The 114610-nt window shown below is 73.0% G+C and carries 98 protein-coding genes and 1 riboswitch (2 of these 99 only partly in view); of the genes, 34 read left to right on the forward strand and 64 right to left on the reverse strand.

What is annotated here, in order from left to right:
- The 4 genes from ABD343_RS14575 to ABD343_RS14590 form a co-directional block, all read right to left on the reverse strand.
- On the reverse strand, positions 1-471 hold the 5' portion of the coding sequence (locus ABD343_RS14575; RefSeq protein ID WP_344527930.1) for a malate dehydrogenase. It extends 519 nt beyond the left edge of the window; the window shows 471 of its 990 coding nt (coding positions 1-471); the start codon lies at positions 469-471; the stop codon falls past the left edge of the window.
- Between the two features lie 180 nt (positions 472-651).
- Positions 652-2217: a helix-turn-helix domain-containing protein gene (locus ABD343_RS14580; RefSeq protein WP_425578180.1), complete on the reverse strand. Its 1566-nt coding sequence runs from the start codon at positions 2215-2217 to the stop codon at positions 652-654.
- A 249-nt stretch (positions 2218-2466) separates the two neighbouring features.
- Positions 2467-3468 carry a helix-turn-helix domain-containing protein gene (locus tag ABD343_RS14585; RefSeq protein WP_344527934.1) on the reverse strand — a complete coding sequence of 334 codons (1002 nt, stop codon included), beginning with the start codon at positions 3466-3468 and terminating at the stop codon, positions 2467-2469.
- Entirely contained in the window at positions 3465-4310 is an 846-nt protein-coding gene (locus tag ABD343_RS14590; protein ID WP_344527936.1) for a peptidoglycan-binding protein, read from the reverse strand. Before ABD343_RS14590 ends, ABD343_RS14585 begins: the two co-directional genes overlap by 4 nt.
- A 249-nt stretch (positions 4311-4559) precedes the next feature.
- On the opposite strand from ABD343_RS14590, the gene ABD343_RS14595 reads away from it, so the two are divergent.
- Positions 4560-5477, forward strand: a complete 918-nt coding sequence (locus ABD343_RS14595; protein WP_344527938.1) for an endonuclease/exonuclease/phosphatase family protein — start codon at positions 4560-4562, stop codon at positions 5475-5477.
- 83 nt (positions 5478-5560) lie between these two features.
- Here the strand turns inward: ABD343_RS14595 and ABD343_RS14600 are convergent, their stop codons facing one another.
- The 3 genes from ABD343_RS14600 to ABD343_RS14610 form a co-directional block, all read right to left on the reverse strand.
- Positions 5561-7780 (reverse strand): NADP-dependent isocitrate dehydrogenase, encoded by a 2220-nt coding sequence (locus ABD343_RS14600; RefSeq protein ID WP_344527940.1) that lies wholly within the window; start codon positions 7778-7780, stop codon positions 5561-5563.
- A gap of 111 nt (positions 7781-7891) precedes the next feature.
- On the reverse strand, positions 7892-8389 hold the full coding sequence (locus ABD343_RS14605; RefSeq protein WP_425578181.1) for a DUF3017 domain-containing protein: 498 nt from the start codon (positions 8387-8389) through the stop codon (positions 7892-7894).
- On the reverse strand, positions 8284-9150 hold the full coding sequence (locus ABD343_RS14610; RefSeq protein WP_344527944.1) for a bifunctional methylenetetrahydrofolate dehydrogenase/methenyltetrahydrofolate cyclohydrolase: 867 nt from the start codon (positions 9148-9150) through the stop codon (positions 8284-8286). Before ABD343_RS14610 ends, ABD343_RS14605 begins: the two co-directional genes overlap by 106 nt.
- Positions 9151-9321: 171 nt before the next feature.
- Between ABD343_RS14610 and ABD343_RS14615 the strand changes: the two genes are divergently transcribed.
- From ABD343_RS14615 to ABD343_RS14635, 5 genes are all read left to right on the forward strand, one after another.
- Positions 9322-10074 carry a hypothetical protein gene (locus ABD343_RS14615; protein WP_344527946.1) on the forward strand — a complete coding sequence of 251 codons (753 nt, stop codon included), beginning with the start codon at positions 9322-9324 and terminating at the stop codon, positions 10072-10074.
- 63 nt (positions 10075-10137) lie between these two features.
- Positions 10138-10785: a hypothetical protein gene (locus ABD343_RS14620; protein ID WP_344527948.1), complete on the forward strand. Its 648-nt coding sequence runs from the start codon at positions 10138-10140 to the stop codon at positions 10783-10785.
- 99 nt (positions 10786-10884) lie between these two features.
- Entirely contained in the window at positions 10885-11643 is a 759-nt protein-coding gene (locus ABD343_RS14625) for an FHA domain-containing protein (protein WP_344527950.1), read from the forward strand.
- Positions 11640-13052, forward strand: coding sequence for a serine/threonine-protein kinase (locus tag ABD343_RS14630; RefSeq protein ID WP_344527952.1), 1413 nt, complete (start codon positions 11640-11642; stop codon positions 13050-13052). The genes ABD343_RS14625 and ABD343_RS14630 overlap by 4 nt, the downstream gene beginning before the upstream one ends.
- An 84-nt stretch (positions 13053-13136) precedes the next feature.
- On the forward strand, positions 13137-13754 hold the full coding sequence (locus tag ABD343_RS14635) for a M23 family metallopeptidase (protein WP_344527954.1): 618 nt from the start codon (positions 13137-13139) through the stop codon (positions 13752-13754).
- 81 nt (positions 13755-13835) lie between these two features.
- On the opposite strand, the gene purH is transcribed toward ABD343_RS14635, so the two are convergent.
- Both purH and purN read right to left on the reverse strand, forming a co-directional pair.
- Positions 13836-15428: a bifunctional phosphoribosylaminoimidazolecarboxamide formyltransferase/IMP cyclohydrolase gene (gene purH, locus ABD343_RS14640; RefSeq protein WP_344527956.1), complete on the reverse strand. Its 1593-nt coding sequence runs from the start codon at positions 15426-15428 to the stop codon at positions 13836-13838.
- Positions 15421-16077 (reverse strand): phosphoribosylglycinamide formyltransferase, encoded by a 657-nt coding sequence (gene purN, locus ABD343_RS14645; RefSeq protein ID WP_344527958.1) that lies wholly within the window; start codon positions 16075-16077, stop codon positions 15421-15423. Before purN ends, purH begins: the two co-directional genes overlap by 8 nt.
- A gap of 202 nt (positions 16078-16279) precedes the next feature.
- On the opposite strand from purN, the gene ABD343_RS14650 reads away from it, so the two are divergent.
- Positions 16280-17173: a hypothetical protein gene (locus ABD343_RS14650; RefSeq protein ID WP_344527961.1), complete on the forward strand. Its 894-nt coding sequence runs from the start codon at positions 16280-16282 to the stop codon at positions 17171-17173.
- Between the two features lie 70 nt (positions 17174-17243).
- Here the strand turns inward: ABD343_RS14650 and ABD343_RS14655 are convergent, their stop codons facing one another.
- On the reverse strand, positions 17244-19010 hold the full coding sequence (locus tag ABD343_RS14655; RefSeq protein WP_344528584.1) for a cell division protein PerM: 1767 nt from the start codon (positions 19008-19010) through the stop codon (positions 17244-17246).
- A gap of 135 nt (positions 19011-19145) precedes the next feature.
- Between ABD343_RS14655 and ABD343_RS14660 the strand changes: the two genes are divergently transcribed.
- On the forward strand, positions 19146-20489 hold the full coding sequence (locus ABD343_RS14660) for an RNA polymerase sigma factor (RefSeq protein ID WP_344527963.1): 1344 nt from the start codon (positions 19146-19148) through the stop codon (positions 20487-20489).
- Between the two features lie 60 nt (positions 20490-20549).
- On the opposite strand, the gene sucD is transcribed toward ABD343_RS14660, so the two are convergent.
- From sucD to ABD343_RS14685, 5 genes are all read right to left on the reverse strand, one after another.
- Positions 20550-21434 (reverse strand): succinate--CoA ligase subunit alpha, encoded by an 885-nt coding sequence (gene sucD, locus ABD343_RS14665; RefSeq protein WP_344527965.1) that lies wholly within the window; start codon positions 21432-21434, stop codon positions 20550-20552.
- Positions 21435-21455: 21 nt separating this feature from the next.
- Positions 21456-22628: an ADP-forming succinate--CoA ligase subunit beta gene (sucC, locus tag ABD343_RS14670; protein WP_344527967.1), complete on the reverse strand. Its 1173-nt coding sequence runs from the start codon at positions 22626-22628 to the stop codon at positions 21456-21458.
- Positions 22629-22893: 265 nt separating this feature from the next.
- Positions 22894-24132: a VWA domain-containing protein gene (locus ABD343_RS14675; protein ID WP_344527969.1), complete on the reverse strand. Its 1239-nt coding sequence runs from the start codon at positions 24130-24132 to the stop codon at positions 22894-22896.
- Positions 24129-26738 carry a DUF5682 family protein gene (locus tag ABD343_RS14680; RefSeq protein WP_344527970.1) on the reverse strand — a complete coding sequence of 870 codons (2610 nt, stop codon included), beginning with the start codon at positions 26736-26738 and terminating at the stop codon, positions 24129-24131. Before ABD343_RS14680 ends, ABD343_RS14675 begins: the two co-directional genes overlap by 4 nt.
- Positions 26735-27841 carry an ATP-binding protein gene (locus ABD343_RS14685; RefSeq protein WP_344527971.1) on the reverse strand — a complete coding sequence of 369 codons (1107 nt, stop codon included), beginning with the start codon at positions 27839-27841 and terminating at the stop codon, positions 26735-26737. The genes ABD343_RS14680 and ABD343_RS14685 overlap by 4 nt, the downstream gene beginning before the upstream one ends.
- Positions 27842-28061: 220 nt before the next feature.
- On the opposite strand from ABD343_RS14685, the gene ABD343_RS14690 reads away from it, so the two are divergent.
- Positions 28062-29480 carry an SWIM zinc finger family protein gene (locus tag ABD343_RS14690; protein ID WP_344527972.1) on the forward strand — a complete coding sequence of 473 codons (1419 nt, stop codon included), beginning with the start codon at positions 28062-28064 and terminating at the stop codon, positions 29478-29480.
- Positions 29481-29530: 50 nt separating this feature from the next.
- Positions 29531-31600, forward strand: coding sequence for a DUF5691 domain-containing protein (locus tag ABD343_RS14695; protein WP_344527974.1), 2070 nt, complete (start codon positions 29531-29533; stop codon positions 31598-31600).
- On the opposite strand, the gene ABD343_RS14700 is transcribed toward ABD343_RS14695, so the two are convergent.
- Complete coding sequence (locus ABD343_RS14700) at positions 31492-32652, reverse strand: methyltransferase (RefSeq protein WP_344527976.1); 1161 nt, start codon at positions 32650-32652, stop codon at positions 31492-31494. The genes ABD343_RS14695 and ABD343_RS14700 overlap by 109 nt on opposite strands.
- A gap of 283 nt (positions 32653-32935) precedes the next feature.
- Entirely contained in the window at positions 32936-33346 is a 411-nt protein-coding gene (gene icmB / locus ABD343_RS14705; protein WP_344527977.1) for a coenzyme B12-dependent isobutyryl CoA mutase small subunit, read from the reverse strand.
- A 238-nt stretch (positions 33347-33584) separates the two neighbouring features.
- On the opposite strand from icmB, the gene ABD343_RS14710 reads away from it, so the two are divergent.
- Together ABD343_RS14710 and ABD343_RS14715 are read left to right on the forward strand one after the other, a co-directional pair.
- Positions 33585-34433 (forward strand): lipase family alpha/beta hydrolase, encoded by an 849-nt coding sequence (locus ABD343_RS14710; RefSeq protein WP_344527978.1) that lies wholly within the window; start codon positions 33585-33587, stop codon positions 34431-34433.
- 186 nt (positions 34434-34619) lie between these two features.
- A complete protein-coding gene (locus tag ABD343_RS14715; RefSeq protein ID WP_344527980.1) occupies positions 34620-36311 on the forward strand; it encodes a M23 family metallopeptidase in 1692 nt (563 codons plus the stop codon).
- Between the two features lie 97 nt (positions 36312-36408).
- Here ABD343_RS14715 and pcrA read toward each other — a convergent pair whose 3' ends face one another.
- A complete protein-coding gene (pcrA, locus tag ABD343_RS14720; RefSeq protein WP_344527982.1) occupies positions 36409-38865 on the reverse strand; it encodes a DNA helicase PcrA in 2457 nt (818 codons plus the stop codon).
- A gap of 230 nt (positions 38866-39095) precedes the next feature.
- Positions 39096-39253, forward strand: a riboswitch (cyclic di-AMP (ydaO/yuaA leader).
- A gap of 8 nt (positions 39254-39261) precedes the next feature.
- On the opposite strand from pcrA, the gene ABD343_RS14725 reads away from it, so the two are divergent.
- Positions 39262-40491: a C40 family peptidase gene (locus ABD343_RS14725; RefSeq protein WP_344527984.1), complete on the forward strand. Its 1230-nt coding sequence runs from the start codon at positions 39262-39264 to the stop codon at positions 40489-40491.
- A gap of 16 nt (positions 40492-40507) precedes the next feature.
- Here the strand turns inward: ABD343_RS14725 and ABD343_RS14730 are convergent, their stop codons facing one another.
- Positions 40508-40861, reverse strand: coding sequence for a hypothetical protein (locus ABD343_RS14730; protein ID WP_344527986.1), 354 nt, complete (start codon positions 40859-40861; stop codon positions 40508-40510).
- Between the two features lie 116 nt (positions 40862-40977).
- Here ABD343_RS14730 and ABD343_RS14735 point away from each other — a divergent pair, with 116 nt between their 5' ends.
- From ABD343_RS14735 to ABD343_RS14750, 4 genes are all read left to right on the forward strand, one after another.
- A complete protein-coding gene (locus ABD343_RS14735; protein ID WP_344527988.1) occupies positions 40978-41943 on the forward strand; it encodes a C40 family peptidase in 966 nt (321 codons plus the stop codon).
- A 47-nt stretch (positions 41944-41990) separates the two neighbouring features.
- Entirely contained in the window at positions 41991-42776 is a 786-nt protein-coding gene (locus ABD343_RS14740) for a class II aldolase/adducin family protein (RefSeq protein WP_344527990.1), read from the forward strand.
- Positions 42777-42845: 69 nt separating this feature from the next.
- The gene (locus ABD343_RS14745; RefSeq protein ID WP_344527992.1) at positions 42846-44363 is read left to right on the forward strand and encodes a hypothetical protein; all 1518 of its coding nucleotides are present in this window, start codon (positions 42846-42848) and stop codon (positions 44361-44363) included.
- A gap of 120 nt (positions 44364-44483) precedes the next feature.
- Positions 44484-45047 (forward strand): DoxX family membrane protein, encoded by a 564-nt coding sequence (locus ABD343_RS14750; RefSeq protein WP_425578182.1) that lies wholly within the window; start codon positions 44484-44486, stop codon positions 45045-45047.
- Here the strand turns inward: ABD343_RS14750 and ABD343_RS14755 are convergent.
- Together ABD343_RS14755 and ABD343_RS14760 are read right to left on the reverse strand one after the other, a co-directional pair.
- Positions 45044-45433 (reverse strand): hypothetical protein, encoded by a 390-nt coding sequence (locus ABD343_RS14755; RefSeq protein ID WP_344527994.1) that lies wholly within the window; start codon positions 45431-45433, stop codon positions 45044-45046. The genes ABD343_RS14750 and ABD343_RS14755 overlap by 4 nt on opposite strands.
- Positions 45430-47085: a PspC domain-containing protein gene (locus ABD343_RS14760; RefSeq protein WP_344527996.1), complete on the reverse strand. Its 1656-nt coding sequence runs from the start codon at positions 47083-47085 to the stop codon at positions 45430-45432. Before ABD343_RS14760 ends, ABD343_RS14755 begins: the two co-directional genes overlap by 4 nt.
- A 151-nt stretch (positions 47086-47236) precedes the next feature.
- On the opposite strand from ABD343_RS14760, the gene ABD343_RS14765 reads away from it, so the two are divergent.
- Together ABD343_RS14765 and ABD343_RS14770 are read left to right on the forward strand one after the other, a co-directional pair.
- Complete coding sequence (locus tag ABD343_RS14765; RefSeq protein WP_344527998.1) at positions 47237-48595, forward strand: PspC domain-containing protein; 1359 nt, start codon at positions 47237-47239, stop codon at positions 48593-48595.
- Positions 48592-49293 (forward strand): LuxR C-terminal-related transcriptional regulator, encoded by a 702-nt coding sequence (locus tag ABD343_RS14770; RefSeq protein ID WP_344528000.1) that lies wholly within the window; start codon positions 48592-48594, stop codon positions 49291-49293. Before ABD343_RS14765 ends, ABD343_RS14770 begins: the two co-directional genes overlap by 4 nt.
- A 45-nt stretch (positions 49294-49338) precedes the next feature.
- Here the strand turns inward: ABD343_RS14770 and ABD343_RS14775 are convergent, their stop codons facing one another.
- Both ABD343_RS14775 and ABD343_RS14780 read right to left on the reverse strand, forming a co-directional pair.
- Positions 49339-50088 carry an LLM class flavin-dependent oxidoreductase gene (locus tag ABD343_RS14775; RefSeq protein WP_344528002.1) on the reverse strand — a complete coding sequence of 250 codons (750 nt, stop codon included), beginning with the start codon at positions 50086-50088 and terminating at the stop codon, positions 49339-49341.
- 62 nt (positions 50089-50150) lie between these two features.
- The gene (locus ABD343_RS14780) at positions 50151-50639 is read right to left on the reverse strand and encodes an Lrp/AsnC family transcriptional regulator (RefSeq protein ID WP_344528004.1); all 489 of its coding nucleotides are present in this window, start codon (positions 50637-50639) and stop codon (positions 50151-50153) included.
- A 93-nt stretch (positions 50640-50732) separates the two neighbouring features.
- On the opposite strand from ABD343_RS14780, the gene ABD343_RS14785 reads away from it, so the two are divergent.
- Positions 50733-51263: a rhodanese-like domain-containing protein gene (locus tag ABD343_RS14785; protein ID WP_344528006.1), complete on the forward strand. Its 531-nt coding sequence runs from the start codon at positions 50733-50735 to the stop codon at positions 51261-51263.
- A 106-nt stretch (positions 51264-51369) separates the two neighbouring features.
- Here ABD343_RS14785 and ABD343_RS14790 read toward each other — a convergent pair whose 3' ends face one another.
- Both ABD343_RS14790 and ABD343_RS14795 read right to left on the reverse strand, forming a co-directional pair.
- On the reverse strand, positions 51370-51927 hold the full coding sequence (locus tag ABD343_RS14790; protein ID WP_344528008.1) for a hypothetical protein: 558 nt from the start codon (positions 51925-51927) through the stop codon (positions 51370-51372).
- Positions 51924-52178 carry a helix-turn-helix transcriptional regulator gene (locus tag ABD343_RS14795; RefSeq protein WP_344528010.1) on the reverse strand — a complete coding sequence of 85 codons (255 nt, stop codon included), beginning with the start codon at positions 52176-52178 and terminating at the stop codon, positions 51924-51926. Before ABD343_RS14795 ends, ABD343_RS14790 begins: the two co-directional genes overlap by 4 nt.
- A gap of 65 nt (positions 52179-52243) precedes the next feature.
- Between ABD343_RS14795 and ABD343_RS14800 the strand changes: the two genes are divergently transcribed.
- Complete coding sequence (locus tag ABD343_RS14800) at positions 52244-53548, forward strand: hypothetical protein (protein ID WP_344528012.1); 1305 nt, start codon at positions 52244-52246, stop codon at positions 53546-53548.
- Positions 53549-53604: 56 nt separating this feature from the next.
- Here the strand turns inward: ABD343_RS14800 and ABD343_RS14805 are convergent, their stop codons facing one another.
- Positions 53605-54795: a hypothetical protein gene (locus tag ABD343_RS14805; protein ID WP_344528014.1), complete on the reverse strand. Its 1191-nt coding sequence runs from the start codon at positions 54793-54795 to the stop codon at positions 53605-53607.
- A 38-nt stretch (positions 54796-54833) separates the two neighbouring features.
- On the reverse strand, positions 54834-56417 hold the full coding sequence (guaA, locus tag ABD343_RS14810; RefSeq protein WP_344528015.1) for a glutamine-hydrolyzing GMP synthase: 1584 nt from the start codon (positions 56415-56417) through the stop codon (positions 54834-54836).
- Between the two features lie 292 nt (positions 56418-56709).
- On the opposite strand from guaA, the gene ABD343_RS14815 reads away from it, so the two are divergent.
- On the forward strand, positions 56710-56982 hold the full coding sequence (locus tag ABD343_RS14815; protein WP_344528017.1) for a chorismate mutase: 273 nt from the start codon (positions 56710-56712) through the stop codon (positions 56980-56982).
- Positions 56983-57578: 596 nt separating this feature from the next.
- Here the strand turns inward: ABD343_RS14815 and ABD343_RS14820 are convergent.
- From ABD343_RS14820 to ABD343_RS14850, 7 genes are all read right to left on the reverse strand, one after another.
- Positions 57579-59354 (reverse strand): GMC oxidoreductase, encoded by a 1776-nt coding sequence (locus tag ABD343_RS14820; RefSeq protein WP_344528019.1) that lies wholly within the window; start codon positions 59352-59354, stop codon positions 57579-57581.
- 43 nt (positions 59355-59397) lie between these two features.
- Positions 59398-61047, reverse strand: a complete 1650-nt coding sequence (locus ABD343_RS14825; RefSeq protein ID WP_344528021.1) for a succinic semialdehyde dehydrogenase — start codon at positions 61045-61047, stop codon at positions 59398-59400.
- Between the two features lie 123 nt (positions 61048-61170).
- The gene (locus ABD343_RS14830) at positions 61171-62868 is read right to left on the reverse strand and encodes a serine/threonine-protein kinase (RefSeq protein WP_344528023.1); all 1698 of its coding nucleotides are present in this window, start codon (positions 62866-62868) and stop codon (positions 61171-61173) included.
- Between the two features lie 58 nt (positions 62869-62926).
- Positions 62927-64537 (reverse strand): serine/threonine-protein kinase, encoded by a 1611-nt coding sequence (locus tag ABD343_RS14835; protein WP_344528025.1) that lies wholly within the window; start codon positions 64535-64537, stop codon positions 62927-62929.
- Positions 64538-64582: 45 nt separating this feature from the next.
- The gene (locus ABD343_RS14840) at positions 64583-67867 is read right to left on the reverse strand and encodes a hypothetical protein (RefSeq protein WP_344528027.1); all 3285 of its coding nucleotides are present in this window, start codon (positions 67865-67867) and stop codon (positions 64583-64585) included.
- Between the two features lie 206 nt (positions 67868-68073).
- The gene (locus ABD343_RS14845; protein ID WP_344528029.1) at positions 68074-70458 is read right to left on the reverse strand and encodes a serine/threonine-protein kinase; all 2385 of its coding nucleotides are present in this window, start codon (positions 70456-70458) and stop codon (positions 68074-68076) included.
- Positions 70459-70663: 205 nt separating this feature from the next.
- Positions 70664-72370 (reverse strand): glycerol-3-phosphate dehydrogenase/oxidase, encoded by a 1707-nt coding sequence (locus ABD343_RS14850; RefSeq protein WP_344528031.1) that lies wholly within the window; start codon positions 72368-72370, stop codon positions 70664-70666.
- Between the two features lie 221 nt (positions 72371-72591).
- Between ABD343_RS14850 and ABD343_RS14855 the strand changes: the two genes are divergently transcribed.
- Complete coding sequence (locus ABD343_RS14855) at positions 72592-73854, forward strand: nucleotide sugar dehydrogenase (protein ID WP_344528033.1); 1263 nt, start codon at positions 72592-72594, stop codon at positions 73852-73854.
- A 19-nt stretch (positions 73855-73873) separates the two neighbouring features.
- On the opposite strand, the gene ABD343_RS14860 is transcribed toward ABD343_RS14855, so the two are convergent.
- The 5 genes from ABD343_RS14860 to ABD343_RS14880 all read right to left on the reverse strand — a co-directional run bounded on the left by ABD343_RS14860 (position 73874) and on the right by ABD343_RS14880 (position 78380).
- Complete coding sequence (locus ABD343_RS14860; protein WP_344528035.1) at positions 73874-74983, reverse strand: GuaB3 family IMP dehydrogenase-related protein; 1110 nt, start codon at positions 74981-74983, stop codon at positions 73874-73876.
- A 36-nt stretch (positions 74984-75019) separates the two neighbouring features.
- Positions 75020-75232, reverse strand: coding sequence for a hypothetical protein (locus ABD343_RS14865; protein ID WP_344528037.1), 213 nt, complete (start codon positions 75230-75232; stop codon positions 75020-75022).
- A gap of 54 nt (positions 75233-75286) precedes the next feature.
- Positions 75287-76792, reverse strand: a complete 1506-nt coding sequence (gene guaB / locus ABD343_RS14870) for an IMP dehydrogenase (RefSeq protein WP_344528038.1) — start codon at positions 76790-76792, stop codon at positions 75287-75289.
- Between the two features lie 109 nt (positions 76793-76901).
- Entirely contained in the window at positions 76902-77516 is a 615-nt protein-coding gene (locus tag ABD343_RS14875) for a sigma-70 family RNA polymerase sigma factor (protein WP_344528039.1), read from the reverse strand.
- Between the two features lie 252 nt (positions 77517-77768).
- Positions 77769-78380 carry a response regulator transcription factor gene (locus tag ABD343_RS14880; RefSeq protein WP_003948568.1) on the reverse strand — a complete coding sequence of 204 codons (612 nt, stop codon included), beginning with the start codon at positions 78378-78380 and terminating at the stop codon, positions 77769-77771.
- Positions 78381-78779: 399 nt separating this feature from the next.
- Between ABD343_RS14880 and ABD343_RS14885 the strand changes: the two genes are divergently transcribed.
- On the forward strand, positions 78780-79094 hold the full coding sequence (locus ABD343_RS14885) for a WhiB family transcriptional regulator (RefSeq protein ID WP_344528041.1): 315 nt from the start codon (positions 78780-78782) through the stop codon (positions 79092-79094).
- Between the two features lie 114 nt (positions 79095-79208).
- Here ABD343_RS14885 and ABD343_RS14890 read toward each other — a convergent pair whose 3' ends face one another.
- Positions 79209-80096, reverse strand: coding sequence for a LysR family transcriptional regulator (locus ABD343_RS14890; protein WP_344528043.1), 888 nt, complete (start codon positions 80094-80096; stop codon positions 79209-79211).
- Positions 80097-80175: 79 nt separating this feature from the next.
- On the opposite strand from ABD343_RS14890, the gene ABD343_RS14895 reads away from it, so the two are divergent.
- On the forward strand, positions 80176-80853 hold the full coding sequence (locus tag ABD343_RS14895; RefSeq protein WP_344528045.1) for an MOSC domain-containing protein: 678 nt from the start codon (positions 80176-80178) through the stop codon (positions 80851-80853).
- A 131-nt stretch (positions 80854-80984) separates the two neighbouring features.
- Complete coding sequence (locus ABD343_RS14900; protein ID WP_344528047.1) at positions 80985-82493, forward strand: multicopper oxidase family protein; 1509 nt, start codon at positions 80985-80987, stop codon at positions 82491-82493.
- Between the two features lie 17 nt (positions 82494-82510).
- Here ABD343_RS14900 and ABD343_RS14905 read toward each other — a convergent pair whose 3' ends face one another.
- Positions 82511-83470 (reverse strand): DUF4073 domain-containing protein, encoded by a 960-nt coding sequence (locus ABD343_RS14905; RefSeq protein ID WP_344528049.1) that lies wholly within the window; start codon positions 83468-83470, stop codon positions 82511-82513.
- A gap of 76 nt (positions 83471-83546) precedes the next feature.
- Between ABD343_RS14905 and ABD343_RS14910 the strand changes: the two genes are divergently transcribed.
- A complete protein-coding gene (locus ABD343_RS14910) occupies positions 83547-84320 on the forward strand; it encodes an SDR family NAD(P)-dependent oxidoreductase (RefSeq protein WP_344528051.1) in 774 nt (257 codons plus the stop codon).
- Positions 84321-84399: 79 nt separating this feature from the next.
- On the opposite strand, the gene groL is transcribed toward ABD343_RS14910, so the two are convergent.
- Together groL and groES are read right to left on the reverse strand one after the other, a co-directional pair.
- Positions 84400-86028 carry a chaperonin GroEL gene (groL, locus tag ABD343_RS14915; RefSeq protein ID WP_344528053.1) on the reverse strand — a complete coding sequence of 543 codons (1629 nt, stop codon included), beginning with the start codon at positions 86026-86028 and terminating at the stop codon, positions 84400-84402.
- A 148-nt stretch (positions 86029-86176) separates the two neighbouring features.
- Positions 86177-86485, reverse strand: coding sequence for a co-chaperone GroES (gene groES / locus ABD343_RS14920; RefSeq protein ID WP_344528055.1), 309 nt, complete (start codon positions 86483-86485; stop codon positions 86177-86179).
- A gap of 326 nt (positions 86486-86811) precedes the next feature.
- Between groES and ABD343_RS14925 the strand changes: the two genes are divergently transcribed.
- Positions 86812-88002, forward strand: coding sequence for a THUMP-like domain-containing protein (locus ABD343_RS14925; RefSeq protein WP_344528057.1), 1191 nt, complete (start codon positions 86812-86814; stop codon positions 88000-88002).
- 16 nt (positions 88003-88018) lie between these two features.
- Here ABD343_RS14925 and ABD343_RS14930 read toward each other — a convergent pair whose 3' ends face one another.
- The 4 genes from ABD343_RS14930 to ABD343_RS14945 all read right to left on the reverse strand — a co-directional run bounded on the left by ABD343_RS14930 (position 88019) and on the right by ABD343_RS14945 (position 93948).
- On the reverse strand, positions 88019-89428 hold the full coding sequence (locus ABD343_RS14930; protein WP_344528059.1) for a hypothetical protein: 1410 nt from the start codon (positions 89426-89428) through the stop codon (positions 88019-88021).
- Positions 89418-91514, reverse strand: a complete 2097-nt coding sequence (locus ABD343_RS14935; protein WP_344528061.1) for a hypothetical protein — start codon at positions 91512-91514, stop codon at positions 89418-89420. Before ABD343_RS14935 ends, ABD343_RS14930 begins: the two co-directional genes overlap by 11 nt.
- Positions 91515-91623: 109 nt before the next feature.
- Positions 91624-92829 carry a serine hydrolase domain-containing protein gene (locus ABD343_RS14940; protein ID WP_344528062.1) on the reverse strand — a complete coding sequence of 402 codons (1206 nt, stop codon included), beginning with the start codon at positions 92827-92829 and terminating at the stop codon, positions 91624-91626.
- A 75-nt stretch (positions 92830-92904) separates the two neighbouring features.
- On the reverse strand, positions 92905-93948 hold the full coding sequence (locus tag ABD343_RS14945; protein WP_344528064.1) for an ArsR/SmtB family transcription factor: 1044 nt from the start codon (positions 93946-93948) through the stop codon (positions 92905-92907).
- 103 nt (positions 93949-94051) lie between these two features.
- On the opposite strand from ABD343_RS14945, the gene ABD343_RS14950 reads away from it, so the two are divergent.
- Complete coding sequence (locus ABD343_RS14950) at positions 94052-94789, forward strand: VOC family protein (protein WP_344528066.1); 738 nt, start codon at positions 94052-94054, stop codon at positions 94787-94789.
- Positions 94790-94804: 15 nt separating this feature from the next.
- On the opposite strand, the gene ABD343_RS14955 is transcribed toward ABD343_RS14950, so the two are convergent.
- From ABD343_RS14955 to ABD343_RS14975, 5 genes are all read right to left on the reverse strand, one after another.
- A complete protein-coding gene (locus ABD343_RS14955; protein ID WP_344528068.1) occupies positions 94805-95056 on the reverse strand; it encodes a hypothetical protein in 252 nt (83 codons plus the stop codon).
- The gene (gene tsaD, locus ABD343_RS14960; protein WP_344528070.1) at positions 95053-96168 is read right to left on the reverse strand and encodes a tRNA (adenosine(37)-N6)-threonylcarbamoyltransferase complex transferase subunit TsaD; all 1116 of its coding nucleotides are present in this window, start codon (positions 96166-96168) and stop codon (positions 95053-95055) included. Before tsaD ends, ABD343_RS14955 begins: the two co-directional genes overlap by 4 nt.
- 29 nt (positions 96169-96197) lie before the next feature.
- Positions 96198-96692, reverse strand: coding sequence for a ribosomal protein S18-alanine N-acetyltransferase (rimI, locus tag ABD343_RS14965; protein ID WP_344528588.1), 495 nt, complete (start codon positions 96690-96692; stop codon positions 96198-96200).
- 65 nt (positions 96693-96757) lie between these two features.
- Positions 96758-97429: a tRNA (adenosine(37)-N6)-threonylcarbamoyltransferase complex dimerization subunit type 1 TsaB gene (gene tsaB / locus ABD343_RS14970; RefSeq protein ID WP_344528072.1), complete on the reverse strand. Its 672-nt coding sequence runs from the start codon at positions 97427-97429 to the stop codon at positions 96758-96760.
- Between the two features lie 9 nt (positions 97430-97438).
- Positions 97439-98773 (reverse strand): LmeA family phospholipid-binding protein, encoded by a 1335-nt coding sequence (locus ABD343_RS14975; protein WP_344528074.1) that lies wholly within the window; start codon positions 98771-98773, stop codon positions 97439-97441.
- Between the two features lie 212 nt (positions 98774-98985).
- Between ABD343_RS14975 and ABD343_RS14980 the strand changes: the two genes are divergently transcribed.
- Positions 98986-99555, forward strand: a complete 570-nt coding sequence (locus tag ABD343_RS14980; protein ID WP_344528076.1) for a hypothetical protein — start codon at positions 98986-98988, stop codon at positions 99553-99555.
- 38 nt (positions 99556-99593) lie between these two features.
- Here ABD343_RS14980 and ABD343_RS14985 read toward each other — a convergent pair whose 3' ends face one another.
- From ABD343_RS14985 to glmS, 8 genes are all read right to left on the reverse strand, one after another.
- Complete coding sequence (locus ABD343_RS14985; protein ID WP_344528078.1) at positions 99594-99770, reverse strand: hypothetical protein; 177 nt, start codon at positions 99768-99770, stop codon at positions 99594-99596.
- Between the two features lie 131 nt (positions 99771-99901).
- Positions 99902-100417 carry a tRNA (adenosine(37)-N6)-threonylcarbamoyltransferase complex ATPase subunit type 1 TsaE gene (tsaE, locus tag ABD343_RS14990; RefSeq protein ID WP_344528080.1) on the reverse strand — a complete coding sequence of 172 codons (516 nt, stop codon included), beginning with the start codon at positions 100415-100417 and terminating at the stop codon, positions 99902-99904.
- Positions 100299-101486: an alpha/beta fold hydrolase gene (locus ABD343_RS14995; protein WP_344528082.1), complete on the reverse strand. Its 1188-nt coding sequence runs from the start codon at positions 101484-101486 to the stop codon at positions 100299-100301. Before ABD343_RS14995 ends, tsaE begins: the two co-directional genes overlap by 119 nt.
- Positions 101487-101545: 59 nt before the next feature.
- Positions 101546-102709: an alanine racemase gene (alr, locus tag ABD343_RS15000; protein ID WP_344528084.1), complete on the reverse strand. Its 1164-nt coding sequence runs from the start codon at positions 102707-102709 to the stop codon at positions 101546-101548.
- A gap of 108 nt (positions 102710-102817) precedes the next feature.
- On the reverse strand, positions 102818-103108 hold the full coding sequence (locus ABD343_RS15005; protein WP_344528590.1) for a mycothiol transferase: 291 nt from the start codon (positions 103106-103108) through the stop codon (positions 102818-102820).
- 87 nt (positions 103109-103195) lie between these two features.
- Positions 103196-104656, reverse strand: coding sequence for an NAD(P)H-hydrate dehydratase (locus tag ABD343_RS15010; RefSeq protein ID WP_344528086.1), 1461 nt, complete (start codon positions 104654-104656; stop codon positions 103196-103198).
- 84 nt (positions 104657-104740) lie between these two features.
- The gene (locus ABD343_RS15015; RefSeq protein ID WP_344528088.1) at positions 104741-105109 is read right to left on the reverse strand and encodes a holo-ACP synthase; all 369 of its coding nucleotides are present in this window, start codon (positions 105107-105109) and stop codon (positions 104741-104743) included.
- Positions 105110-105122: 13 nt separating this feature from the next.
- Positions 105123-106985 carry a glutamine--fructose-6-phosphate transaminase (isomerizing) gene (gene glmS, locus ABD343_RS15020; RefSeq protein ID WP_344528090.1) on the reverse strand — a complete coding sequence of 621 codons (1863 nt, stop codon included), beginning with the start codon at positions 106983-106985 and terminating at the stop codon, positions 105123-105125.
- A 95-nt stretch (positions 106986-107080) separates the two neighbouring features.
- Here glmS and coaA point away from each other — a divergent pair, with 95 nt between their 5' ends.
- The gene (coaA, locus tag ABD343_RS15025) at positions 107081-108034 is read left to right on the forward strand and encodes a type I pantothenate kinase (RefSeq protein WP_344528092.1); all 954 of its coding nucleotides are present in this window, start codon (positions 107081-107083) and stop codon (positions 108032-108034) included.
- Positions 108035-108336: 302 nt separating this feature from the next.
- On the opposite strand, the gene glmM is transcribed toward coaA, so the two are convergent.
- The 4 genes from glmM to ABD343_RS15045 all read right to left on the reverse strand — a co-directional run bounded on the left by glmM (position 108337) and on the right by ABD343_RS15045 (position 112709).
- Entirely contained in the window at positions 108337-109713 is a 1377-nt protein-coding gene (gene glmM / locus ABD343_RS15030) for a phosphoglucosamine mutase (RefSeq protein ID WP_344528094.1), read from the reverse strand.
- Positions 109714-109870: 157 nt separating this feature from the next.
- Positions 109871-110380, reverse strand: coding sequence for a 30S ribosomal protein S9 (gene rpsI, locus ABD343_RS15035; RefSeq protein ID WP_344528096.1), 510 nt, complete (start codon positions 110378-110380; stop codon positions 109871-109873).
- A gap of 41 nt (positions 110381-110421) precedes the next feature.
- Positions 110422-110865 (reverse strand): 50S ribosomal protein L13, encoded by a 444-nt coding sequence (gene rplM / locus ABD343_RS15040; RefSeq protein ID WP_344528098.1) that lies wholly within the window; start codon positions 110863-110865, stop codon positions 110422-110424.
- A gap of 221 nt (positions 110866-111086) precedes the next feature.
- A complete protein-coding gene (locus ABD343_RS15045) occupies positions 111087-112709 on the reverse strand; it encodes an ABC-F family ATP-binding cassette domain-containing protein (RefSeq protein ID WP_344528100.1) in 1623 nt (540 codons plus the stop codon).
- 65 nt (positions 112710-112774) lie between these two features.
- Between ABD343_RS15045 and ABD343_RS15050 the strand changes: the two genes are divergently transcribed.
- The 3 genes from ABD343_RS15050 to ABD343_RS15060 all read left to right on the forward strand — a co-directional run.
- Positions 112775-113620, forward strand: coding sequence for a hypothetical protein (locus ABD343_RS15050; protein WP_344528102.1), 846 nt, complete (start codon positions 112775-112777; stop codon positions 113618-113620).
- Positions 113621-113737: 117 nt separating this feature from the next.
- Positions 113738-113992 (forward strand): hypothetical protein, encoded by a 255-nt coding sequence (locus ABD343_RS15055; protein WP_344528104.1) that lies wholly within the window; start codon positions 113738-113740, stop codon positions 113990-113992.
- 35 nt (positions 113993-114027) lie between these two features.
- Positions 114028-114610, forward strand: the beginning of a protein-coding gene (locus ABD343_RS15060) for a flotillin family protein (protein WP_344528592.1). The gene runs 596 nt beyond the window's last position; the window shows 583 of its 1179 coding nt (coding positions 1-583); the start codon lies at positions 114028-114030; its stop codon lies beyond the right edge, outside the window.

Here is a 114610-nt window from a genome sequence, read left to right on the forward strand (position 1 = left end):
GGTCATCGCGGTGAAGCGCTCGGCCGGGACGTCCGGGGCCGAGGCCTGGGCGATCAGCGCGTTGGTGTTGGCCGGGTTGCCGACGACCAGGACCTTGATGTCGTCCGCGGCGTGGTCGTTGATGGCCTTGCCCTGCGGCTTGAAGATGCCGCCGTTGGCCTCCAGCAGGTCGCCGCGCTCCATGCCCTTGGTGCGGGGGCGCGCGCCGACGAGCAGCGCGACGTTGGCGCCGTCGAAGGCGACGTTCGGGTCGTCGCTGATCTCGATGCCCTGGAGGAGCGGGAACGCGCAGTCGTCCAGCTCCATCGCGGTGCCCTCGGCGGCCTTCAGCGCCGGGGTGATCTCCAGAAGCCGGAGCTTCACCGGCACATCCGCGCCGAGCAACTGGCCGGAGGCGATCCGGAACAGCAGCGCGTAGCCGATCTGACCGGCGGCGCCGGTGACGGTGACATTGACGGGAGTGCGGGTCATGGCGATCTCCGTAGTGCCTGGTAGAACCTGACGTGGCTGGCGGTTTGTGGCGCCTCAAGTCTCTCTACGTCAAGAGACCCACCCGTCAGGCTATCCGACCCTCCACGCGCCGGAGGGCCCGGCCCCTTCCCGGGCCGGACCCCCACTCCGTCACGCGCGCGTCCCGTACGGGCTCCGCGGCTACTCCTGGACCGTCTTGCCCGGGGTCGTGCAGCCCGAGCCGCCCGCGACGAGGGTCGCGCAGGCGCGCGCCCCGTCCCGGTTCTTGACGGAGACCATCTCGGTGTACGCGTCGTTGGTCGTCTTGACCTTGTCGCTCTCGGCCTGGCCGCCGCCCGCGGTGATCTTCAGGGCGTCGCCCTTGGTCGCGCTGGTGATGCGCGCCCACGAGGCCTTGCAGACCTTGCTGTAGCGGACCTCGACGTAGCTCGGGCCGACCCAGGCGGAGCTGACGCTCTTCGCGTACTGCCCGCCGCAGCCCATGGTCTCCGGGTCCTTGCCGGAGCAGTCCTTGCCGCTGCACTTCACGCCCGACGGCAGGTTCGCCGACTTCTTGCTGGGCGAGGGCGGCGGCGGTGCGGCCTTGTCGTCGTCACCCGTCAGGTCGAAGAGCAGCACCCCGGCGGCGATCACGACGAGGGCGCCGACGATCCCCGCCAGGAACATCGTGACCCGGCGGCGGCCGGCGTCCCGCCCCCTGCCGCCGGGAGCGCCCGGGCCACCGCCCGGGCCGCCGGGAGCGGCGGGCCCCGGTATGTCCTGCGGGCCCGCCGGGGATATAGGCGACGCGGCCGAGGCGGGACCCGCGAGCGGACCGGCAGACGGACCGGCGTACGGATCGGCGTGCGAGGCGGACGCCTCGGAATTCGTCGCACCGGAGGTCGAGACGGCGCCCTGTGCCTCGGGACGCGCCCCCCACGAGGAGAAGTCCACGCGCTGCGGGGACTGCCCGGCCTGCGGCATCTGGGTCGTCTTCGGCGCCTGGCCGGCGCGCGGCAACTGCGTCGTCTTCGGCGACTGGCCGCCGTGGCCGCCCGGACCGCCGCCCGGGCCCGCGCCGCCGCCGATGCCCGGCGCCTCGGACTCGCTCTCACGGGTGCCGGCTCCGGCCCCCGCGGCGCCGCCCGCCGCCGTGCCGTCCTTGCGCAGCCGCGCCGTCCCGGCCGCCGCGGAGCCCGCCTTGAGGGAGTCCCCGGTGACACGGCGCAGCGCGCGCGTACGGTCGTCGTCCGCGCCCGAGGCGGCAGCCGGGCCGCCCTGGCTTCCCGGCACGTCCGGGGCCACGGGCCCCGCCGGTGCCACGGGACCCGCGGGCGGCGCGACCGGGCCGCCGGGCTGTCCGCCCGCGGCGGCGGCAGCGCCGCCCCTGGCCTTGCGCCGCTTGCGCCCCTTCGCGGGCTCGTCGCCGAACTCCCCCAGGGCCGCGCGTGCCTGCGCGACCATGATGGCCTCCATCGTGACGTCGTGCCGCATCTCACTGCGGCTCCACGCACGCTCGGCCAGCTCCCACATGGTGCCGAGGTGTCGCACATCCGTGCCCGTCACCTCGGCCAGCGCCTGGGTGGCGCCACGCGGCGGCAGCAGCCGCCCGTTCAGATAGCGCTCCCAGGACGACTTGCTGTAACCCGTGCGGTCCGCGATGGTGGCGACGCTCATCCCGCTACGGTCGACGAGCCGCCGGAGCTGGCTCGCGAACTCGCGAATCTGCGGGTCCAGTTCCTCTGGTAGCGCCCTCCAACGAGGCATTGCCTCCCCCTTGTCCCCCCGAATCGTGCTTACTTTCCCCCACCTGCGCCGCTGCCCCCGGGCTGCGTACTGGCTACCCAGGGGGATGCAGAAAGCCAGGATGTCAGTTCCGGGATCGGGGGCGCACGGGAGCATGACGGGCAAATACCCTCACCCGCGCACACCCCGTTGGTCACGCGTACCCCCTAGTCTGCCAGCCCATCCGGACATCAGTTCAGCCCGGGAGCGGGGGGCACGCGCCGCGACCGCTCAGTCACCGGGCCCGAAACAGGTCCGGCCGCCCCCTTTCCGTACCAGGCAGGCCCTGACCTCGCCGGTCGCGGACGGGCTGACGGCGGCCATCGGCGTCGAGCGCCGCTGCCCCGTCTCGTACGCGTCGTCGATCACCTCACGCTGCGCCTTCACTCCGGGCGTGACGATTTCCACGCGGTCGCCCACCCGCTGCCCCCACATCCGCACCCACGCGGCCCCGCAACGGGGCTGAAAACGGATGTCCAGCGTCCGGCCCTCCGTCCGGACGGTGCGGAGCGTACGCGGTGTCTCGCCCGCGCCGCAGCGCATCTGCACGGGATTTCTGCCGGTGCACTCCGCGCCGCGGCAGCCGACGACCACTTTCTCCCGCTTTTCCGCCTTATCGGGCTGATCGGCCTGACTGGCCTTGTCCGCGTGCGTGGTCTCCCGCGCGGGGCGGGCCTCCCCCGACGTCGGCCAGAGGGCGAGGGTGAGCGCGAAGACTCCGGCGCACACGAGCGCGCCGAGCGCCGCGAGCCCCAGATGCCGCGCCCGCGCGCGCCGCCGCGCCGAACGCCCCGCACCGCTCGCGGTCGCACCGGCGGGCGTACGCGGACGTACGGGCGGGGCGGGCGCGAGCGTCGCGGCGCCGCCGACCGCCTCGGCCGCCTCTGCCGCCCCGTGCGCGTCCGGGATCTCCTGGACCTCCCCGGCGGACTCTCCTCCGGCGGGCTCGGCGGAGGGCGCGCCCGCGCGGCCGCTCCAGACCGCGTCCGCCAGCTCCCACAGCGCCGTCGGGCGCCCCGGGTGCTCCCCCGCCACCCGGCACAGCGCCTCGACGGCCTGGCGCGGCGGCAGGGCCTTCCCGTTGAGGTAGCGCTCCCAGGACGACTTGCTGTACGGGGTCCTGGACCCGAGCGCGGCCAGGCTGAGCCCGCTGCGGGAGCGCAGCTCGCGCAGCGTCTCCACCAGCCGTGCGCACTCGGGCGGCAGCGGGGAGGCGGGCGGCGCCGAGGTCACTTCCGCAGCACCTTCCAGGTGTCGGGGCCGACGGCGCCGTCGTCCGCGATGCCCGCCTTCTTCTGGGCGCGCTTGACGGCGTTGACGGTGTTCTCGCCGTAGATGCCGTCCACGGCGCCGGGCGGGAAGCCCGCCTCGCGCAGCAGGCACTGCGCCTCGACGACCTCCCAGCCGATGGAGTTGATCTCGATCACCTTCGTACGGGTCCCGCTGTGCCCGGCGTACGTGCGCCCGTCGTGCTCGCGGACCTCGCAGCGGTACGTCTCGCCCTTCGGGTGCTTGGGGAACGCGCCCTTGTGCGCGCTCTCCAGCGGGCTCCGGCTCTCGGACGACGACGGCGGCTGCGCCGGGTTCGTCGCGGCCTCGCTCTTCCACGGCTGCGCCACGACGAGACCGGTGCCGCCGAGGACCAGCCCCGCGGCGACCCCCACGAGCAGCCAGCGCAGCCCCGGCCCTCCGGTACGCGCCGAGGACGCGGCCGTCTCGGGCTCGTGCCCCGGTTCGGGCTCCGGCTCCGGCTCCGGCTCCGGCTCCGGGACAGCCCGTACGGCGGGTGCGGGTTCCGTCGCCGTTGCCACCGCGTCGGCGTCGCTCGCGACCTCGTACAGCGCGAGCAGCCGGGTCGGCTCCGTGCCGGTGACGCGGGCCAGTTCCTCCACCGCCCCGCAGGGCGGAAGGGTCTTTCCGTTGAGATAGCGCTCCCACGACGACTTGCTGTACGCCGTCTTGGCGCTCAGCGCGGCGAGGCTGAGGCCGCTGTGGTCCTTCAGCCTGCGCATCTGTACGACGAGCTGACGGGCACGCGGATCGAGCGCCTCGGGTAAGGCCTGCCAACGCAGCATGTTCCACCCCGTGTTCGGTGTCCCCCGAGCGGCGTCCGTCGTCGCCGCTCCCCTTGTCATGAACGATGCTTTCGGGGCGCGCGAGGTTCCCATGAACGCCCACTCCGTCCCACGGCGTCCCGTCCCACGCCGCTTCACCGCAGGTCAGAGCCATGGCGTCCCGGAAAAACCCGAAACCGTCGCCGAACGTGGCGCTCCGGGCACGGCACCGACAGAGTCGTTTCCCGTCATCGGAATCCGGGGGGACCCATGAGTATCCACAAGCACTGGACGGCGACAGCGGCCCTGGCCCTCACCGCGGCACTCGGCCTCACTGCCTGTGGCGGCACCGGCACCGGCACCGGCACCGGCAGCAAGGACACCGAAGCGGCGCGCGCGGAACTCGGCACCCGGGCGCAGAAAGCCCAGAAGGCCCAACAGGCCCAGAAGCCCCAGCAGATCCAGAAGGCCGCCGGGGTCGTGCCCAACCGCGTCGTCACCTTCAATCTGCACGGCCCCGGCAAGCACAGGGTCAAGGACCAGGCCGCCGAGATCGCGAAGCTCCGGCCGGCGGTGTTCGGCACTCAGGAGACGTGCGGGGACAAGGTCGACGACTTCCTGAAGGAGCTGAAGAACAGGTACGGCCTGGAGTACTACGCGTACTTCAAGGGCTTCTCCCACAAGGTGAGCCAGTGCGGCCTCTTCAACAACTCCTACGGCCAGGCCCTGTTCTCCGTGAAGCCGGTGCGTGACTACACGGGCGTGAAGTACGAGGACAGCGGCCACGAGGGCCGGGGCTATGTCGCGGTGACGACCGAGATCGGCGGCAAGGACGTCCGGGTCTTCAACACGCACCTCGCGTCCAAGGACGACGAGCGCGACGAGCGCGCGAGCCAGGTGCGGCAGTTGGAGGGCGAGGCCCGCAAGCACAACAGGGCCGTGGTGATGGGCGACTTCAACGCGCAGCAGCACTGGAGCGAGCTGCGGCCGATGTACCAGCACTTCACGGAGGCGGACCCGTACTGCGGCGCGACGTACGACGGGCGCTGCAAGCCGACGTTCGGCAAGGGCAAGTTCGACTATGTCTTCCTGCGCCGGGGCGCGTACGGCCCGCCCGGCGTCGGGGTGCACGACACCCCGCACTCCGACCACCGCATCGTCCACGCGGACATCAAGGCGCAGTTCTGAACGGACCACACGTACGACGGCGGCCCGTCCTTCCACGGGGGGATGGACGGGCCGCCGTCGTGTGCGTCCGTACGGAGCGGGCGTCAGCCGAGCTTGGCCAGCGCCTCGTTGAGGAGGCGGGACGGGCGCATGACGGCACCCGCCTTGGCGTCGTCCGGCTGGTAGTAGCCGCCGATGTCGGCCGGGTGGCCCTGGACGGCGATCAGCTCGTCGACGATGGCCTGCTCCTGCTCGCCGAGCGTGGCGGCCAGCGCCGAGAACGACTCGGCCAGCGCCGCGTCCTCGGTCTGCGCGGCCAGCTCCCGCGCCCAGTAGAGCGCGAGGTAGAAGTGGCTGCCGCGGTTGTCGAGGCCGCCGAGCTTGCGGCTGGGCGACTTGTTCTCGTTGAGGAACGTGCCCGTCGCGCGGTCGAGGGTGTCCGCGAGGATCTGGGCGCGCGCGTTGTCCGTCGTCTGCGCGAGGTGCTCGAAGGAGACGGCCAGCGCGAGGAACTCGCCGAGGCTGTCCCAGCGCAGGTAGTTCTCCTTGACGAGCTGCTGCACGTGCTTGGGCGCCGAGCCGCCCGCGCCGGTCTCGAAGAGGCCGCCGCCGTTGATCAGCGGGACCACCGACAGCATCTTGGCGCTGGTGCCCAGCTCCAGGATCGGGAAGAGGTCGGTGAGGTAGTCGCGCAGCACGTTGCCGGTGACGGAGATCGTGTTCTCGCCGCGGCGGATGCGCTCCAGCGAGTACGCGATGGCCTTTTCCGGGGCCATGATCTCGATGGTGAGGCCCTCGGTGTCGTGCTGCGGCAGGTACTTCTTGACCTTCGCGATGAGCTGCGCGTCGTGGGCGCGGGTCTCGTCCAGCCAGAAGACGGCCGGGTCGCCGGTCGCGCGGGCGCGGGTGACGGCGAGCTTGACCCAGTCCTGGATCGGCACGTCCTTGGTCTGGCACATCCGGAAGATGTCGCCCTCGCCGGCCTGCTGCTCCAGGACGGTGTTCCCGGCGGCGTCGACGACGCGGACCGTACCGGCCTTCGGGATCTCGAAGGTCTTGTCGTGGCTGCCGTACTCCTCGGCCTTCTGCGCCATGAGGCCGACGTTCGGCACGGAGCCCATGGTGGCCGGGTCGTAGGCGCCGTTGGCGCGGCAGTCCTCGATCACGACCTGGTAGATCCCGGCGTACGAGGAGTCGGGGATGACCGCGAGGGTGTCCTGCTCCTGGTCGTCCTTGTTCCACATGTGGCCGGAGGTGCGGATCATCGCGGGCATCGAGGCGTCGACGATGACGTCGGACGGCACGTGCAGGTTGGAGATGCCGCGGTGCGAGTCGACCATCGCCAGGTCCGGGCCCTCGGCCAGCTCGGCGTCGAAGGACGCCTTGATCTCGGCGCCGTTCGGCAGGGCCTCCAGGCCCTTGTAGATGCCGCCGAGGCCGTCGTTCGGGCTGAGACCGGCGGACGCGAGGGCCTCGCCGTACTTCTCGAAGGTCTTCGGGAAGAACGCGCGCACGACGTGGCCGAAGATGATCGGGTCGGAGACCTTCATCATCGTGGCCTTGAGGTGCACGGAGAAGAGCACGCCCTCGGACTTGGCGCGCGCGACCTGCTCGCCCAGGAAGGTGCGCAGCGCGGCGACGCGCAGCACGGCGGCGTCGACGACCTCGCCCGCGAGGACCGGCACGGACTCGCGCAGCACGGTGGTGGTGCCGTCGTCGCCCACCAGCTCGATGCGGAGGGTGCCGTCCTCCTCGACGACCGTGGACTTCTCGGTGGAGCGGAAGTCGTTCTCGCCCATCGTCGCGACGTTCGTCTTCGACTCGGGGGTCCAGGCGCCCATGCGGTGCGGGTGGGCCTTGGCGTAGTTCTTGACCGAGGCGGGCGCGCGGCGGTCGGAGTTGCCCTCGCGCAGCACGGGGTTGACGGCGCTGCCCTTGACCTTGTCGTAGCGGGCGCGGATCTCGCGCTCCTCGTCGGTCTTCGGCTCGTCCGGGTAGTCCGGCAGGGCGTAGCCCTTCTCCTGCAGCTCGGCGACGGCGGCCTTGAGCTGCGGGATCGAGGCCGAGATGTTCGGCAGCTTGATGATGTTGGCGCCCGGGGTCTTCGCCAGCGCGCCCAGCTCCGCGAGGGCGTCGTCGATGCGCTGGCCCTCCTCCAGCCACTCCGGGAAGCCGGCGATGATCCGCCCGGCCAGCGAGATGTCGCGGCTCTCCACGGAGACCCCGGCGGTCGAGGCGTACGCCCTGATCACAGGCAGGAACGAATACGTCGCCAGGGCCGGGGCCTCATCGGTCTGCGTATAGATGATGGTCGAGTCAGTCACCGGTACTCCGCTTCACGCGCTTCACGTAGGTCCATCGTCTCGATATCAAGATATCTGGTCGTGTCCGTCCGCGGATACCGGCCCCCGTCGACCCCTGCTGGCTACGCTCCGTCACCTGCCCACGACGAAGTGGACGATGTCCTCCAGGAACGGGAGCCTCAGCCAGGGTTCGGGCTGCGCCATCATCGCCAGCAGCACGATCGCCGCGCCCAGCACGGCGTACGTCACCAGGTCCGTGAAGCGCGAGCGTACGGCCAGCATCCCGACGGACGGCAGGCACCAGCGCAGCGCGGCGCCGCCCAGCATCGAGGCGCCGATGATCAGTGTCCCGGCGCGGAACTGGGCGATCGTGACGAGGACCCCGATCAGCACCCCCGCGCACACGACGAGCAGCGGCCACTGCCGGTACGGCGCCGCGTGCTCGCCGCCCATCGCCCGGCCGCCGCCCTCCGGCCGGGCCGTGGTCCGCGTCAGCGCCGGGAACCGGCGCGACCTCACCACCCTCACGACTCCGCCGACTCCGCCGCGCGCTCGGCCGCCTCCACCACGTTGACCAGGAGCTGCGCCCGGGTCATGGGGCCGACGCCGCCGGGGTTGGGGGCCACCCACGCGGCCACGTCGCGCACGCCCGGGTGGACGTCGCCGACGATCTTGCCGTTCTCGTCGCGGCTGACGCCGACGTCGAGGACGGCCGCGCCCTGCTTCACGTCCTCGGGCTTGACCAGGTGCGGGACGCCCGCCGCGGCGATCACGATGTCGGCCCGGCGCAGGTGCGCGGACAGGTCGCGGGTGCCGGTGTGGCACTGGGTCACGGTCGCGTTCTCGCTGCGGCGGGTGAGGAGCAGCGGCATCGGGCGGCCGATGGTGACGCCGCGGCCGACGACCACGACCTCCGCGCCCTTGATCTCCACGCCGTACTGGCGCAGCAGCCGGATGACGCCCGCCGGGGTGCACGGCAGCGGGGCCTCCTTGCCGAGCACGAGGCGGCCGAGGTTCGTCGGGTGCAGCCCGTCGGCGTCCTTGGACGGGTCCATCAGCTCCAGCACGCGGTTGGTGTCGATGCCCTTGGGGAGCGGGAGCTGCACGATGTAACCGGTGCAGGCCGGGTCCTCGTTCAGCTCGCGGACCACGGCCTCGATGGCCTCCTGCGAGGCGGACTCGGGCAGGTGGCGCTGGATCGAGTTGATGCCGATCTGCTGGCTGTCGCGGTGCTTGCCCGCGACGTACTTCTGGCTGCCGACGTCCTCGCCGACGAGCACGGTGCCCAGCCCCGGGGTGATGCCCCGGGCCTTGAGCGCCTCGACGCGCACGGTGAGATCGGACTTGATCGCGGCTGCTGTGGCCTTGCCATCGAGAATCTGGGCGGTCATGGCCCCATCCTCGCGGATCCGGGTCCATGGTCTCCAATCGGCCGTACGGTGCCGGGGATCGGCGCGGGGCCCCGCGGCACGGACATACGGCCGGATGCCGCACCTCCGTGCTCCCGTGCCACCCCTACGCTCCGTTGTGGTCCGCGACCGTGTGTCAGTAGGCTGCCGAGGATGTTCAGCGTCATCGTCGTCCCTGACGGCTGCCGCGGCCCGGAACAGCGCGAGCGGCAGCGCCGCCTGGAGCCGGGGCAGACCCTGCGCTTCGGTCGCGCGGAGCCCGCGGACGCCGGCCTGCCCATCCTCCACCCCGACGTCCCGCCCGCGGCGGGCGAGCTGACCGCGACGGGGGCCTTCTGGACCCTGAGCAACTTCAGCCGCGACCGTACGTACGCCGTGGCGGACCCGGAGGGGGACGGGGACCACATCAGCGTCGGCCCCGGACGGGCCGACGCGCCGGTGCCGTTCGAGTTCGCGCGGGTCACGCTCGCCGGGTCCGGGGAGTGCCCCGGCTTCGACGTCCTCGCGCCCCGCCACGACTATCTCGGCTATCCGGAGCCGCCGGGCGCCGCGCACACGGAGTCCGGCGAGCCGTTCCCCGTGCCGTTCCCCCTCGACCGCACGCGCCACTACTTCCTGGTGCTGGCCGCGCTGTGCGAGCCCCGGCTGCGCGGCGGCACCGGCGGAGAGGCGGCGCCGCCCACGGCCGGGGAGCTGGCCGAGCGGCTGCGCGCGGTCTGGCCCGGGGTCACCGAGGCGGACATCGCGTGGAACCTCGACTACCTCGGGGTGAAGCTCCGCCTCAGGCTGCCCTCCACGCGGCTGAACGGGAGACGGGAGACCCGGGAGTCGCTGGTCGCGCTGGCGATCCGGTTCGACCTGGTGCGCGAGGAGCATCTCGGCTGCCTGGAGGGCCAGTTGGTGTGAGCCCGGCACGGAAGCGGACATGACAGGCTGGACAGCCCGCCGCACCGCCGCCACCATGACCCCGTGAGCTACCCACCGCCGCCTTCGGGCCAGACGCCGAACCCGTACGCCGGTCCGCCGCAGGGCGGCCCCGCCCCGCAGGGCCCGTACGCACCACAGGGCCACCCGGCGCCCGGGCCGCAGGGCCCGCCCGCGTACCCGGCGTACCCCGGCGGACCCATGAACGGCATGGGCGGCATGGGCCCGATGGGCCCGATGCCCGGCATGGTGCCGCCGAAGGCGAGCATGCCCGGGGTCACCATCGCCGCGCGCGTCCTGCTCTTCGTCGCGGGCGCGATATGGGGAATCATGGCGGTCGGTTTCCTGATCGCCGCCATGGCCGCGAGCGACGTCGACGACACCGGCACCTTCGGTGAGGCCTCGATCGGGCTCGTCGTGGTCTTCTCCCTCGTCTTCGCGGCGATGTCGGCGCTGCACATCGTGCCCGCCTCGCTCTTCGGCAGGGGCCGCGCGGGCACCCGCGTCACCGCGATCGTCGCCGCCTCGCTCAACACGCTCTGCGCGGTCCTCGGCTTCCTCGGCTCCCTCACCCCGGCGCGCGCGGAGGCCAATCCGCTCGCCGCCGTGCTGTGGCTGGCGGTGTCGGTCTGCACGATCGTCTTCTGCTCGCTGGGCGCGTCCGGCCGGTGGTTCGGGCGTCCCCGCTACTGAAACCTCCCGGGCGCGACTTTCGGCGCCGCCCGAAACACTGGAGAACGAGCGTTTTCCGTCCCTACCCTGACGTCCAGTCAACGGGGGGACGAATCGCTCATGTTCAGCATCATCGTGGTACCACCCGGCAACAGCGCGCCGGAGGCCCAGCTCCGGCTCGCGCCCGGCGAGAGCCTCGGCTTCGGCCGTACGGCGGAGGCACCGGACAACCGGCTCACCATTCCGCACCCGGGAGTCTCCCGGAACGCTGGAACCATAACCGCGTCGGCGACCTTCTGGACCCTGAGTAATCTCAGTACCGGCCAGACCTACGTCGTGGAGAATCCCGAGGGCGCGGGCGAGCACATCAAGGTCGCGCCGGGGCGCGCCGAGGCGCCGGTGCCCTTCGAGTTCGCGCGGGTCGTGCTGCCCGCCGAGGGTGAGCTGCTCACCTTCGACGTCTGGGCGCCGCGCCACGACTACCTCAGCGGCGGCGGTGACCGGCCGGGCGCCGCCACGGCCCCCGCCTTCCCGCTCGACCGTTCGAAGCGCTACTTCCTCGTCCTCGCCGCGCTGTGCGAGCCCCGGCTGCGCGGCGAGCCGTACGCGGTGCTGCCCACCACCGAGCAGCTCATGGACCGGCTGCGCCCCGCGTGGCCCTCGGTCGGCCGCAGCGCCGTGCAGTGGAACATCGACTACCTCGCGGTGAAGCTCCGCCTCAAGCAGCCCCCGGAGTCCGCGGACTGCGGCCCCCGGCACAACGGCAAGAAGGAGTCGCTGGTCTCGCTCGCGCTCCGCTTCGACCTCGTACGGGAGTCCGACCTCGCCGTGCTCGCCGGACAGGGGCAGGGGCAGGCGCCGGGGGAGGCGGCGCGATGAACGACACCGCCGAGGGCCCCTTCGCCGTCACCGTGCCCCCGGGCTACCGGGTGGGCGGCTGGGAGGTGCGCGAGCCGCTCGCCTCCGGCGCCTTCGCGAGCGTCTACGCGGCACGCCGGGCGGAACCGCCCCGTACGGAACCGGGCGGGGACGGACTCCCGGACGAGGTTCCGCGCGAGGCCGCGCTGAAGTTCCTGCCCACCGGCACCCGTACGCCCCGCCAGCTCCGCCATCTCCAGGACCTCGCCCGGCGCGAGCTGGAGGTGCACCGCAAGCTGCGCCGCCCCCGCCTCATCCGGATGTTCGAGGCCCTCACCGTCGACGACCCGGAGCGGCCCGCCCTCGACGGCGCGACGGTCCTCGTCCTCGAACGCGCTCAGACCTCGCTCGACACGCTGCTGGCCAGGAACGGCCCCGCGCCGCTGCCGGGCGGGCCCGCGCTGCTCGCACAGATCTGCGAGGGCCTCGCGCAGCTCCACGGGGCCGGCTGGGTGCACGGCGACCTCAAGCCGGGCAACGTCCTGCTGATGCCCGACGGGACGGTCCGGCTGGGCGACTTCAACCTCGCGGCCGAACTGGAGGGCACGCACGCCTACGCGCCCGCGTTCGCCACCCCGGACTACACGCCGCCCGAACTGCTGTGGGCCGAGCTGGACGAGCGCGGCCAGCAGGTCAGGACCTCGGGGGACCTGTGGGCCTTCGGCGTCGTGGCGCACCTGGTCCTCACCGGGTCGCCCCCGCTGCCGGGCGCCACCCCGGCCGCACGCCGGGAGTCCCTGCTGTCCTACGCCCGCGGCTCCCTCGACCTGCGGCTCTCCGCGGCACTCCCCGAGGCCTGGCGCCCGCTCGTCGCCGACTGCCTCGCCCGTACGCACGAGGAGCGCGCCGCGCACGACGCGGTCTCGCTGCTGCGCCGCGCCGAGGACGCGGCGGGCACGGACCGCTCCCCCGGACTGCCGCGGCTGCGCCCGCGCCGCCTGCGGGGGCGGCTCGTCCTCGGCGCGGCGGCCGGGGCGGTGGCGGCGACTCTGGGCGTGGGCCTGGTCGCGTTCGACCGCGCACCGGGCGACGGGGCGCCCCGCACGTCCGGCGGCTACGAACGCTGCTCGCGCGGCAACGTCTGCTTCTTCTCCGAGCGGGACGGGGGCGGCGAGATGTGCAACTGGTGGGACAACGAGCGCGACTGGCTCAGCGGCCGCGTCGTCTGCGGCTGGGGCGAGAAGAAGGCGCCGCGCTCGGTCTTCAACAACGGCTACACCAAGGACGAGCCCTACCACGACGTGCGCTTCTACCGGAAGGCCGACTACCGGGGACGGCTCGGGTGCGTACCGGCCGGGGAGAAGCGCGATCTGCCGCGGGACACGGGCACGGTGCGCTCGGTGGAGTGGGAGACGAGCTGCGCACCCTGAGAGTTCCGGGGTACGCGCGGGGCGCCGCGGCGCGGAACATCTTCTGTGTCGACGGATGAACGACACACTCATGGGGGACAACGCATGACCAGCACACGGAAGTTGACGCGCCCGGCCCGGATCGTGGTCGCGGGCGGCGCGGTGCTCGCGCTCGGCGCCGGGATCGCTCCGGCCGGCGCGGCGTCGCTCGGCGCACCCGCGGCCGACCGGGCCCCGGCGGCCGAGGCGGCGGCGAAGAAGAAGCCGAAGTTCCAGATGCCGTTCACCTGCAAGAGCAAGATGCGGCTCGACACCTGGGGCCACAGCCCCGCCCTCGACATCGTCAAGAAGGGCAACCCCGGCTCGTCCGGCAAGGCCGTCGTGTCCTCGTACAAGGGCAAGGTCGTCGGGACCTACTACACCAAGGGCTCCGGCAACACGATCCAGATCAAGCACAAGAACGGCTGGTTCACGGCGTACTACCACCTGAAGGACAAGGCGAACAAGTACGTCCAGAAGGGCGACAAGATCAAGCGCGGCAAGAAGATCGGCCGCATCGGCGCCTCCGGCACCACCACCCACGCCCACCTGCACTACGAGCAGCGCTACAAGAAGTCCGGCAACTGGACGGACGAGAGCCACCGCAGGGCGGTCCACTTCAACGGCAAGAAGTACACCGGCCAGGGCAACACCTGGAAGAGCGTCACCAGCAAGAACTGCTGACGGCACCCGCCCGGGGGAGACGGCCCGTGCCCCGCACGCGTGACGCGCGCGGGGCACGGGCCCTCCGCCGTTCCGGGTCCGTCAGTGGAAGAAGTGACGCGTGCCCGTCAGATACATCGTGACGCCCGCCGCCTTCGCGGCCTCGACCGTCTGCTCATCGCGGACCGAACCGCCCGGCTGGACGACGGCCTTGACCCCGGCCTCGGCCAGCACCTCGAAGCCGTCGGGGAACGGGAAGAACGCGTCGGAGGCCGCGTACGCGCCCCGCGCGCGCTCCTCGCCAGCGCGCTGCACGGCGAGCCGGGCCGAGTCGACGCGGTTGACCTGGCCCATACCGACGCCGACCGTGGCGCGGTCCTTGGAGAGCAGGATCGCGTTGGACTTCACCGCGCGGCAGGCCCGCCAGGCGAAGGCCAGTTCGGCCAGCTCACCGGCGGAGAGGGCCTCGCCCGTGGCCAGCGTCCAGTGCGCCGGGTCGTCGCCCTCCGCCTGGAAGACGTCCCTGGCCTGCGCGAGCCCGCCGCCGTCGATCGGGCGGAACTCGACGGGCGCCGAGGGCGCCTCGGGACAGCGCAGCACGCGGATGTTCTTCTTCTTGGTGAGGGCCTCGACCGCGCCGTCCTCGTAGTCCGGGGCGACGATCACCTCGGTGAAGATCTCGGCGACCTGCTCGGCCATCTCCCTCGACACCGGCCGGTTGACGGCGATCACGCCGCCGAACGCGGAGAGCGGGTCGCAGGCGTGCGCGTTGCGGTGCGCCGCGGCGACATCGTCGGCGACGGCGATGCCGCAGGGGTTGGTGTGCTTGATGATCGCGACGCAGGGCTCTACGTGGTCGTATGCGGCGCGGCGCGCGGCCTCCGTGTCCACGTAGTTGTTGTACGACATCTCCTTGCCGTGCAGTTGCTCGGCCTCCGCGAGACCGCCGGTGCCCGCCGTGTAGAGCGCCGCCGACTGGTGCGGGTTCTCGCCGTAGCGCAGCACGTTCTTGCGGGTGTAGCCGACGCCGGTGAAGCCGGGGAACTCCGCCGCGCCCTCGCCGCCCGCGTACGGACCGGAGAACCAGCCCGCGACCGCCATGTCGTACTCGGCGGTGTGGCGGAACGCTTCGGCGGCGAGGCGCTTGCGCGCGTCCAGCGTGAAGCCGCCCGCGGCGGAGCCGCTGTCGGGCGCTGTGGCGACGGCCTGGAGGACGTCCCCGTACCGGTCCGGGTTCACGACGACCGCCACGGACGGGTGGTTCTTGGCGGCGGCGCGCACCATCGAGGGACCGCCGATGTCGATCTGCTCCACGCACTCGTCGGGCGAGGCGCCGGAGGCGACGGTCTCCTGGAACGGGTAGAGGTTGACGACGACCAGCTCGAAGGGCTCGACGCCCAGCTCGGCGAGCTGCTCGCGGTGGGCGTCGAGCCGCTGGTCGGCGAGGATGCCCGCGTGGACGCGGGGGTGCAGGGTCTTGACGCGCCCGTCGAGGCACTCGGGGAAGCCGGTCAGCTCCTCCACGGCCGTGACCGGGACCCCGGCCGCCGCGATCTTCTTCGCGGTGGAACCGGTCGAGACGAGCTGGACGCCCGCCCCGTGCAGGCCGCGCGCCAGCTCCTCCAGCCCCGTCTTGTCGTAGACGCTGATCAGCGCGCGGCGGACCGGCCGCTGCTGCTGGCCACTCTCACTCATGTCCCAGTCTTACCTTTCGTCCCTCGATGCTGTAGCCGTCGCGGGCCAGGCGCCCGACGACGTCGACCAGCAGCCCTCGTTCGACTTCCTTGATCCGCTCGTGCAGGGCGGCGCCCTCGTCGGTGTGGTCCTCTTCCAGGACCTCGACCGCGCGCTGCGCGATCACGGGCCCGGTGTCGACGCCGTCGTCGACGAAGTGGACGGTGCACCCGGTCACCTTGGCGCCGTACGCGAGCGCGTCGCGGACGCCGTGGGCACCGGGAAAACTGGGGAGCAGCGCGGGGTGGGTGTTGATGAACCGCCCGCCGAAACGCGCCAGGAACTCCTTGCCGACGACCTTCATGAAGCCCGCCGAGACGACGAGATCCGGCTCGTACGCCGCGGTCGCCTCGGCCAGCGCGCGGTCCCACTCCTCGCGGGTCGCGTGGTCCTTGACCCGGCAGACGAACGTGGGGATCCCGGCCCGCTCGGCCCGCTCCAGCCCGGCCGCGGACGTACGGTCGGCGCCCACGGCCACGACCCGGGCGCCGTAGGACTCGCCGCGCTCCGCGACGGCGTCGAGCAGCGCCTGGAGATTGGTGCCCGAACCGGAGACCAGGACCACGAGACGGGCGGGGCGGGCGGGGCGGTGGATCAGTGGCGCGGCCACGACGGGCTCTCCCTCGGAAGGGTCGGGGATTGTGTGGTCGTACAAGCACGTGGAGCAGGAGATTCCGGGGAACTCTACGAAGCGTCCGACCGTCGGCAACGATACCGGCACTCCACACAGCCCCCACGGGACGGGGGCGGATGCGAAAGGTAGCGTCGGTGACACGGATCCGTATCTGCCGCCTATGGAAGACACACACCTGATGACCGACCGACGCCGCCGCGCGGCCTCATCCGACAGCTCCTCCCGCGAGGAGCGCGAGGACAACCCCTTCGCGCCGCCGCCGGAGGGGCAGCCGGACCAGCCGTGGCAGCCGCGCCGCCGGGGATCGGGCGAGGACGACCAGGGAAACGGGAACGGGGACGGGAGCGGGAACGGGAGCGGGAGCGGGAACGAGCGCGACAGGCCCTCGTCCTGGGGCAGCCAGTGGAGCAGCAAGCAGCCGGGCCGCCAGAGCGGCGGCTTCGGCGGAATCGGCGGCGGCAACGGGAACGGCGGCCAGGGGAACGGGGGCGGCGAGGGCCCCGGCGGTCCCGGCGGCCCCGGCTCCGGCGGCCCGCGCGGCATGCGCTGGGACCCGACCGACCAGCTCCAGCGGCACGCGCGGTACGCACTGCACGCCGGGATCTGGGGCCTCTTCTTCGCCCTGCTCGGTGTGCCCTACGTCGCACTGCTGCTCGGCGCGCTGTCCCTGTACTGGGGCATCCACGCCCTGCGCGGCAAGAAGGGCGGCAGCGGCGGCAGCGGCACCTCGCGCAGGCGCGGCCAGGTCCGCGCGACGGCGGAGGACGTCGCGGGCACGTCGCGTACGGACGAGGACAAGGAATCGGACACGGCGGGCGACACCCCCGCCCAGGGGAAGATCAAGCTCTCCGTGACGCCCGAGCAGGCGGCGAAGGCACAGCGCACGGCGGCGATCAGCGGCCTGGTGACGGCGTCGCTCACGCTCGCGATGGTCGCGGCGACCTTCACGTTCCAGATGGTCTACAGCGACTACTACACCTGCAAGGAGGACGCCCTCACGCAGTCCTCCCGCGACGAGTGCAAGCAGCACCTGCCCGAGCAGATCCGGCCGATCCTGGAGAACCGCCCGTAGAGCCTGCCCGTAGAGCCCGCCCGGGGCGTACGTCAGCGGGGTCGCGCGGCGTCAGCGGGGTCGCGCGGCGTCAGCGGGGGTCGCGCGGCTCGGGCTCGAAGTCCGGCATCAGGCCGCCGGACGCCTCCTTCATCGCGGACCAGCGCAGCCGCCGCGCCGCCTCGTCGTGCCACGCGGCGGTGTCCACCGCGTCGGGGTCGGCGATACGGACGGGCTGCTGTGCCGCTTCTGTGGGCTGGGGAGTGGCCGCGGCCGTCGCCGTGGCGGGGGGCTTGGTCTCGCTCCTGGCCTTGGGCTTGGCCTTGGTTTTGATCCTGGTCTTCGCGTTGGCCTTGGCCTTGCGCTTGGTTTCGGCCTTGGACTCGGCCTTGGGCTTGGCCTCGGCCTTGGGCTTGGGCTCGGCCTTGGGCTTGGGCTCGGCCTTGGGCTTGGCCTCGCCCCTGATCCTGGTCTTCTTCGGCTTCGGCTCGGCCTTCTTCCTCGCCTGGCGGGCGGTGATCTTCGCGGCCTTCGCCGCGGCCCGGATCCGGCGGCGCTCCGCGCGGGTCGGGCGGCGCCGCTGCCGCCCGTACCACCAGCGGAAGAGCAGCGCGCCCGGCACGCCCGCCGCCGCGCACCACGCGAACGCCGCGACGCCCGCCTCCCACCAGACGGGGCCGAAGTCCGCGAGCGCCTCCAGTCCCAGCGGCCCCCCGGCCAGGACCGCGAGGAGCGCGACGGCCAGTCCGCAGAAGGCGGCGGCGAGCAGCGCGCGCAGGACCGTCTCGCCGAGCGCGGCGCACGTACGCCCCACGCCCCACGCGCACGCCGCCACGCCCAGGACCGGCACCGCGCCCGCCAGGCACCACACCACCGGCCCCGTGGCACCGTCGTCCGGCAGGGCGGCGAGCAGCGGGAACGGCGGCAGGTGCGGAGCGATGGCGCCCCCGGCGGCGAACGGGCCCAGCTCGCTGGCGCCGCCCAGGGTGAAGCCGGGCCCGAGCCCGTAGGAGAGGGCCCAGACGACGGCGTTCGGGGCCAGCGCCACGGCGAGGAGCAGCACGGCGAAGCGTCCCGACACCGTGCCCGTGAGCTGCGGAAAGCTCGCCTGGACCGCGCCCAGGTGCCAGACCACGGCGCCCGTGAGCAGCACCGCACCGCCACCGCAGAGCGCGACGAGGGCCGTGAGCCCGGCGTACGCCGAGACGCTCACGCGCTCTCCGCCGACCGGCCCGAGCGCCCCCGGCAGCGGGCGGCCGAGCGCGGTCCATACGGACAGCCCGCCAACGGCGACGGCGAAGAGCGGCAGATGCCAGACCGCGCTGAGCACGTCCACCTGGACGGGCCCGCTGCAGGCATAGCTGACGGCCGCGGCGCCGACCAGCAGATACCCGACGGCCACCCAGGCTCCGGCGGCGAGGGCTGTGGCGGCCGACGCCGGTTCCTCGCCGCCGTGGTCCTCCTCCCCGCCGTGCTCCCCCTCCCCCGCGTCCTCCTCGTACAGCACGCCCGCCTCGGCGAGCCCGTCCCGGGTGGCGCGGTGCAGGAGCCATGCGGGCAGGGCCGTCAGGAGCAGGGGCGTCACCCCGACCGGCGCGGGTACGCCGGACAGGGTCTCGACGCGGGTGAGTTCGGCGCCGTGGGCCAGCAGCCACAGGTCGGCGGCGAGGTGCAGCGCCCCGTCGGCGCCGCTGTCGGGGTACGGGGAGACGATCCACAGCAGCAGGACGAGGACGGCGAGCGCGCCGAGCCCCAGTCCGGCGGCGACGGCGCCGCCGAACAGCCAACCGCCTGCCACGGGCAGCGGCTGACGGGCATTCAGGCCGCGCGTGGAGGGCGACGGGCCGCGATGCGTCATGTGGCTCACGTCGTCATGCTGCCAAGAACACCCGTTTTGCCCCGGTAGCAGGCGAATCATCGCTGTGTCGCACAAGCTGAGCTTCATGCACCTTTTCATGCAAGCATTTGTGCGCGAGCGCGCGGAGGGGCGCGCATGACCCGCAAATCCGCCCCCTCCCCCGAGCCGACGCCCGACGCCCCGTCAGCTTCCGTCGCCGGAACGGACGATCCGGCCGAAGAGCGTCCCGACCGGGACCTCCTCACGGAGGACACCGCCACCGACGACGACACGACCGATGCCGACGGATCCGCCGACTCCGCCGCTTCCGCCGCCGATTCCGCCGACTCCGCCGCTGATGCCACCGGTTCCGCCGACTCCGCCGACGACGATTCCGCCGCACACGCCTTCGATCAGCTCTATCTCCGGCACGCCAGGCCGCTGACCCGGCAGGCGTATCTGCTCTGCGGGCAGCGCGACATGGCCGAACGCGCCGTCGCGCACGCCTTCCACCTCGCCTGGGAGAACTGGCCCGAGGTCGCCGCGGACAGCGACCCGGCGAGCTGGGTGCGCGCCGCGGCCTACGAGTACGCGCTCTCGCCCTGGCACCAGTTCCGCCCGCGCAAGGGCAAGCCCGGGGCCCACCCCGGGCCGCCCGCCGACCGGGAGCTGCTGGACGCGCTGCTGCGCCTGCCGCGCACGTACCGTTCGACGCTGCTCCTGCACGACGGGCTCGGGCTGAGCCTGCCCGACACCGCCGCCGAGACCGAGGCCAGCACCCTCGCGGCGGCCGGGCGGCTCACGCACGCCCGCGAGGCCCTCGGCGCACACTGCCCGGAGCTGAGCGCGGCACCGGCCGAGCAGCGCGTCCCGCTGCTCACCCGCCGACTGCGCGAACTGACCGCGGCCCAGCCCGTACGGACCACGCCGCCGTCCCTCGTACGGCGCGGCAGCGAGCGCACCACGCGGCGCTGGACCCGGGCGGCGGTCGGGCTGACCGCGGCGGTGACGGCGGCGACCACGTTCTCGCTGATCACGGCGGACGCGCCGAACCGGCCGCCCGAGAAGTGGACGGAGCCGAAGATCACGGTGTCGCCGAGCGGGGCGGCGTCCCCGTCGAACGCCGCGTCACCCGGCGCCTCGCCCCCGGGCGCCTCCTCCCCCGGCGCCTCGTCCCCGGGCGCCTCCTCCCCCGGCGCCTCGTCCCCCGGCACGCCGTCCTCGGCGGCGCCGTCGGGGCAGGCCGCGCAGCCGGGGCCCGCGGAGCCGGGCCTGCGGGCGGCGCGCTCGACACCCCGCGCACACGTCGAGCCGACCGGGCGGGCGTATCTGCCGCAGCTTCGTTCGATCAACAGGCGCATGCGGCTGCAGGACGTACTGGCCCAGGAGCGGGCGGAGCAGCGGGCGCGCGAGAAGGCGCTGGCGAAGCGGGCGGAGCGGGAGCGGACGAAGGAGGAGCAGGCGCAGGAGCTGGCGCGGCAGCGGCTGCGGACACGCTGACGGGCCCGCACCCCTCCGCGGAGGGGTGCGGGCCCGTGGGTCCCGTGGGTGGCGGGAACGTCAGCCGTTGAGGCGCTCGCGCGCCAGGCGCGCGGTCTCGGACGGGGTCTTGCCGACCTTCACGCCCGCGGCCTCCAGGGCCTCCTTCTTGGCCTGGGCCGTGCCGGAGGAGCCGGAGACGATGGCGCCCGCGTGGCCCATGGTCTTGCCCTCGGGCGCGGTGAAGCCCGCGACGTAACCGACGACCGGCTTGGTCACGTTCTCCTTGATGAAGTCCGCGGCCCGCTCCTCGGCGTCGCCGCCGATCTCGCCGATCATCACGATCAGGTCGGTCTCCGGGTCGGCCTCGAACGCCTTGAGGGCGTCGATGTGCGTGGTGCCGATGACCGGGTCACCGCCGATGCCGACGCAGGTCGAGAAGCCGATGTCGCGCAGCTCGTACATCATCTGGTACGTCAGCGTGCCCGACTTCGAGACCAGGCCGATGCGACCCGGCTTGGTGATGTCGGCCGGGATGATGCCCGCGTTCGACTGGCCGGGGGTGATGAGACCCGGGCAGTTCGGGCCGACGATCCGCGTCTTGTTGCCCTTCTGGGTGGCGTAGTCCCAGAAGTAGGCGGTGTCGTGGACGGCGATGCCCTCGGTGATCACGACGGCCAGGCCGATGCCCGCGTCCACGGCCTCGACGACCGCGTCCTTGGCGAACTTCGGCGGGACGAAGATGACGGTCACGTCGGCGCCCGTCTTCTCCATCGCGTCCTTGACGCCGCCGAAGACCGGGACCTCGGTGCCGTCGAAGTCGACGGTGGTGCCCGCCTTGCGCGGGTTCACGCCGCCGACGATGTTCGTGCCGGAGGCCAGCATGCGCTTGGTGTGCTTCTGGCCTTCCGAGCCGGTCATCCCCTGGACGATGACCTTGCTTTCCTTGGTGAGGAAGATAGCCATGGTTGTCGGTGTCCTCGTCCCTTACTTCGCGGCCAGCTCGGCGGCCTTGTCAGCCGCGCCGTCCATGGTGTCCACCTGCTGCACGAGCGGGTGGTTGGCGTCGGTCAGGATCTTGCGGCCCAGCTCGGCGTTGTTGCCGTCGAGGCGCACGACCAGGGGCTTGGTGACGTCCTCACCCTTGGACTTGAGCAGCTCCAGGGCCTGCACGATGCCGTTGGCGACCGCGTCGCACGCGGTGATGCCGCCGAAGACGTTGACGAACACGGACTTCACGTCCGGGTCACCGAGGATGATCTCCAGGCCGTTCGCCATGACCTCGGCCGAGGCGCCGCCGCCGATGTCGAGGAAGTTGGCCGGCTTGACGTTGCTGTGGTTCTCACCCGCGTACGCCACGACGTCGAGGGTGGACATGACCAGACCCGCGCCGTTGCCGATGATGCCGACCTGGCCGTCGAGCTTGACGTAGTTCAGGCCCTTGGCCTTGGCGGCGGCCTCCAGCGGGTTGGCCGCGGCCTTGTCCTCCAGGGCCTCGTGGTCGGGCTGGCGGAAGTCGGCGTTGGCGTCCAGGGAGACCTTGCCGTCCAGCGCGATGACCTTGCCGTCGCCGGTCTTGACCAGCGGGTTGACCTCGACCAGGAGGGCGTCCTCCTTGACGAAGACGTCCCACAGCTTGATCAGGACGTTGGCGACCTGGTCGACCAGCTCGGCCGGGAACTTCGCGGCCTCGGCGATCTCGCGGGCCTTGGCCTCGGTGACGCCCTCGATGGCGTCCACCGGGATCTTGGCGAGGGCCTCGGGCTTGGTGGCCGCGACCTCCTCGATCTCGACACCGCCCTCGACGGAGGCCATGGCCAGGAAGGTGCGGTTGGTGCGGTCGAGGAGGAAGGAGACGTAGTACTCCTCCGCGATGTCGGCCGTCTGGGCGAGCATCACCTTGTGGACCGTGTGGCCCTTGATGTCCATGCCCAGGATCTGGCCGGCCTTCTCCACCGCGTCCGCCGGGTCGGAGGCCAGCTTGACGCCGCCGGCCTTGCCGCGGCCGCCGGTCTTGACCTGCGCCTTGACGACCGCACGGCCGCCGAGTCGCTCAGTCACCTCGCGCGCCGCCTCGGGCGTCTCGATGACTTCACCGGCCAGCACCGGTACGTCATGCTTGGCGAAGATGTCCCTCGCCTGGTACTCGAACAGGTCCACGCGCGTCCGTCCCCTTAATCAGTGGTCTCGCGGTCGATGTCAGCGTGGGCGTGCCGCGAGGGCCGCGGCGTCCACGGATCGCGCGGCATGTCCGCCTTGCAGGTTAGCTCTGTGCGTGTGTGCTTCATAAATCGCAGCTCACACGGAAGCGGTGAGACCGGTCACAACGGGTCCGGGTCGGCCCCGTTTTTTCAGGGGTCGGAAGGGGCTGGACAGGGGTGCACCGGCCGTCCCGCCGCAGGCCGCGGGCGGGACGGCGGCGGAATCACTGGTCCGGCGGCACCGGCAGAGCCCGCTTCTCGATGGCCGCCGCCATCACCTCGGGGAACATGTCCGGCGTACAGGCGAAGGCCGGGGCGCCGAGCGCCGCGAGCGCCGCCGCGTGCTCCCTGTCGTACGCCGGGGTGCCCTCGTCGGAGAGCGCCAGCAGGGTCACGAACTGCACGCCCGCCGCCTTCATCGCCGCGACCCGCTTGAGCATCTCGTCCCGTATCCCCCCTTCGTAGAGATCGCTGATCAGCACGACGATCGTCTCGGCGGGGCGGCTGATCCGGGACTGGCAGTACGCCAGGGCGCGGTTGATGTCCGTGCCGCCGCCGAGCTGGGTGCCGAAGAGCACGTCGACCGGGTCGTCGAGATCGTCGGTGAGATCCACGACGTTCGTGTCGAAGACGACCAGGCGGGTGTCGAGCGAGCGCATGGAGGCGAGGACGGCGCCGAACACCGAGGCGTAGACCACCGAGGCCGCCATCGAACCCGACTGGTCGATCGCGAGGATCACGTCCTTCTTGACGGCCTGCGACGCCCGGCCGTACCCGATCAGGCGCTCGGGGATCACCGTGCGGTACTCCGGGAGATAGTTCTTGAGATTCGCCCGGATGGTCCGGTCCCAGTCGATGTCGCGGTGCCGGGGACGGTTCACCTTCGCCGAACGGTCCAGCGCGCCGGTCAGCGCCGAGCGCGTCCTGCTGGAGAGCTTTTTCTCCAATTGCTCGACGACCTTGCGGACGACGGCGCGCGCGGTCTCCTTGCTGGTCTCGGGCATCGCCTTGTTCAGCGACAGGAGCGTGCCGACCAGGTGCACGTCCGGCTCGACGGCCTCCAGCATCTCGGGCTCCAGCAGCAGCGCGGAGAGACCGAGCCGGTCGATCGCGTCCCGCTGCATGACCTGCACGACGGAGCTGGGGAAATACGTCCGGATGTCGCCGAGCCAGCGCGCGGCCTGCGGCGCCGAGCCGCCGAGCCCGGCGGAGCGCCTGCCGCCCTGGGAGGGGCTTCCCCCCGTCCCGTAGACCGCGTCCAGCGTCTTGTCCATCCCGGCGTCCGCGCCGCCGAGCGCGACCCCGGTCCCGTCACTGCCGTCGGCTCCGCCGAGGACCAGCCGCCAGCGCCGCAGCCGCTCCTCGTCGGTGGCGGTCCCGGCCCCGGCCCCGGCCTGTGTCCCGGTCTCCGCCCCGGTCTCAGCCCCGGCCCTCACGTCGTCGTACGTCCCCGTGTCGGTCATACGCCCGCTCCCTCCCCCAGCAACAGCCTCACCGTCTCCAGCACCACGTCCGCCCGCTCCTCGTCGAGCCCCGGGCCGAAGCCCGCCGGGCCCTCGCCGGGCACGGCCCGCGCGGCGGACGGGCGGCGCACCTGCTCGCCCAGCGAACGGCGCACCCCCGGCTCGAACTCCGCGAACGTGCGCCGCAGCAGCGGCAGGACATCCGTGAACGCGTCCCCCGGCACGCCCGACAGCCAGCCGTCCACCAGCGCCAGCAGTCGCTCGTCGTGGACGAGGAGCATCCCGCCGCCCGCGAGGAAGCCCTCGATCCACGCCGCCGCGTCGGCGGGCGGCGTGCCCGGCGAGAGGACGAGGCCCATCAGGCGCGCCGCCTCGTCGTCGCTCAACTCGCCGTCGTCCAGCAGCAGCCGCGCGCACCGGCCGCGCAGCAGGCCCGGCATCAGGTCGCGCCGCGCGAGCCCGCGCAGCATCGCCCGCCACCGCTCCATGAGCCCGCCTGCGGCACTGTCCGCGCTGGCGGCGGTGGCGGGGCTGGTTCCGGGGCCGGGGCTAGTGACGGTGTCGGGGCTGGTTCCGGGGCCGGGGCTGGTGACGGTGTCGGCGTCGGCTCCGGTGCCCGTGGCGGCGTCGGTCCCGGTGCTGGCATCAGTTCCGGTGGCGGTGGCTGGGTCGGTGCCCGTATCCGCGCCCGCTTCCGCAGCTCCGTCCCCGGCGCTCTGGCCCGCGCTCCCGCCCGCACGGTCGCGGGCGAGGAGGCCCACCGCCTGGTGCGCGGCGTCGAGGTGGCCGCGCATGTCGCGCGCGCCCTCGTCGTCGAGCCCGGCGCAGGCGGGCGGGAGGCCCACGCAGACCCGCTCGGCGAGGCCCTCGGCGACCTTGCCGAGCGCCCGTGCGTCGGTGCCGCGCACATCGCCGTACCGCACGGTCCGGACGAGGGCAGGGAGCGCCTGGGCGAGCCTGCCGACGTCGGACTCCAGGGCCGCGCGGTCGGCGAGGACGCGCATGACGTCCGGCAGCGCCTCGGGCAGATCGGCCAGCAGGCACCGCTCGGCGAGCGAGGTGACCTCGGCCAGCGGCGGATCCGACTCCAGCACCTCGGAGCGGGCCTTGGCGACGGCGGCCTCGTGCACCGTCGTCCCCCAGACGCCCGCCTCCGCGACCCGCACGGACAGCTCCGGCTCCCAGCGCAGCCGCCAGCTCTCGCGGAATGTCCCCGTGCTCTCCGTCCGCGAGCGGGACGGCTCGCCCCAGTCCACGCCGAGCAGCCGCAGCCGGTGCAGCAGCCTGCTGCGCGCGGCGTCGGTGTCCTTGCGCAGGTCGAGGTCCAGCTCGCGCTCGGCGGCCTCCGGCTTGAGCCGCACGGAGCGCTGCTGGCGGGCCAGATCGCGCTGGAGCGGCACGGCCGGTGCGTCGTCCGGGACCTCGCCGAGGACATCGCCGACGATCAGCCGGTCCTGGATCAGGCCGAGCGGCACGTCGGAGCCCTCGCACATCACCGCGCGGATCGCGTCGGTGGTCTCGGTGAGCCCGGCGAGGGGGCGGCCGCGCATCGCCGCCAGGGTGTCGGCGAGCCGCACGGCCTCGATGACATGGGCCGAGGAGACGCTGCGGTCCTGCTCCCGCAGCAGGCCCGCCACCTTGGTCATCCACCGCTCGACGGGACGGTCGGGCGCGGAGAACAGATGGCTGTACCAGCCGGGGGAGACGATCCCCGCCCCGTACCCCGACCGGCGCGCGAGGCGGCGGTGCGTCCAGGGCACCCAGGTGATCTCGGCCTTGACCTTGGGCAGCCCCTTGAGGAGCTGCCGGTCGGCCGTCGCCGTCGTGCGCGCGCTGAGCGCCGGGACGTGCCAGGCGCCGCAGACGACCGCCGGCGCCGGGTCGCCGAACTCCTTGCGGGCCTCCCGGAGCCGGAGCCGCATATGGGCCTCGCGGATGAGGTCGCGCCGGTGTCCGCCGTCCCCGTGCGCCTCGCGCAGCGCGCCCATCGCCTCGCCGAGCGCCGCGAACGGGGCGAGCGGGTCCGCGCGGCCCGTGCCCCGGTGCTCGACGACGTCCTCCCACCAGCGCTCCGGGTCGTCGTACCCCGCGGTCTCGGCCAGCACCGCGATGGGGTCGATACGGACGTCGTCCTCCGCGCCCCGGTCCGTCTGGTCCCTCTCCGCGTCCGCGCTCCCGTCCGGCTCCGCGCCCTCGCCCGGCTCCCCGTCCACGCCCGTGTCCGCCTCCGGCTCCAGGTCCGCGTCCGTCAGCGCCAGGGCGTGCGCGGCGGGCAGGTCCATGAAGCGGACCGGCACCCCGCGCTCCAGGGCCCAGCGGATCGCGACCCACTCCGGGGAGAACTCGGCGAGGGGCCAGAAGGCCGCCTTCCCCGGCTCGTTGACCGCGTGGGCCAGCAGGGCGACCGGGGGCACCATCCCCTCGTCGGCCGCCAGCTCGACCACCGCGTCCGCCTCGGGCGGCCCCTCGATGAGGAGGACCTTCGGCTCGTGCGCGGCCAGCGCGGCCCGCACCGCGCGGGCCGAGCCGGGGCCGTGGTGCCGCACGCCCAGCAGCAGCGGGCCGCGCCCGGCCCTCTCCGCCGCGTCCGCCGTCCCTGCTGTCATACGGTCACCTCGCGGCACGCGCGGTAGAAGTCCTTCCAGCCGTCGCGCTCGCGCACGACCGCCTCCAGATACTCCTGCCAGACCACCTTGTCGGCGGCCGGATCGCGGACGACAGCGCCGAGGATGCCCGCCGCGACGTCGCTCGCGCGCAGCACGCCGTCCCCGAAGTGCGCGGCCAGGGCGAGGCCGCCGGTGACGACGGAGATCGCCTCGGCCGTCGAGAGCGTCCCGGAGGGCGACTTGACCTTGGTGCGGCCGTCGGTCGTGACGCCGTCGCGCAGCTCGCGGAAGACGGTGACCACGCGCCGGATCTCGTCGAACCCCTCGGGAACGGCCGGCAGATCGAGCGAGCTGCCGAGCTGGTCGACGCGCCGGGAGACGATCTCGACCTCGGCCTCGGCGGTCTCGGGCAGCGGGAGCACGACGGTGTTGAAGCGGCGGCGCAGGGCGCTCGACAACTCGTTCACGCCCCTGTCGCGGTCGTTCGCCGTCGCGATCAGGTTGAACCCCCTTACCGCCTGGACCTCTTCGCCCAGCTCCGGGATCGGCAGCGTCTTCTCGGAGAGGACGGTGATCAGGGTGTCCTGGACGTCGGCGGGGATACGGGTCAGCTCCTCGACGCGCGCCGTCATCCCGTCCCGCATCGCGCGCATCACGGGGCTCGGCACCAGCGCGTCGCGGCTGGGGCCGTGGGCGAGCAACTGCGCGTAATTCCATCCGTAGCGAATGGCTTCCTCGGCGGTGCCCGCCGTGCCCTGCACGAGCAGCGTCGAATCACCGCTGACGGCGGCGGCCAGGTGCTCGGAGACCCAGGTCTTCGCGGTGCCCGGCACGCCGAGCAGCAGCAGGGCCCGGTCGGTCGCGAGCGTCGTCACCGCGACCTCCACGATGCGGCGCGGGCCCACGTACTTGGGCGAGATCACCGTGCCGTCGGGCAGCTCTCCGCCGAGCAGATACGTCGCCACGGCCCACGGCGACAGCTTCCAGCGCTCGGGGCGCGGACGGTCGTCGGCCGCCGCAAGCGCCTTCAGCTCCTCCGCGAAGGCGTCCTCGGCGTGCGGCCGCAGCGCGGCGGCCTGGTCAGCGACAGGGCTCTCGGTCACAACTCCCCCTCTGAGCATGGCGAATGGAGGCGGACCGGCCGACGGAACCCCCTCATGGCCCGGCATCGGCCGATCCGTGGAAACAACCATGCACCCCGCCACTGACAATCGCCCTGACCTGCGCCAACGCCCGTACCGGCGGCGGCGCGAGGCGCTTGCGGCGGCCTGCGAAACGGCTTGCGGAGGGCCGTTGTCAGTGGCGCCTCCTACCGTTCTCGGCATGGGTGGACACGCAGTCCGCTGGACAGCGGAGCAGGTAATGGCGCTGGCGCCTGACGATGCGTCACGCCGCGCGGGGAGCAAGCTGTCAGCGCCCGGTCCCTGGTCGGAGGCGGGGACGGGCATCGGAGCGGTGTGGGGGCTGTGCAAGGGCAGCGGAAAGAAGCCGTATCAGACGGTCGTCGATCTCGACGGCGGCCAGGGCCCGGGTTACAAGTGCTCGTGCCCCAGCAGGAAGTTCCCGTGCAAGCACGCGGTGGGACTCTTGCTGCTGTGGGCCGGCGGGGACGCGGCCGTGGCCGAGGAGGACAAGGCGCCGGAGTGGGCCGACGGCTGGCTCAGCGGGCGCCGCGAGCGCGCGACGCGCGCCACGTCCCGTGCCTCGGGAGGCGCGGGCGCGGAGGAAGCGGGCGGTGGCGACGGGGCCCCGTCCGAGCAGCAGCGGGCCGCGGCCAGACAGCGCGCCGAGCGACGGCACGCGCGGATCGCCGCGGGCGCCGAGGAGCTGGAGCAGCGCCTCGCCGACCTGCTGCGCGGCGGCCTCGCGGGCGCGGGCCAGGCGGGGTACGCGACGTGGGACGAGATGGCGGCCCGCATGGTGGACGCGCAGGCGCCCGGCCTCGCCTCGCGCATCCGGGAGCTGGGCGCGATCCCGGCCTCGGGCGAGGGCTGGCCGGGGCGGCTGCTCGCCGAGTGCGCGCTGCTGCACCTGCTCGACCAGGGCTTCCTGCGGCTCGACACGCTGCCGGAGCCGCTGGCCGCGACCGTACGCGGCAGGGTGGGCCTCACCGTCGACGCGGCGGAGCTGCTGGCCGACGAGAAGGCCCGCGTGCGGGACGAGTGGCTGGTCCTCGCGCAGCGGGACAGCGAGGAGGGCCGGCTCACGGCCCGCCGCATATGGCTGTACGGGCGGGCGTCGGGGCGGCACGCGCTGCTGCTCTCCTTCGGCGCCGCCGGGCGCGCGCCCGAACTGGCCCTGCCGGTGGGCACCTCGCTCGACGCCGACCTCGCGTTCTATCCGGGGGCGCGTCCGCTGCGCGCGGCGCTGGGCGAGCGGCACGGGCCGCCCGCGCCCGGCTTCGTCCCCGAGGGAGGCGCGGTGCCGGACGCCCTCGCGGCATACGCGTCGGGGCTCGCCGCCGATCCCTGGCTGGACGGCTGGCCCGCCGTCCTGCGCGACGTCGTGCCGGTGCCTCCGGCGGGCGCTGACGGCTCCCCGGTGAGCCGGACCGCCGGCTGGACGCTGGCGGCGGCCGACGAGGACGTGGCCCTGCCCCTCGCGCCCGGCACGAGCGACACGGCGCTCTGGAAGCTCGCCGCGATCTCCGGCGGAGGCCCTGTCACGGTCTTCGGCGAACACGGCCACCGCGGCTTCGCCCCGCACACCACCTGGAGCGACGGCAGGGCGGTCCCCCTGTGACGGCGAGCGCGCCACCAGGAGGAGCGGACCCGGACGTGAGGGAGGAACCGATGAGCACACTCGGCACGACCGTCGCGCCAGAGGCGCCAGAGGCGCCCGAGACGACGGAGAACACGAGCCGGCCGAACACGCAGAACGCATCGGGCACGCCGGACACAGCGGGCACGCGTGAAGCGCCCGGCACGACAGGCGCCCAGGGGACGCCGGAGGCGGCGTACGTGGCGGCCACGCGGGGCGCGACGGGCACGAAACGCGGACGGCCGGACACCGCGGGCGCCCCGAGGGCGTCGGAGGCGGCGGCGTACGCGCGGGACGCGAGCACGGCAGCCGCGGCGAGCACGCCGGACGCGGTGCCGACGGATGCGGTGCCGGGGGCGCGCGGGCGGGAGTCCGTGGGCGCCCCGCGCGCGGACGCCGTGCCCGGCCCGGCGGGCCGGAGCGCCCCTCAGGCCCCGGAGGGTGCGTACGGGTGGGACGAGCTGGTCAGTGCTGCCCTGCTCGGGGCCGAGCGGCGGACGCCTCCCGGCGGTGACGTGAAAGCGCTGCTGGACACCGCCGCGGTGCAGACCGTACGGCGACGGGCCGGGGCCCTGGCCGCCGTGCCCGGCCCCCGGCTGGAGCCCGCGCCGGATGACGGGCGCCCGGCGTTGCCGGAGGACGCCGAGTGGCGGCTGACGACCCTGCTGGCCAACCGTTCGCCGTCCGGCGGCTCCTCGGGCGGGCGGCGCGGCCCGGGGCCGGACCTGGGCGAGCTGCTGCCCCAGTGGCTGGCGGCGGCGAACGAGCGCGGGTATCGGGCGCCGTCCGCGGTGCTCCCCGCCCTGCTCGACGCGGCACGGGCCAGGACCGATCTGCGCGCCGAGACGCTCACGTTCGCGGGCCCGCGCGCCCTGTGGCTGGCGCGGCTGAACCCGGACTGGAAGTTCGCGCTGCGCGACGGCGTGCGCCGCGAGGCGCCCGAGGTCGGCTCCGAGGAGGCGCGGCGGCTCTGGGAGGAGGGCCTGTTCGCGGAGCGCGTCGCGCTGCTGGGCGCGCTGCGGCAGCGCGATCCGGCCGCCGGACTGGCGCTGCTGGAGTCCACCTGGAAGACGGAACGGGCCGAGGACCGGCTGATGTTCCTGGACTCACTGCGGCAAGGCCTCGGGCCGGACGACGAGCCGTTCCTCGACCAGGCGCTGGCCGACCGCAGCCGCACCGTGCGCGCCACGGCGGCCGAACTCCTCGCAGGGCTCCCGGACTCGGCGCTGGCCCGCCGGATGGCCGAGCGGGCGCGCACCTGCGTCAGCCTCGACCCACTGGGCGGCGGCACCCCCCGCGTCACCGTGGAGGCGCCGCACGAGTGCGACGCGGCGATGCAGCGCGACGGCGTGATACCGAAGCCTCCGGCGGGCCGGGGCGAACGGTCCTGGTGGCTGGGCCAGTTGGTGGAGGCGACGCCGCTGGACGTGTGGCGGGAGCGGCTCGGGGGGCGTACGCCGGAGGAGATCGTGGCGCTGCCGGTCGCCGACGGCTGGCGCGAGGACCTGCACGCCGCGTGGTGCCGCGCCGCCGTCCGCCAGCGGGCCGAGGAGTGGGCCCGCGCGCTGGTGGGACCGCCGACGGCGCCGTTCGGCGAGGGTCCGGGCGACCCGGCGAAGCTGCTGTCGGTGCTGCCCGGCGAGGAGCGCGGCGCGTGGGCGGCGCGGTTCATCGCCGCGCACGGGCTGTCGGAGGCGTTCCGGATCCTCGGGGTGTGCGCGGTGCCGTGGTCGCTGCCGCTGGGCCGCGCCGTCGTCGACGCACTGGAGATCGCCCGCGACGCGGGCAGCTATCCGTGGAGTTTCAGCGGGGTGATGGGCCTGGCCGAGCGGTGCCTGGACCCGGCGGACGCCGAGCGCCTGGCGCCGCTGGCCGCGGTGCCGGACGAGTCGGAGGACGGCTCGCCCGGCGCGGGCGCGTACTGGGCGGAGGCGTTCCAACGGCTCGTCGCCACACTCCGCTTGCGCGAGGCGATGCTCCGCGAGCTGGCGGGTCAGGCGTCGGACGCGGGGTCAGCGGTCGCGGGACCGGAGGGCTCGGGGCCGGAGGGCGCGGGGCCGGAGGGCGCGGGGCCGACCGGCGCCGCCTCGATCAGCGCGTAGGGGTCGGGGGCGGGGAGCGGGGTGACCGAGGTGATCCCGAAGCCCGCGCCGCGGCACAGCGCCTCGTACTCGGCGCGGGTCCGCTCCCTGCCGCCGTACGTCAGCAGCATGTTGACGTCGACGAGGTACGGCACCTCGTCGGCGTCCGGCGGCACGGTGGACGGCAGCACCGTCTCGACGACGAGCAGCCGCCCGTCGTCGGGCACGGCGCGGCGGATGTTGCGGAGGATCACGCCGCACTGCTCGTCGTCCCAGTCGTGGAGGACGCTCTTGAGGACGTAGAGGTCGCCGCCCGACGGCGCCGCCGCGAAGAAGTCGCCGGGCTCCAGCGCGCAGCGCCCCGCGAGCCCGGCGTCGGCCATCCGGTCCCGGGCCTGCGCGAGGCCGTCGGCCGTGTCGCACAGCACGCCGCGGACCCCGGGGTGCGCGCGCAGCACGCCGCTCAGCAGCGTGCCGTCCCCGCCGCCCATGTCGACGACGGTCGCGAACCGCCCGAAGTCGTAGTGCGCGGCGACATCGGCGGCGACCGCCCGGGATCCTCCGCCCATGGCCGCGTTGTACTCGGCGGACAGGTCGGGCCGGTCGCGCAGATACGTGAAGATGTCGGTGCCGTACGTCGCGGCGAACGTCGCTCCGCCGGTCCTGATCCCCTCGTCCAGGCGCTCCCAGTGGCGCACCAGGCCGGGGTTGGTGACGAGCCGGAACACCGAGTGCAGCGATTCCGGCAGGTCCGTTCGGAGTTGGGCGCCCATCTCCGTGAGCGCGAAGGCGGCGGGGGCGGTCTCGGTGAGCGCCCCCAGCGCGGCCAGGGCGCGCAGCAGCCGGAGCGTCGCTCCGGGGTCGGTGCCGAGCGCGCGGGCCACCTGCTCCGCGGTGCGGGTGTCGTCACCGATCAGGTCCATGACGCCCAGCCGGGCGCCGGTGGCCAGGACCTGGGTGGCGAGCTGCCCGTTGGCGAGCCGCGTCAGCTCGGCCCTCGCGGCGCCCTCCGCCGTCGCGGCCCCGCCGCGACCGGCGCGGGGCAGGGTGCCGTCCTTCGTCCGTGATCGCACGTCGAATCCTCCGTACGCGTCCCGGCCCCTGGGTTACTTAGGTGAGCCTAAGTTGGCCGAGCGGGACGGCGCAACGGATCCGACGGTGACGCGGCGACACGACGGACCGACGGACCGACGGGCCGACGGGCCGACGGGCCGACGGGCCGACGGGCCGACGGGCCGACGGGCCGACGGGCCGATGGACCGACGGTGCAACGAGCCGACGGCACAACAGGCGCACGAGACAAGAGGCCCTCGGAACAAGGGCGTTGCCCCGCGCCCCCGCGCGGCAGCCGTCCGCCTACGCGGCGACCGGGCCCACGTGAGCGCGGATCCACTCGACGACCTCGTTCGTCGTCGCGCCCGGGGTGAAGATCTCCGCGACGCCCTGGTCCTTCAGCGGCGCGATGTCCCCCTCGGGGATGATGCCGCCGCCGAAGACCTTGATGTCCGCGGCGTCCCGCTCGCGCAGCAGCTCCAGAACCCGCGCGAACAGGGTGTTGTGCGCGCCGGAGAGGATCGAGAGGCCGATCGCGTCGGCGTCCTCCTGGATCGCGGTGTCCACGATCTGCTCCGGCGTCTGGTGCAGGCCGGTGTAGATGACCTCCATGCCCGCGTCACGCAGCGCACGGGCGATGACCTTGGCCCCGCGATCATGACCGTCGAGCCCCGGCTTGGCGACCACGACGCGGATCGGACCCGACACACCCATCCCTGCCTCCAACTCACACAACTCAGACGGCCACAACGGCGGAGTGAACGCACGTTATCCCCAGGATCCCGCACCCGGCCGTTTCGCGCTCGGAAGGGAGGGGGAAATCACACCCAGGACAACACGTACGTCTCGCGCCGTATCCGCACTCTTCATCCGGAATCGGCGTGACAGGGGAGAGCCGCACGGTCCGTGAGCGCGCCGCGCCTTCCTCTCGCGCACCTCGGGAGGTGGCCGCATGCACGTACCGACCTTTCCGTCCGCCCTGTCCCTCCCCTTCTCCCTGGCCTCCCCCCTCCCTCTCCGCGCGACCGCCGTCGACGCGCTGGTCCTCGCCGGGCATCTGCTGCTCTATCCCACGGGCGTGCTCGCCGAGCGCACCACGGGCGCGGCCGCCGAGCACGCCCCCGACGGCCGCCCCGGGGCGGCGCCGCACCCCACCGACCGCCCGCCGGTGCTGCTCCTGCACGGCTTCTGCGACAACCGCTCCGCGTACGTCCTGCTGCGCCGCTCCCTGCTGCGGTACGGCTGGCGGCACGTCGCCGCGCTCAACCACTCCCCGCTCACCGGCGACGTGCGCGCCGCGGCCCGCCGGCTGGCGGGGCACGTCGAGGACGCGTGCGCGCGCACCGGGCACGAGCGGGTCGATCTGGTCGGGCACAGCCTGGGCGGACTGATCGCCCGCTATTACGTTCAACGCCTGGGCGGCGACGCGCGCACCCGCACCGTGATCACCCTCGGGACCCCGCACTCCGGCACGCGGGCCGCGCCCGTGCTCCCGGCTCACCCGGTCGCGCGTCAGATGTGCCCCGGCTCGCCTCTGCTCGCCGAGTTGGCGGAGCCGGTTCCCGGCGGATGCCGGACGCGGTTCGTGAGTTTCTGGAGCGACGCGGACGCGCTCATGATCCCGCGGGAAACCGCCCGTCTCGACCATTCCGACCTGCACGTACGCAATATCGCCGTGCGCGGTGTCGGACATATGACGCTGCCTGTCGACTGCGCCGTTTCCGCCCGGATCCGCGCGGAGTTGGGGGCGCGGAGCGGCGTGCGCCCGGCGTCCCCGGGCGCTCCGGCGGATGTCGCCTGAGCCGTAATTCCCCTCGAACTAATTTCGAACTCCGAGCCGACTACCGGTCCGTAGTCCGCCGAAAGACGGCCGATTGCCCTCTTCTTGAGCCCCCAAAACCCCGGGAAGATTGTCGCCGTCGCATACCGCCGGGTACAGTCGCCGCACTGCTCCGCCCCTGTCGCCTAGGCGAAAGAGAAGTTGGTGGTGAACGACCGTCATCCGTCGGGAGTCCCGAGTCCCGACGACCCCGGTTCCGACTTCTCGTACACGGCGTATTCCACCGACTACGGACAGTCGAATTACGGCGCTCCCGCTTATGGCAACGGCGATCCGCTCTTCGGTGCCATGCCCGGAAGTTACGACCAGCAGGCCGCCGACGGGCAGACGTCCGGTTACGGCTATCCCGTCGTGGACGACGGCACGGGCCAGTGGACGTTCGGTGTGCAGGAGACGACGTCCTGGGGCACCGGCACCTGGGAGGCCTCCCCCTGGGGCGCCGACCAGACGGGCCAGGCGGGACAGCCGGGCCAGGCAGGCATGGACGCCACGGCCGCCGCGGCCGCCGCGTACGGCTACGAGGGCGGCCAGGGCGGTTACGACGCCGCGTACACGGGCTACGAGCAGCAGTCCTACGGGACCCACGACACCTACGCCGCGGGATACGGCGCCTACGTCGCGTACGGCCAGGACGCCTCCGGCCAGTGGAACTTCAGCGCGGCCCACGAGTACGACACCGCCAGCACCTGGGGCTTCCCCGATACCGCCGGACCCCAGGCCGCCGCGCAGGCCCCCGCCGAGGCGCTGCCCGAGCAGCAGCCCATGGGCCACGGCGCCGCCTACGAGGGCTACGAGACGCCGTCGCCGTACGAGCAGCAGGACCGCTACGAGCCCGAGCAGTACGAGCCCGAGCAGTACGGGCCCGAACAGTACGGACCCGAGGGCCACGAGCACGCCGGCGGCTACGAGCCCGGCCCCGCTTACGACCCGTACGACGGCTACGAAGCCGACCAAGGCCACGGTCACAGTCACAGCCACGACTCCGGCCCCGACGACCGCTACGACGACCACTACGACGACGGTTACGAGCCCGGCGGTGGCCCCGACACCGCGACCCTCGCCGCCGTCCCGCAGCCCCGGGGCCGTCGGCGGTCCCCGAAGCCCCGGCGCCGCGCGCTGCTCACCGTCGCCGTGCCGTCCGTCGCCGTCCTCGGCGTGGCCGGAGCGGCCGCCGCCAGCGTCCTCGGCGGCGGGAGCGGGGGCGACGGCAAGAGCGGCGGCGAGGAGCCGCCCGCCCAGGCCGCGGGCGACACCGAGCCGACCGAGGTCAAGCCCTCCCAGGCGAACACCAAGCTCGACACCCAGCTCGCCGGACTCTCCGCCGACGCGGACGACTTCGCGGACCGCGCCAGCCGTACGCAGGAGCGCATCGACCTCAAGGAGCGCCAGAGGGCGGAGAAGGAGCGCAAGGCCAAGGAGGCCGCGCGCAAGGAGGCGATGCGCCCCAAGTACATGATCCCGGTGAAGGACCACCAGCTCAGCGCCCGTTACGGACAGGCAGGAATGAACTGGATGTCGGTCCACACGGGCATCGACTTCCCCGTCAGTTACGGCACCCCCGTGATGGCCGCGACCGACGGCACGGTCAGCACCAAGTACGACATGTCCTACGGCAACATGGCCGTGGTGACCGCCAAGGACGGCACCGAGACCTGGTACTGCCATCTGAGCAGCAACAAGATCCGCTCGGGCGAGGTCAAGGCCGGGGACACCATCGCCTACTCCGGGAACTCCGGGAACTCCACCGGACCCCACCTCCACTTCGAGGTGCGCCCCGGCGGCGGCTCGGCCGTCGACCCCATCCCGTGGCTCCAGGACAAGGGCCTGGAGATCAGCTAGAGCGCCCCGCAGGGGCGCGGGGAACTGCGCGACAAGCCACGACGCACCGGCAGTCGGCAACGCACGGCGTGCCCCACGGCGGGGCCCCGCCCAAGGATCAGAGCTTCTCCACGGGCGCGTACCGCAGCAGCAACCGCTTCGGCTTCTCGCCGCCGAAGTCGATCGTCGCCTCGGCGCTGTCCCCGCTGCCCTTCACGGCGACGACCGTGCCGAGCCCGAAGCTGTCGTGCGTGACCCGGTCCCCGACCGCGAGCTGGACGACCGGACGGTCGCCCGTACGGCGTGTGGCGAAGCCGGAGGGGCCGCCGCGCCGCGCCGACGCGTTCGCCGAGGACGACAGCGACGAGGTGACCGCGCTGAGCGCGGCGCCGCCGCCCGCGGCCCCGCCCTTGCGCTTCCAGTCCAGGAAGCTGTCCGGGATCTCCTCCAGGAAGCGGGACGGCGGGTTGTACGAGGGCTGGCCCCAGGCGCTGCGGAGCGTGGAGCGCGTCAGATAGAGCCGCTCACGGGCGCGCGTGATGCCGACGTACGCCAGGCGGCGCTCCTCCTCCAGCTCCTTAACGTTCCCCAGCGCGCGCATGTGCGGGAAGACGCCGTCCTCCATGCCCGTGAGGAAGACGACGGGGAACTCCAGGCCCTTCGCCGTGTGCAGCGTCATCAGCGTGACGACGCCGGCGTCCTCGTCCTCGCCCTCGTCGGGGATCTGGTCGGAGTCGGCGACGAGGGCCACCTGCTCCAGGAAGTCGGCGAGAGTGACCTCCTCGCCCTCGTGCTCCTTCTCGAACTCCAGGGCTACGGCGGCGAGTTCCTGGAGGTTCTCGATACGGGTCTCGTCCTGGGGGTCCGTCGAGGCCTGCAACTCGGCGAGATACCCGGTCTGTTCGAGCACGGCCTCCAGCACGGTGGCCGGGCCCGCGCCGGACTCGACGACGGTGCGCAGCTCCTCCATCAGGACGTTGAACCGCTTGACCGCGTTCGCCGAGCGGGCCGCCATCCCGTACGCCTCGTCCACGCGGACGAGGGCCTGCGGGAAGGTGATCTTCTCGCGCAGGGCCAGCGCCTCGATCATGGCCTCGGCGCGCTCGCCGATGCCGCGCTTGGGCACATTGAGGATCCGGCGGAGGGGGACCGCGTCCTCCGGGTTGGCCAGGACGCGCAGGTACGCCAGGACGTCGCGGACCTCCCTGCGCTCGTAGAACCGGACGCCGCCGACGACCTTGTACGGCAGGCCGACGCGGATGAAGACCTCTTCGAAGACACGCGACTGGGCGTTCGTCCGGTAGAAGACCGCGATGTCGCCGGGCTTGGCCGCTTCGTCGTCGGTGAGGCGGTCGATCTCGTCGGCGACGAACTGGGCCTCGTCGTGCTCGGTGTCCGCCACGTAACCCGTGATGCGGGAGCCGGAACCTGCGTTCGTCCACAGGTTCTTGGGGCGCCGGTTCTCGTTGCGCTCGATGACCGCGTTGGCCGCGGAGAGGATGGTCTGCGTCGAGCGGTAGTTCTGCTCCAGCAGGATCGTCGTCGCGTCCGGATAGTCCTCCTCGAACTGGAGGATGTTGCGGATGGTGGCGCCCCGGAACGCGTAGATCGACTGGTCCGCGTCGCCGACGACGCACAGCTCGGCCTGTCCCTCCGCCGGGCCGACCAGCTCGCGCACCAGCGTGTACTGCGCGTGGTTCGTGTCCTGGTACTCGTCGACGAGGACGTGGCGGAAGCGGCGGCGGTAGTGCTCGGCGACATCGGGGAACGCCTGGAGCAGGTGGACCGTCGTCATGATGATGTCGTCGAAGTCCAGCGCATTGGCCTCGCGCAGCCGCGCCTGGTACATCGTGTACGCCTCGGCGAGGGTCTTCTCAAAACCGTCGGCAGCCTGCCCGGCGAAGTCCTCCTCGTCGATCAGCTCGTTCTTCAGGTTCGACACCTTCGCGCTGAACGCCTTGGGCGGGAAGCGCTTCGGGTCGAGGTCCAGGTCGCGGCAGACGAGGGCCATGAGGCGCTTGGAGTCCGCCGCGTCGTAGATCGAGAAGGACGAGGTGAAGCCCAGCTTCTTGCTCTCGCGGCGCAGGATGCGCACGCACGCGCTGTGGAACGTGGAGACCCACATCGACTGCGCGCGGGGACCCACCAGGTCCTCGACGCGCTCCTTCATCTCGCCCGCCGCCTTGTTCGTGAACGTGATGGCGAGGATCTGGCCCGGGTGCACGCCGCGCGCGCCGAGCAGGTGCGCGATGCGGTGCGTGAGGACGCGCGTCTTGCCGGAGCCCGCGCCCGCGACGATCAGCAGCGGGGAGCCGGAGTGCACGACGGCCTCGCGCTGCTGCTCGTTCATCCCCTCCAGCAGCGCGGCCGGGTCCACGGCGGGGCGCGGGGCGCCGTCGCGATAGTGCCCGTCGCGTCCGGCGCCGCCCGCGAAGGTGCCCGCGAAGAGATCGTCCGGGATCTCCTCCTCGGGCGCGCTGGGCGCGCCGTCCTCGGGCGGCGGGGGAGGCGCGTCCGCCTCGGGGCCGGTGCCGTCGAGGTCCGCCAGGAAGCTGTCGTCGAAGAGGCTGCTCATCGTCGTACGAGTCTAGGCCGCCCCACCGACAGCGTTCCCGCCCCTGTGGAAGATGACGGAGTTGACCGCGAGGTTTCGGCCCCGTGAAAGATAACGAGGAGATATCGGACTAGTCGAACACCAGCCTTCACAGGGGCACCACAACCCCGCTACGGTGCCCTGTCAGGCAGCCCGGATCACCTGTCGGCGAAAGCGTCGGCACGGGCCGCCTCCGCCGAGTCCGGCCCGCGCCTCACCGTGTGCCGGAGCCGGGGACCCACCCGTACGGCCGCGCACGCGGGGCCCGTACGACTGGGGTGAATCGGCGCGGCCCGCCCGGCCCGCCGTAGGGCAGCCTTCCGACGCCCGAACCCGACAGCTAACCCGGTAGGCGGTCCACGGAAGGAGTCGCCGGCCTTGGCGTCGCACCGCAAGCCGCGCACCCGAGTTCTGCAGTCCACCGCGACCACCCGGGGCGCCATAGGCGTCACGACGGCCGCGATAGCCTCCGTCACCCTCCTCTCGCAGGGCGCGAGCGCCGCGCCCGGCGATCCCAAGGGCGACGGCAAGCAGTCCCTCTCCGAGGTCAAGGAGCGGGTCGACACCCTGTACCGCCAGGCGGGCACCGCCACGCAGAAGTACAACGCGGCCAAGGAGAGGACCGACAAGCAGCGCAAGAAGGTCGACGGCATGCTCGGCCAGGTCGCGAAGCGCACGGAGAAGCTCAACGACGCACGTCGCGTCCTCGGTACGTACGCCGCCGCGCAGTACCGCACCGGCGGCGTCTCCCAGACGGCCACGCTGCTGCTCACGAAGGACCCGCAGGGCTTCTTCAAGCAGTCGCACATCATGGACCGGATGACCGGCCGCCAGAAGGAGGCCGTCGCCGAGTACCAGGAGCGCGCGAAGTCCGCGGGCAAGAAGCGCTCCGAGGCGACCAAGCAGCTCAAGACGCTCACCGCGTCGCAGAAGAAGCTGAAGTCGAGCAAGCGCGAGATCCAGTCGAAGCTGTCCGAGGCGCGCGGGCTGCTGTCGAAGCTGACCGCCGAGGAGAAGGCGCGGCTGGCGGAGATCGAGCGCCAGAAGCGCCAGGAGGCGCGGCAGAAGGCGAAGGAGCGCGCGGAGCGCGAGCGGCGCGAGCAGGCGCGCAAGGAGCGTGAACGCGAGCGTGAGGGCGGCGGCAATGGCGGCGGCCAGGAGGGCGGCGGCTCCGACACGGGCTCGGGTTCGGGCTCCGGATCAGGGTCCGGATCGGGCTCGGGCTCCGGTTCCGGTTCCGGTTCCGGCAGCTCGTACGCGCAGAAGGCCCAGAAGGTCCTCGCCTTCGCCAAGCAGCAGCTAGGCAAGCCGTACGTCTGGGGCGCCACCGGGCCGAACTCGTACGACTGCTCCGGCTTCACCCAGGACGCCTGGAAGGCGGGCGGCGTCTCGCTGCCGCGCACCACGTTCGACCAGGTGAAGGTGGGGACGAAGGTCGCCAAGTCCGCGATGCAGCCGGGCGACCTGATCTTCTTCTACGACGACGTGAGCCACGTGGGCATCTACGTCGGCGACGGCCAGATGATCCACGCCCCGAAGCCGGGCGCGAACATCCGCTACGAGTCGATCGACTACATGCCGTTCCACTCGGCGGTCCGCCCGGCGTAGGGGGTCACACCCGGGTCTACGTCCAGAGGACCGCGATGAAGATGTTGGCCACCGTCAGGAGGCCGACGGCTCCGAAGAGGGGCGGGGAGACCTTCTCCTCGTCCCTCTTCACATAGACGAGGCCGAGGATCACGACGAGCAGCGCGAGCTTGATCCCGATCTTGACGTTGTTCACCGACTGGTCGTCCGCCTGGTTGAGCCCGACCAGGGCGACGCCGGTGACCAGCATGGTGAGCGCACCGTGCAGCATGCCCTTGCCGAATGCGGCCGTACCCTCACCCATGGCCTTCATCTGCGTGAAGAAGCCGCCGAGCAGCGCGGCGATGCCGATGATGTGAAGGCCGACGAACACATTGATCAGTACGTCCATGCTCGTGAGCGTATCCGGGCGTCGGGCGGGCCCTCGTCGGCAGGGTACGGACGAAAGCGACCAGTCCCTGTCAACCCGTTACGAAATCGCGATATCGCCGCTTAGCGTCCTGCTCCATGGCTTCGCACCGCAAGTCCCGCAGGTCCAAACCGAGCCCCCTCACCCTGGTCAGCACTCCGACGGCGCGCGCGGCGCTCACCCTCGCGCTCGCCGGAGCCGCGAGCCTCGGCTCGCTCCAGGGCTCCGCTCACGCACAGCCCCGCACCCCGTCCCCCGGCGAGCAGATCAAGAGCACGGTCGACCGCCTCAACGCCGAGGCCGCCGCCACCGCGTCGTCCTCGTCATCGCCCTCGTCATCGCCCTCGTCCGCGTCATCATCTTCGTCCCACATCCCCAACGGCAGTAACGCGGACGGAGCGCGACAGACACGGGACACGGCGCCCGCCCAGTCCGCCGAGCCCGCGCACAAGCCCGTAGAGCCCGCAAAGCCCGCAAAACCCGCTGAGCCCACCAAGCCGGCCGAGCCCGCGCAGTCCCCGAAGCAGGCGCAACCGGCGAAGCCCGCGAAGTCGCCGGAGCAGGCGCGGCCCACGAAGGCCGCCAAGCCCGCGAAGGCCCCGAAGCACGCCAAGCCCTCCAAGCCCGCGAAGGCCGCCAAGCCGGCGAAGTCCTCCAAGCCGGCGAAGTCCGCGAGGCCCGCGAAGTCCGCCGCACCGGCCAAGTCCTCCGCATCCCGGCGTGCCACCCGCGCCGTCGCGTTCGCGCGGCAGGCGCTCGGCAAGCCGTACGTGTGGGGCGCCACGGGCCCGTCCGGGTACGACTGTTCGGGCCTGACGCAGGCCGCGTGGCGCGCCGCGGGCATCTCGCTGCCCCGCACCACCTACACCCAGATCAACGCGGGCAAGCGCGTCTCCCGCTCCCAGCTCCGCCCCGGCGACCTGGTCTTCTTCTACAGCTCCCGCAGCCACGTCGGGATCTACGTCGGCGACGGCCGGATGATCCACGCCCCGCGTCCCGGCAGGTCCGTGCGCGTCTCGCCCATCGACCAGATGCCGTTCGCGGGTGCCACTCGCCCTGGCTAGTTGCCGTACCGGGATGTAGCTTCCGCTCCTACGGAACGGAGGCCTCCATGCCCGAGCCCGCGCCCATACCCCCCGAGCGGCTCCACTTCGCGACGCCGCCCCGCCACGCCTCCCCCGCGGACGAGCGGCGGCACCGCAAGGAACGCCTCGCGGCGGCGCTCCGCGTCTTCGCCCGGAAGGGGTACGAGGAGGGCGTCGCGGGACATGTCACCGCGCGGGACCCGGAGTTCACGGACTGCTGCTGGGTCAATCCGTTCGGGGTCCCGTTCGGTCATGTCACCGTGAGCGATCTCCTGCTCGTCAACGGGGACGGCCAGGTCCTCGAAGGGCGCCACCACGTCAACCAGGCGGCCTTCGCCGTTCACTCGCAAGTGCACCGGGCCCGCCCGGACGTCGTCGCCGTGGCGCACTGCCACTCGACGTACGGGCGGGCCCTCGCCGCGCTCGGCGAGCCGCTCGAACCGATCACCCAGGAGGCGTGCGCGTTCTACGAGGCCCACACGGTGCTCGACGCCTATACGGGCGTGACGGTGAACGAGGACGAGGGACGCCGTATCGCCGCGGCGCTCGGCCCGCACAAGGCCGTCGTCCTGCGCAATCACGGCCTGCTGACGGTCGGGGACTCGGTGGACGCGGCCGCGTGGTGGTTCCTCCAGATGGAGCGGTCGTGCGAGATCCAGTTGACCGCCAGGGCGGCGGGAAAGCCGGTGCTCATCGACCACGCGAGCGCCGTCTCCACCCGCGAGCAGCTCGGTGCCGACCTCGTCGCGTGGATCAACTATCAACCTCTCTACACAACTGTCACCCGCGACGAACCGGACCTGCTGAGCTGACCCCGACCCGTGTAGGGCACAATCCCCTTCCATTGCACGGAAGTTGAGAGGCGGGGTTGCGCAGTGGCCGTGGACACGGCACGGGACGGCTCGACGAGCGCTGGAGACGAGCCGGACGGCGCGGACGGCACGACGGGCACGACGGGCACCACCGGCACGACGAGCACGGCGGGCACGAACAGCGCCCAGGGCGCGACGGCGCGCGGCGGCGTGGCGCACAGCGGGAAGAAGCTCCTCGCGCGCGCGGCCGGCGGGCATTCGCGCCGGGCGCGCGGCGGGGCGTACGGCGGCTCGTCGCACTCCGGCTCCGGCTCTGGATCCGGCTCCGGTCCCGACTCCGGCTCCGGGCACCACACCCCCTGCACCTGTGCGGACTGTCCCGGCAACGCGCGCGCGAACCATCGCCGCGCCCTGGCCGACTTCCTGCGGCGGCGCGACGAGCTGGCCGCGGGTGAGGGCGTGCCCGCCGGGCTCGCGCACTCCCCCGGCGCCTCCCGCCAGTGGGTCTCGGACGAGCTGACCGAGGCCGCGCGTGCCGTGGCCGACCGGGGCCGCGAGGAGGGCGGGGCGTGGCTGGCCCGGCTGTGGCGGCACACCCTCGTCGCCGTCTGGGCCGCCGTGGGCGCGCTGCTGCTCGGCCAGTTGCTCACCGCGCTCGCCGCCGACGGCTGGACCCTCGCGCGCACCGCGACCCTCTGCGCGGCGCTGGCCTCGGCCGCGGTGCTCTCCCTCACGGCCTGGCTGCACCGGGCGCGCGGCGGCGTGCTCGCGCCCGTCATCGGCGAGGACAACCGGCTGTCCACCTCGCGCGCCGTGGCCGCCTCCTGGGTGCTGCTGGTGGTGTACGACGTGCTCGTCCTGGCCGTCGAACTGGCGGGCGTGGGCGGCGCGGAGGAGCGCCGCGCGCTCCTGGAGGGGCTCGACCTGGCGCACGGCGCGGGCGTGCTCACCGTCCTCGCGCTCACGTGCGCCGTGGCCGTGGTGGTGCGGCGCGCGGTGACCGTACGGGTGCAGGGGCGGCGCCTGCAGAAGGTGCGCGCCGACCGTCCGCGCGCCTCCGACCTGCTCACGGACGACGCCGGGCGCGGCACATTCGCGGACGTGCAGTACGTGCTGGTCAGCGCGGTCGCCGTCGTCTTCGCCGCCGTCCGGCTGGCCCGCGAGCCCGAGCAGCTCCCCGACCTGCCCTGGGGCCTGGCGCTGCTGGTGGTGGTCTCGTCCGCGACGTACCTCGCCGGGAAGTACGCGGAGGGCGGGCGGCCCGTCGTCCTCTCCGTCGTACGGGCGCGGGAGATCGGCGACCTGCACGCGCCGATCCGTACGGGCGACGACATCGAGATCCGCGGCGCCGGGTTCGTCCCCGCGGGCGCGGGCGCACCCGACCGGCTGGCGCGGATGGTGGTGCGCATCGGCACCGTCCATGTGCACGTCCCGCTGATCCCCGTCTCCGGCGGCTTCACGAGCCCCGCGGACGCGACCCTGACGGTGCCGGTGCCCGTGGAGGTCGAGCCGGGGCGGGTGGACGTCCAGGTCGTCACGGCCGCGGGCGTGGAGACGAACCGCTACCCCATCGACGTCGTGGACTGAGCGCCCGGCTGAACTCGGCGACGCGCGTTCCCGTACATGGCTGCGGGGGAGGCGTTCCGGCCGCGTACGAGGAAGAATCGCCTCCGCACACACCGAACGCACTTGCGGAAGGCGGGACGCATGCCTCTGTCAGGACATAGGGACGGCGAGGGCGGCCCGAAGGTCGTCAGCAGTTTCGACGGCCCCGTCGCGGGCGCACCGGTGGGACTGCGCGCCATGGCCGCGCGCTACGCGCTGCTCCCGCTCCGCCTCTTCCTCGGGATCACCTTCGTCTACGCGGGCATCGACAAGCTCACCGACTCCCAGTTCCTCACCGGCTCCGGTCCGGACTCGCTCCAGGGCACGCTGGAGGCCGTGCACGACACGGCGGCGATGACCTGGATGATCGACCTCGCGCAGAAGAGCCCCCAGGGGTTCGGCACGGCCATCGCGGTCGGCGAACTCGCCGTGGGCCTCGGCACGCTGCTCGGCCTGTGGGGCCGGATCGCGGCGCTGGGCGGCGCACTCATCTCGTTCAGCCTCTGGATGACGATGAGTTGGGCCAGCGAGCCGTACTACTACGGCAACGACCTGCCGTACATGATGGCGTGGCTGCCGCTGATCATGGCGGGGACGCCGATGTTCTCCCTGGATGCGGCGCTGGCCCAGCGCAGGCGGCGCAGGGGGCAGCAGATCTTCGGCTAGCGGCCGGGGGCGCCGCCGTCCTTCGGAGCGCCCCCGTCCTTCGGAGCGCCGCCGTTCCTCGCGGCGCTCCCGTCCCTCGCGGCGCCCCCGGGTACGCCGTCGCGCGGCTCGGGGGCGCGCCGCTCGTAACCGCGCCGCAGGTCGTCGACCGGCAGGTCGCCCAGCGGCGGCGGCGCGGTCTCGCGCTTGCGGTCCAGGAAGCGCCGGGCGAGGAACGTCATCAGCGCGGTGAACCCCGCCAGCAGCAGCGCGGGCGGCATCAGAGCGAGCAGCACCCAGAACGGGACCTCCCACTCCCCCGCGGCGTCCATCAGATACGCCGCGGCCGCGAACAGCAGCACGAGGCCCAGCAGCAGCCGCGCGGGCTCGAAACGGTGCCTGATCACCGGGCCGCACCTCCCTCGTCCACCGTCGTGGTTCCCTGGTCCACCTCGGCCACCCCGTCCGAACGCCCGCCGGACGGCAGTTCGCGGACGACCCTCACCTCGCCCAGGCCGACGCTGAGGTCCAGCTCCACGACGCCCCCGGCCTCCTCGCCCTTCGCCTTCTCCCGGTCCTTCTTCCCGCTCTTCTTCCCGTCCCTCTTCTCGTCCTTCCGGGTGTCCTCGAACGGCATCAGGACCTGCTCGCGGTGCTGGTCGATGCCCTCGGAGGAGTCGGTGATCACGGTGCCGTCCCGGTCCGTGCCCGTGGGCACCTCGACGCCGCCCATGCTGACCCGCGCGTCGACCTCGACCCGCGCCCCGGCCGGCACGACGACCGTCAGCTCGCCCGCGCCGACGCGCGCGGCGACCCGCGCCCTGTCGTCCTTCCCGAGCCTCACCTCGCGCAGATCCAGCTCGCCGCTGCCCGAGCCGAGCGCGTACCGCGGCTTGAGCTGCTCCGTGGAGGACGGCACCCAGCGCACGTCGCGGAAGTCGCTGCTGATGTCCTTGGGCAGCGCGGCGGCGCACGTCAGCAGCCCCGCCGTGAGCACCACGAGGACGATCGTGCCCGCGCCCACGCGCCCCACGAACGCGCTCACCACGAGGCCCAGCCCGAAGACCCCGAGCGCGCAGCTCAGGCCGATCGCGAGGCTGGTGCCCATCGGGTTGGCGCTCCAGGACGCCGCCGTGGAGATGCCCGCGGCGATGGCCGCGAGCAGGAAGACCAGGCCGCCGATCGACGCGCCGCCCTGATGCGCGGCGCCGACCCTGACGCCCGGCCGCGCACCGTACGCGCCCGCGCGCGGCGGCCCTCCCGTGCCCGGCGGGCCGGAACCGGCGTACTGCCCGGCGCCCGTCCCCGGGGCCCAGGCCCGCCCGCCGACGCCCGCGCCGGGGCCCCGGCCCTGCGGCTGCGCGAACGCGACCGCGTCGGAGGGCCCCCAGACGTACGCCGGTCCGGAACCGCCGTCCTTCCGGGCGCCCGCCTCCTTGGTGAGCGGCTCGCGCCACCAGGGAGAGGTGCCGGGGACCGGGGGCGCCTGCGTCTCGGGGGGCGCGTCCGCGACGGCGTGCGCGGTCGCCGGATCGACGCCCGCTCCCTCGGCGCCCGCGGCCTCGGCCTGCCGCCGGTGCCGCGACCAGTACGCGGCGCCCGCCACCGCGCCGACCAGCAGCACGGAGAAGGGCACGCTGCGGCTGCCCAGCGAGGCGAGGAAGAGGCCGCAGCCGACGAGGGCGACGAGGATCGCGGAGAGCGAGCCGCCGTCCACGCGCCCGGACAGCAGCCGCCGTCCCTCGTGCTCCTTGTCGCCCTCGGCGGGGATGAACAGCCACGCGAAGCCGTAGAAGACCAGCCCGAGCCCGCCGACGACCGAGAGGACGACCAGCGGCACCCGGAAGATGACCGGGTCCAGGTCGAAGTACCGCCCGAGCCCGCCGCACACGCCGCCCGCCACCTTGTGCTGGCGGCTGCGGCTGAGCCGGGGCTTGGCCGGGGCGGCGGCGGTCCCGGCCGACGGCGCGGTGTCCGCGTGCGCGGCCGCATCGGCAGCCGCGTCCGTGGCCGTCCCTCCGCCTCCGGTCCCGGCGGACTCCTGTCGTTCCTCGGTCATACGCCTATGGTGGCGCCCGGAGCACGCGGGGGCATCGGGGCCCTACCCGGAGCGATCCCTGAGATCGCCGGGCGCCCTCGGGGTCGGGTCAGGGACCGCTTCAGGGCTCAACCCTGATGTCCGTACGAGCGGGGCATGTGACGATCGGGGCATGACCGCCGCCGCCCCTCCCTCCCCGCATACGCACGCGGGCACCGAGCAGCCCGCCGAGGACCAGCCGCTCCGGAAGCTGTACCGGAGCGCGGAGGGGCGCATGCTCGGCGGGGTCGCGCGGGGCCTCGCGGGGCACCTGGGGCTGCCCGTCTCCTGGGTACGGATCGTCTTCCTCGCACTGAGCCTGGCGAACGGGCTGGGGGTGCTGCTCTACGCGGCGTTCTGGTTCGTCGTCCCGCTGGGCACCGGCGGCGTGGGCTCGGCGCACGGGCCGCACGGCATACCCGGGGCGCACGGGGCGCACGGGAAGTTCCCGTTCTCCACAGGGGTGGACACGGGGCCCGACGGCAAGCGGCGGCGGTTCGTCCGCAAGCCCGACAAGGGGCAGCTCCTCGCCGTCGTCGCACTGATCGCGACCTGCGTGATCATCGCGGACAATCTGCAGTTCGGCACCGCGAACACCTATCTGTGGCCCGTGCTGCTCGTCGGCGTCGGCGTCGCGCTCGTCTGGCGGCAGGCCGACAACGCGCGCCGCGCGCACTGGGCCGAGGTCTCGCGCCGCCGCCGGCTGATCCCGATCGCGCGCAGCGCGGCCGGGGTCGCGCTGGTCGCGGCGGGCGTCACCGGCATCGTCGTGGTCCAGGGCTCGGTCAGCCACCTGGGCTCGGTGCTCCAGGCCGCGCTGGCCGTGCTGGTCGGCATCGCGCTGATGGCGGGCCCGTATCTCGTACGGATGATGCAGGACCTGTCCGAGGAACGGACGATGCGCATCCGCGCCCAGGAGCGTGCCGAAGTCGCGGCGCACGTCCATGACTCCGTGCTGCACACGCTGACCCTGATCCAGCGCAACGCCGACCAGCCGCGCGAGGTCGCCCGCCTCGCCCGCGCCCAGGAACGCGAGCTGCGCGCCTGGCTCTACAAGCCGGACGGCAAGGGCGCCGCCGAGGAGGAGGACGAGCCCAAGACCCTCGCCGAGGCCGTACGGGCCGCGGCGGCCGAGGTCGAGGACTACCACGGCGTCCCCGTCGAGGTCGTCCTCGTCGGCGACTGCCCGCTCGACGAGAAGCTCAGCGCCCAGATCCAGTCGGCGCGTGAGGCGATGGTCAACGCGGCCAAGTACGGTGGCGAGGGCGGCGCCGTCCAGGTGTTCGCGGAGGTGGAGGGACGTACGGTCTTCATCTCGGTCCGCGACCGGGGCCCGGGCTTCGACCTGGACTCCGTGCCGGAGGACAGGATGGGCGTACGGGAGTCCATCATCGGCCGGATGCAGCGCAACGGGGGCACGGCCCGGCTGCGCACCGCGCCGGGCGAGGGGACGGAAGTGGAGCTGGAGATGGAGAGGGCGGCGGAGTCGTGACCGAGGCAACGAACGAGCAGGCCGGCACGGACGAGCAGCGCCAGGTCCGGGTGGTCCTGGTCGACGACCACCGGATGTTCCGCGCGGGCGTGCAGGCCGAGATCGGGCGCACGGACGAGACGGGCGTCGAGGTCGTCGGCGAGGCCGGCGACGTGGACCAGGCGATGACGGTCATCGAGGCCACCCGCCCCGAGGTCGTGCTCCTCGACGTCCACCTCCCGGGCGGCGGCGGCGTGGAGGTGCTGCGCCGCAGCGCCCCGATGATGGCCGACGCGGACCGCCCGGTCCGCTTCCTCGCGCTGTCGGTCTCCGACGCCGCCGAGGACGTCATCGGCGTCATCCGCGGCGGCGCGCGGGGCTACGTCACCAAGACCATCACCGGCACCGACCTGGTCGGCGCGATCTTCCGCGTCGCGGACGGCGACGCGGTCTTCTCCCCGCGGCTCGCGGGCTTCGTCCTGGACGCCTTCGCCTCCACGGACGCCCCGCCGGTCGACGAGGACCTCGACCGCCTCACCCAGCGCGAGCGGGAGGTCCTCCGCCTCATCGCCCGCGGCTACGCGTACAAGGAAGTCGCCAAGCAGCTCTTCATCTCCGTCAAGACGGTCGAGTCCCACGTCTCCGCGGTCCTCCGCAAGCTCCAGCTCTCCAACCGCCACGAACTGACGAGGTGGGCGACGGCCCGACGCCTGGTCTGAAGGGCGACCTCCACGGCGGGGGGGCGGGGACGGCGTCGAGCGCCGCTACCCTCCCGCCGCCAGCTCCCCCGCGAGGCGCCAGGCGCGCAGGCGGGACTCCTCCCCGGCCAGGCCGGTCTGGGAGAAGACGATCTCGGTGGCGCCCGCGTCCGGGTAGCGGCGGGCCTCGGCGGCGGCCCTCTCCTCGTCGCCGACGACGACCAGTTCGGCGGCCCTGCGCACGCCCTCCAGGGCGATCACGCGCTGGTAGGAGGGGATGCGGTCGTAGAACGCGGTCTGCTCGGCGGCGGCCTCGCGCGCTGCGTCGGCGGCGGCGGCGGCGCCGGACGTGACGACGGCGGGCACGAACGCGACGACGCGCGGCGCCGGGCGGCCCGCGCGCTCCGCTGCGGCGGTGAGCGTCGGCACGATGTGCTCGCCGAGGGCACGGGGACCCGCGAGGAACGGCAGGGCGCCGTCGGCGAGTTCGCCCGTGGCGCGCAGCGCCTGGGGCCCATCGCGGCGACGAGCACGGGGACGGTGGGATCGGCGCCGGGCACGGCGGCCGACAGTGGGGTCGGCGCCGGGCACGGCGGCCGACAGCGGGGGCGCGGCGGTCAGCAACTCGCCGTGGAAGTCGGCGGTGCCGGTCTCCAGCAGGGCACGCAGCGCCGTCAGAAACTCCCGCAGCACCGCGATCGGCCACGCGGACCGCACCCCGGCCGCCACCGCCTGCCGCGCCTGCGCGACGGCATCGTCCACCAGATTCCCGGAAGCGGCCGGGTCCAGGACCACGCCCCACGTCACCTCTGCCATGCCGAGGTCAACTCGGCGCGGCGGTCGGCTGTTTCGCACCCGCGCCGGATTTCGTACGCCGTTCACACACCGTCGGCCCGGCCCCCGGCGACGGCTCCGGTGACCGCTCCGGTGACCGGCCTGCCCGGGAGCGGGCTGGAGTAGACGACGCTGGTCGTCACGGCGCCGAGTCCCGCGATGCGCCCGGTGACCGTCTCCAGATGGCGCATGGAACGGGCGAGGACCTTCAGCGTGAAGCAGTCGTCCCCCGTCACATGGTGGGCCTCGACGATCTCCGGGGTGGAGGCGAGGAGATCGTGGAACGGCTTGTAGTTCCCCGTCGGATAGCGCAGCCGTACGAACGCGAGGATGCCCAGGCCCAGTTTCTCCACGTCCACGACCGCCGTATAGCCGGAGATCACCCCGCTCTCCTCCAGCCGCCGGACGCGCTCGGTGACGGCGCTCGCGGACATCGACACGGCGCGGGCCAGCTCGGTATAGCTGGCGCGCCCGTCGCGCTGGAGCGCTTCGAGGATGCGGATATCGGTCTCGTCGAGGGAATCAGCGGCCATCTCCGAGAAGTACCCGGGAATCCCCGGCTAGGCAAGGAGAGTGCCGTGAATTCTCCGTTCCGGACGGGCGCTCGCGACCATAGCGTTTCCCGCATGACTACGACCTCCGCACCGGCCACCGAGACCCCCGACACCACGGACACCACCGACACCACCGACACCACCACCGCCGCGGCCTTCTTCGCCGCCCGGCTCGCCTTCCAGACGGACGTGTCCGACGTCCACGCCGCGCTCACCTCGGGCGCCTCGACCGCCCCCGGGTCCCCCGGCTTCGTGCTGATCGACTCGCGCGCCGGAGCCGGATGGGACCAGGCCCGTATCCCGGGCGCCCTCCACCTGCCGACGGCCGACATCCCGGAGCGTGCCCCAGCTCTGCTGGACCCCGCCGTCCCCGTCGTCACGTACTGCTGGGGCCCCGGCTGCAACGGCGCGACCCGCGCGGCACTCGCCCTCTCCCGACTCGGCTACCAGGCCCGCGAGATGCTCGGCGGCATCGAGTACTGGATCAGGGAGGGCTTTCCCGTCGACAGCGCCCACGGGCCCGGGGCGATACGCCCCGCCGACCCGCTGACGGCCCCCGCGCCACGGGGAGCCACCGGCGACGCCGCCACCTGCGGCTGCTGAGCCCGAGCCAGACCGACCCCTGACGCCGGGCCCGTCGGGGGCCCGGGCGAGGGCCCCCGGCGCGGACGTCGGGCGCCGGGCTCCGGCGCTGCCCCCGTCGCGGGCGTCAGGCCCTGGCCCCGGAGAGCACCTCGTCGACCTCGTCGTCCTCCGGCTCGTCCTCCACCCGCAGGGCCGCGATCCACAGCGGCAGCAGCCGGTGCAGCACGAACAGGGCGAACCCGGTCGCCGCCAAGGGCACCGCCAGCTCGTCCAGCTCGGTCCCTGCGAGGTGGGCGACGAAGAACCCGACCAGCGCGACCGCCATCGCCCAGCCCGTGATCCGGTGCCCGAGCGTGTGCGCGGCGCCGCGCTCGGCCAACTGCCGCTCGTCGAGCATGCGGGTGCGCAGCTCCAGCAGGCCGCGCGTCATCGAGTTGAGGAACCCGGTGAGCGGGATCCAGGCCACGAGCGCGAGGACGAGGAGCGCGAGCCACCACATCCGCCCCGTCCCGTACATCGCGATCATGCTCGCCGTACCGGCTGCCGTCATCACGATGTGGGCGGCGACGAAGCGGCGCCGGGCCGCGCGCGTGGCGTGCCAGCGCTTGGCCCGCGGGTCGTTCATCGTCCTGAGCGCCCACGTGTCGTACCGCGAGGCCCTCACGTTCGCGTTCGCCGTCATGACTTGCTCCTCCCCGTGCCGTACACCTCGTCCGTGAGCGGGCGGAATGGCTGGAGGGAGAACAGCGCCTCCAGCGGCAGGTCGAAATACTCCGCGATGCGCAGCGCGAGATCCAGGCTCGGGTTGTACTGCCCGCGCTCTATGTGGCCGATCGTCTGGTAATGCGCACCGACGGACTCGGCCAACTGCTGGCGTGACACCCGACGCTCCGCGCGCACCACCGACAATCTATTGTGCACACGCTCACTCATGTATAAGAACTTATACGCCCGAGAGCGAGTACGCAACACCCCCGCGCGGCCGCTAACCTCGCACGGTGCCCCTCCCCCAGCGCATACGCGCCCTGAAGCGCCCGCAGCGTCTCCTGCTCGCCGCCTCCTCCGCGCTCGTCGTGCTCGTCGTCGCCGGAGTCACCCTGGGCGTCCCCTGGGGCGACGAGGCGGAGGGAACGGCGTGCGGACCGGCGCCCCGCTCCGCGCGCACGCTGGCGAAGGACCCCGCCCGCGCCGCCGCCGCGCTCGACCCGGGCGAAGAGGGAACGCGTACGGGCCCGTTGGAGAAGCTGCTCCGCACGGAAGGGGCGCCGCTCTGCGAGAACGCGCGGGGCACCCGCGCCGCGGGCCGCGCCCTGCTGGCCGCCGCGACGGGCCGCACCGCCGACGAGCAGGACGCACGCGCCCGCCCGCACGGCGAGCGCTCCGCGCGGGTCGTCCACGGCGCCGTCCACGTCCTCGGCGAGGCCATCAGGTCAGGTGAGTCGAGTGACGGCGACAGCGAGGCGACCGGCGACACGGGCTTCCCCGCCGCCCTCGCCCCGTACGTCGCCCAGGCGCTCGCCGCGTACATCGGCGACGTGCAGCGCGACCTGGCGTTCGGCGGGCCGCACGACTGGAAGCGCCCCGCGGCCTCCACGGAGGAGGCGCGTCACGAGGACGGGAGCGGCAACTGGGCCGACCCGTTCCCCCACCCCCGCGAGTACCACGCGGTCTTCGGCGGCACCGGCAGCCTGTCGGCCCCCGAGCTCAAGGCCGTGCTCAACCGCCTCACGGTCTCCCCCCGCGCGTACGCGATCCTGTACGACGCCGGACGGGCCCGTCTCGCGGCCTACCTGGAACGGCTCCACGACGACGCGGGCGAGCCCGAGGACAGGCCCCGTACCGCCCAGGAGCGGCGCGAGGCCGCGAGGCTGCGGGCCATTCGGGAGAAGAAGGGCGTCGAGGAGTACCGGGACCGGCAGGCGGGCACGAGGCTGGAGCTGGGCGCCATCGCCCGGTTCACCGCCACCCTCGCCCGTGCACGCACCGACCAGGTCGAGGACGGGGCCGTTCCCGATCTCGCCGCCTACGACCGTGCCGTCCTGCGCCACAGCAAGGGCCTGTACCGCGCGTCCGGGGCCCGGGTGGACGGCACCCCGCCCCCGCAGGGCACCCTCGCCCAGCGCCGCCCGGACGCACCCGCGGGCAAGGGGAAGCGCGCCGCGGAACGGCTGATGGACGGCAGGGTGCAGCTCTTCGCCACCTACGACGCATGGGCCCGCGACAGGGACGTCCCGCGCGGCACGGCCGACCGTCTGCGCACCGAGATCGACACCCGGTACGGACTGACGCTCCGCTACCCGTGACGCCCGTAGGGACGGGCCGTCCGTACGGCCGTGCGGGCAGCCGTACGGCCGTCCTCCTACCGCCGTTTCTTCTTCGGCTCCGGCGAGACCTCGGCCGGCACGCGCAGCCCCTCGCAGTCGCGCCGTCCGGCCTGGTCGTGGACGAAGCCGTCCAGCAGGCGGCGCAGTTCCCCGCCCTTCATCCCGCGCAGTTGGCGGAGGGACGACGCGCTGACTCCGTCGTCCCCGGCGTCGTCGGCGTCGCGCACCCAGGCCTCGAAGTTGGCGGCCTGCCCGCCGCAGCGGGCCATCGCCCAGCCGCCGCTCTCCCGCATCCAGGGACGGGCCCCGTCCTCGGTGAGCGACCGGGCGTGGCGCAGCGCGGTCTCGTGGTACATGAAGCGCTGCGACCAGTCCCCGTACCAGCCGGTGACCTGGAGGACCGGCCCGTGGGCACGGCCGGAGTCGTCGTGCCCCTTGGGCCGCACGCTGCAACTGCTCATCGGCCCGCTGCCGGACGTCCGGACGTCCACGGTCCACTCCGGGCCGCGCAGCGGCCCCTCGGCGAGGGCCGCGCACGGCGTCCCGGCGGTCTTCCGCGGCGGTACGGACGCCGCTTCCGTGCCCTTCTCCGGGACGGGCAGGTCCTTGCCTCCGCAGCCGAGCTTCCGCGCCGCCCTGTTGGTGATCCCGACGCTCGCGCGGAGCATCGCGGCGGGCCGTGCGTCGCTCCCCGCGAGGACGGACACGTACAACTGGCGGGTCCGTCCGGAGGCGTCCTTGCCGAGGCCGGGGCAGTCGCGCAGCAGGACGGTGCCGAGGCCCTCCCGTCGCTCGTAGCCGGGCAGGCCCGCGGGCAGCGCGGTGGTGGCGCGCTCGCCGGCCTCCTGGAAGTCGTAGGACATCCGGGCGTGGATGTCGTCGGCGCGGGTGTACGCCTCGACGTCGACGACGCGCTCGTCGTCCTCGTTCCCGACCTCGCACGTGTAGCGCCCGAGCTGGGGCTCGAAGGACTCCTCGGCCGTCTTCAGACGGGCGTCGGCGTCCCGTGTGGTGCCGCGCAGCTCGTCCATCGCACCGTCGGGCATCCCGCCGTCGCAGGCGGACCTGGCGACCCACCAGTCGGTCGCCGTGGGCTTCAGCGCCAGGCCGGTGATCCCGAGAACGACCACGACAGCGGCGGCCCCCCACAGGATCCTGTGGCGGCGCCGCCGCTGCCGGTCTCTCTCGCGCGCGCCGTCCAGCGCGTCGTCCCCCTCGTCAGGCATCCCGGCAATCTATCGAACGCGAGTCCGCCCTCCGAAGGTCACTCCCACTCGATGGTCCCCGGGGGCTTGCTGGTCACGTCCAGGGTGACGCGGTTGATCTCCGCGACCTCGTTGGTGATACGGGTCGAGATGCGGGCCAGCACGTCGTACGGCAGGCGGGACCAGTCGGCCGTCATCGCGTCCTCGGACGAGACGGGGCGCAGCACGACAGGGTGTCCGTACGTACGGGCATCGCCCTGGACGCCGACGCTGCGGACGTCCGCGAGGAGCACCACGGGGCACTGCCAGATGTCGCGGTCCAGGCCGGCGGCGGTCAGCTCCTCGCGGGCGATGGCGTCGGCCTCGCGCAGCAGGTCCAGGCGCTCGCGGGTGACCTCGCCGACGATACGGATGCCGAGCCCGGGGCCCGGGAACGGCTGCCGCTGGACGATCTCTTCCGGCAGGCCGACCTCCTGGCCGACCATCCGGACCTCGTCCTTGAACAGCTTGCGCAGCGGCTCGACCAGCTCGAACTCGATGTCCTCGGGGAGCCCGCCGACGTTGTGGTGCGACTTGATGTTGGCCGTGCCGGTGCCGCCGCCGGACTCGACGACGTCCGGGTAGAGCGTGCCCTGCACCAGGAACGCGACCGGCTCGTCGCTGGGCGCCTCGGCGACGATCTCGGCCTGCGCCTGCTCGAAGACGCGGATGAACTCCCGGCCGATGATCTTCCGCTTCTGCTCCGGGTCGCTCACGCCGCTCAGCGCGGACAGGAAGCGCTCGGAGGCGTCGACAACCTTGAGCCTGACGCCCGTCGCGGCGACGAAGTCCTTCTCGACCTGCTCGGTCTCGCCCTTCCGCATCAGCCCGTGGTCCACGTACACACAGGTGAGCTGGGAGCCGATGGCCTTCTGGACGAGCGCCGCGGCCACGGCCGAGTCGACGCCGCCGGACAGTCCGCAGATCGCACGCTTGCCGCCGACCTGCTCGCGGATCGCCTCGACCTGCTCGTCCACGATGCTGGCCGTGGTCCAGGACGGGGTGAGCCCGGCGCCCCGGTACAGGAAGTGCTCCAGCTCCTGCTGGCCGAAGGTGGAGTGCATCACCTCGGGGTGGTGCTGCACCCCGTACAGCTTCCGCTCGTCGTCCTCGAAGGCGGCGACGGGCACCATGTCGGTCGACGCGGTGACCGTGAAGCCCTCGGGGGCGGCCGAGCAGGCGTCGCCGTGCGACATCCACACCTGCTGCCCGGCGGGGGTGCCCTCGAACAGCGTCGAGGACGTCCTGGAGACGGCCAGCTCGGTGCGTCCGTACTCGCGGCTGCCCGTGTTGTCGACCGTGCCGCCCAGGGTGAGCGCCATGAGCTGGAAGCCGTAGCAGATCCCCAGGACGGGGACGCCGGCCTCGAAGAGGGCACGGTCGATGGAGGGCGCCCCCTCCGCGTACACGGACGAGGGGCCGCCGGAGAGGATGATCGCCTTGGGGTCCTTGGCGAGCATCTCGGAGACGGGCATGGTCGAGGGGACGATCTCGCTGTAGACCCGCGCCTCGCGCACACGGCGGGCGATGAGCTGGGCGTACTGCGCGCCGAAGTCGACGACGAGGACGGTGTCCGGCGCTGTTTCGGACGGGGTGGGAGCCACGGGCGGCCTTTCGGCGGTGAAGCGGGGGTGTGGTCCCGATGATAACGGGGCGCTCGGAAAGCCCGGACTTGGCGGTGGGACGGGCCCGGGGCATACTGGCTCGCATGTTCACGCAGACGACCTTCTGGTTTACCTATGGCACCGGCCCGTCCGGCTGCCATGGTCGTTCCGCGTGAGCCACTGACACGCGACTTCCCAGGCGCCCCGGGCCACTCAAGGCCCGGGGCGCCTGTCGTTCCGGCTCCGGGCCCCCGTCAGTGGTCCGCGGCTCCCCGACAGCAGGAGCAGCCGAATGGACACCCAGACCGACCCCCGTGCCGAAGCCGAGACGGTGATCTCCGGCGAGCGCGCCCGCATCGACCAGCTCGACGCCCGCATCCTCGGACTCGTACGAGAACGCGTCGAGATCTCGGCCCGCATCCAGGAGGCACGGATCGCCTCCGGCGGGCGCCGGGTGCACCTCGCGCGCGAGAAGGAGATCCTGGACCGCTACCGCGCCGAGCTGGGACGTCCCGGCACCGAGCTGGCGATGACGCTGCTGGGGCTGTGCCGGGGGCAACGTTGAGCCCCGCCGCCTCACCCGTACGGCGCGTGACCGCCCCGCGAGGGGTTCGTTGGACGGGGTGTCCCTGAAGCCAGCCGGGCCCGGCGGCGAGGGGGCGGCGTCACCGGAGCGATGAGACGCCCGTGCTTCCCCGTGAGGCGGAGACGGCGGCGTCGTGGGACCTCGCTCCGGTGCTGTGACCGGACAGCAGGGGACAGCAGCCCGGTCACGACAGCGGCCGGTCCCGGGGACGCCCTGGACCGGCCGCTCCGCGGACCTTTCCGTGGCTCCCTGGGGGACAACTTTCAGCCGAGCGGTGCGACCGTACTATCGACTCCGTCGAAACGGTTGCGCAGCATGAGGCGCATCCACCACGATGCAGAGAGCAGCAATCCCCTGACAACTCCAGCCATTTGGTGGGCCAGGGCAGCTCCTCTGCCATTGGTCGAACCATTCCAGCGGCGCTACCCCCCGGCGCCGCTCCCTCAGCACGGGCGCTGCCCTGACGCCTGTGCTGACCGCCAAGGGCCCCGGATGCCGCCACCCACCCGGCCGGCACCCCGGGGCCCTTCGCCGTGCCCGCCGTGGGCCGGCCGCGTGCCCTCTGCGTGCCCTCCCTACGCGCCGTGCTCCCCGCGCTCGTCCGGCTCCACCACGGTCAGCCGCAGCGCGCCGAACGCGGTGTCCGGGACGGCGGGACGGTGGGGCGCCACGGGCTTCAGCCGTACGTACGGTTCGCCCTGTGCGGGACGGGCGTCCGGTTCGCCGTTGTTGGGCCACAGGGACATGGCACGTTCGGCCTGTGCGGTGATGGTCAGGGAGGGGTTGACCCCGAGGTTGGCGGAGACGGCGGAGCCGTCGACGACGCTGATCCCGGGATGGCCGTGGAGGCGGTGGTACGGGTCGATGACGCCGCTTTCCGTGTCCTCGCCGATGGGGCAGCCGCCCAGGAAGTGCGCGGTCAGGGGCGTGCCCATCAGCTCGCCCACATTGGTCCCGGCGAAGCCGCCGATCTCGTCGGCCAGGACCCGCGCGGCCTCCGCGCCCTCGGGGATGTGCACCGGGTTGGGAGCACCGTGCCCCTGGCGGGCGGTGAGCAGCCCCTTGCCCAGCCCCTTGTCCTTGCGGAAGGTCGTCAGAGAGTTGTCGAGGGTCTGCATGACCAGACCGATGATGACGCGCTCGGACCATTTGCGCGCGGACAGGGAGCGCAGGAACTGCGTGGGGTGCCGCGCGACGGTCGCCAGGTAGGCCAGCGCCCCGGGCAGCCTCGGGCTGGGCGGCACCTGGAGGGTCGTCAGGGCGCTCATCGAGTTCGACCCCTTGCCGTAACGGACGGGCTCGATGTGGGTATTGGCGTTCGGGTGGACCGACGAGGTGATGGCCACGCCCTTGGTGAAGTCGAGCTTCGCCTCCTTGCCGTGCACCTTCCGGTAGCGGCGCGGCACCGTCTGGGCGCCCACCAGGGCCTCGGAGTTGGTACGGGTCAGCTCACCCAGCCGCCCGGACAGGCGCGGCAGGTCGCCCCTGTCGCGCATCCGGTGCAGCAGGGTCTGCGTCCCGTACGTACCGGCGGCGAGGACCACATGACGGGCGCGCAGCACGCGCGGGCGCGCCCGGCGCTTGTCGGTCGGTACGGTCGCGACCTCGTACAGGTCCTCGTCCCGTTCCCGCACGCCCAGGACGGTCGTCATGGGGTGCACCCGGGCGCCCGCCTGTTCGGCCAGGTAGAGGTAGTTCTCATTGAGGGTGTTCTTGGCGCCCCTGCGGCAGCCGGTCATGCACTCGCCGCACTCCACACAGGCCGTGCGTTCCGGGCCCGCTCCGCCGAAGTACGGGTCGGCCACCGACTCGCCCGGACGGGCGATGGGTTCACCGTCGGCGTCCTTGCCGTCCCCGAAGAAGACACCGACCGGTGCCAGGTGGAACGAGTCCCCGTAGCCCATCCTGTCGGCGGCTGCCTTCAGATGGGTGTCGGAGGGCGTCATGGTCGGGTTGAGGCGTACGCCGAGCATGCGGCGGGCCTGGTCGTAGAAGGGCGCGAGTTCGGCCTGCCAGTCGGTGATGTGGCCCCACTGGCGGTCGGTGAAGAACGGGCGGGGCGGCACGTAGAGCGTGTTCGCGTAGTTCAGCGAACCGCCCCCGACCCCCGCGCCCGCCAGGATCATGACATTCGCCAGCAGATGGATGCGCTGGATGCCGTAGAGGCCCAGCGCGGGGGCCCACAGGAAGTTCCTCACGTCCCAGGAGCTCTTGGGCAGCTCGTCGCGCTCGAACCGGCGCCCGGCCTCCAGGACGCCGACCGTGTAGCCCTTCTCCGTCAGCCGCAGCGCCGAGACCGCGCCGCCGAAGCCCGAACCCACCACGATCACGTCGTAGTCGTACGCGTGCACTGATCCTCCAGTCGGGAAGCGGGGCCACCGGCCCCCGTGGGCCTCAGCGGAAGCGGAGCACCTTCAGGGCCTTGAGGGAGCGCGACATGAAGGCCGCGTAGGAGGCGTCGTCCATGCCCAGGGACGGCGCCATCGGCAGCACGCGCTGGTGGGCGACGGTCTGCGGCTCGGTGTACTTGAGGATGCCCTCGGAGCCGTGCCTGCGGCCCAGCCCGGAGTCGCCCATGCCGCCCATGGGGGCCTGGGCGCTGCCGTAGGCGGACGCGTAGCCCTCGTTGACGTTCACGGTGCCCGTACGGATCCGCGCGGCCAGGGCGCGGGCACGGGAGCCGTTCGTGCTCCAGACGCTCGCGTTGAGCCCGTACGGCGTCGCGTTGGCCAGCTCGACGGCCTCGTCCTCCTCGGAGAAGCGGTAGACGGAGACGACGGGACCGAAGGTCTCCTCGCCGCAGACGGCCATGGGGGACTCGACGCCGTCCAGGACGGTCGGCTCGTAGAAGAGCGGGCCGATGTCCGGCCGGGCCCTGCCGCCCGTGAGGACCTTCGCGCCCTTGGAGACGGCCTCCTCGACGTGCCGCGTGACCGTCTCCATCTGGCGCTGCGAGACGAGGGAGCCCATGTCGGCCCCGTACGCGAGGGAGCCGCCCAGGCGCATCGCGCGCGTACGGGCGACGAAGCGCTCCAGGAAGGCGTCGGCCACGGTCTCGTGGACGTACAGCCTCTCGATGGAGATGCAGAGCTGCCCGGCCGAGGAGAACGCGCCCCTCACGGCGCCCGCGGCGGCCTTGTCGAGGTCCGCGTCCTCCAGGACGAGCATGGCGTTCTTGCCGCCCAGTTCGAGCGAGCAGCCCACCAGGCGGGCGGCGGCGCGCTGGGCGACCTCGCGGCCCGTACGGGTGGAGCCGGTGAACGAGACGTAGTCGCCCCGGTCGGTGACCTCGGGGCCCACCACGGGGCCGTCGCCGATCACGATCTGCCAGACGTCCTCGGGAAGCCCCGCCTCGATGAGCAGCCGACGGGCCCACAGGGCCGTGAGGGCGGTCTCCGTGTCGGGCTTCATCACGACCGCGTTGCCCGCGGCGAAGGCGGGCAGGGCGTCGCCGACGGACAGCTCGAAGGGGTAGTTCCAGGGGGCGATCTGTCCGACGACGCCGCGCGGGTGGCGCAGCTCGGTCACCTTGGTGAGCGTCGGGATGGCGCCCGTGTGCCGCTTGGGGCGCAGATACGAGGGCGCCTTGCGGCCGTAGTGCCGGGCGGCGACGGCGACGGACTGGACCTCCTCGTGCGCGTGCAGCCGGGCCTTGCCCGTTTCGAGCTGGATGAGGTCCAGGACCTCCGTCTGACGGCTCAGGACGAGGTCGTGGAAGCGGAGCAGGACGGCGGCCCGGCGCCGTACGGGCACGGCCGCCCAGGCGCGCTGGGCCTCGCGGGCCCTGTCGAACGCGGCGGCGACGTCCTCCGGGGTGGACTCCGGGAGGTCGGCGAGCTTCTCCCCCGTGAGGGGCGTGTGGCAGGCCGTGGTGCCGCTGCCCCGGACGCCCCGGGTCAGCTCGGCGACGAGCGCCGGGGTGACCACGTCGGCGGCCGTGCGCGCGCCCGAGGGGGCGGCGGCGACAGGGTTGCCGGAACCGTCGGCCGGGGCGGTGCCGGTCGCGCCGGCCGGGGCGGTGGTGCTGTCCTGCGAGTCCGTCATGCCAGCGAGACTACGACCGTGGGGCCACTGTCGTATACCCGGCGGTAACCCCTTTTCACGGAATCTGCCAGTGAGCACTGGCAGATTCCCACCGCCCTCCCCACGTCCGGCCTGTCGATCCGCCTACAGCTTGTTGATCTTCAGGGACTTGAGGACGTTCTTGTAGATGTCCTCGCCCTTGCTGCCCTCCGCGCCCCTGCGGGGCATGTCGACGGTCAGGTCCCAGCTCATGTCGTCCGGGTTGACGTAGACGAACTCGTGGCGGCGCATCAGGGGGCCGACCGGCTCGCCCGAGTCGTTCGCCTCCCGGTACGTCGTGACGATCTCCGCGGCGTTCTTGCCCTGGTGCGTGACCTCCTGCACGGCGGACTTCGCCTCGACCATGTCGCCCTCGTCGAGCATGTAGGAGGGCTGCTTCTTCTCGTAGTTGTCCCGCCAGTTGTTCGCCTGGGCCAGCGAGTTCGCCGCGTTGTCCTTGGTGGAGAGGGACAGCTTGATCTCGTAGCTGCCAGAGGCGTTGCGGTAGACGACCTCGCGCTTGTCGACGCTGCGGGTAAAGTCCCCCGGCGCGGCAAGGGAGGCACGGACGTACTTGTCCTCCTTGTGCACCTTCCAGCCGTCCGGCAGATCCTCGGCCGTGAGCACGAAGAACAGCGTCAGGGCCGCCCCGATCGCGACCACGACACCGCCCGTACCGAACTGCCACTTACGGCTGGTGCGCACCTTACGGCCGTACCCGCGCAGGGCACGGCCGAGCGCCGAGCCGCCCTCGGGGCCGGGGTCCGGCGCGGCCTTCGGCTGCGGAGGGCGCGCCACATCGGTCAGGACCTGACGGATCTCCTGCGCGTCCGGGCGCAGCCCCGGCTCCTTGCTGAGCAGCCGCGTGATCAGCATGCCCAGCGCCCCGGAGGCACGCGCCGCCTGCGCGGGCCGCTGCACCTCGGCGGAGAGCACCGCCTGGAGCGTCGCGGGGGTGTTGGAGCGGCGGAACGGCGAGACGCCCTCCGTCGCCGCGTACAGCACCACGCCCAGCGACCACAGGTCCGACTCGGGACCGGGGCGCTGCCCCAGCACCCGCTCGGGCGCGGTGTACTCCGGCGAGCCCACGAACGCGCCCGTCTCCGTCAGCCGCTGCTCGCCCTCGACCGTGGCGATGCCGAAGTCGGTGAGCACCACACGGTCGTACCGGCCCAGCAGCACGTTGTCGGGCTTCACGTCGCGGTGCAGCACACCGGAGACATGCGCGGCGTCCAGCGCCCCCGCGACGGCGGAGCCGATACGGGCGGCCTCGCGCGCGTCGAGCGTGCCCTCATGGAGCACGGCCCCGAGCGAACGCCCCTGGACCAGCTCCATCACGATCCAGGGCTGCTCGTTCTCCATGACCACGTCGTGGATGGTCACGACGGAGGGGTGGTCGATCCGCGCGGCCGTACGTGCCTCACGGAGCATCCGCTGGTACATGGTCTGCCGCTCGGCGTCGGTCAGATGGTCCGGCACGCGCGGCTCCTTGACCGCCACGTCCCGGTCCACCACCTCGTCACGGGCCCGCCAGACCGTGCCCATCCCGCCGTGTCCCAGACGGGCGTTGAGGCGGTACCGGCCGCCGATCAGCCGGCCCGTACCCGGAGCCTGCCCGGAGCCCGCGTGCTGCGTCACCGCCCGCGTCGGTTCGTACGCGCCCTGGGCACCGGGCGGCCCCGGCTGGTGCGGAACACCGCCACCGCCGTTCATGGCCTCCGGCGCGGCGCCGGGCGCCTGCGCCCCGGGTGGCCTCAGCCCATAGCTCGTCGGCTCGTCCAACCCGTCCCCCTCGTTCGTCATGCCCCACCCTTACCCCTTGGAGCTGGCCGGTTTCCAGCACGTTCACGTACCTGTGACGTCAACGCGGCCTTGTCCGCACGAAGCTCTTCAGTGCCGTATCGAAATACCGCTCGCCGCGCGAAACTTCGGGCAAGGGCGAAGAGACCCAAACGTCGTACATCTTCCCGTTCTCGTCCCAGCTCTGGTCGAACGTGTGCCGTGGCCCTCCGTCGGACCTCTCACCGTTCCAGGTGAACTCCCATCGCGCACCCGGAAATCCGCCGTGCTCGCGCGGAGATACCTCGGCATCGCGGTATCCCGGATAGCGGTCGGGCGCCTCCTTGTGCGCGGCGCGCATCGCGCCGATCGAGCCGCCCGCGTGCTGATCCTGGATGTGGATGCCGATACGGAAGCGTTTTCCGGGCGAGTAGTAGAAGACCCGTGGCGGTTCGTGGGAACGGGTGAACCCTTGGGGAACCGCCATCCGGAAACCCAGGGGATCGTCGACCGTCCGGTATCCACCGGGAGCGGGAAGAAGCTTCTCTGTCTCCTCGGGGGACGTGCCGGAGGGAGCGGCCGAATCGTCCTCCTTCGCCTTTTCGCCATCCGTACGGGAGGCGGACGCCGACTCGGACGCCGAATCGGACGCGGCCGAACCCTCCGCCCTGTTCGTGCCGTCCGCTCCGTCCGTACCGTCGCGCGAGCTGAGCACCACACCGGCCGCCACACCGCCCCCGGCGAGCGCGGCGACCAGGACGGCCGCGAGGAGCAGCGGGGTGCGCTTCCCGCGCCGTGCCGGTGCCTCGTCCCTGGGCGCCACGGGCCGGGCCGCCACGACGGGAGCAGCGGGGGCGGGAGCGGGCTCGCCGTCCACGACCGCACGGAGCATCCGCTCGGCCTCGTCCGTGCCCGTACGTGCCGCCACGCCGCGCACCAGGAGGCCCCGTACGGCCGGAAGCAGCGGGCCCGCGCTCCGCGGGAAGCGGATCTCCTCCATCGCGACCGCGTGGACCACGCTCGTCAGCGACTCCCGGTGGAACGGCGTCTCGCCCTCCACGGCCGCGCACAGCAGCACCCCCAGCGACCACAGGTCCGCCTCGGGGCCCGCCCGCTCCCCCGACATCCGCTCCGGGGCCATGTACTCGGGCGAGCCGAAGAGGCTGCCCGTCTCGCTGATCGTCGTCAGCCCGGAGACGCGTGCGATGCCGAAGTCCGTGAGGACCGTACGGCCGCTCTCGGCCTCCAGCAGCACGTTGGCGGGCTTGATGTCGCGGTGCTGGACCCCGCGCCCGTGAGCGGCGCGCAGGGCGGCCAGCAGCGCCAGCCCGATACGCGCCGCCTCGCGCGGCTCCAACGGGCCGTCCGCCGCGATACGTTCCGCGAGCGACCGCCCCTCGACCAGCTCCATCACGATCCAGGGGCGGCCGTCCTGCTCGACCACATCGTGCAGGACGAGGATGTTGGGGTGCCCGAGCTGCGCGACCGCGCGGGCCTCCCGCAGCGTCCGCTGGCGAAGCCTGCGGCGCTCGTCCTCGGACAGCTCCTCGCCCAGGTGCAGTTCCTTGACGGCGACCTGCCGTCCCAGCACCTCGTCCGTTGCACGCCACACCGTGCCCATGCCGCCCCGCCCGAGCCGCTCCCCGACCCGGTACCGCCCCGCGATCAGAGCGTTCTCCCCGTGCACCGCCATGAGCACATCATGCCGCAGCGCCCCGCGCAGCCGGGAAGACGCGGGTCAGGTCACCCGGTAGGTGTCGGCGACCGCCTCGAAGTGGCGGTCGATCTCCTTCTTCTTGCCCTGCGAGCCCTGGACGAGCAGCACGTGGTACCGGCCGTCGAGCAGCACCGCGCGGTTACGGGCGTACAGTTCGCGCCCTCCGCCGTCCTTCCATTTGAACGTGCCCTCGGCCATGGGGGTGTCGCCCACGTCGATACGGCGCAGCCCTGTCGTGCTCGTCCAGTCGGAGGCACGGTAGGCGGACAGCTCGGGCTCGTCGTCGTTCTGGTAGGCGCTCGGGTTCTTGCCGTACTTCTTGGCCGTGTCGCGCCCGTTGACGATGATCATCGTGACGTCGCCGCCGTTGTAGAGCACCTGTCCCTTGCCGTTGGTGGACCGCCTGTCCCACTCCTTCGGCACGGCGATCTGGAAGCCCGCCGGGTCACGGCTGGTCTTGTACCCCTTGGGCGCCTTGGCGGAGCCCGTGCCGGACGGCGGACGGTCCCCGGACGGCTCGTCCTTGTCCCCGCCGCCCTTACCGCCCTTGCCGCTCTCTCCGCCCTTGTCCTTGTCCTTGCTCTGGTCCTTCTCCTTGCCGCCCGGTTCGCCCTCCGTGCCGCCGTCCTCGCCGCCCTGAGGCTTCTCCTCCGGCTCGTCCGGCACCACGACGGAGCCCTTCTGCGCACCGCCGCTCTCGCTCTGCTCGGGCATGAACCACATCGCGTACGCCACGGCCGCCGCCATGCCGAGCAGCACCAGGCCGACGATCAGCCGTCCCAGGCGGCGCGGGCTGCGCTGCGGCTTCTCCCGCTCCCTCTTGTGCCGTTGACGGCGCTCGGAGACGACGGGACGCTTCTCCGCCTTCCGTCTGCGCACCAGTTCGCCCCTGCGCCGCACGATCGGCAGGCGGCGCGGGTCAGCGGGCGCGGGCGCCTCCAGCGACGGCGGGGCCGTCACCGTCCGCTGCCCGACCTCGGGCTCGGGCGCCGAGCGGATCAGCGAGCGCAGCCAGCCGCGCAGCTCCTCGAAGTCCGGCCGCTCGGTGGGGTCCTGGCGCATCAGCGACTCGACGACCGGCCGCAGCGGCCCGCAGTCCTCCGCGAACGCGGGCGGCTCGGCGCACACCATCTGCACCAGCTCGGCCGCGCTGTCCTCGGGGTACGGCGCGTGCCCCTGCACCGCGCGGAAGAGCAGCGCGCCCAGGGCCCACAGGTCCGCGGCGGGGCCGACGGGCGGCGCGAGCCGCCAGTTCTCGTAGACGGGCCCGGCCTGCTCGGGGGCCCAGCGCTCGGTCACGGGGCCGACGACGGTCATCCGCGTGTGGCGCGCCCGTTCCGCCGCGAGCGCGGTGGCCGGACCCCGGTAACGCCCCTCCGACGCCTCCTCGCCGCCCCAGCGCTCCGCACCGCCGTCCCCGTCACCGGTCCCGTCGGGATCGCCGTCATAGGAGCCGTACTCGTCGTAGGCGCCGTTCTGGTCGCTCGCGCCGTACTGACCGTCCGTTCCGTAGCCGTCGTTCGCACCGTACGGTTCGTTCGCGCCGTAGCCGTCGCTCGCGCCGTACGATTCGTTCGCGCCGTAGCCGTCGCTCGCGCCGTACGGGTCATTCGCGTCCGGGGCGTACGGCGCGTCGCCCGTCTCCTCGTCCCCGGCGTACGTCTCCGTGCGCCATGTGGCACGCACGCTGCGGCTGCCGCCCTGGCGGGCGCCGGGGAGCGCCGTCGGGCCGGTGTCCTCGTCGGGGCGTGTGACGTACGGTCCCGCCGCGCGCGGGCCGTAGATCTCGTCCCGGTCCACTCCCCGCGCGCCCCCGCCGCCCAGCGCGTCGGGCCGTACCTCGTCCTCGGCGGAGGACAGCCAGCGCACGTCGTCGTCGAGCGCGCCACCCGCGTCGGTACCGGTTCCGGTGCCCATACCCGCGCCGGTGCCGCGGCCGTGGCCCGGGCCCACGGGCGCGGTGGACCACCAGTCGGCCGCGGGACGCTGCGAGGCGCCGTCGTCCCGCCGCGCGCCGGGCCCGCGCTCGTCGGCCCCGTCCCGCGTCTCGGCCGCCGCGCGCTGCGTGCCCGCGCGGTAGGCGGCGATGGCGCCCCTGCGTGCCGCCCGCGCGGACGCGTCCCCGTCCTCGGCCGCTCCGCGCAGCCCGGGCGCGCCCGCCGTGCCGTAACCGTGCGCCACGGGCGCCTGCGAGCCGTCGCCCCGCGCCCCGGGGCCGTTCCGCACGCCGCTGGGAGCCGTGTGTCCGCCCTGGCCGTGAGGGGCCTGTCCGCCCGGTCCGCCGACCGGTTCGCCGCCGCGCCCGGCGTCCTCGTCCGGCTGCATTCCCTCGAAGCCGAAGATGCCCCTGCCGCGCGCGTCGTCCCCGCCCGGGGGGCCGTCGGGACGCGCGGCGAACCCTTCGGGCAGCGGGCTCCCCGTCCAGGTCGCGGGCCCGCGGGCGCCCCCGTACGGGATGGTGTCGTGGTAAGGACTGGCCGCAGGCTCCCGCCCGGGGCCGCCGTTCCCGTTCCCGGCGCCGTTCCCCAGCTCGCCGGGGGCCGGTCCCGGATCCTCACCGCCGGGACGGGCAACACCAGCAGCACCGCCCCCACCAGCAGCAGGGCCAGCAGACCCACCCGACGCGTCCGGCCCATCCGGTATGTCACCCGTGGGCGGCGCGGGCACGCGGCCCGGCTCCGGCAGCGGGTCGTAGCCGCACAGGGCCTCCTCGGCCGCGCCGACGGCGAGACCTGTGAGCAACGCCCGCCCGTCCTCGCAGATCAGGACGGTGCGGGCGGTGATGTTGCGGTGGGCCCAGCCGTGCGCGTGCACGACGCGGAGGGCGGCGAGCAGATCGGCGGCTATCTCCGCCGCGCGGTGCGCGCCCAGCGGCCGGTCGGCCAGTAAGGCGGCGAGCGGGCGCGCGGGGACCAGCTCGCTCACGATCCACAGCCCGTCGCCCTCGACGAAGACGTCGAAGACCTGGTCGAGCCGCGGGTGGTCGGGGACGCGGGAGGCGGCGACCGCCGCCTCGACCGCGCGGCGCACCACCGGGTCGGCGGGCCTGCGGGTCGCACGGCCGGTCGAGCCCCGCAGCCGTCCGGAGCCGCCGCCCGGGCCGCCCTCGCCGCCGTGCCCGTACCCGTCGTCGACGACCTCGGCCTCGATGACCTCGGGCAACGGCACCTGCCGGACGAGGACTTCCTGGCCGCTCGCGGTGTCCCAGGCCAGCGATTCCGCGAACTCGTACTCCTCGGAGGGCGGACGCGGCAGGCGGTAGCGGTCGGCGAGCAACCGCCCCGCGTATCCCGCGAAGTCCTCCACGACGCCTCCCCATAGCGCGTCAGACCGTCAATTCCGCTCTCACTCCGCCTCATTGCGGCTGATGACGGACTGCGGTCTTTCACGATACGTGCCAGAACAGACCTGCGTGCCCGTACGGCTCACTCTGTCCGGTCACTTGCGCGAGTGAGTCGCCGGGTACGTCCTTCCTTCCGCCCTTCCCCCGAAGCGACGGCCCGGAACCGCCCTCAGCCGGTCGGCTTGAAGGTCTTGAAGGCGGTCTTGCGGAGGGTGGCGCACTTCTTGTCCTGCCACCCGTCGGCCTTGCAGGTGATCATGATGGCGTAGCCGCGCTTGCCGTCGACCTTGAAGCCTCGGTTGAGCACGTGCACCTTCTGCCCGTCCTCCTGGCGCAGGAACTGCCAGTCGGCGACGGTCGGATAGCCGCGCCACTCGGTCTTCTTGATGCCCAGCGGCCGGTACCCGGGGCTGGAGCCCTTGACGGCGGGCTCCAGGCTGCGCCAGGCGCCCGCGGCGTTGGCGAGCGGGCTGTCGTTGAAGTCCACCTGGATCTTCGGGAGGCCGCCGCCGGAGTACTTCCCGCCGGAGTTCTTGCCCGCGACGCCGGTGCGCTCGAAGCCCTCGGGCATCGCCATGCTGAAGTGGAAACGGCCGTCGGACACCGTCTTGTAGCCCGCGGGCAGCGCGTCCTTGCCGCCCTTGCCCTTGCCGTCCTCGCCGTCCTTCTCGCCCTTGTCGTCGCCCTCGCCGGGCTTCTGGGGCTGCTCGGGCTTGTCGTCCTTGCCGTCGGAGCCGCCCTCGCCCTGCTCGCCCTCGGCGGGCTTGCCGCCCTTCCCGCCCTTGGCGTCGCCGCCCGCGCTGCCGCTCGACGAGCCGCCGTTCTTGGCCTCGTCGCCCCCGCCCTCGCCGCCGGAGGCGGTGGCGACCACGGCGACGACCACGATCACCGCTATGACGACGGCCGCGGCGATGAGGCCGAGCATCCGGCGCGAGATGCCCTGCCGCAGCTCGGGCAGCTCCCGCAGGTCGCGCAGCGAGGTGATCGCGCCGCTGCCGCCGCTCTCGGGCGGCAGCGCCCGGCTGCCCGAACCGCCGCCGGTGCCGGGACCGGCCCCCGCACCCGTGCCCGCGCCGCTTCCGCTCTTCCCACTGCCCGTACGGGCCGCCCCGTCGCCCTCTGCGGGCAGCTCACGGGACGCGGCCGGGGACGGGGGGCCCGCCGCCGACGTGGAGGGCCCCGGGGCCCCGGAAGCCCCTGAGGCCCCCGAGGACGCCCTGGGCGGGCTCGTGGGCGCCGGGGGCGCGGTGGGCGGCGTCGAGGGCCTGGAGGGGGCGGTGGGCTTCGTCAGGGAGTGCCGCGCGCCGGACGAGGCGGCGGCACCGGCGCCACCGGCACCCGCGCCCGCGGCCCCGGAGCCCTTCCGCTGCGTGCCGCCACCCGCCGTACGGCCCCGGGAACCCCCGGAGCCCCTGCTGTCCTTGGGCTTACGGGTGCCCGTACCGGCGCCGCCGGAGGCGTCCGCGCCCCCGGCCCCGGTGCCCGCGCCCGACGACGAGGTGCCGGTGGCACCCGCCGCGGCCGAACCCGCCGCGTTCCGCACGGACTTCAGCGCGCCGCGCAGCCGGTCGGCCGAACTGCCGCTCTCGGCGCGCCTCTTGCGCCGCCCGCCGCCCTCGCCGCCCGGCGTACCGGCGGGCCCGGACGGTGGCGTGCCGGTGCCCGGAGTCGGCAGCACCGCCGTGCGCGTGGCGTCCGAGCCACCGCCCGTACCGGCGGCGGCGCTCTTGAAGCCGAACGCCACCGGCTCCAGCAGCACCCGCGCGCTCTCGACGTCGAGCCGCTTCTCGGGGTCCTTGACCAGCAGTCCGGAGATGACCTCGCTCAGCTCGCCGGCCCGCTCCGAGTGGGGCACCGGCTCCGTCATGACCGCGGTCAGCGTGGAGATGGCCGAGCCCTTGTCGTACGGAGGGCGGCCCTCGACGGCCGCGAAGAGCAGCCCTCCCAGCGACCACAGGTCGGCGGGCGGCCCCGGCGGCTTGCCGCGCGCCCGCTCGGGCGAGATGTACGAGGGGGCGCCGACGAGCATGCCCGTCGACGTCACGGAGGGGTCGCCCTCGACCTTGGCGATGCCGAAGTCGGTGAGGATGACCCGGCCGGTGTTGTCCTCCAGCAGCACGTTGGACGGCTTCACGTCGCGGTGCAGGATGCCCTCGCGGTGCGCGGCGCGCAGCACGTCGAGGATGGCGAGGCCGACCTCGGCCGCGCGCTCGGCGGAGAGCGGGCCGTCCTCCTTGATGTGGTCCGCGAGGGAGCGGCCCTCGATCAGCTCCATGACGATCCAGGGGCGGCTGTCCTCGTTCACGACGTCGAAGACCGTGACGGCGCTGCCGCTGCGGATCCGGGCGATCGCCTTGGCCTCACGCAGGGTACGGGTGATGAGCCGCTGCTTCTCGTCCTCGTCGACGCTCGACGGGAACCGAAGCTCCTTCACCGCGACCGTGCGGCCCAGGATTTCGTCCTGACCGCGCCAGACGGTGCCCATTCCGCCCCGCCCGAGGACATCCCCGAGCCGATAGCGACCGCCTACCAGCCGTCCCGTGTCCTCGCTCATGAATCCCCTTGTGTCCCCTCTGCGTGAGAGACCGCCCCCGGCAGAGCCTTCATTGTGAACCATCCTCCTGACAAGACGTGTACGGGGGCGGCACAGTTACACCACGGCACTACCACTTCTCTTCGGGCTTCACACGGCCAAGGGGACTTACGGGACGACCAGCCCAACGGGGTACTCAAGGAACCGAAGTGACAGGGGAAATACCTCAGAGCGGCACGATGTCGGGCGCCCCCAGCCGTGCCGCGTCCGCGGTCTGGTCGTCGGGCTGGAGCTGCGACTCGCGCTCGGCCTCGACCCGCTTCTCGTAGTGCGCGACCTCCCGGTCGATCTGGTCCATGTCCCAGCCGAGCACCGGCGCCATCAGCTCCGCGCACTCCCGCGCGCTCAACGTGCCCCTGTCGAACGTCTCGATGGAGATACGGGTACGGCGCGTCAGCACATCGTCCAGATGGCGTGCGCCCTCGTGCGTACAGGCGTAGACGATCTCGGCCTTCAGATAGTCGTCGGCCGCGGGGAGCGGGTCGCCCAGCTTGGAGTCGTCGGCGATCAGTGCGAGCACCTCGTCGATCATCGATCCATAGCGGTTGAGCAGATGCTCAACGCGAGCGACATGGAGCCCTGTTTTCTGCGCGATCCTGGCGCGGCCGTTCCACAGCGCGTGGTATCCCTCCGCGCCGGACAGCCGGACTTCCTCCGTGACGCAGTCGGCGACCCGGTGGTCCAGGCCGTGCACGGCCTCGTCCACCGCGTCCTTGGCCATCACCCGGTACGTCGTGTACTTGCCGCCCGCGATGACGACCAGGCCGGGCACCGGATGCGCGACGGTGTGCTCGCGCGAGAGCTTGCTCGTCGCGTCCGACTCGCCCGCCAGCAGCGGCCGCAGGCCCGCGTAGACACCCTCGACGTCGTCGCGCGTGAGCGGCACGGCGAGCACCGAGTTCACGTGGTCGAGCAGGTAGTCGATGTCCGCACTCGACGCCGCCGGGTGCGCCTTGTCCAGGTCCCAGTCGGTGTCCGTCGTCCCCACGATCCAGTGCCGCCCCCACGGGATGACGAAGAGCACGCTCTTCTCGGTGCGCAGGATCAGCCCCGTCGAGGAGTTGATGCGGTCCTTGGGGACGACCAGGTGGATGCCCTTGGAGGCCCGTACGTGGAACTGGCCGCGCTCGGCGATCAGCCCCTGGGTGTCGTCCGTCCACACGCCCGTCGCGTTGACGACCTGGCGGGCGCGGACCTCGAACTCGCCGCCCTGCTCCAGGTCCTGCACCCGCGCGCCGACGACCCGCTCGCCCTCCCGCAGGAAGCCGACGACCCGGGCGCGGTTCGCGGCGAGCGTCCCGTACTCGGCGGCGGTGCGCACCAGCGTGGCGACGTACCGCGCGTCGTCCATCTGCGCGTCGTAGTACTGGAGGGCGCCGACCAGGGCGTCCTTCCGCAACGCCGGGGCGACGCGCAGGGCGTGACGGCGGGTGAGGTGCCGGTGCGCGGGGAGGCCCCGGCCGTGCCCGGAGGAGAACGACATGGCGTCGTACATCGCGACACCCGTGCCCGCGTACAGCCGTTCCCATCCCTTGTGCTGGAGCGGGTAGAGGAACGGGACCGGCTTCACCAGGTGCGGGGCGATGCGCTCCAACAGCAGCCCGCGCTCCTTGAGCGCCTCGCGGACGAGCGCGAAGTCCAGCATCTCCAGATAGCGCAGTCCGCCGTGGATCAGCTTGCTGGAGCGGCTCGACGTGCCCGAGGCCCAGTCCCTCGCCTCGACGATTCCGGTGGCGAGACCGCGTGTCGCGGCGTCCAGCGCGGTTCCCGCGCCCACCACGCCGCCGCCGACGACCAGGATGTCGAGCTCACCCTCGGCCATCTTCGCCAGCGCCTCGGCACGCTGGTCAGGTCCCAGTGTCGCTGTCCTCACTGCTGCCTCCCGTGGTGCTCGTGTCGGTTGCGTGACACCGCCCCCGTGTCCCCCTCCCGATGGTCCCCCATTTCCCTGAGTTTGGCCGGACGCCGGCGCTGCCAAGCGCGTAATCCGGCATATCTGTCATATAGGCCCTTAACCTGAATTGGAGCTGCCCGCCACTCACCGCGGCTCCCGGGAGCAGCCCCGGGACAGCAGGGGAAGGGATGTCCGCCGTCATGCCCGTAGATCTCGCCGTCCTCGGACTCGCCCGTTCGGGTCTTCCGCTGGCCCAGGCCGCCACGGCGGCCGGGATCGGCACCATCGGGTACGACCCCGACACGGCCACCCTCGCCGACCTCGCCGCGGGCCGCCCACCGGGTGACACCGCGCTGACGGCCGCCGAGATCCGCCGCATGCTCTCCCGGGGCTTCCGCGCCACCGACGACCCCGCCGTCCTCGGACGCGTCCGTACGGCCGTGATCTGCGCCCCCACGGCCCTCGGGCCCGACCGGGCGCTGGACCTCACGCCCGTCCGTACGGCCGCGCAGACCCTGGCCGCGCATCTGCGCCCGCGCACCACGGTCCTCGTCGAGTCGGACGTCTACCCCGGCAGCACCGAGGACCTGGTCCGCCCGCTGCTGGAGGCGGGCTCCGGGCTGCGCGCCGGCCGCGACTTCCACCTCGCCTACGCGCCCTCGCGCATCGACCCCGGCAACCGCAGCCACGGCTACGCCACCATCCCGAAGGTGATCGGCGGACTGACCCCCGCCTGCACCGAGGCGGCCGCGGCCTTCTACGGACGGCTCACCGACAAGGTCGTCCGCGCCCGCGGCCCGCGCGAGGCGGAGACCAGCAAGCTGCTGGAGACCAACTACCGCCAGATCAACATCGCGCTCATGAACGAGATGGCCGTTTTCTGCCACGACCTGGACATCGACCTGTGGGACGTCATCCGCTGCGCCGAGTCCAAGCCCTTCGGCTTCCACTCGTTCCGCCCGGGTCCCGGCGTCGGCGGCCCGGGCGTCCCGATCGACCCCAACTACCTCTCGTACCGCAGCCGTTCACTCGGGTACCCGCTGCGGATGGTCGAACTCGCGCAGGAGGTCAACGGACGCATGCCGCGCTACGTCGCGCAGCGCGCCGCCGCCCTGCTCAACGAGCACGGCAAGTCGGCGCGCGGCGCGCGCGTGCTCCTGCTGGGCGTCACCTACAAACCCGACCTCGCGCATCAGGAGGGCGCACCGGCGCGCGAGGTGGCGACACGGCTCAAGGACCTGGGCGCGCAGCTCAGCTACCACGACCCGTACGTCTCCGAGTGGCGCGTGGCCGGACAGCCCGTGCCGCGCGCCGACTCGCTCTACGAGGCGGCGGCCGCCGCCGACCTCACCCTGCTCCTCCAGAACCACCGCACCTACGACCTCCAGGGCCTGGCCGCCAAGGCGCAGCTCCTCCTCGACACGAGGGGAGCGAGCCCGACGGGCGCGGCCCACCGGCTCTAGGGGTGTCCCGCGGATCAGGTCAGCGCGCGACCGTGACCTCGACGCGCTGGAACTCCTTCAGCTCGCTGTATCCCGTGGTGGCCATCGCACGGCGCAGCGCCCCGAAGAAGTTCATCGAGCCGTCGGGGGTGTGCGAGGGGCCGAGCAGAACCTCCTCCAGGGTGCCGACGGCGCCCAGGTCCACGCGGCGGCCGCGCGGCAGCTCCTCGTGGACGGCCTCCATGCCCCAGTGGTGCCCGCGGCCGGGCGCGTCCGTGGCACGCGCGAGCGGCGAGCCCACCATCACGGCGTCGGCACCGCAGGCCACGGCCTTCGGCAGGTCGCCGGACCAGCCGACGCCGCCGTCGGCGATCACGTGCACGTACCGGCCGCCGGACTCGTCCATGTAGTCCCTGCGGGCCGCGGCGACGTCCGCGACCGCAGTGGCCATGGGGACCTGGATACCCAGCACGTTCCGCGTGGTGTGCGCGGCGCCGCCGCCGAAGCCGACGAGGACGCCCGCGGCGCCGGTGCGCATCAGGTGCAGCGCCGCCGTGTACGTCGCGCAGCCGCCGACGATGACCGGGACATCCAGCTCGTAGATGAACTGCTTCAGGTTCAGCGGCTCGGCGGCGCCCGAGACGTGCTCGGCCGAGACGGTGGTGCCGCGGATCACGAAGAGGTCGACGCCCGCGTCCACGACGGCCTTGGAGAACTCCGCGGTGCGCTGCGGCGAGAGCGCGGCGGCCGTGACGACGCCCGAGTCACGGACCTCCTTGATGCGGCGGCCGATCAGCTCTTCCTTGATCGGCTCGGCGTACAGCTCCTGCATGCGGCGGTTCGCCGTCGCCTCGTCCAGCTCGCCGATCTCCTGGAGGAGCGGCTCCGGGTCCTCGTACCGCGTCCAGAGGCCCTCCAGGTTGAGGACGCCGAGGCCGCCGAGCTCACCGATGCGGATCGCGGTGCGCGGCGAGACGACCGAGTCCATCGGGGCGGCGAGGAACGGCAACTCGAAGCGGTAGGCATCGATCTGCCACGCGATCGAGACCTCCTTCGGGTCGCGGGTGCGCCTGCTGGGCACCACGGCGATGTCGTCGAAGGCGTACGCCCGGCGGCCGCGCTTGCCGCGCCCGATCTCGATCTCAGTCACGTTTGTCGTTCCCTCGCTGCTCAGTCGGCGGGCCGCTCAGTCGGCGAGATAGAGATCCTCGTCGAAGACCGTGACCACGGCGATGACCATCAGGCCATGCCCGATCAGGTACTCGACGAGGATGCCCGGAGCGGCCTGTGCCTTCCGGTCGTCCTCATGCGTTCCCACCGGCGCCGATGCCTTGTGATACGGGTCGGTGGCCAGCTTGGCCAGACCACGCTCCAGCATCTCACGACGCTCGGAGACCATGGAGTCGACGGTCTCCCGCGCCTCTATGGTGTACGCGACCCGGTACATCAGGGGCTACCGGCGGGCATAGTTCGGCGCCTCCGTCGTCATCTGGATGTCGTGCGGGTGGCTCTCCTTGAGGCCGGCCGCGGTGATCCGGACGAAGTGGCCGTTCTCCTTCATCTCGGGAACGGTGCGCCCGCCGACGTAGAACATCGACTGCTTCAGGCCGCCGACGAGCTGGTGCACCACGGCGCCGAGCGGGCCGCGGTAGGCGACCTGGCCCTCGACGCCCTCGGGGATCAGCTTGTCGTCGCCGCTGACGCCCTCCTGGAAATAACGGTCCTTCGAGTACGACTTGGCGTCGCCGCGGGTCTGCATGGCGCCCAGGGAGCCCATGCCGCGGTACGACTTGAACTGCTTGCCGTTGATGAACAGCAGCTCGCCCGGCGACTCCTCGCAGCCCGCCAGCAGGCTGCCGAGCATCACGGTGTCGGCGCCGGCGACGAGGGCCTTGGCGATGTCGCCGCTGTACTGCAGGCCGCCGTCGCCGATGACCGGGATGCCGGCGGCCTTGGCGGCGAGCGACGCCTCGTAGATCGCGGTGACCTGGGGGACGCCGATGCCCGCGACGACGCGGGTGGTGCAGATCGAGCCGGGGCCGACGCCGACCTTGATCCCGTCGACGCCCGAGTCGATCAGGGCCTGGGCGCCCTCGCGGGTGGCGATGTTGCCCCCGACGACGTCGACCCCCGGGTGGTTCGACTTGATCTTGGCGACCATGTCGCCGACCAGACGCGAGTGGCCGTGCGCGGTGTCGACCACGACGAAGTCGACGCCGGACTCGATGAGGGCCTGCGCCCTGTCGTAAGCATCGCCCGCGACGCCTACCGCGGCGCCGACGATGAGGCGGCCCTCGTCGTCCTTGGCGGCCAGCGGATACTGCTCGGCCTTGACGAAGTCCTTGACGGTGATGAGGCCCTTGAGGGTGCCGCCCGCATCGACCAGGGGGAGCTTCTCGATCTTGTGGCGGCGGAGCAGCTCCATGGCCTCGTCGCGCGAGATGCCGACCTGGCCGGTGACCAGCGGCATCGGCGTCATGACGTCCCGCACCTGGCGGCTGCGGTCCAGCTCGAAGGCCATGTCGCGGTTGGTGACGATGCCGAGCAGCTTGCCCGCGGCGTCGGTGACCGGGACGCCGCTGATGCGGAAGCGGCCGCAGAGCGTGTCCGCCTCCTCCAGCGTGGCGTCCGGGCGGATGGTGATCGGGTCCGCGACCATGCCGGACTCCGAGCGCTTGACGCGGTCGACCTGCGCGGCCTGGTCCTCTATCGAGAGATTCCGGTGCAGGACGCCGACGCCGCCCTGGCGGGCCATCGCGATGGCCATGCGGGCCTCGGTGACCTTGTCCATGGCGGCGGACAGCAGCGGCACGTTCACCCGGACGTTCCGGGAGACATGGGAGGCCGTGTCGATGTCCTGGGGGGCCATGTCCGACTCGCCTGGCAGCAGCAGCACGTCGTCGTACGTCAGCCCCAGAGCGGCGAATTTGGCGGGCACTCCGTCGACGTTCTCTGTCATGACACCTTTCCCATGCTTGCCCCGGCGCGGACGTCCATGCTAACGGGCCCGAGAGGGTGCGCGGGCCCCTGTGGAAAACCCCGGGAACCGCCTCGGAACACGTCTCCGGTCACTGCTCGGCCAGCGCGCGGAGCCTGCTCAGCGCCCTGTGCTGGGCAACACGCACCGCACCCGGTGACATTCCCAGCATCTGGCCCGTCTCCTCCGCCGTGAGCCCCACGGCGACCCGCAGCAGCACCAGCTCGCGCTGGTGCTCGGGCAGGTTCGCGAGGAGCTCCTTCGCCCACGCCGCGTCGCTGCTCAGCAGCGCGCGCTCCTCGGGCCCCAGCGAATCGTCCGGCTGCTCCGGCATCTCGTCGGAGGGCACGGCCGTGCTGCCCGAGCGCATCGCGGCGCGCTGGAGGTCGGCGACCTTGTGCTGGGCGATGGCCACGACGAAGGCCTCGAAGGGCTTGCCCGTGTCGCGGTAGCGCGGCAGGGCGCACAGCACCGCGATGCAGACCTCCTGCGCGAGGTCGTCGACGAAGTGGCGCGCGTCACCGGGAAGTCGGGTCAGCCGCGTGCGGCAGTAGCGCAGAGCGAGCGGATGGACGCGCGCCAGAAGATCGTGCGTGGCCTGCTCATCGCCCTCAACTGCGCGCTGGACGAGGGAGCTGACCTCCTCGGCCACGTCCCCATGGCCGGAAACGGCCTTGGGGGATGGCCCGTTCTCGTCATCGCGCATCGGTCCATGGTGCACCGACGCCGCGCGGTCCGTGGCTCCGCGCTCATAGATGTGAGCCGAAGCGTTATGAGCAGGCGCACTGGCCCTCATGTCCCGCGCCCTCCCCTCACGCCTGACCGACCGGTCCCCGAGGAACTCCATACTCCAAGCATGCGGCACGCGCGAGATTACTGTGCCGGGCCGTAGCGCGCCGCCCGTCTACGAGACCGTCTGCGCCGGTGCGGACGGGCGGCTCTGCGCCGGCTGGGAGCGTCAGCGGACGAGGCCCCAGCGGAATCCGAGCGCCACCGCGTGCGCGCGGTCCGAGGCGCCGAGTTTCTTGAAAAGACGCCGTGCGTGCGTCTTGACCGTGTCCTCGGAGAGGAAGAGCTCGCGCCCGATCTCCGCGTTGGACCGGCCGTGGCTCATGCCTTCGAGCACCTGGATCTCACGCGCCGTGAGCGTGGGTGCCGCGCCCATCTCGGCGGACCGCAGCCGCCGGGGGGCGAGCCGCCACGTGGGGTCCGCGAGGGCCTGCGTGACGGTCGCGCGCAGCTCGGCGCGCGAGGCGTCCTTGTGCAGATAGCCCCGGGCGCCCGCGGCCACGGCGAGCGCGACCCCGTCGAGATCCTCCGCCACGGTCAGCATGATGATGCGCGCGCCGGGGTCGGCGGAGAGCAGCCGCCGCACGGTCTCCACTCCGCCCAGGCCGGGCATCCGGACGTCCATCAGGATGAGGTCGGAGCGGTCGGCGCCCCAGCGGCGGAGGACTTCCTCGCCGTTGGCCGCCGTCGTCACACGCTCGACACCGGGCACGGTCGCGACCGCGCGGCGCAGCGCTTCTCGGGCAAGCGGGGAGTCGTCGCATACGAGGACGGAAGTCATGACCGCCCTCCGGTGGGGGTACCGCCCCGGCCACAGGGCCGAGGGGGGCAGATGCGCATCACCTTGAGCCTCCAGGCTGCTTTCTCAATCGTCACCTGTGCGATTGACAGCCTCGGACACCAGTGCCCGGACCGATTTCCCGTCAACCGCTTTCGCCCTCTCAACGACGGTCACCCGAAAGAGTTACGGCTTCCCGCCGTCGCCTTCAGCACTCTACGTGAGGGAGCGTGCACAGATCAGCACCATCGCGCACCCGGATCCGCGCCGCCACCATCCGCCCCGAAGTGCCCTATTTGGATCCATTCCTTCCGTTTTTCTGGATCACTCGCTAGATTCGCAAAGAGTCATATTTACGCATGAGTGGCTCGTGAGCCTCTGTAGCCTCCGAGGGGATACGCAATGGCAGACTTCTCCCGCCTTCCGGGCCCGAACGCCGACCTCTGGGACTGGCAGCTTCTCGCCGCCTGCCGTGGCGTCGACAGCTCCCTCTTCTTCCACCCCGAGGGGGAGCGCGGAGCGGCCCGCAGCGCGCGCGAGGCGTCCGCGAAGGAGGTGTGCATGCGCTGTCCCGTACGCGCCGAGTGCGCGGCGCACGCGCTCCAGGTCCGCGAGCCCTACGGGGTGTGGGGCGGCCTGACGGAGGACGAGCGCGAGGAACTGCTCGGGCGCGCCCGGAACCGTCTCGTGGCCACGCCGAGCAGCTCCGAGGGTTAGCAGAAACGTTTTTTCACGACGGGGCGCCGCCGGGACCCTGGGCGTTCCCGGCGGTTCATGGTCGTCCCCCGTCTCAGGACTGGGCAGGGGGCGACCATGGCCCATCGGAAACGCCTAGCGGCGGCCCGCCGCCTCCAGGCGGTCCAGCATCGCCGCGACGGCCGGGACGGGCTCCAGGTCGGGCAGGGTCAGCGCGACGACCTCGCGGCGCACCTCCGGCGCCAGCCGGACCGCGCGGGCTCCCTTGTGCCGTACGGACTCCACCGCCAGCTCCGGCAGGACGGCCACGCCCAGGCCCGCGCCGACCAGGCCGGCCACCGCCGGGTAGTCGTCGGTGGCGAAGTCGATGCGCGGGGTGAAGCCCTCGGCCTCGCAGACGTCCACGAGGTGGCGGCGGCAGCGCGGGCAGCCCGCGATCCAGGGCTCCCCGGCGAGGGTCCCGATGCCGATCTCGGCGGAGTCCGCGAAGGGGTGGTCCTCGGGGACCAGGCCCACCAGACGGTCGGTGAGCAGCGGGCGTACGACCAGGTCGTCCCACTCGGGCGAGGGCTCGTAGCGGAACGCGAGGGCGATCTCGCAGTCACCGGCGCGCAGCATGTCCACGGAGCGCGGGGGCTCGGCCTCGACCAGAGAGACGCGGGTGCCCGGGTGGTCGGCGCGCATCGCGGCGACGGCCGTCGGCACCAGCGTCGAGCTGCCGCTGGGGAACGAGACCAGGCGGACCCGTCCCGCGCGCAGTCCGGCCAGCGCGGCGACCTCCTCCTCGGCCGCCGTCAGGCCCGCGAGGATCCCGGCCGCGTGCCGTGCCAGCGCCTCGCCCGCCTCGGTCAGCCGCATCTCGCGGCCCGTACGGACGAGGAGCGGGGTGCCCGCCGAGGACTCCAGGGCCTTCATCTGCTGGCTGACGGCGGGCTGGGTGCAGCCCAGCTCGCGCGCGGCGGCGGAGAAGGAGCCGGTGGCGGCGACCGCGCGGAGCACGCGGAGGTGGCGGGCCTCGATCATGCTTGAAGCATAAGCCGGGCTTGGGGAAGGCCGGAAATACTCGTTCGCGACTTTGAGGACGGCGTCCTAGCCTCGGGGGATGAAGCTGCTCTCGGTGAACCTCGGAAGCCCCCGTCACTCGGACCACACCTCCGCGGAGGGACATCTGACCGGCATCGACAAACGGCCCGTCGAGGGCCCCGTGGCCGTCGCGGCCCCCGGGCCCCGGGGCACCGGCGGTAGCGGGCTGGCGGGCGACACGATCGTCGAGCTGCGCTCCCACGGCGGGAACGAGCAGGCGGTCTACGCGTACGCGCGCGAGGACCTCGACACGTGGGAGGCCGAGCTGGAGGGCCGCCCGCTGCGCAACGGGGTCTTCGGGGAGAACCTGACGACCTCGGGCGTGGACGTGAACGGCGCGCTGATCGGCGAGCGCTGGCGGGTCGGCGCGGCGGACACGGGCCCGCTGCTGGAGGTCTGCTCGATCCGGATCCCCTGCCGTACGTTCGCGGGCTGGCTGGAGGAGCGCGGCTGGATCAAGCGGTTCACGGCGCGGGCGCTGTCGGGCGCGTATCTGCGGGTGATCGAGCCGGGCGAGGTGCGCGCGGGCGATCCCGTGGAGATCGTCCACCGGCCGGACCACGGGGTCACCGTGGAGACGGTGTTCCGTGCCGTGACGCTCAGGCCCGAGCTGCTGCCGGAGATCCTCGCCGCGGGTGACGCGCTGGACCCGGAGGCCCGCGAGAAGGCGCTGAAGCGGACCTCGCGCACGGCCTGACCTGGTCGTTCTCCGTCGGCCCCAGGGTCTCCCCGGGGTTCTCCCCGAAGGGCGCGGCGGACCGTGTTCGGGGGCGGGTCAGGGGCTCTCCCGATATCCCGCGGCCCCTACGCTCCGTGACGCTGAGCGGCATGAAGCGGATACTCATCGTGCTCGGCTCGCTCGTCGGCGTGGCGGCCCTGCTCCTCGGCGGCGGATTCCTGTGGCTGTGGAACGACGCCGAGATCAGCACCGTCGGCGAGGAGGACTTCGCCAACGAGCTGGCGATCCCGCCGCTGGCGAAGTCGCGCGTGGCCGAGGACGGCACGCGCGTCTTCGACCTGCGGATGCGGAAGGGCACGAAGGAGTTCCGCGCGGGCCGCCCGACGCCCACCTGGGGGTTCAACCAGTCGTATCTCGGCCCCACCCTGCGCGCCGAGCGCGGCGAGAAGGTCAGGGTCCGGGTGCGCAACGGGCTGGACGAGACGTCCAGCGTGCACTGGCACGGCATGCACCTCCCGGCCCGGATGGACGGCGGCCCGCACCAGCCGGTACGCGCGGGCGCCACCTGGACCCCGCACTGGAAGGTCGACCAGCCCGCCTCCACCCTCTGGTACCACCCGCATCCGCACGGAAAGACGGAGAAGCACGTCCAGCGCGGGCTGGCCGGGATGTTCCTCCTCGACGACGAGAAAACGCGGAAGCTCGCGCTGCCGAAGCGGTACGGGGTGGACGACCTGCCCCTGATCGTGCAGGACGTGAAGTTCGACGGGGACCGCTTCGACCACGGGCACGCGATGATGCGGAACGTCGGCTTCCTCGGCGACCGCACCATGGTCAACGGCACGCTCTCGCCGCACCGGACGGTGAAGGACGAGCGGGTACGGCTGCGGCTGCTGAACGCCTCGACCGCGCGCTCGTACCACTTCGGCTTCGACGACGACCGCGACTTCACGCTCGTGGGCACGGACGGCGGGCTGCTGGAGCGGCCCGACCGGATGAACCGGGTGAAGCTCTCCCCCGGCGAGCGCGCGGAGATCGTGGTCCGGATGCGGCCCGGCGAGCGGACGGTGCTGCGCGGCTACTCCGGGGCCGTCGGGGGCGACTCCTTCCAGCGGCGGTTCAGCGGGGACGACGACTCCTTCGACGTGCTCCAGCTCCGGGCGGCCCGCACGCTGCGCTCCTCGCCGCCCGTCCCGGGCGAGCTGGGCGAGCTGGAGGTGCCGAAGGGCGAGAACCCGGCGCGGAAGCGGAGGTTCACGCTGCGGATGGGCCAGATCAACGGCAAGGCGATGGACATGAAGCGCGTCGACGCGACCGTGACGCGCGGCACGGAGGAGGTGTGGACTGTGAAGAACGAGGACATGCCGCACAACTTCCATGTGCACGACGTGCAGTTCAGGGTCCTGGAGATCGACGGGAAGCGGCCGACGGGGACGCTGCGCGGGCCGAAGGACACGGTCTTCATCCCGGCGGGCTCGACGGCGAAGCTCGCGATGCGCTTCGAGGGACCGTCCGATCCGAAGACGCCGTACATGTTCCACTGCCATCTGCTCTACCACGAGGATCTCGGCATGATGGGCCAGTTCACGGTCGTCGAGCCCGGCGAGAAGGCGGCGCGCGTGCCCGGCGCGGGCGGCGGGCACACGCACCACCACTGAGCGGCGTCCCGTGCCCGCTACAGCTCCAGCGTGCGGATCGTCTCGTTCCTGCGGAAGTCGCGGGACTCGACCGTGAGCTTCCCGTCGTCGCCCAGCAGGACCCGGAGGCCCTGGGAGGCCGCCGGGTCCAGGGCCTTCTCGCCGCCCTTGCCGTCGGGGCCGTACATCGTCTCGATCATGCCGGTGTTGACGACGTGGAAGCCGTCGGGATCGCCGCCGTCCACGACCTTCCTGGCCGCCCAGTCCTGCCGGTTGAGGTCCCAGTGGGTGTGGCCGGAGAAGAAGACCACGTTGGAGTGGGCGCCCAGGATGGTCAGCAGCTCGTCCTCGTCCACGAAGTCCTTGTCGTAGAAGCGCGCCGCGTCCTCGCCCGTCGTGCCGGAGACCGTGCCCGGCAGGACGTGGTGGCTGAAGATCAGAACGTACGGCGCGTCCGCGTGCTTCTTCAGGGCGCCGTCGAGCCATTCGAGCTGGGTCTTCCCGAGGGTGACGAAGGGCGGGCTGGTGCCGTTCACGGCGGGCGCCGTCGTGCCGATGAAGAGCAGCGGGAGATCCCCGGCGGCCGTCTCGCTGTGGACGTCGGGCATGCCCGTGTACTCCAGGAAGCGCTTGACCTGGGTGTCGAACGGGTCGGAGTTGTACTGCTCGTGGTTGCCGAGCGCCGCCAGCACGCGGTCCGGGTGCGGGTGCTCGGCGAGCTCGGCGTACAGCTCCTCGTACTGTTCGACGGTGCCCTGCGCGACGAGGTCGCCCGCGATGACGAGGGCCTCGGAGTCGCCGAGCGCCTTCAGGTCGTCGAGGGCGTCCCCGAGGTCGTCCAGGCCGCCCTGGATGTCGCTGATCACGTCGAGGGAGACGGCGGCCGCGCGGCGCGGCCGGGCGCCGTACGCCTGCTGGGCCGCGAGGCCGCCGAGCGGGATGGTCAGAAGGCCGAGACCGCCCGCTGTCAGGATCTTTCTCCGTGTGGGGGGAGTCACGGGCGGAAGGTAACCACTGGGCGGTTGCGCGTCTTTGGACTCCTGGTGTCCGGCGCTTGGACGTTAGCGTTCCGCCATGACGACAGCACTGATTACGGGAGCGACGGCCGGTATCGGGGCGGCCTTCGCCCGGCGGCTCGCCCGCGACGGACACAACCTGGTCCTCGTCGCGCGCAACGGCGAGAGGCTGCGCGAGTACGCGACCGAACTGCACGACCGGCACGGCGTCGAGGCGTCCGTGCTGCCCGCCGACCTCTCGACGGACGAGGGTCTCACCGCCGTGGAGGAGCGGCTCGGCGACCGCGAGCACCCGGTCGATCTCCTGGTCAACAACGCCGGTTTCGGCAACAAGGGCCGCTTCCTCGACGTCCCGATGGCGGACGAGCTGACCATGCTGAAGGTGCACTGCGAGGCCGTGCTGCGTCTGACCGCTGCCGCCGTTCCGGTGATGCGGGACCGCCGTAAGGGGGGTGTCGTGAACGTCGCCTCGATGGCCGCCTTCGTGCCGCGGGGGACGTACGGCGCGTCCAAGGCGTGGGTCGTCCAGTTCACGCAGGGCGCCGCGAAGGACCTCACCGGTTCGGGCGTGCGGCTGATGGCGCTGTGCCCCGGGTTCGTACGGACGGAGTTCCACGAGCGGGCCGGGATGGACACCGGGGACATCCCCGGGTGGATGTGGCTCGACGCGGACCGCGTCGTGGACACGGGGCTGCGGGATCTCGCGCGGGGCAAGCCGCTGTCGGTGCCCGACCCCCGCTACAAGGCGCTGCTGGGCGCCTCACGGCTGGTGCCGCGGGCCCTGCTGTCCAAGGCGTCGTCGACCACGGGGCGGAAGTACGGGCCCAAGTGACGTCCCTCTGAGGACGGCTGAAGGGGCGCGGGGAGATCCCCCGCGCCCCTTCGGGCACTACATGGCGCGTCGGTACGCGTCAGTGCGCGTGGCCGTGGCCGTGGCCACCGGCGGCCGACTCGTCCTCCTCGGCCGGCTTCTCGACGACCAGGGTCTCGGTCGTGAGGAGCAGCGAGGCGATCGAGGCGGCGTTCTCCAGCGCGGAGCGGGTGACCTTGACCGGGTCGATGACGCCCTGCTTGACCAGGTCGCCGTACTCGCCCGTGGCGGCGTTGAAGCCCTGGCCCTTGTCCTGCTCGGCGACCTTGGAGGTGATGACGTAACCCTCCAGGCCCGCGTTCTCGGCGATCCAGCGCAGCGGCTCGACGGCGGCGCGGCGGACGACGGCGACACCGGTGGCCTCGTCGCCCTCCTTGCCCAGGTTGCCGTCGAGGACCTTCACCGCGTGCACGAGCGCCGAGCCACCGCCGGAGACGATGCCCTCCTCGACGGCCGCGCGGGTCGCGGAGATCGCGTCCTCCAGGCGGTGCTTCTTCTCCTTCAGCTCGACCTCGGTGGCCGCGCCGACGCGGATGACGCAGACGCCGCCCGCGAGCTTCGCGAGGCGCTCCTGGAGCTTCTCGCGGTCCCAGTCGGAGTCCGTGGCCTCGATCTCGCCCTTGATCTGGGCGACGCGGCCCTGGACGTCCTCGGACGTGCCGGCGCCGTCGACGATCGTGGTGTCGTCCTTGGTGACGGTGACGCGGCGGGCCGAGCCCAGCACGTCGAGACCGGCCTGGTCGAGCTTGAGGCCGACCTCCTCGGCGATCACGGTGGCGCCGGTGAGGGTCGCCATGTCGCCGAGCATCGCCTTGCGGCGGTCACCGAAGCCGGGCGCCTTGACGGCGACGGCGTTGAAGGTGCCGCGGATCTTGTTGACGACGAGGGTGGAGAGGGCCTCGCCCTCGACGTCCTCGGCGATGATCAGCAGCGGCTTCGAGCCACCGGCCTGCATGATCTTCTCCAGCAGCGGCAGCAGGTCCTGGATGGAGCTGATCTTGCCCTGGTGGATCAGGATGTACGGGTCGTCGAGGACGGCCTCCATACGCTCCTGGTCGGTGGTGAAGTAGGGCGAGAGGTAGCCCTTGTCGAAGGCCATGCCCTCGGTGAAGTCCAGCTCCAGACCGAAGGTCTGGGACTCCTCGACGGTGATCACACCGTCCTTGCCGACCTTGTCCATCGCCTCGGCGATCAGCTCGCCGACCTGCTTGTCCTGTGCGGACAGGGCGGCGACGGAGGCGATGTCCTCCTTGGAGTCGATCGGCCGGGCCGTGTCGACCAGCTCGTCGGAGACGGCCTTGACGGCGGCGTCGATGCCCTTCTTCAGGGCGGCCGGGGAGGCACCCGCGGCGACGTTGCGCAGGCCCTCGCGGACCAGCGCCTGCGCCAGCACGGTGGCGGTGGTGGTGCCGTCACCGGCGATGTCGTTGGTCTTGGTCGCGACCTCCTTGAGGAGCTGCGCGCCCAGGTTCTCGTACGGGTCCTCGACCTCGACCTCGCGGGCGATGGTCACGCCGTCGTTGGTGATGGTCGGGGCGCCGAACTTCTTGTCGATGACGACGTTCCGGCCGCGCGGACCGATGGTCACCTTCACGGTGTCGGCGAGGCTGTTGACACCGCGCTCAAGGGCGCGACGGGCGTCCTCGTCGAACTTCAGGATCTTCGCCATGGGAGCTGCTCTGTCCTCTCACACGTCTCGTTCGCGTCTCGCACGAGCCGCGCCCTGGCCCCGGCTACCTCGCGGGAGGGAGCGGGCACCAGGGCGCGGTTCGATGCAGGTCCATACGGCTCGCGCCGCGGTTCTGCTGTCTGCTGAATTACTTCTCGACGATCGCGAGGACGTCGCGGGCCGAGAGGACGAGGTACTCCTCGCCGTTGTACTTCACCTCGGTGCCGCCGTACTTGCTGTACAGCACGATGTCGCCGACCTTTACGTCGAGCGGCAGGCGGTTGCCGTCCTCGAAGCGGCCCGGGCCCACGGCCAGGACGGTGCCCTCCTGGGGCTTCTCCTTGGCGGTGTCCGGAATGACCAGGCCCGAGGCCGTGGTCTCTTCAGCGTCGAGCGGCTGGACCACAATGCGGTCCTCAAGCGGCTTGATGGCAACCTTGGAACTGGCGGTCGTCACGATCCGACCTCCCCCTTCGGAGATCTCATCACGGGGTCATATGTCTGGGGTGGCGACCTGGTAGATCCGTCGTCGCGGGTGCCGGATCTGCCCGTCGCGTACTTCTGGCACTCCCTTGGGGAGAGTGCCAGGGTTGAGATTATGCCTGGGTTAGCACTCGGTCAAGCGGAGTGCCAAACGCTCGCCGCTCCGGCGATCAGCCGACCTCGGGGCGCGGCGCCTTCCCGCCCTCTGATGAGGGGCTGCCCCTTGCCGTGCATCGCAGGCCGCGGGCGCGTCGTGGCCGGGCGCGCAGTTCCCCGCATCCCTTGAGTGGTCCCCGCCCCATGTTTACTGGTCCGGTGGATCCAGAGACGTTTGAGCGGTTGCTCAACGACGAGGGGCAGGCGCTCCTGGAGGAGTTGCGGGCGTACGGGCCCGGGGATGAGTTGGCCTTGGCGACGCGGTTGCGGCGTGTGCATGACGCGGACCTCGTGTCGGCGGCGCTCGCGCAGGCGCGGTTGCGGCAGCGGGCCGTGGGGAAATTCGGGGACGACGCCGGGCGGATGTACTTCACGGCGCACGGGGTCGAGCAGTCGACCCGTACGGTCGTCGCCGCGCACCGGGCCGCGCGTATCGCCGCGCTGGGCGTGCGGACGGCCGTCGATCTGTGCTGCGGGAACGGGGGCGACGCGCTCGCGCTCGCCCGCGCCGGGGTGCGGGTGCTGGCGGTCGACAAGGACCCGCTGACCTGCGCGGTCGCCCGGGCGAACGCCGAGGCTCTGGGGCTCGGCGGGCTGGTCGAGGTGCGGTGCGCGGATGTCGCCGAGGTGGACACGGCCGGGTACGACGCGGTGTTCGTGGATCCCGCGCGGCGGGGCGGGAGGGGCCGGGTGTTCGACCCCGAGGCGTACTCGCCGCCGCTCAGCCTGGCCGTGGAGCTCGCGCGGAAGGCGCCGCTCGCCGCGCTGAAGGTCGCGCCGGGGATCCCGCACGAGGCCGTGCCGGAGGACGCGGGCGCCGAGTGGGTGTCCGACGGGGGCGACGTGAAGGAGGCCGTGCTGTGGTTCGGCGACGGGGCCCCGGGCGCCGTACGGGCCACGCTGCTGCCCGGCGGGCACACCCTCACCGGACGAGGGCTGCCGGACCCGGAGGCCGGGCCCGTGGGGCGCTTCCTGTACGAGCCGGACGGCGCCGTGATCCGCGCGCACCTGGTCGCGGACGTCGCCGAGGAGGTCGGCGGGCGGCTGATCGACGCGACGATCGCCTACGTCACCGCGGACGAGCCGCACGGGACGCCGTACGCCACGGCGTACGAGATCACCGATGTGCTGCCCTTCAACGTCAAGAAGCTGCGGGCGCTGCTGCGCGAGCGCGGGATCGGCGTCGTCACCGTGAAGAAGCGGGGGTCGGCCGTCGAGCCGGAGGAGCTGCGCGGGAAGCTGAAGCTGGAGCCGAAGCGGGACAAGGGAACGTGCACGGTCTTCCTCACCCGCGTCGCCGGAGCACCGGCCATGCTCCTGGGCGCCCCTCTCTGACCTCTCGCCGCTCTCGCTACTCCTCGCCCTCCGCCGCCGCGCGCGTGAACTCGCCTCGGGCCACGCGGGCGGCGAGGGGCTCGTCGCCGAGTGATCCGTAGCCCGTGGCGGACCAGAGGCTGCGGGCGGGCGGCACCTCGAAGTACGGGACGGTGCGGCCCTCGTGGGTGTCCGTCAGGGCCTCGGGGGCGCGGCGGGCCCGGAGGGCGCCGGCGCACGCCTCGCACGCGGCGATGCGCAGCGACTCGCGGTGGCCCAGGGGGCGCCAGCGGGTCCAGCCCGTGGCGCGGCCGTGGAGGGGGTCGAAGAAGCAGACGGGCAGCCGGGCGCCGCCGCGCTTCCGCTTGCCCTTGCGACCGCCGCCCTGGCTCCCGGCCTGGCTCCCGCTCCGACTCCCGCCCTGGCTCGCGTCCTGGCCCTCGTCGAGCGCGCGGAGGGCCTCGCGTCCCTCGTGGACGAGGGCGAGCACGCCCGCGAGGTCGGGGATGCCGCGGGCGGAGTCGAGGACCGTACCGGCCGCCGCGTACGCGTCCAGGGCGAGCTGGAGGAGCGCGGTGTCGCCCTGTTCGTGCTGCTCGTGGGCGCCGACCTCCTCGCCGAGCGCGACCACCTCCTCCTGGGCGCGGCGCCGCAGGTCGCTCTCGCTGGTGCGGCGCGCGGTCGCGAACACGGTGCGGGGCGCGGCGAACGGCGTGCGGACGGCGCTCCGTCCGCGCCTGCGGCGGACCAGGAAGAGCGTCAGGCCCGCGGCCAGCAGGAGCAGCGGGCCGAGGACGAGCACGAGGAGGAAGGCCGGGGACGTGCCCTCGTCGTCTCCCGAGGCCCCGTCGCCGCCCTTGTCCTTGCCGTAGCTGTCCTTGAGATCGGCCGTCGCGCGCTCGTACTGCTTCAGGCCGTCGCCCGACTCGATGATCTCGACGGCGCGGGAGATCCGGTCGTCGAGGCCCTTCTCGCGCAGCTTCTCGATGTGGCCGACAGTGGAAGCCGCCCACATCGCCTCGTGCTTGTCGCGCGGGAACTCGTGGCCGTCGAGGTACTGGCCCTGGCTGCCGGTGTCGCTGAGCGTGACGTAGACGGCCTCCTTCTGCCTGCTCTCGCCGAGCCGGTCGCGGACGACGTCGACGAGCTTGGCCGATTCGCCGTTCCAGTCGTCGCCCTTGACGAGCGGGACGATGACGACGCGGATCGGGATGCCCGTCTTCTCGATCTGCCGTACGAGGGCGCGCTGCCGGGCCGGGGGCAGCGCCCGCTCGTACGCGGGGTCGACGTAGACCGGCGAGCGGCGGAGCGCGTCGGCGATCCGCTGCCCCGGCGCGGGCTCCGCGTGCGCCGTCCCCGCGGGCAGGAGGCAGAGCAGCGTGGCGGAGAGGACGGCCACGAGGGCCGTGCGGAGGGCGCCGAGGGCGGCGCGTGGCTCAGTGGACACCCAACTGCTCCCGTACTCGGCTGACAAGCTGGTCGACCGTGATGCCCCGGCGGGCGCCGAGGGGCCCCGCTGCCCGGTCGTAGGGCTCCCAGGAGGGGGCGAGGCGCAGCACCGTGGCGCGCGCGGCACCGTCGCGCGCCGTCGCGTCCCGCGGCCCCGGCAGTGCCGCACGGCACGCCGCGCACACGGGGTACGAGGAGGCCCGCTCGCCCTCGACGGGCCAGGTGAACGTCTGGTTCCCGGCGGACGGGCCGTGCAGCGGGTTGAGGGCGCACAGATGGCGTATCCGGCGCGCCTCCGCCCGGCCCGCGTCCGCCCGGCGCGCGTCGCCGGATTCGCGCAGGATCGCGCTCCCGGCGCGCAGCAGCGTGACCCCGGTGGCGAGGGTGGCCGCGTCGGCGTCCGTGTCGATCACGCTGTCGCCCTCCTGGTCGAGCAGGAGCGTCGCCGTGTCCAGGCAGTCCCACACCCGGGTGCGGCCGCTCTCGGGCAGCGCGTCGCCGCGCTCGCCGAACGCGGTGCCCAGCTCCTCCAGTTCGCGCCGCGCCGTCCGGCGCAGCCAGCCGAGCGAGGGGCGTGCGGGCGCGTCGGGCGTGGGCGCGCCGTCCGGGCCCGCCACGTCCGGGCGGGCGCCGGGGCCGCGCGCGGCACGGCGCGCGATGCCGAGGCCCGCGGCCGTCAGCCCGAGGCCGCCCGCCGCACCCGCCGCGCCCAGGGCCGCGCCGCCCGCCATGTCGGCGGAGAAGAGCGGCTCCAGCTCGCCCTCCTCGGCGGGGTCCTGGGCGGGCGACGGTGGCAGGTACGGCTCGCCGGGCGGCCCGGCGGGCGTGCGGTCGATCGCGCGCAGCACGGTGTCGAGCCGGTGGTGGAGGGGCTCGGGGTCCTCGCCGCCGGGGCCGTACCGGAGGTCCTCGGTCTGCTCGTAGAGACGGTCGTCGTCGAGCTTCGCGCCGTAGTTGACGACGTGCACGCCGTCGTTCTCGCCGGGTGCCGCGACGACGTAGACGCCGTCCTCGCCCAGCTCCTTGTGCAGGCGCTGCGCGAACAGGTCCGCGTCGCCGCCCGATTCGTCCTCGGGATCCATGGGCACGACGGCGATCCGGACCGGCACATCGAGCTTCGCCGCGCGCCGGGCCAGCTCCTCGCGCTCCTCCGGGGAGAGCGCGGGCGCCGCCTCGGGGTCGGTGTAGAGGGGCGTGCGCCGCAGTCCGTCCGCCACGCGCTCGCCCCGCGCCGCGATGTCGCGCGCCGTGGGCAGCGGGTCGCTGTCCGAGCGCGTGTCGTCGTACCGCCAGGCGGCACCGGCCGCGAGCAGGACGGCCGTTCCGGCCGCGACGGGCACGAGCACGCGCAGTCCCGGCCCCCGGCCGCCGCGCAAGCGGCGCACGTACCAGCCGACCCCGAGGAGCAGCAGCGGCACCCCGGCGATCAGCGCGCCGGAGAGGATGCTCTGGTTCTCGCGGTCGGTACGGGTGGTGTGCAGCGGCTCGGGCTCGTTCCCGGCGGTCCTGCTGCTGTCGAGCGCGGCCTCCGCCCGCTCGGTCGCGTCGCCGGAGCGCAGGACGTCCACGAAGTGCGTGAACGTCTCCAGCGGGCCCGCGTCGTAGGGCAGTTCGAACTGGGTGGCCCGGCCCGCGTCCTCGGCGGGCACCTCCACGCCGTACGCCGCGGTCGTCACGGAGCTGCCCGAGCCGTCGAGCAGCACGTACAGGCCGCGCTTGCCGAGCCGGTCGTGGACGGCCGCGAGGAGCCCGTCGCCGCGCGCGTCCATGGCGCCCTCGGGCAGGACGAGGACGTACGTGGGGACGCCGGTCCGGCGGGCCTGCTCGGTGTACGCGGGCGCGGCGGAGCGCGGGACGGCGCGCGGGAGCGCGTCGGAGAGGTACACGGGCTTCTCGCGCAGGCGCTCCGCGAGACGGGCCGCCTGACTGGTGGCCCCGGACTCGGCCCCGGCCCGGGGCTCAGCGTGCGCGACACCCGCACCGATGCCTGTACCGGCCCCCGTTCCGAGGAGCGCGAGGAGAGGGGCGAGCGCCACGGCCGCCGCCCTCGCGGCCCCGCGCCGCCGTGCCCGCACCTGCCTCATGTCCCGGCCCCCCGTCGGCCCCGCCTGATCCTTCCGTGGCGCCCCATCCTGCCGGGTCACTCAGGGTGAGGGGATACGGGCTCCGGACCCGGTCCGGTACGCCCGGCCCTCAGCGTTTCGCGCAGTACGCGGCATCCGCGACGGTGTGCGCGCTCCCCGCGCCCGCCACGTTGTACTGGAACGCCATCGTGCGCGCGGGCCCCTCGCCCTTCCGGCCGAGCGTCGTGCCCACGAACGACGACGAGCCGTGCACGCTGCCCCCGTGCCCCCAGACCGTGACGCCGCACGAGAACTTGTAGACGAAGACGCCGAGCCCGTACGCGACCCGCGGCGTCTTCGTGTCCCCCGTCTCCACCGTGTCCAGCATCTTCGCCATCTGCCGTGCGGGCAGCAGCTTTCCGCCGAGCAGCGCGCGGTAGAAGCGGCTCAGGTCCTTCGTCGTGGAGATCATGGCGCCCGAGCCCTTCGCCCACGTCGGGCTCATCTCGGTGACGTCCAGCAGCTCGCCGTCCGGCGTGAAGCGGACGTATCCCCTGCTGTGCGGCGCGGGGAGGCGGGGGTCGGTGCGCGGCACGCTGGTCGCCCGCAGCTTGAGGGGCTCGATGACGCGCCGCTCGATCTCCCGCTCGTACGGGCGTCCCGCGGCCTTGTCGACGACCATCGCGAGCAGCGTGTAGTTGGTGTTCGAGTACTTCCAGGAGGTGCCGGGCGCGAACTCGGGCTCGTGCTTCATCGCGACGCCGACGACCTGTTCGGGCGTCCAGCGGTCGTAGCGGTGCTCCATGAAGGCGTCGGTGCCGTAGACCGCGTCGAAGTCCGGGTCGTAGACGAAGTCGTAGATGCCGCTGGTGTGCTGGAGGAGCTGGCGCAGGGTGATGCGGCTGCCGTCGTTGCCGTTGCCGGTGACGAGGCCCGGCAGCCACTTCTCGACGGTGTCGTCGAGGCTCAGCCTGCCCTCGTCCTCCAGTTGCAGGACGACGGTGGCGAGGAACGTCTTGGAGACGCTCCCGATCCGGAACCGGTCGTCCGCGTGGCGCGGCGTGCCCTTGGCGAGGTCCCCGGCACCGGCCGTGCCGCGCCAGGTGCCGCGCGCGTCCTCGATGCGGCCGATCGCGCCGGGGATGCCGCCGCGGACGGCGGTGTCCATCGCGTCCCGCGCGGCCGCCGCGCCCTGGGGCCCCCCCGCGGTCCCGGGCGCGGCGCGGCCCGAAGCGGCGCCCGCGGGGCCGGTGAGCGCCGTGGCGAGCGCCCCGGCCGCCACGGCTCCCGCCAACGCGACCCGTACTCCGCGGCCTCTGCGCGCCCGCTGTCCCATATGGTCCGCCCCTCCCTCGTCGTGGCTGGAGTGAAGCAGAGAGTCCGCAGGCGGGCCAGATGATGAGAGCAGCCTCTAATGCCCCTCGGCGAGCAGGCGTTCGGCCTCGTCCGTGCGCCGGTAGTGGACCTCGGCGCCGTCCCGCGCACGGCTGAGCAGCCCCGCCGCGTGCAGCCGCCGCAGGTGGTACGAGACCGTGGCGGGCGTCAGATGGTGCTCGGCGGCGAGCCGGGTGGTGGTACGGGGGCTCGCGAGGGAGAGCAGCAGCACGTACCGGGTGTGCCCGAGCACGGCCCCGAGCGCCGACGCGCCCTTGCCCTCCCACTCCTCCCGCTCCTCCCCCGCCTCCCGCGCCGGGTACATCAGCGCGGCGCCCCGCACCCCGCACACGTCCACGCTCAGCGCGCAGCCGGACAGCATCGCCGAGGGCACCAGCACCAGGTCGTCGACGGTCCCGGCGTCCCCGTCGTACCGGTGCGGGACACGCAGCACGTCCCCGGCCCCGCCCCCGGTCCCGGCCCCGGAGAGCCGTACGCCCGGGTGCAGCGAGGCCAGCCCCGCGCCGAGCCCCGTCCGCGCCAGCACCCTCCCCCGGTGCTCGATGTCGGCCTCGGCCGCGCCGCTCAGCCGCGCCCAGTACGGGGCCAGCCGCCCGCGCCAGAACCGCTCCAGCTCGTCGGCGGCGGCCTGCGCGAACTCCCGTTCCCCGCGCTCCAGCGCGTCCCGTACGGCCGCGAGCTGCGGCGTTCCCGTACGCCCGCGCTCCGCCACGCCCTCCAGCGCGGCCGCCATCTCGGCCGCCACCCGTCCCCCGTCCGCGGTCGCCACGCCGTGCAGCTCGTCCCGCACGTCGGGCTGCGGCGCCGAGGGCTCGGGAGTCAGGAAGTCGGGCACGTACGCTCCGCACACCTGGAACAGCGCGGGCAGCAGCACGAATTCGCCCCTCCCCGGCCACGCCTCCCGGTCCGCCTCGCTCCGCGTCCGGCGCACCCACGCCGTCGGCGGATACGTCCACGCCCCCGACCACGTCTGCCGCACCAGGAAGTGCGCCTCCATCAACGGCGAGACGGCGAACCGCACCCTCGCCAACGCCCCCGCACCCAGCCCCACCTGGAACACGCCGCCTCCCTCGTGAGGGATCACCATCCGGCTGTCCCGCACGTCAGGTCAAGGCGTACGAACGCCCGTGCCCTCGGCCCCGTCTGTGCTTAGGATCGTCCGCATGCCGACGCGACTTGTGCAGATTGCGATGAAGGCCCACGACGACGCCGCGCTCGGCCGGTTCTGGGCGGAGACCCTGGGCTGGAGCATCGAGACCGAGGAGCCCGGCGTGACCAACCTGGTCCCCGAGGGCCTCCCCTACCCCCACCCCAGCACGGTGTTCATCGACATCATGCGGGTCCCGGACCCCAAGACGGTGAAGAACCGCATCCACGTCGATCTCGCCACCACCTCGGATGCCCATCAGGCGGAGCTGGTCGCGCGCGTGGAGGCGCTCGGCGCCACGCGCGCGGACGTGGGCCAGGGCGACGTGCCGTTCACGGTCCTGGCCGATCCGGAGGGCAACGAGTTCTGCGTGCTGGAGCCCCGGGAGGGCTACCGGGACACCGGGCCGATGGCCGCCGTGGTGGTGGACTGCGCGGACCCGCACACCATGGCCCGGTTCTGGGGCGAGGCGATGGACTGGACCCTGCACGAGGAGACCGACGACCACGTGGCGCTGCGCTCCTCCGAGGGGGTCGGCCCGTACCTCGAATTCCTCCGCACGCCCGACGTGAAGACCGGGTGGAACCGCGTCCATCTCGACCTGAGGCCCTACGCCGGGGACGACCACAAGGCCGAGGCCGACCGGCTGCGCGCCCTGGGCGCCACCGACCTCGACATCGGCCAGGGCGACGTCCCGTGGACGGTCCTCGCGGACCCGGAGGGCAACGAGTTCTGCCTCCTCACCCCGCTCTGACGGCTCACGCCACGGTCACGCCTGTTCGAAGCGCCAGCGGTGCACCGGGCGGGCCGTCAGATCGCCCGGCGGGTCGGGGAGTTCGGGCACGTCCGCGTCGTACGTGCCCTCCCACCAGGTGATGACGAGCACCCGCTCGCCGGGCGCGGTGAAGTGTTCGCGGCGGAACGGGGCCGGGGAGAGGGCCTGCCCGCGGGCCCACTCCAGCAGGGCCGCACCGCGCTCCGGTGCCGCCTTGGCCTCCCACATCAGGGCGAGTGCGCTCATGAGGAGTAGAGGTTCTTCCTGCTCGTCTCGTGCACGTGATCGTGGGAGTCGTCGTGCTCCTCGCCCGGCACGTGCGGTTCCGTGACCGGCAGTGACGAGTCCGCCGGGAGGTCCCACGAGGAGGCGGCGCGGCCCCTGGCCACCATCTCCGCGCCGAGCGCGGCGACCATCGCGCCGTTGTCCGTGCACAGCTTGGGGCGGGGGACGCGCAGGGTGATGCCCGCGGCGGCGCAGCGCTCCTCGGCCATGGCGCGCAGCCGGGAGTTCGCGGCGACGCCGCCGCCGATCATGAGGTGGTCGACGTCCTCGTCGATGCAGGCGCGGATCGCCTTCCGCGTCAGCACGTCGGTGACGGCCTCCTGGAAGGACGCGGAGACGTCGGCGACGGGCACGTCCTCGCCCGCGTTCCGCTTCGCCTCGATCCAGCGGGCGACGGCCGTCTTGAGCCCGGAGAACGAGAAGTCGTACGGGGCGTCGCGCGGGCCCGTCAGGCCGCGGGGGAAGGCGATGGCGTCGGGGTCGCCCTCCTTCGCGTACTTGTCGATCACCGGGCCGCCCGGGAAGCCGAGGTTGAGGACGCGGGCGACCTTGTCGAACGCCTCGCCCGCCGCGTCGTCGATCGTCGAGCCCAGCGGCCGGACGTCGGAGGTGATGTCGGGGGCGAGGAGGAGGGAGGAGTGGCCGCCGCTCACCAGCAGCGCCATCGTCGGCTCGGGCAGCGCGCCGTGTTCGAGCTGGTCGACGCAGATGTGCGAGGCGAGATGATTGACGCCGTAGAGGGGCTTGCCGAGCGCGTACGCGTACGCCTTCGCGGCCGAGACGCCGACGAGCAGCGCGCCCGCGAGCCCCGGGCCCGCCGTGACGGCGATGCCGTCGAGGTCGGTGGCGGCGACCCCGGCCTCCTTCAGCGCGCGCTCGATGGTCGGCACCATCGCCTCCAGGTGCGCGCGGCTGGCGATCTCGGGGACGACGCCGCCGAACCGGGCGTGGGTGTCCACGCTGGAGGCGACGGCGTCGGCGAGCAGGGTGGTGCCGCGCACGATGCCGACGCCGGTCTCGTCGCAGGAGGTCTCGATGCCGAGGACGAGCGGTTCGTCCCGCGAGTCAGTCATGGTTCCTTGTGCCTCGTTCCTCAGGGTTCTCAGGATCGGGAGGGGTCCCGGGCGGGGTGGACGGGCGCCGCCACCGCCGTCGCGGGGTCGGCCAGGCGCATCACGAGCGCGTCGACGTTGCCGGGCTGGTAGTAGCCCCGGCGGATGCCGATGGGGGCGAAGCCGAAGCGCTCGTAGAGCCGCTGTGCCGGGACGTTGTCGACGCGGACCTCCAGCAGGACCTCCGCGCACTCGAAGTCCGTCGCGGCGCGCAGGAGCGTGCGCAGGAGGTGCGCGCCCAGGCCCGTGCCCCGGTGGGAGGGGAGCACGCCGATGGTCTGTATGTCGCCCATGCCGCCGACGGCGGCGAGGCCCCCGTATCCCACGAGGGTGCCGTCGGGGCGGGCGGCGACGAGATAGCGGCGGGTGGCGTGCGGGCCGCGCGCGTGGGCCAGCTCGGACCAGAACATCCCCTCGGACCAGGCGTCCTCCGGGAACAGCTCGTCCTCCAGCGCGAGCACCGGCTCGATGTCCCACCAGCGCATCTCACGCAGCGTGACACCCTCGGGCCCGTACGGGGCGGACGCCGGGTCCGGCGTGCCGTCGGCGCTCACTTCGGCGTGACCACCTTGTAGTTCGCGGGGACCTTCGCGTCCGGGCGGCGCAGATAGAGCGGGCGGGGCGGCAGCAGCTCCTCGCCGCGCGCGAGCCGCTCGGCGGCGAGGCGGGCCAGCGAGACGGCGGACAGGTCGGCCGGCAGGCCGGCGCGCAGGCCGGGGAACACGTCCGCGTACAGCACGGCGCCCGCGCCCACGGCGGGCAGCGCCCGCACCTCGGGGTCGATCTCGGCGGGGCGGTCGACGGCGGGCTCACTGTCCCTCGTACGAGCGTCCGCGTACCGCGCCCAGTAGACCTCCTTGCGCCGGGCGTCGGTCGCGACGACGAAGGGGACGTCCAGCCCCGAGGCGTACGCGAGGCCGTCCAGGGTGCAGACGCCGTGCACCCGCGCGCTCCCCCCGAGCGCGGCCCCGAACGCCTCGGCCGTCGCCAGCCCGACCCGCAGTCCCGTGTACGGCCCCGGGCCGACGCCGACGACGATGTCCGTGACCTCGGCGAGCTTCCGTCCGGCCTCGCGCAGCACGTGGTCGACGGAGGGCAGGAGCAGCTCGCCGTGCCGGCGGGCGTCGACCTGGTCGGCGGCGGCGAGCGTCTCTCCCGAGTCGGCGTCGTGCAGGGCGACCGTGATGGCGGGGGTGGCGGTATCCAGAGCGAGCATCAGCACCCCACCAGCCTACGGCGCCGAACCGGCCCCCTTCTTCGCGTCCTCCGTCTCCTTCACGGAGTTCCCGGCGCCGCCGCCGAACGGCACGTTGACGCCCGTCACATTGGCGCGGATGCCGTCCTCGGCGACGGAGATGCCGCGCAGCCGCACGTCACCGGGCATCTCCGGGAGCTTGAGGGAGAGGGACAGCTTGTCGGCGAGCTTCGGCTCCTCGATCTTCTGGAGCCCCGCGACCAGCGCCGGGTCGAGGCCGAGCTTCTTCATCAGCCAGGGGTTCTCCATGACGACGTCGACCATGTTGACCTTCATGATCTTGTCGAGGAACTTCGGCGCCCCCGTCACCCGGTGCAGCTCCGACTCGCTCTCGCGCACCCGCCGGGCCCGCTCGTCCGAGAGCCCGAAACGCTCGGTGACCGCGCGGACGCCGAAGAGGGCCTTGGCCTTGGAGGCGTCGCGCTGGATGCGCTCGGCGAGGGGCCGCGCCAGCCGCAGCCCGCCGTCCTCGCCCTTGCCAGGGACGTACGAGAAGAGGCCGGGCACATCGAGCCGCATGTCGTCGACGGTCGTGCCGACGCCGTGGTCGCCGGTGCGCATGAGGTGGGCGCGGGCCCTGACCTTGACCTCCTTGCCCGCGACGGGCAGCTCGCCGTCGGCCAGCACGGTGTTCTTGTCACCCGCGGTGAACTTGACCTGGGAGGTGCCGAGTTCGCGGTCGAGGTCGTCGAAGGCGAGCAGCACGTCGCCGCGCATCCGGCCGAGGACGGCGCCCTTGATGGACGAGGGGGCGTCGCCGACGATCTTGACGTCGTTGACGGTGCCGTTGACCTGCGCCACGGAGACGCGGCCCGCGGGCACGTCGGGGATCGTCAGGTCGACGTGATCGAGCCGGTCGCCCGCCATCTGCGTGAGGAAGGGGAAGCCCCGGATGTGCACCTCGGGCTCCGCGTGCAGCTTCAGGGCCTTCTGCACCTTCTCCGCCGCCTTGTCCTCGGCGTAGTAGGCGGCGAGCCGGTCGCCCGCGCCGAGCAGCGCGAGCAGCACGCACAGGGCGATGCCGAGCTTGACCGCCATGGTGAGCCGCGAGCGGCGCCGCCTGCGCACGGCCCGCAGATACGGCATCTGGTCCTCGTACTCGGGCTCGTCGTAGTCCGAGCGGAGCGCGAAGCCGAGGGGCCCGTCCTCGTACGGATGGTCGTACGGGTTGTCCTCGGTGGACGGCTCCGAGGAGAGCGCGTCGTACGGGTTCGGCTTGGGCTCTCCGGCGGGGGGCGGAGTGTCCGGCGGCGCGAGCGAGGCCAGCTCGTCGTACGGGTTGGACGAGGGCGGGGCGGTGGGCGAGGGCACGCGCGGTATGGGGGTGGTGGAGCCTGTCGATGAACCGTGGGGGGTCATCGCCATATGCGAACACAGGGGCGGCGGTTACTCCAAGTCCCACCGGTGGGCAGGGCTTCGGGCCCAGCCCGTCCGTCCGAAATACATCCCGCGCTGCTGCTACCGTCGGGAAGACCCGGCGCTCCGGGGATCGTACGGGCAGGCACGAGAGGTGGCGGCACACGGTGGCACGCGGCAGCGGGAACAGCGCGGGAGTGTTCGTGACCGGCCTGACCGTGATCGCGCTCGCCGTGATCGGCTTCTTCGCCTTCCAGGCGTCGGCCGCCCAGGACCGCGCGGAGAAGCACACGCCGAGCGCCCCGGAATCCTCCCCCTCGTCGAAGGACTCCTCCTCGGGCAAGGCCGAGGACAGCAAGGCGCTCCCGGCCGACTCGGGCCGGGGCACCCGGGTCGTGTACGCGCTGGGGCGGGAGCGGGTCTGGCTCGTCGGCAAGGGCAACAAGGTCCAGCGGACGTACCGCGTGGTGCCCAGCACGGTCAGCCCCTCGCCCGGCACCTACAAGGTCACGTCGCGCTCGTCGCAGATCACCGGCTCGGACGGCGTCCCGATCGAGAACGTGGTCCGGTTCGCCGACGTCGACGGCGTCACGATCGGATTCAGCGCGGCGGTCGACGGCTCGATGCCGAACCAGGACCCGGGCCGCAAGACGGGCGGCATCCGCGAGAAGCGCGCGGACGGCGAGGCGATGTGGGTCTTCGCGACGATCGGGCGTCCCGTCGTCGTAGTCCGCTAGGCCCTCAGCCGAGGGCAACCACGGTCCGCCGGAAACGGCTAGCGCGGGGCCGGAACCGGGGGTTCCGCCTCCTCGGGTGTGTGCTCCTCCGGGGGCCGGGAGACGGCGTCCGCCGCCGCACAGGACGCCAGCAGCGCGCTCATCGACGGCGACGGCGTCTCGTACACCCGCGACCGCCGCTGCGAAGGCTGGCGCTCGGGCTCATGTGCCGGCATGACACCTCCCGGAGGCTGGCACCGACTTGGTTAGGCACACCTAACCGCGCTCTCGCCTCCCATGGGACCACGGCATCAGCCGTGCACGCAACATCTTCCCGACACGCTGTCGACAACGGTACGAAGGGGGCTCAGCCCAGCGCCGAGAGGTCCTCGGCCGCCCAGCGCGCGCCCACACCCGTGAGCGTCACGACGCGCTCGTCGTCGGACTCCTCCTCCGCGCCCTCGCCCGAGCCGCCGCGCGTCCGCTCGATCACGACGTGCAGCCTGTCCTCGGTCAGCTCCTCGACGCGGCCCTCGCCCCACTCGACGACGACCACGGACCCGGGCAGCGAGACATCGAGGTCCAGGTCCTCCATCTCCTCCAGGCCCCCGCCCAGCCGGTACGCGTCGACGTGCACCAGCGGCGGTCCCCCGCCCAGCGGCGGATGGACGCGCGCGATGACGAACGTGGGCGAGGTCACGGCCCCGCGCACGCCCAGCCCCTGCCCGAGGCCGCGCGTCAACGTCGTCTTACCGGCGCCGAGTTCACCCGTCAGCAGGACGAGATCGCCGGCGCGCAGCAGCTTGGCGAGGCGCTCGCCCAGCTCCCGCATCCGGTCGGCCGTGGGGACGGTCAGGCTGTACTGGTGGTGCGGTGCTCCCATACGCCCGGAGGATACGCGCCAGCAGGTCGGACATGCTTTCGGCGACGGCCTCGGGACGCTCCAGCATCAGCAGATGCCCCGTCTCCTCCAGCACCACCAGCTCGGCCGCGGGCAGCGCGGCGGCGATCCGCTCGCTGTGCTCCAGCGGCGTCAGCAGATCGCGGTCCCCGGCGAGGACCAGCGCGGGCACGCCGTCGAACGCCGCGAGCGCCGCCGTCTTCTCGTGCGCGGCGAAGGCGGGGTAGAACTCGGCGACGACGTCCACCGGCACCGACTCGATGAGCTTCTCCGCGAACCGCGCGACCCCGGCGTCCACGTCCCGGGCTGCCCCGAACGAGTAACGCCTGACGAGCCCCGCGAAGAGGTCGGCGGTGGCCCGCCGCCCCCGCTCGACCAGCTCCGTCTGCTTGACCAGGGCGCGCAGCACCCCCGGCACCACGCGCCGCACCGCCTTCACGCCGACCGACGGGAGCCCGTACGTGACGTCGGCCAAGCCGCCCGCGCTGGTGCCGAGCAGCGCGACTCCGGCGACGCGCCCCTCGGCCTCGTCCGGGTACTGCGCGGCGAACGCCATCGTCGTCATGCCGCCCATCGAATGCCCCACGAGCACGACGGGGCCCTCCGGGACGGCGGCGTCGAGCACGGCCCTCAGGTCCCGGCCGAGCAGGTCGATGGAGATCTCGCCGCCCGCCGGACCGCGCCCGGAACGCCCGTGGCCGCGCTGGTCCCAGTAGACCGCGCGCACGTCGCCGCGCTCGCGCAGGGCGGCGCGCTGGAAGTGCCACACGTCCTGATTGAGGCAGTAGCCGTGCGAGAAGACGACGGTGAACGGCAGCTCCTCGCCGCCCGGCTCCGGCTCGTCCGTCTCGTAGTACAGCTCCGTGCCGTCCTCCGCGACCGCCGCGCCCTCCGTGCCGCGCAGCGTGCCGTACGGGCCCTCGGCGTCGAGCGCGAGGCGGGCCTTGCGGCGCACCGCGCGGTGGACGGTCAGCCGCTCCAGCGCGACACCGGCCGCGACGACCCCCAGGGCCGCGCCCGCGAGCCCCGCCCTGCGCCGTGGTGTGCTCATGGTGCGTCCCCCGTGACTGCCGTGCCCAGTGGTTCGTGCCGCTCCACGTGCCGTTCCCGCTAGGCGCCGACGTACACGCGCGGCACCCGGTGGCTGACGCGCGTCACGATCTCGTACCCGATGGTGCCCGCCGCGCGGGCCCAGTCCTCGGCCGTGGGCTCGCCCCGGTCGCCGGGCCCGAAGAGCACGGCCTCGTCCCCCGCGGCGGCCGTGTCGCCCCCGAGGTCCACGACGAACTGGTCCATCGCGACCCGCCCCGCGACCGTCCGCCACTTGCCCGCGACGAGGACGGGGCCCGCCCCCGAGGCGTGGCGCGGAATGCCGTCCCCGTACCCGACGGGGACGAGGGCGAGGGTGGTCTCGCCGGGCGTCGTGTACGTGTGCCCGTAACTCACCCCGTGGCCGCCCGGCACCCGCTTGACCAGGGCGAGAGAGGCGCTCAGCGTCATCGCCGGGCGCAGCCCCAGCTCGGCGGCGGCGCCGATCTCGGGGGACGGCGAGAGCCCGTAGACCGAGACTCCGGGGCGTACGAGGTCGAAGTGGGACTCGGGGAGGGTCAGCGTCGCGGGCGAGTTCGCGTGGTGCCGCACCTCCGGGTCGAGCCCGGCACGCGCGACGGCGGCCAGGGCCTCGCGGAACGCGTCGAGCTGCGCGGCGATCGAGGGGTGGCCCGGCTCGTCGGCGCAGGCGAAGTGCGACCAGATCCCGGTGACCTTCAGCGCGCCCTCGGCCTCGGCGGCGCGGGCCGCGGCGACGAGATCCGCCCAGTCGGCGGGCTGGCAGCCGCCCCGGCCCAGGCCGGTGTCGGCCTTGAGATGCACGCGCGCCGTACGGCCGCTCGCGCGGGCGGCCTCCGTGATCTCGTCGAGGGCCCAGCGGGCGCTCGCCGAGACGTCGATCCCGGCCTCGATCGCCTCCCGCCAGGGGCCGCCCGGCGTCCACACCCAGCACATGAGCCGGCCCCGGTCGCCCGCCGCACGCAGCGCGAACGCCTCCTCGGGCGTCGCCGTGCCGATCCAGCTCGCCCCGGCCTCGCGCGCGGCGCGGGCGCAGGGCACCGCCCCGTGCCCGTAGCCGTCCGACTTCACGACGGCCATCAGCTCGGCGCGGGGGGCGCGGGCCCGGAGCGTCCGTACGTTGTCGCGGACCGCGCCGAGATCGATCTCGGCCCGGGCACGGACGGCCCCGGCAGGGGCGGTGTCGGCGGCTGCTGGAGCGGTCACACTGTTGACGCTGTTCACCGCTTCAGTGTCGCAGGTGCCGGTTCGCCGGGACCGTCCGTGGCTGTCGGGCCCGGCCGTGCCGTCCGTGCCGTCCGTGCCCGGGCGGCGTCACCGCCCCGTCTCCCCGTCGATGCGCTCCCTGAGCAGGCCCGCGTGCCCGCAGTGCTGCGCGTACTCCGCGATCATGCCGAGCGCCCCGGCAAGAGAGCTGGCCCTCGCTCCTCCCTCCCGCGAAGCTTGGGAGGTCTGCCATTGGGGGTATCCCCTGCTCGAAGAGCTTGGGGGAGCAGGGCTGGCAAGCGCAGCCCACTTCGCCGGGCACCCGGACAGGAGGGCTGGGTACGGGCTGCCCCGTGCCGTGCATCGCAGGCCGCGGCTGCGCCGTGGCCGGGCGCGCAGTTCCCCGCGCCCCTTAGGCCGACAGGCTGTGCGCCCACGCGGCGGAGCCGCACATCGGACACAGGACCGTGCCCCTGACGAGGTCTCCTAGTTCGTCACGCTCTGCCACGCGTGTGGCAAGGCGTGCGCGACGTCCATCGCGGTGAGCGGAGGCGCGGCGTGGCGGGCCGCGAGGCCATGGAGGTAGGCGCCCACCGAGGCCGCGTCGAGGGCGTCGAGCCCCGCGGCGAGCAGCGAGCCGACCGCACCGGAGAGCACGTCGCCGCTCCCCGCCGTCGCCAGCCACCCCGTACCCGTCGCGTTGACACGCACCGGCTTCGTACGGTCCGCGTCCGCCACCAGCGTCGTGGACCCCTTCAGCAGCACCGTGGCGCCCGTCAGCTCCGCCAGCTCCCGTACGGACGCCAGCCGCGCGGCCTCGACCTCCTCGCGGCCGCGCCCCAGCAGCGCGGCCGCCTCGCCCGCGTGGGGCGTGAGGACGGTCGGCGCGGTCCGCTCCCGGACGGCGGACACGTCCATCAGCCGCAGCCCGTCCGCGTCCACGAGCACCGGCAGGTCGGCCGTCAGCACGTCGGCGACCAGTTCCCGCGCGGCGGACCCGTCGCCGAGGCCCGAGCCGACCGCCCAGGCCTGGACGCGGCCCGCCCGGCGCACCGGGCCCTGGGTGAGGAGCGTCTCCGGGAAGCGCCGGATCACCTGTTCGCGGACGCTCTCGGACTCGCCCAGGTAGCGCACGGCCCCGGCGCCGCCCCGCAGCGCGCCCGCGACCGCCAGCACGGCCGCGCCCGGGTACGTGCCCGAGCCGGCCGCGACCCCGACGACCCCGCGCCGGTACTTGTCGCTCTCCGCGCCCGGCCGCGGCAACAGCCGTGCCACGTCCGCGTGCTGGAGCGCCTCCATGTCCGCGGCCCTCGGCAGGCACGCGTCGAGCCCGATGTCGACGAGCCGCACCGCGCCCGTGTGCTCGTGCGCCGGGTCGACGAGCAGCCCCGGCTTGTACGTCCCGAAGGTGACCGTCGCGCCCGCCCGTACGGCCTGGCCGTTCACCTCGCCCGTGTCCGCGTCCACGCCGCTGGGCAGGTCCACGGCGACGACCGGTACGCCCGCGTCCCGCACGAGGTCCGTCAACTCCACGGCGACGGGCCGCAGTCCGCCCTTGCCGCCGATGCCGACGATGCCGTCCACGACGAGGTCGGCCCGCCCGATCAGCTCCGCGTACGGCTCGGAGGGCACGCCGCCCACCGCACGCCCCCCGGCGGCGCGCAGTGCCCGCAGCCCGCCCTCGTGCGCCCGCTCCGGGGAGAGCAGCACGGCGGTGACCCCGGCCCCGCGCCGCGCGAGTTCCGCGCCCGCGTAGAGCGCGTCCCCGCCGTTGTCCCCGCTGCCGACGAGGAGCACGACGCGCGCCCCGTACGTACGGCCCAGCAGCCCCCGGCAGGCGGCGGCGAGCCCGGCGGCGGCGCGGCGCATCAGCATCCCCTCGGGCAGCCGCGCCATCAGCTCCCGCTCGGCCGTGCGTACGGTCTCCACGCGATAGGCGTATCTCATACGTCCAGTGTGGACGCGAGCGGCCACGGAGGGCATCCGGTGGCCCCGGAGGGCATCCAGTGACCCCCGGGGCCGCCCCGCAGCTCAGCTCTCCGCCACCACCACCGCCGAGGCCACGCCCGCGTCGTGGGAGAGCGAGACGTGCCAGCCCCGCACCCCCATCTCCTCGGCGCGCGCCAGCACCGTCCCGCTCACGACCAGATACGGCTGCCCCGAGTCGTGCGTACGGACCTCGGCGTCGGTCCAGCGCAGCCCCGCGGGCGCGCCGAGCGCCTTGGCGAGGGCCTCCTTCGCGGCGAAGCGGGCCGCCAGCGACGCGACACCGCGCCGCTCCCCGCCCGGCAGCCACAACTCCCGCTCCACGAACAGCCGTCCGGCCAGACCCGGCGTCCGCTCCAGCGACGCGGCGAACCTGTCGATCTCCGCCACGTCGATCCCCACCCCTACGATCACCTCGGTACGCCCCTCATTCCACCGTCACCGACTTGGCCAGGTTCCTCGGCTGGTCGACCTCGTTGCCGCGCGCGGTGGCCAGTTCGCAGGCGAAGACCTGCAGCGGCACCGTCGCGACCAGCGGCTGGAGCAGCGTCGGCGTCTCCGGGACCTCGACCAGGTGGTCCGCGTACGGCACCACGGCCGTATCGCCGCGCTCGGCGACGACGATGGTCAGGGCACCGCGCGCGCGGATCTCCTGGATATTGGAGACGATCTTGTCGTGCAGCACCGAACGCCCGCGCGGCGACGGCACGACCACGACGACCGGCACGCCCTCCTCGATCAGCGCGATCGGCCCGTGCTTCAGCTCCCCGGCCGCGAAGCCCTCGGCGTGCATGTACGCCAGCTCCTTCAGCTTCAGCGCGCCCTCCAGCGCGACGGGGAAGCCGACGTGCCGCCCGAGGAAGAGCACCGTGTTCCGGTCCGCGAGGCCCCGCGCCAGCTCCCGTACGGGCTCCATCGTGCCGAGCACGTCCTCGACCCACGCGCTGGCCTCGGACAGCTCGCGCACCAGCTCGCCGATCTCGTCGCCCCACTTGGTGCCGCGCACCTGCCCGAGATAGAGCGCGACGAGATAGCAGGCGACGAGCTGCGTCAGGAACGCCTTGGTGGACGCGACGGCGACCTCCGGCCCGGCGTGCGTGTAGAGGACGGCGTCCGACTCCCTCGGGATCGTCGAACCGTTCGTGTTGCAGATCGCCAGCACCCGCGCGCCCTGCTCGCGCGCGTGCCGCAGCGCCATCAGCGTGTCCATCGTCTCGCCGGACTGGCTGACGGCGATGACCAGCGTGCGCGAGTCCAGGATCGGGTCCCGGTAGCGGAACTCGCTGGCCAGCTCGGTCTCGCAGGGGATCCGGGTCCAGTGCTCGATGGCGTACTTCGCGATCATCCCGGCGTGATACGCGGTCCCGCAGGCCACTATCACCACCTTGTCGACCTCCCGCAGCACCGAGTCGGGGATCCGCACCTCGTCGAGCGTCAGTTCCCCGGCCCGGTCGATCCGCCCGAGCAGCGTGTCCGCGACGGCCTTCGGCTGCTCGGCGATCTCCTTGAGCATGAAGTAGTCGTAGCCGCCCTTCTCGGCGGCCGAGGCGTCCCAGTCCACGTGGTACGTCCGTACGTCCGCGGGGGCGCCGTCGAAGTCCGTCACCGTCACCCCGGCGCCGCGCCGCAGCTCCACGACCTGGTCCTGGCCCAGCTCGATCGCCTCGCGCGTGTGCGCGATGAAGGCGGCGACGTCCGAGGCGAGGAAGTACTCCCCGTCGCCGTCCCCCTCCCCCACGCCGACCACGAGCGGCGAGTTGCGCCGGGCGCCCACGACCGCGTCCGGATCATCGGCATGCACCGCGACCAGCGTGAACGCGCCCTCCAGCAGGCGGCACGTCTGCCGCATCGCCTCGGCCAGGTCGCCGCAGGACGAGAAGGACTCGGCGAGCAGATGCCCGACGACCTCGGTGTCCGTCTCCGAGGTCAGCTCGTGGCCCCGGTCGGTCAACTCGGCGCGCAGCACGGCGAAGTTCTCGATGATCCCGTTGTGGACGACGGCGACGCGGCCCGCGTTGTCGAGATGGGGGTGCGCGTTGGCGTCCGTGGGCCCGCCGTGGGTGGCCCAGCGGGTGTGCCCGATGCCGGTGTTCCCGGCGGGCAGCGGCCGTTCGGCCAGCTCCTTCTGGAGGTTGGCGAGCTTGCCCGCCTTCTTCGCCGCCGCGAGCCCGCCGTCGGCGAGCACCGCGGCACCGGCCGAGTCGTAACCCCGGTACTCCAGGCGCTGCAGCCCCGCCAGCACCACCTCCAGCGCTGACTGCCCGCCCACATAGCCGACGATTCCGCACATAGATACCCCTTCCAACCCGCTGGCCTGCCATGTGTACCGCACGCCGCGCGTCAGAACACCTCCCGGGTGCGTACGTCACTCCCGCCCCGCGCACAATGGGCCACGTGTCCACCAAGCCCTACGTCGACCTCAGCCGCGCCGAGTGGAGCGCCCTGCGCGAGCGCACCCCGCTGCCGCTGACCGCGGCCGAGGTCGAGGAGCTGCGCGGCCTCGGCGACGTCATAGACCTGGACGAGGTACGGGACGTCTACCTCCCCCTCTCCCGCCTCCTCAACCTCCACGTCGGCGCCACGCACGGCCTGCGCAGCGCGCTGAACACCTTCCTCGACCGCGACGGCGACGAGACCGACGGCACCCCGTTCGTCATCGGCATCGCGGGCAGCGTCGCGGTCGGCAAGTCCACGGTCGCCCGCCTGCTGAAGGCACTCCTCGCCCGCTGGCCGGAGCATCCGCGCGTCGAGCTGGTGACGACGGACGGCTTCCTCTTCCCCAAGGCGGAGCTGGAGCGGCGCGGCCTGATGTCGCGCAAGGGCTTCCCCGAGTCCTACGACCGCCGGGCGCTCACGCGCTTCGTCGCCGACGTGAAGGCGGGCAAACCGGAGGTCACGGGCCCGGTCTACTCCCACTTGATCTACGACATCGTGCCGGACGAGCGGCTGACGGTGCACCGCCCCGACATCCTGATCGTCGAGGGCCTCAACGTCCTCCAGCCGGCCCTCCCCGGCAAGGACGGCCGCACGCGCCTCGCCGTCGCCGACTACTTCGACTTCTCCGTCTACGTGGACGCCCGTACGGACGACATCGAGCGGTGGTATCTCGACCGGTTCCGCAAGCTGCGGGCCACGGCGTTCCAGAATCCGCGCTCGTACTTCCACAAGTACACGGCGGTGTCGGAGGAAGAGGCGCTCGATTACGCGCGCAACACGTGGCGCACGATCAACCGCCCCAATCTCGAACAGAACATCGCCCCCACGCGCGGTCGGGCGACCCTCCAGCTCCACAAGGGCCCCGACCACAAAGTAGAACGCCTCTCCCTCCGCAAACTCTGAGATGCCGCCCCTCCGCTCCTCCCTCCCGCTCACTGTGCCTGGGAGGTCTGCCATTGGGGGTACCCCCTGCTCGAAGAGCTCGGGGGAGCAGGGCTGGCAAGCGCAGCCCCCATGCCGGGTGCCCCGGACATGAGGGCTGGGTACGGGCTGCCCCGTACTGTGCATTGCAGACTGCAAGTGCGCCGTGGCCGGTCGCGCAGTTCCCCGCGCCCCTTAGGCCGACGGGCTGTGCGCCCACGCGGCGGAGCCGCACATCGAAACAGCCCCGCGCCCCGGGAGAAGGGGCGAGCCCCGGGGTTCGGTCAGCCCAGGGTTCGTTTGACGACGTCGGCGAGGCGGGCCGCGACGCCGCGGGCCTGCTCGATGTCGGCGGCCTCCACCATGACGCGGACCAACGGCTCCGTACCGGACGACCGGAGAAGCACGCGCCCCGTCTCCCCCAGCTCCCGCTCGGCCTCCGCGACGGCGGAGACCAGTTCGGGGGCCGAGGAGACCCGCGACTTGTCGACGTCCGGCACGTTGACGAGGACCTGCGGCAGCCGCTCCATCACACCGGCCAGCTCCGCCAGCGGCTTGCCCGTCGCGGCGACCCGAGCCGCCAGCATGAGCCCCGTCAGCGTGCCGTCGCCCGTCGTCGCGTGGTCGAGGACGATGACGTGGCCGGACTGCTCGCCGCCCAGCGAGTAGCCGCCGCGCTTCATCTCCTCCAGGACGTAACGGTCGCCGACCGCGGTCTGGAGCAGCGCGAGGCTCTCGCGCTCCATGGCCAGCTTGAAGCCGAGGTTCGACATCACCGTGGCCACGACGGTGTCCTTGCGGAGCTGCCCCGCCTCCTTCATCGCGAGCGCGAGCACCGCGAGGATCTGGTCGCCGTCGATCTCGTCGCCCGCCGCGTCCACGGCGAGGCAGCGGTCGGCGTCGCCGTCATGGGCGACGCCCAGGTCGGCCCCGTGCTTGACGACGGCGGCCCGCAGCCCGTCGAGGTGCGTGGAGCCGCAGTCGTCGTTGATGTTGAGCCCGTCGGGGTCGGTGCCGATCGTCACCACGTCGGCGCCCGCCCGGGCGAAGGCCTCAGGGGAGACACGGGACGCGGCCCCGTGCGCCCCGTCGATGACGACCTTGAGCCCGTCGAGCCGGTTGGGGAGGACGCCGATGAGGTGCGCGACGTAGTTGTCGAAGCCCTCGTCGTAGTCCCGTACGCGCCCGACGCCCGCGCCCGTCGGCCGGGCCCAGGCCTCGCCCGCCGCGTGCTCGCGGTAGAGCTTCTCGATGCGGTCCTCCAGCTCGTCGGGGAGCTTGTGGCCGCCGCGCGCGAAGAACTTGATGCCGTTGTCCGGCATGGGGTTGTGGCTCGCGGAGAGCATGACGCCGAGGTCGGCGCCGAGCGCGCCGGTCAGGTACGCGACGGCGGGCGTCGGCAGCACGCCGACGCGCAGCACGTCGGCCCCGGCGCTCGCGAGGCCCGCGACGACGGCGGCCTCCAGGAACTCCCCGGACGCGCGGGGATCCCGCCCGACCACCGCGACGGGCCTGGTCGCCTCGCCGTGCGCGGCGTCGGCACCTGCCCTCGCCTCGGTCAGCACATGGGCCGCCGCGACCGACAGGCCGAGCGCCAGCTCCGCCGTCAGCCCCTCGTTGGCGACGCCACGTACACCGTCCGTACCGAAGAGTCGTCCCACAGTCGTTCCTCCGAGTCCATCGGGTGGGGGCCGCCCTGACGGCCCGTCATACACCAGGTATACGCCCCGTTACGCGTACCGCCTCAAAAGACGGATGCCCCGTCGGCACCGAGGTACCGACGGGGCATCCGAGAAGCGGCTCCAGCCAGCGCGCGCGTCAGCGCTTGCTGTACTGGGTGCCCTTGCGAGCCTTCTTGAGACCGGCCTTCTTGCGCTCGACCGCACGGGCGTCACGCGTGAGGAAGCCGGCCTTCTTGAGGGGACCGCGGTTGTTGTCCACGTCCGCCTCGTTCAGCGCACGGGCCACGCCCAGGCGCAGCGCGCCCGCCTGGCCCGAGATGCCGCCGCCGGCGATGCGGGCGACGACGTCGTAACGGTCATCGAGCTCCAGGACCTTGAAGGGCTCGTTGACTTCCTGCTGGTGCACCTTGTTGGGGAAGTACCCCTCCAGGGTGCGACCGTTGATCTTCCACTGGCCGGTGCCCGGGATGATGCGGACACGGGCGATGGCGTTCTTGCGGCGACCGGTGCCCGCGGCGGGCTGCGGGTCACCGAAACGGGACGCCATGGACTCGGAGGTGTACTCCTCCGGCGCCTCGGGGGTCTCGGTCGTGTACTCCTCGACGCCCTCGACGGGGGTCTCGGTCTCCGGAGTGGTCTCGGCCACGATTCTCCTCAGCTTCTCTTCGTCTTAGGGGGTGGCCGGACTTACTGCGCGACCTGGCTGATCTCGAACGGCACGGGCTGCTGAGCACCGTGCGGGTGCTGGTCGCCCGAGTAGACCTTCAGCTTGGAGAGCATCTGACGGCCCAGGGAGTTCTTCGGGAGCATGCCCTTGACGGCCTTCTCGACGGCCTTCTCGGGGTTCTTCTCCAGCAGCTCGTCATAGCGGACCGAGCGCAGACCGCCCGGGTACCCCGAGTGGCGGTAGGCCATCTTCTGGGTCCGCTTGTTGCCGGACAGGTGCACCTTGTCGGCGTTGATGATGATGACGAAGTCACCGGTGTCGACGTGGGGCGCGTACACCGGCTTGTGCTTGCCCCGGAGAAGGGTGGCGGCCTGGGAGGCCAGACGGCCCAGGACGACATCCTGGGCGTCGATGATGTGCCACTGGCGCTGGACGTCGCCGGGCTTGGGGCTGTACGTACGCACGGTCGTAGCCTTCGCTTCTTCAGTGAGTGAGTCCTGACAAGGCCACCAGGAAGATCACGACAGACGAGACCGCGTGCGGTGACGCATCCGCACGCTGGCCGCTGGAAATCGACCGGTAGACCGGTGTAAGGGCTCCCCACGTGAGATAGGCAAGCCAATACACACAACGATGAAGCAGAATACCGGCCCCCACCCGTACGGGTCAAAACGCGGCCCCGGGGTCAGCGGGCCCGCGCCACCCGCCCCTCGTCCCACACCGGCCCCGGCGTCTCCCGCACCCGGCCGTCCGCGCCGAAGACCAGGAAACGGTCGAAGAGCGTACGGGCGAACCAGCGGTCGTGGGTGACGGCCAGCACCGTGCCCTCGTAGGACTCCAGCCCCTCCTGGAGGGCCTCCGCCGACTCCAGGTCCAGGTTGTCCGTCGGCTCGTCCAGGAGCAGGGCCGTCGAGCCCTCCAGCTCCAGCAGGAGGATCTGGAAACGGGCCTGCTGTCCGCCGGAGAGGCGCTCGAAGGCCAGCTCGGCCTGGCGCGTCAGCTCGTACCGCCGCAGCGCCGCCATCGCCGCGCCCCGGTCGCGGGCGTGCTCCTTCCACAGGATGTCCAGCAGCGTGCGCCCCTCCAGCTCGGGATGGGCGTGGGTCTGCGCGAAGTGGCCGGGGACGACGCGGGCGCCGAGCTTCCACGCGCCCGTGTGCGCCACGTCACCGCCCGCCAGCAGCCGCAGGAAGTGGGACTTCCCCGAGCCGTTCGACCCGAGCACCGCGACCCGCTCCCCGTAGAAGACCTCCAGCGAGAAGGGCTTCATCAGCCCCGTCAGCTCCAGGTTCTCGCAGGTCACAGCCCGTACGCCGGTACGGCCGCCGCGCAGCCGCATGCGGATGTCCTGCTCGCGCGGCGGCTCCATCGGCGGGCCCGCCTCCTCGAACTTCTGCAGCCGCGTGCGGGCCGCCTGGAGCCGCGAGGCCATGTCGGAGTTGAAGGCCGCCTTCTGCTTGTACATCTGCACGAGCCGCTTCAGCTTCGCGTGCTCCTCGTCCCAGCGCCGGCGCAGCTCCTCGAAGCGCGCGAACCGCTCCTTGCGGGCCTCGTGGTACGTCGCGAAGCCGCCGCCGTGCACCCACACGTCGCTGCCCGCGGCGCCCGGCTCGACGCTGACGATCTTCTCCGCGGAGCGGGCCAGCAACTCGCGGTCGTGGGAGATGAACAGCACCGTCTTCGGCGTCTCCCGCAGCCGCTCCTCCAGCCAGCGCTTGCCGGGCACGTCCAGATAGTTGTCCGGCTCGTCCAGGAGCAGCACCTCGTCCGTGCCGCGCAGCAGCGACTCCAGCACGAGCCGCTTCTGCTCGCCGCCCGAGAGAGTCCGCACCTGGCGCCACTGCGCCTTCTCGTACGGCACGCCCAGCGCGGCGACCGTGCACATGTCCCAGAGCGTCTCCGCCTCGTACCCCCGCACCTCGGCCCAGTCGGCGAGCGCCTGCGCGTACTGGAGCTGGGCCGCCTCGTCGTCCCGCTCCATCACGGCCAGCTCGGCCTCGTCCACGGCCCTCGCCGCGCTCCGGATCTCGGGGTGCGCGACCGAGACGAGCAGGTCCCTGACCGTACGCTCGTCGCGCACCGAGCCCACGAACTGCGGCATGACGCCGAGCCCGCCGCCGACGGTCACCGTGCCCCCGTCCGGCTTCAGCTCACCCGCGATCAGCCGCAGCAGCGTCGTCTTCCCCGCCCCGTTCGCCCCGACGAGCGCGACGGAGGCGCCCTCGCCGACGCGCAGCGAGACATCGTCCAGCAGGGCCCTCCCGTCGGGCAGGTAGTACTCAAGATGCGCGGCCTCGACGTGTCCCATGAGGGCGATTGTCAGGGCCCGAAGTCCCCCCGGCCAAGCGAATATCGACCGCATAGGATGCGCGCATGAGCTTTGGGCAGGGGGGACCCGACTGGGGTTCCGGTTCCAGGGGACCATCGACACCCGACTGGGCCGCGCTCGCCGAGGAGGCGGAGCGCACCCGCGCTCGCCGCCGCCGCTGGCTGCTCGCGGGCGGCGGGGCGCTGGCCACCGTGCTCGTGGCCGGGATCGTCGCGGTCGCGGTCGTCAGCGAGGGCGGCTCGGGGGACGACGCCTCCGACAAGCCGTCCAGCACGCTGCCCCCGGCGAAGGATCTGCCGCCGGAGAGCAGCGACGGGCCGCAGCCCACGTTCAAGAACGAGCCGCCGCCCCCGCCGCCGCCGAAGGACTTCATCGCCGACGCCCGGCGCGACAAGGCGCCGATCTCCGCGCGCTCCCTCTTCCCCAGCGAGCGCGTCACGATCAACGGCCGCTCGTACCGGCTGACCAAGACCGCCACCAGCGGCACCTGCGCGGACGCCGCCCACGCGGGCCTCGGCCCGGTCCTCACCCGGAACGGCTGCGACGCCCTCTACCGCGCCACGTACCGCAGCGGCGGGCTCGCGGTCACGGTCGGCATCGCCACGTTCAAGGACAGCGCGGCGGCGGCGAAGGTGAAGAAGGAGTACAAGCCGAACCTGGTCGCCCTCCCCGGCGGCGGCATCTCCGACTTCTGCCGCACCGTCACCTGCCGTACGACGGCCAACGCCCTGGGCCGGTACGCCTACTTCACCATCGCGGGCCGCACCAACGGCAAGCCCTCCCCCGCCTCCGACGAGCAGGCCGAACGGGCGGGCCTCGACGGCTCGAACTACGCGTACGCCCGCGTCCTCCAGCGCGGCAAGGACGCCTCGGCGAAGGCCGCCAAGTGACGCGGCCTTCCTGCACAGGGCTGTAACGACGCGGTCACTTCCGGTGGCGATCACGGTTCCGGTCGCTAGTGTCCGTCGCGACCAGCAATTCAGGGGCGACCGAGGGGACAGCCGCCGATGCCGCCGACGCACCGGGACGAGGCCGTGATCGGCTGTATCGGGGTTCTGGTCGTCGCCACGCGCGGACAGGCGGGACCCGGCGAGGTGCTCGTGCGGATCAGGGGCGGCTCCGAGACCTATCTGGCCTGGTCCCCCGAGCCGCTGCCGACGGGGGCGACCGTCCTCGTGATCGAGTCCCGCGGCACGCGCCAGGTCGACGTCAGCCAGTGGGACGACCCGCTGGACGCCGGCCCCTCGCACCCCGCCCGCTGACACGCCCGCAGGCCCGTACCGAAGGGGGACCGATGATGTTCGGATACCGCGTTCCTAGCCCTGACCAGGCGATGCTCATCTCCGGCGGAAAGCGAGGGCTCAAGGGAGCACCGTTCCGCGTGGTGACCGGGCACGGGAAGTTCGTCCTCCCGTTCTTCCGCAAGACCCGCTTCCTCACCCTCGCCATGCACGAGGCCGAGATCACGGAGTCCTGCGTCACCCGGCAGGGCATCGTGCTGACCGTGCGCGCCGTGATCGCGTTCAAGGTCGGCAACGACAACGAGAGCATCGTCAACGCGGGCCAGCGCTTCCTGTCCGAGCAGCACCAGATGACGGTGCTGACCGGCCGGATCTTCTCCGGGCACCTGCGCTCCATCATCGGCTCGATGACGGTCGAGGAGATCGTCACGGAGCGGCAGAAGCTCGCCACCGAGGTGCTGGCGACCTCGAAGACGGAGATGGGTAAGATCGGCCTGATCGTCGACTCGTTCCAGATCCAGTCGATCGACGACGGCGACACCGGCTACATCGAGGCCATGTCGCGCCCGCACAAGGCCGCCGTGCAGCGCCAGGCCAAGATCGCCGAGGCGCAGGCGGCCCAGGCGGCGGCCGAGGCCC

Source organism: Streptomyces albiaxialis (assembly GCF_039530985.1).
Lineage (GTDB): Bacteria > Actinomycetota > Actinomycetes > Streptomycetales > Streptomycetaceae > Streptomyces > Streptomyces albiaxialis.

Bases quoted from the DNA above. Each gene is read 5' to 3' on its own strand.
- ABD343_RS14765 (WP_344527998.1), top strand. From the start codon at position 47,237: ATGACCGCCGCCGCCCCTCCCTCCCCGCATACGCACGCGGGCACCGAG.
- ABD343_RS14690 (WP_344527972.1), top strand. From the start codon at position 28,062: ATGGGTGGACACGCAGTCCGCTGGACAGCGGAGCAGGTAATGGCGCTG.
- ABD343_RS14780 (WP_344528004.1), bottom strand. From the start codon at position 50,639: ATGGCCGCTGATTCCCTCGACGAGACCGATATCCGCATCCTCGAAGCG.
- ABD343_RS14885 (WP_344528041.1), top strand. From the start codon at position 78,780: ATGGCAGACTTCTCCCGCCTTCCGGGCCCGAACGCCGACCTCTGGGAC.
- ABD343_RS15045 (WP_344528100.1), bottom strand. From the start codon at position 112,709: ATGGGACACGTCGAGGCCGCGCATCTTGAGTACTACCTGCCCGACGGG.
- ABD343_RS14615 (WP_344527946.1), top strand. From the start codon at position 9,322: ATGTTCAGCGTCATCGTCGTCCCTGACGGCTGCCGCGGCCCGGAACAG.
- ABD343_RS14955 (WP_344528068.1), bottom strand. From the start codon at position 95,056: ATGAGCGCACTCGCCCTGATGTGGGAGGCCAAGGCGGCACCGGAGCGC.
- ABD343_RS15010 (WP_344528086.1), bottom strand. From the start codon at position 104,656: ATGAGATACGCCTATCGCGTGGAGACCGTACGCACGGCCGAGCGGGAG.
- ABD343_RS14795 (WP_344528010.1), bottom strand. From the start codon at position 52,178: ATGAGTGAGCGTGTGCACAATAGATTGTCGGTGGTGCGCGCGGAGCGT.
- ABD343_RS14830 (WP_344528023.1), bottom strand. From the start codon at position 62,868: ATGACGAACGAGGGGGACGGGTTGGACGAGCCGACGAGCTATGGGCTG.
- ABD343_RS14610 (WP_344527944.1), bottom strand. From the start codon at position 9,150: ATGACCGCCCAGATTCTCGATGGCAAGGCCACAGCAGCCGCGATCAAG.
- ABD343_RS14880 (WP_003948568.1), bottom strand. From the start codon at position 78,380: ATGACTTCCGTCCTCGTATGCGACGACTCCCCGCTTGCCCGAGAAGCG.
- ABD343_RS14895 (WP_344528045.1), top strand. From the start codon at position 80,176: ATGAAGCTGCTCTCGGTGAACCTCGGAAGCCCCCGTCACTCGGACCAC.
- ABD343_RS14590 (WP_344527936.1), bottom strand. From the start codon at position 4,310: ATGCTGCGTTGGCAGGCCTTACCCGAGGCGCTCGATCCGCGTGCCCGT.
- tsaE (WP_344528080.1), bottom strand. From the start codon at position 100,417: ATGGGAGCACCGCACCACCAGTACAGCCTGACCGTCCCCACGGCCGAC.
- ABD343_RS14730 (WP_344527986.1), bottom strand. From the start codon at position 40,861: ATGGACGTACTGATCAATGTGTTCGTCGGCCTTCACATCATCGGCATC.
- ABD343_RS15055 (WP_344528104.1), top strand. From the start codon at position 113,738: ATGCCGCCGACGCACCGGGACGAGGCCGTGATCGGCTGTATCGGGGTT.
- ABD343_RS14740 (WP_344527990.1), top strand. From the start codon at position 41,991: ATGCCCGAGCCCGCGCCCATACCCCCCGAGCGGCTCCACTTCGCGACG.
- glmS (WP_344528090.1), bottom strand. From the start codon at position 106,985: ATGTGCGGAATCGTCGGCTATGTGGGCGGGCAGTCAGCGCTGGAGGTG.
- ABD343_RS14655 (WP_344528584.1), bottom strand. From the start codon at position 19,010: ATGACGCATCGCGGCCCGTCGCCCTCCACGCGCGGCCTGAATGCCCGT.
- ABD343_RS14985 (WP_344528078.1), bottom strand. From the start codon at position 99,770: ATGCCGGCACATGAGCCCGAGCGCCAGCCTTCGCAGCGGCGGTCGCGG.
- ABD343_RS15050 (WP_344528102.1), top strand. From the start codon at position 112,775: ATGAGCTTTGGGCAGGGGGGACCCGACTGGGGTTCCGGTTCCAGGGGA.
- ABD343_RS14845 (WP_344528029.1), bottom strand. From the start codon at position 70,458: ATGAGCGAGGACACGGGACGGCTGGTAGGCGGTCGCTATCGGCTCGGG.
- tsaD (WP_344528070.1), bottom strand. From the start codon at position 96,168: ATGACTGACTCGCGGGACGAACCGCTCGTCCTCGGCATCGAGACCTCC.
- ABD343_RS14660 (WP_344527963.1), top strand. From the start codon at position 19,146: ATGACCCGCAAATCCGCCCCCTCCCCCGAGCCGACGCCCGACGCCCCG.
- purH (WP_344527956.1), bottom strand. From the start codon at position 15,428: ATGAGTGAGAGTGGCCAGCAGCAGCGGCCGGTCCGCCGCGCGCTGATC.
- ABD343_RS14650 (WP_344527961.1), top strand. From the start codon at position 16,280: ATGACCGACCGACGCCGCCGCGCGGCCTCATCCGACAGCTCCTCCCGC.
- ABD343_RS14595 (WP_344527938.1), top strand. From the start codon at position 4,560: ATGAGTATCCACAAGCACTGGACGGCGACAGCGGCCCTGGCCCTCACC.
- ABD343_RS14710 (WP_344527978.1), top strand. From the start codon at position 33,585: ATGCACGTACCGACCTTTCCGTCCGCCCTGTCCCTCCCCTTCTCCCTG.
- ABD343_RS14835 (WP_344528025.1), bottom strand. From the start codon at position 64,537: ATGGCGGTGCACGGGGAGAACGCTCTGATCGCGGGGCGGTACCGGGTC.
- ABD343_RS14630 (WP_344527952.1), top strand. From the start codon at position 11,640: ATGAACGACACCGCCGAGGGCCCCTTCGCCGTCACCGTGCCCCCGGGC.
- ABD343_RS14785 (WP_344528006.1), top strand. From the start codon at position 50,733: ATGACTACGACCTCCGCACCGGCCACCGAGACCCCCGACACCACGGAC.
- ABD343_RS14875 (WP_344528039.1), bottom strand. From the start codon at position 77,516: ATGCGCGATGACGAGAACGGGCCATCCCCCAAGGCCGTTTCCGGCCAT.
- ABD343_RS14815 (WP_344528017.1), top strand. From the start codon at position 56,710: ATGGACACCCAGACCGACCCCCGTGCCGAAGCCGAGACGGTGATCTCC.
- ABD343_RS14760 (WP_344527996.1), bottom strand. From the start codon at position 47,085: ATGACCGAGGAACGACAGGAGTCCGCCGGGACCGGAGGCGGAGGGACG.
- ABD343_RS14865 (WP_344528037.1), bottom strand. From the start codon at position 75,232: ATGGTCTCCGAGCGTCGTGAGATGCTGGAGCGTGGTCTGGCCAAGCTG.
- ABD343_RS14825 (WP_344528021.1), bottom strand. From the start codon at position 61,047: ATGACGGACTCGCAGGACAGCACCACCGCCCCGGCCGGCGCGACCGGC.
- ABD343_RS14635 (WP_344527954.1), top strand. From the start codon at position 13,137: ATGACCAGCACACGGAAGTTGACGCGCCCGGCCCGGATCGTGGTCGCG.
- ABD343_RS14750 (WP_425578182.1), top strand. From the start codon at position 44,484: ATGCCTCTGTCAGGACATAGGGACGGCGAGGGCGGCCCGAAGGTCGTC.
- ABD343_RS14935 (WP_344528061.1), bottom strand. From the start codon at position 91,514: ATGAGGCAGGTGCGGGCACGGCGGCGCGGGGCCGCGAGGGCGGCGGCC.
- ABD343_RS14910 (WP_344528051.1), top strand. From the start codon at position 83,547: ATGACGACAGCACTGATTACGGGAGCGACGGCCGGTATCGGGGCGGCC.
- ABD343_RS14940 (WP_344528062.1), bottom strand. From the start codon at position 92,829: ATGGGACAGCGGGCGCGCAGAGGCCGCGGAGTACGGGTCGCGTTGGCG.
- sucD (WP_344527965.1), bottom strand. From the start codon at position 21,434: ATGGCTATCTTCCTCACCAAGGAAAGCAAGGTCATCGTCCAGGGGATG.
- ABD343_RS14950 (WP_344528066.1), top strand. From the start codon at position 94,052: ATGCCGACGCGACTTGTGCAGATTGCGATGAAGGCCCACGACGACGCC.
- coaA (WP_344528092.1), top strand. From the start codon at position 107,081: ATGGGCCACGTGTCCACCAAGCCCTACGTCGACCTCAGCCGCGCCGAG.
- ABD343_RS14890 (WP_344528043.1), bottom strand. From the start codon at position 80,096: ATGATCGAGGCCCGCCACCTCCGCGTGCTCCGCGCGGTCGCCGCCACC.
- ABD343_RS14580 (WP_425578180.1), bottom strand. From the start codon at position 2,217: ATGCCTCGTTGGAGGGCGCTACCAGAGGAACTGGACCCGCAGATTCGC.
- ABD343_RS14695 (WP_344527974.1), top strand. From the start codon at position 29,531: ATGAGCACACTCGGCACGACCGTCGCGCCAGAGGCGCCAGAGGCGCCC.
- ABD343_RS14805 (WP_344528014.1), bottom strand. From the start codon at position 54,795: ATGCCTGACGAGGGGGACGACGCGCTGGACGGCGCGCGCGAGAGAGAC.
- ABD343_RS14995 (WP_344528082.1), bottom strand. From the start codon at position 101,486: ATGAGCACACCACGGCGCAGGGCGGGGCTCGCGGGCGCGGCCCTGGGG.
- groL (WP_344528053.1), bottom strand. From the start codon at position 86,028: ATGGCGAAGATCCTGAAGTTCGACGAGGACGCCCGTCGCGCCCTTGAG.
- ABD343_RS14790 (WP_344528008.1), bottom strand. From the start codon at position 51,927: ATGACGGCGAACGCGAACGTGAGGGCCTCGCGGTACGACACGTGGGCG.
- ABD343_RS14680 (WP_344527970.1), bottom strand. From the start codon at position 26,738: ATGACAGCAGGGACGGCGGACGCGGCGGAGAGGGCCGGGCGCGGCCCG.
- ABD343_RS14735 (WP_344527988.1), top strand. From the start codon at position 40,978: ATGGCTTCGCACCGCAAGTCCCGCAGGTCCAAACCGAGCCCCCTCACC.
- ABD343_RS14775 (WP_344528002.1), bottom strand. From the start codon at position 50,088: ATGGCAGAGGTGACGTGGGGCGTGGTCCTGGACCCGGCCGCTTCCGGG.
- pcrA (WP_344527982.1), bottom strand. From the start codon at position 38,865: ATGAGCAGCCTCTTCGACGACAGCTTCCTGGCGGACCTCGACGGCACC.
- ABD343_RS14855 (WP_344528033.1), top strand. From the start codon at position 72,592: ATGCCCGTAGATCTCGCCGTCCTCGGACTCGCCCGTTCGGGTCTTCCG.
- ABD343_RS14675 (WP_344527969.1), bottom strand. From the start codon at position 24,132: ATGACCGACACGGGGACGTACGACGACGTGAGGGCCGGGGCTGAGACC.
- ABD343_RS14625 (WP_344527950.1), top strand. From the start codon at position 10,885: ATGTTCAGCATCATCGTGGTACCACCCGGCAACAGCGCGCCGGAGGCC.
- icmB (WP_344527977.1), bottom strand. From the start codon at position 33,346: ATGGGTGTGTCGGGTCCGATCCGCGTCGTGGTCGCCAAGCCGGGGCTC.
- rimI (WP_344528588.1), bottom strand. From the start codon at position 96,692: ATGCGCTGGTGGGACATCGAGCCGGTGCTCGCGCTGGAGGACGAGCTG.
- ABD343_RS14925 (WP_344528057.1), top strand. From the start codon at position 86,812: ATGTTTACTGGTCCGGTGGATCCAGAGACGTTTGAGCGGTTGCTCAAC.
- ABD343_RS14900 (WP_344528047.1), top strand. From the start codon at position 80,985: ATGAAGCGGATACTCATCGTGCTCGGCTCGCTCGTCGGCGTGGCGGCC.
- guaB (WP_344528038.1), bottom strand. From the start codon at position 76,792: ATGACAGAGAACGTCGACGGAGTGCCCGCCAAATTCGCCGCTCTGGGG.